The organism is Bradyrhizobium sp. ORS 86 (genome assembly GCF_045571475.1).
Lineage (GTDB): Bacteria > Pseudomonadota > Alphaproteobacteria > Rhizobiales > Xanthobacteraceae > Bradyrhizobium.
The window spans coordinates 1,937,081-2,052,423 of the sequence record NZ_CP120699.1; the positions used below are offsets into that span (position 1 = coordinate 1,937,081).

Annotated in this window: 86 protein-coding genes and 7 pseudogenes (1 of these 93 cut by a window edge); 47 read left to right on the top strand and 46 right to left on the bottom strand. The window is 59.2% G+C overall.

What is annotated here, in order from left to right; all coding sequences use genetic code 11:
- Positions 1-146: 146 nt before the first annotated feature.
- Positions 147-491 carry a ferredoxin gene (locus tag P6U25_RS08880; RefSeq protein ID WP_280980786.1) on the top strand — a complete coding sequence of 115 codons (345 nt, stop codon included), beginning with the start codon at positions 147-149 and terminating at the stop codon, positions 489-491.
- Between the two features lie 503 nt (positions 492-994).
- Here P6U25_RS08880 and P6U25_RS08885 read toward each other — a convergent pair.
- Entirely contained in the window at positions 995-1,744 is a 750-nt protein-coding gene (locus P6U25_RS08885) for an OmpW/AlkL family protein (RefSeq protein ID WP_407151046.1), read from the bottom strand.
- Between the two features lie 298 nt (positions 1,745-2,042).
- On the bottom strand, positions 2,043-2,522 hold the full coding sequence (locus P6U25_RS08890) for an ArsC/Spx/MgsR family protein (protein ID WP_280980785.1): 480 nt from the start codon (positions 2,520-2,522) through the stop codon (positions 2,043-2,045).
- Between the two features lie 537 nt (positions 2,523-3,059).
- On the opposite strand from P6U25_RS08890, the gene nifH reads away from it, so the two are divergent.
- The 8 genes from nifH to P6U25_RS08930 all read left to right on the top strand — a co-directional run bounded on the left by nifH (position 3,060) and on the right by P6U25_RS08930 (position 10,856).
- Entirely contained in the window at positions 3,060-3,944 is an 885-nt protein-coding gene (nifH, locus tag P6U25_RS08895; protein WP_280978230.1) for a nitrogenase iron protein, read from the top strand.
- 148 nt (positions 3,945-4,092) lie between these two features.
- Positions 4,093-4,782, top strand: a complete 690-nt coding sequence (locus P6U25_RS08900) for a nitrogen fixation protein NifQ (protein ID WP_280973434.1) — start codon at positions 4,093-4,095, stop codon at positions 4,780-4,782.
- Between the two features lie 279 nt (positions 4,783-5,061).
- Positions 5,062-6,195 (top strand): homocitrate synthase, encoded by a 1,134-nt coding sequence (nifV, locus tag P6U25_RS08905; protein ID WP_280978229.1) that lies wholly within the window; start codon positions 5,062-5,064, stop codon positions 6,193-6,195.
- A gap of 563 nt (positions 6,196-6,758) precedes the next feature.
- Positions 6,759-7,100, top strand: coding sequence for a nitrogenase stabilizing/protective protein NifW (nifW, locus tag P6U25_RS08910; protein WP_280973433.1), 342 nt, complete (start codon positions 6,759-6,761; stop codon positions 7,098-7,100).
- A 297-nt stretch (positions 7,101-7,397) separates the two neighbouring features.
- Positions 7,398-7,559, top strand: coding sequence for a hypothetical protein (locus tag P6U25_RS08915; protein WP_280973432.1), 162 nt, complete (start codon positions 7,398-7,400; stop codon positions 7,557-7,559).
- 535 nt (positions 7,560-8,094) lie between these two features.
- On the top strand, positions 8,095-9,204 hold the full coding sequence (locus P6U25_RS08920; RefSeq protein WP_280973431.1) for an electron transfer flavoprotein subunit alpha/FixB family protein: 1,110 nt from the start codon (positions 8,095-8,097) through the stop codon (positions 9,202-9,204).
- 11 nt (positions 9,205-9,215) lie between these two features.
- Positions 9,216-10,523 carry an FAD-dependent oxidoreductase gene (locus tag P6U25_RS08925; RefSeq protein ID WP_280980782.1) on the top strand — a complete coding sequence of 436 codons (1,308 nt, stop codon included), beginning with the start codon at positions 9,216-9,218 and terminating at the stop codon, positions 10,521-10,523.
- A gap of 36 nt (positions 10,524-10,559) precedes the next feature.
- Complete coding sequence (locus tag P6U25_RS08930) at positions 10,560-10,856, top strand: ferredoxin family protein (RefSeq protein ID WP_280980781.1); 297 nt, start codon at positions 10,560-10,562, stop codon at positions 10,854-10,856.
- Between the two features lie 142 nt (positions 10,857-10,998).
- Here P6U25_RS08930 and P6U25_RS08935 read toward each other — a convergent pair whose 3' ends face one another.
- From P6U25_RS08935 to P6U25_RS08955, 5 genes and pseudogenes are all read right to left on the bottom strand, one after another.
- Positions 10,999-11,592 (bottom strand): carboxymuconolactone decarboxylase family protein, encoded by a 594-nt coding sequence (locus P6U25_RS08935; protein WP_407151047.1) that lies wholly within the window; start codon positions 11,590-11,592, stop codon positions 10,999-11,001.
- 6 nt (positions 11,593-11,598) lie between these two features.
- Positions 11,599-12,153 (bottom strand): peroxiredoxin, encoded by a 555-nt coding sequence (locus P6U25_RS08940; protein ID WP_280973427.1) that lies wholly within the window; start codon positions 12,151-12,153, stop codon positions 11,599-11,601.
- Positions 12,154-12,493: 340 nt separating this feature from the next.
- A pseudogene (locus tag P6U25_RS08945) lies at positions 12,494-13,170 on the bottom strand (DUF2478 domain-containing protein).
- Between the two features lie 9 nt (positions 13,171-13,179).
- Positions 13,180-14,316, bottom strand: a complete 1,137-nt coding sequence (gene modC / locus P6U25_RS08950; protein WP_280980779.1) for a molybdenum ABC transporter ATP-binding protein — start codon at positions 14,314-14,316, stop codon at positions 13,180-13,182.
- Positions 14,313-14,816, bottom strand: coding sequence for a hypothetical protein (locus tag P6U25_RS08955; protein WP_280973424.1), 504 nt, complete (start codon positions 14,814-14,816; stop codon positions 14,313-14,315). Before P6U25_RS08955 ends, modC begins: the two co-directional genes overlap by 4 nt.
- A gap of 1,346 nt (positions 14,817-16,162) precedes the next feature.
- Here P6U25_RS08955 and P6U25_RS08960 point away from each other — a divergent pair.
- From P6U25_RS08960 to P6U25_RS08970, 3 genes are all read left to right on the top strand, one after another.
- A complete protein-coding gene (locus P6U25_RS08960) occupies positions 16,163-18,046 on the top strand; it encodes an NEL-type E3 ubiquitin ligase domain-containing protein (protein WP_280984939.1) in 1,884 nt (627 codons plus the stop codon).
- 3,438 nt (positions 18,047-21,484) lie between these two features.
- A complete protein-coding gene (locus tag P6U25_RS08965; RefSeq protein WP_407151048.1) occupies positions 21,485-23,248 on the top strand; it encodes a hypothetical protein in 1,764 nt (587 codons plus the stop codon).
- Between the two features lie 31 nt (positions 23,249-23,279).
- Positions 23,280-23,525 carry a hypothetical protein gene (locus tag P6U25_RS08970; protein ID WP_407151049.1) on the top strand — a complete coding sequence of 82 codons (246 nt, stop codon included), beginning with the start codon at positions 23,280-23,282 and terminating at the stop codon, positions 23,523-23,525.
- A gap of 290 nt (positions 23,526-23,815) precedes the next feature.
- Here P6U25_RS08970 and P6U25_RS08975 read toward each other — a convergent pair whose 3' ends face one another.
- The 11 genes from P6U25_RS08975 to P6U25_RS09025 form a co-directional block, all read right to left on the bottom strand.
- A complete protein-coding gene (locus tag P6U25_RS08975; protein ID WP_407152469.1) occupies positions 23,816-24,487 on the bottom strand; it encodes a hypothetical protein in 672 nt (223 codons plus the stop codon).
- A gap of 59 nt (positions 24,488-24,546) precedes the next feature.
- Complete coding sequence (locus P6U25_RS08980; RefSeq protein ID WP_407151050.1) at positions 24,547-25,296, bottom strand: hypothetical protein; 750 nt, start codon at positions 25,294-25,296, stop codon at positions 24,547-24,549.
- Between the two features lie 1,163 nt (positions 25,297-26,459).
- Positions 26,460-26,645 carry a hypothetical protein gene (locus P6U25_RS08985; RefSeq protein WP_407151051.1) on the bottom strand — a complete coding sequence of 62 codons (186 nt, stop codon included), beginning with the start codon at positions 26,643-26,645 and terminating at the stop codon, positions 26,460-26,462.
- 22 nt (positions 26,646-26,667) lie between these two features.
- Entirely contained in the window at positions 26,668-26,874 is a 207-nt protein-coding gene (locus P6U25_RS08990) for a hypothetical protein (protein ID WP_407151052.1), read from the bottom strand.
- Between the two features lie 581 nt (positions 26,875-27,455).
- Positions 27,456-27,869 carry a tetratricopeptide repeat protein gene (locus P6U25_RS08995; protein WP_280980776.1) on the bottom strand — a complete coding sequence of 138 codons (414 nt, stop codon included), beginning with the start codon at positions 27,867-27,869 and terminating at the stop codon, positions 27,456-27,458.
- Positions 27,870-28,053: 184 nt separating this feature from the next.
- Complete coding sequence (gene sctV, locus P6U25_RS09000) at positions 28,054-30,171, bottom strand: type III secretion system export apparatus subunit SctV (protein ID WP_407151053.1); 2,118 nt, start codon at positions 30,169-30,171, stop codon at positions 28,054-28,056.
- 439 nt (positions 30,172-30,610) lie between these two features.
- Entirely contained in the window at positions 30,611-31,150 is a 540-nt protein-coding gene (locus P6U25_RS09005) for a hypothetical protein (protein WP_407151054.1), read from the bottom strand.
- 30 nt (positions 31,151-31,180) lie between these two features.
- Positions 31,181-32,074, bottom strand: a complete 894-nt coding sequence (locus tag P6U25_RS09010) for a hypothetical protein (protein ID WP_407151055.1) — start codon at positions 32,072-32,074, stop codon at positions 31,181-31,183.
- Positions 32,075-32,491: 417 nt separating this feature from the next.
- Positions 32,492-32,767 (bottom strand): hypothetical protein, encoded by a 276-nt coding sequence (locus tag P6U25_RS09015; RefSeq protein WP_407151056.1) that lies wholly within the window; start codon positions 32,765-32,767, stop codon positions 32,492-32,494.
- Between the two features lie 577 nt (positions 32,768-33,344).
- Entirely contained in the window at positions 33,345-35,138 is a 1,794-nt protein-coding gene (locus tag P6U25_RS09020; protein ID WP_407151057.1) for an HrpF/NolX family T3SS translocon protein, read from the bottom strand.
- A gap of 1,490 nt (positions 35,139-36,628) precedes the next feature.
- Positions 36,629-37,285: a nodulation protein NolW gene (locus P6U25_RS09025; protein ID WP_407152470.1), complete on the bottom strand. Its 657-nt coding sequence runs from the start codon at positions 37,283-37,285 to the stop codon at positions 36,629-36,631.
- 242 nt (positions 37,286-37,527) lie between these two features.
- Here P6U25_RS09025 and P6U25_RS09030 point away from each other — a divergent pair, with 242 nt between their 5' ends.
- The 11 genes from P6U25_RS09030 to P6U25_RS09080 all read left to right on the top strand — a co-directional run bounded on the left by P6U25_RS09030 (position 37,528) and on the right by P6U25_RS09080 (position 46,453).
- Positions 37,528-38,034 (top strand): nodulation protein NolB, encoded by a 507-nt coding sequence (locus P6U25_RS09030; RefSeq protein WP_407151058.1) that lies wholly within the window; start codon positions 37,528-37,530, stop codon positions 38,032-38,034.
- 9 nt (positions 38,035-38,043) lie between these two features.
- Positions 38,044-38,913 (top strand): type III secretion system inner membrane ring lipoprotein SctJ, encoded by an 870-nt coding sequence (gene sctJ / locus P6U25_RS09035; protein WP_407151059.1) that lies wholly within the window; start codon positions 38,044-38,046, stop codon positions 38,911-38,913.
- A gap of 10 nt (positions 38,914-38,923) precedes the next feature.
- Positions 38,924-39,553, top strand: coding sequence for a nodulation protein NolU (locus P6U25_RS09040; protein WP_280973408.1), 630 nt, complete (start codon positions 38,924-38,926; stop codon positions 39,551-39,553).
- Positions 39,550-40,173 carry a type III secretion system stator protein SctL gene (gene sctL, locus P6U25_RS09045; protein WP_280973407.1) on the top strand — a complete coding sequence of 208 codons (624 nt, stop codon included), beginning with the start codon at positions 39,550-39,552 and terminating at the stop codon, positions 40,171-40,173. Before P6U25_RS09040 ends, sctL begins: the two co-directional genes overlap by 4 nt.
- A gap of 2 nt (positions 40,174-40,175) precedes the next feature.
- Positions 40,176-41,525: a type III secretion system ATPase SctN gene (gene sctN, locus P6U25_RS09050; protein ID WP_407152471.1), complete on the top strand. Its 1,350-nt coding sequence runs from the start codon at positions 40,176-40,178 to the stop codon at positions 41,523-41,525.
- The gene (locus P6U25_RS09055) at positions 41,501-42,037 is read left to right on the top strand and encodes a hypothetical protein (RefSeq protein ID WP_407151060.1); all 537 of its coding nucleotides are present in this window, start codon (positions 41,501-41,503) and stop codon (positions 42,035-42,037) included. Before sctN ends, P6U25_RS09055 begins: the two co-directional genes overlap by 25 nt.
- Before the next feature lie 44 nt (positions 42,038-42,081).
- Positions 42,082-43,155, top strand: a complete 1,074-nt coding sequence (gene sctQ, locus P6U25_RS09060) for a type III secretion system cytoplasmic ring protein SctQ (RefSeq protein WP_280978226.1) — start codon at positions 42,082-42,084, stop codon at positions 43,153-43,155.
- Positions 43,148-43,813, top strand: coding sequence for a type III secretion system export apparatus subunit SctR (gene sctR / locus P6U25_RS09065; protein ID WP_407151061.1), 666 nt, complete (start codon positions 43,148-43,150; stop codon positions 43,811-43,813). Before sctQ ends, sctR begins: the two co-directional genes overlap by 8 nt.
- 1 nt (position 43,814) lies before the next feature.
- Positions 43,815-44,087: an EscS/YscS/HrcS family type III secretion system export apparatus protein gene (locus P6U25_RS09070; RefSeq protein WP_280973403.1), complete on the top strand. Its 273-nt coding sequence runs from the start codon at positions 43,815-43,817 to the stop codon at positions 44,085-44,087.
- Positions 44,088-44,603: 516 nt separating this feature from the next.
- Positions 44,604-45,419 carry a type III secretion system export apparatus subunit SctT gene (gene sctT / locus P6U25_RS09075; RefSeq protein ID WP_407151062.1) on the top strand — a complete coding sequence of 272 codons (816 nt, stop codon included), beginning with the start codon at positions 44,604-44,606 and terminating at the stop codon, positions 45,417-45,419.
- Positions 45,416-46,453 (top strand): EscU/YscU/HrcU family type III secretion system export apparatus switch protein, encoded by a 1,038-nt coding sequence (locus P6U25_RS09080; protein WP_407151063.1) that lies wholly within the window; start codon positions 45,416-45,418, stop codon positions 46,451-46,453. Before sctT ends, P6U25_RS09080 begins: the two co-directional genes overlap by 4 nt.
- A gap of 159 nt (positions 46,454-46,612) precedes the next feature.
- Here the strand turns inward: P6U25_RS09080 and P6U25_RS09085 are convergent, their stop codons facing one another.
- From P6U25_RS09085 to P6U25_RS09105, 5 genes are all read right to left on the bottom strand, one after another.
- Positions 46,613-47,245, bottom strand: coding sequence for a CpaD family pilus assembly lipoprotein (locus P6U25_RS09085; protein WP_280973399.1), 633 nt, complete (start codon positions 47,243-47,245; stop codon positions 46,613-46,615).
- A gap of 9 nt (positions 47,246-47,254) precedes the next feature.
- On the bottom strand, positions 47,255-48,646 hold the full coding sequence (locus tag P6U25_RS09090; RefSeq protein ID WP_280978225.1) for a type II and III secretion system protein family protein: 1,392 nt from the start codon (positions 48,644-48,646) through the stop codon (positions 47,255-47,257).
- Positions 48,647-48,711: 65 nt separating this feature from the next.
- On the bottom strand, positions 48,712-49,401 hold the full coding sequence (locus P6U25_RS09095; protein WP_280973398.1) for a response regulator transcription factor: 690 nt from the start codon (positions 49,399-49,401) through the stop codon (positions 48,712-48,714).
- Between the two features lie 2,169 nt (positions 49,402-51,570).
- On the bottom strand, positions 51,571-52,404 hold the full coding sequence (locus tag P6U25_RS09100) for a YopT-type cysteine protease domain-containing protein (RefSeq protein ID WP_280973397.1): 834 nt from the start codon (positions 52,402-52,404) through the stop codon (positions 51,571-51,573).
- 558 nt (positions 52,405-52,962) lie between these two features.
- Positions 52,963-53,916 (bottom strand): hypothetical protein, encoded by a 954-nt coding sequence (locus P6U25_RS09105; RefSeq protein ID WP_280985639.1) that lies wholly within the window; start codon positions 53,914-53,916, stop codon positions 52,963-52,965.
- A gap of 641 nt (positions 53,917-54,557) precedes the next feature.
- On the opposite strand from P6U25_RS09105, the gene P6U25_RS09110 reads away from it, so the two are divergent.
- The gene (locus tag P6U25_RS09110) at positions 54,558-54,947 is read left to right on the top strand and encodes a cytochrome c family protein (protein WP_280973395.1); all 390 of its coding nucleotides are present in this window, start codon (positions 54,558-54,560) and stop codon (positions 54,945-54,947) included.
- A 70-nt stretch (positions 54,948-55,017) separates the two neighbouring features.
- On the opposite strand, the gene P6U25_RS09115 is transcribed toward P6U25_RS09110, so the two are convergent.
- From P6U25_RS09115 to P6U25_RS09135, 5 genes are all read right to left on the bottom strand, one after another.
- Complete coding sequence (locus P6U25_RS09115; RefSeq protein WP_407151064.1) at positions 55,018-56,673, bottom strand: hypothetical protein; 1,656 nt, start codon at positions 56,671-56,673, stop codon at positions 55,018-55,020.
- On the bottom strand, positions 56,565-57,227 hold the full coding sequence (locus P6U25_RS09120) for a hypothetical protein (RefSeq protein ID WP_407151065.1): 663 nt from the start codon (positions 57,225-57,227) through the stop codon (positions 56,565-56,567). The genes P6U25_RS09115 and P6U25_RS09120 overlap by 109 nt, the downstream gene beginning before the upstream one ends.
- Positions 57,228-58,393: 1,166 nt before the next feature.
- Positions 58,394-59,464 carry a cytochrome-c peroxidase gene (locus P6U25_RS09125; RefSeq protein ID WP_280980756.1) on the bottom strand — a complete coding sequence of 357 codons (1,071 nt, stop codon included), beginning with the start codon at positions 59,462-59,464 and terminating at the stop codon, positions 58,394-58,396.
- Between the two features lie 1,444 nt (positions 59,465-60,908).
- Complete coding sequence (locus tag P6U25_RS09130) at positions 60,909-61,148, bottom strand: hypothetical protein (RefSeq protein ID WP_280973384.1); 240 nt, start codon at positions 61,146-61,148, stop codon at positions 60,909-60,911.
- Between the two features lie 167 nt (positions 61,149-61,315).
- Positions 61,316-61,540, bottom strand: coding sequence for a hypothetical protein (locus P6U25_RS09135; RefSeq protein WP_280980755.1), 225 nt, complete (start codon positions 61,538-61,540; stop codon positions 61,316-61,318).
- 1,180 nt (positions 61,541-62,720) lie between these two features.
- On the opposite strand from P6U25_RS09135, the gene P6U25_RS09140 reads away from it, so the two are divergent.
- Complete coding sequence (locus P6U25_RS09140; RefSeq protein WP_407152472.1) at positions 62,721-64,196, top strand: trehalose-6-phosphate synthase; 1,476 nt, start codon at positions 62,721-62,723, stop codon at positions 64,194-64,196.
- A 559-nt stretch (positions 64,197-64,755) separates the two neighbouring features.
- Positions 64,756-65,103 (top strand): hypothetical protein, encoded by a 348-nt coding sequence (locus P6U25_RS09145; protein ID WP_280973382.1) that lies wholly within the window; start codon positions 64,756-64,758, stop codon positions 65,101-65,103.
- 616 nt (positions 65,104-65,719) lie between these two features.
- On the opposite strand, the gene P6U25_RS09150 is transcribed toward P6U25_RS09145, so the two are convergent.
- Positions 65,720-66,838: a branched-chain amino acid ABC transporter substrate-binding protein gene (locus P6U25_RS09150; RefSeq protein ID WP_407151066.1), complete on the bottom strand. Its 1,119-nt coding sequence runs from the start codon at positions 66,836-66,838 to the stop codon at positions 65,720-65,722.
- Positions 66,839-67,455: 617 nt separating this feature from the next.
- On the opposite strand from P6U25_RS09150, the gene P6U25_RS09155 reads away from it, so the two are divergent.
- From P6U25_RS09155 to P6U25_RS09165, 3 genes and pseudogenes are all read left to right on the top strand, one after another.
- The gene (locus tag P6U25_RS09155; RefSeq protein ID WP_407151067.1) at positions 67,456-68,820 is read left to right on the top strand and encodes a hypothetical protein; all 1,365 of its coding nucleotides are present in this window, start codon (positions 67,456-67,458) and stop codon (positions 68,818-68,820) included.
- A gap of 1,084 nt (positions 68,821-69,904) precedes the next feature.
- Positions 69,905-71,103 (top strand): annotated as a pseudogene (locus tag P6U25_RS09160) (IS256 family transposase).
- Between the two features lie 1,423 nt (positions 71,104-72,526).
- Positions 72,527-73,211: pseudogene (locus P6U25_RS09165) on the top strand (IS630 family transposase); the annotation flags it as partial.
- A gap of 176 nt (positions 73,212-73,387) precedes the next feature.
- Here P6U25_RS09165 and P6U25_RS09170 read toward each other — a convergent pair.
- The gene (locus P6U25_RS09170) at positions 73,388-74,449 is read right to left on the bottom strand and encodes a hypothetical protein (protein ID WP_407151068.1); all 1,062 of its coding nucleotides are present in this window, start codon (positions 74,447-74,449) and stop codon (positions 73,388-73,390) included.
- Positions 74,450-75,250: 801 nt separating this feature from the next.
- Here P6U25_RS09170 and P6U25_RS09175 point away from each other — a divergent pair.
- Complete coding sequence (locus P6U25_RS09175; RefSeq protein ID WP_280973377.1) at positions 75,251-76,627, top strand: hypothetical protein; 1,377 nt, start codon at positions 75,251-75,253, stop codon at positions 76,625-76,627.
- 252 nt (positions 76,628-76,879) lie between these two features.
- A pseudogene (locus tag P6U25_RS09180) lies at positions 76,880-77,353 on the top strand (IS630 family transposase); the annotation flags it as partial.
- 195 nt (positions 77,354-77,548) lie between these two features.
- Here the strand turns inward: P6U25_RS09180 and P6U25_RS09185 are convergent.
- The 4 genes from P6U25_RS09185 to P6U25_RS09200 form a co-directional block, all read right to left on the bottom strand.
- The gene (locus P6U25_RS09185; RefSeq protein WP_280984935.1) at positions 77,549-78,166 is read right to left on the bottom strand and encodes an aminodeoxychorismate/anthranilate synthase component II; all 618 of its coding nucleotides are present in this window, start codon (positions 78,164-78,166) and stop codon (positions 77,549-77,551) included.
- Positions 78,167-78,616: 450 nt separating this feature from the next.
- The gene (locus P6U25_RS09190; RefSeq protein WP_348637525.1) at positions 78,617-78,853 is read right to left on the bottom strand and encodes a chorismate-binding protein; all 237 of its coding nucleotides are present in this window, start codon (positions 78,851-78,853) and stop codon (positions 78,617-78,619) included.
- 824 nt (positions 78,854-79,677) lie between these two features.
- Positions 79,678-79,995, bottom strand: coding sequence for a Dabb family protein (locus P6U25_RS09195; RefSeq protein ID WP_280973376.1), 318 nt, complete (start codon positions 79,993-79,995; stop codon positions 79,678-79,680).
- A gap of 166 nt (positions 79,996-80,161) precedes the next feature.
- Positions 80,162-80,794: a GntR family transcriptional regulator gene (locus P6U25_RS09200; RefSeq protein WP_407151069.1), complete on the bottom strand. Its 633-nt coding sequence runs from the start codon at positions 80,792-80,794 to the stop codon at positions 80,162-80,164.
- Between the two features lie 123 nt (positions 80,795-80,917).
- Between P6U25_RS09200 and bioB the strand changes: the two genes are divergently transcribed.
- The 5 genes from bioB to P6U25_RS09225 all read left to right on the top strand — a co-directional run bounded on the left by bioB (position 80,918) and on the right by P6U25_RS09225 (position 86,455).
- The gene (gene bioB, locus P6U25_RS09205; protein WP_407151070.1) at positions 80,918-81,913 is read left to right on the top strand and encodes a biotin synthase BioB; all 996 of its coding nucleotides are present in this window, start codon (positions 80,918-80,920) and stop codon (positions 81,911-81,913) included.
- 47 nt (positions 81,914-81,960) lie between these two features.
- Entirely contained in the window at positions 81,961-82,314 is a 354-nt protein-coding gene (panD, locus tag P6U25_RS09210; protein ID WP_280980750.1) for an aspartate 1-decarboxylase, read from the top strand.
- Positions 82,315-82,401: 87 nt separating this feature from the next.
- A complete protein-coding gene (locus P6U25_RS09215) occupies positions 82,402-83,580 on the top strand; it encodes an 8-amino-7-oxononanoate synthase (RefSeq protein ID WP_407151071.1) in 1,179 nt (392 codons plus the stop codon).
- Positions 83,581-84,476: 896 nt separating this feature from the next.
- Positions 84,477-85,112 (top strand): dethiobiotin synthase, encoded by a 636-nt coding sequence (gene bioD / locus P6U25_RS09220; protein WP_407151072.1) that lies wholly within the window; start codon positions 84,477-84,479, stop codon positions 85,110-85,112.
- Complete coding sequence (locus P6U25_RS09225) at positions 85,109-86,455, top strand: adenosylmethionine--8-amino-7-oxononanoate transaminase (RefSeq protein WP_407151073.1); 1,347 nt, start codon at positions 85,109-85,111, stop codon at positions 86,453-86,455. Before bioD ends, P6U25_RS09225 begins: the two co-directional genes overlap by 4 nt.
- On the opposite strand, the pseudogene P6U25_RS09230 reads toward P6U25_RS09225, so the two are convergent.
- The 3 genes and pseudogenes from P6U25_RS09230 to P6U25_RS09240 form a co-directional block, all read right to left on the bottom strand.
- Positions 86,427-86,564: pseudogene (locus P6U25_RS09230) on the bottom strand (hypothetical protein); the annotation flags it as partial. The gene P6U25_RS09225 and the pseudogene P6U25_RS09230 sit on opposite strands and share 29 nt — an antisense overlap.
- A gap of 231 nt (positions 86,565-86,795) precedes the next feature.
- Positions 86,796-87,002: a hypothetical protein gene (locus P6U25_RS09235; RefSeq protein ID WP_280973367.1), complete on the bottom strand. Its 207-nt coding sequence runs from the start codon at positions 87,000-87,002 to the stop codon at positions 86,796-86,798.
- Positions 87,003-87,370: 368 nt separating this feature from the next.
- Entirely contained in the window at positions 87,371-87,574 is a 204-nt protein-coding gene (locus P6U25_RS09240; RefSeq protein ID WP_280973365.1) for a CsbD family protein, read from the bottom strand.
- Between the two features lie 339 nt (positions 87,575-87,913).
- Here P6U25_RS09240 and P6U25_RS09245 point away from each other — a divergent pair.
- From P6U25_RS09245 to P6U25_RS09255, 3 genes and pseudogenes are all read left to right on the top strand, one after another.
- A pseudogene (locus P6U25_RS09245) lies at positions 87,914-88,458 on the top strand (DUF4142 domain-containing protein).
- Positions 88,459-89,235: 777 nt separating this feature from the next.
- Positions 89,236-89,901, top strand: a complete 666-nt coding sequence (locus P6U25_RS09250) for an FkbM family methyltransferase (RefSeq protein WP_280973364.1) — start codon at positions 89,236-89,238, stop codon at positions 89,899-89,901.
- 114 nt (positions 89,902-90,015) lie between these two features.
- Positions 90,016-93,132, top strand: a complete 3,117-nt coding sequence (locus P6U25_RS09255; protein ID WP_407151074.1) for a multidrug efflux RND transporter permease subunit — start codon at positions 90,016-90,018, stop codon at positions 93,130-93,132.
- Between the two features lie 623 nt (positions 93,133-93,755).
- Here P6U25_RS09255 and P6U25_RS09260 read toward each other — a convergent pair.
- Positions 93,756-93,947 carry a hypothetical protein gene (locus P6U25_RS09260; RefSeq protein ID WP_280973362.1) on the bottom strand — a complete coding sequence of 64 codons (192 nt, stop codon included), beginning with the start codon at positions 93,945-93,947 and terminating at the stop codon, positions 93,756-93,758.
- A gap of 679 nt (positions 93,948-94,626) precedes the next feature.
- Between P6U25_RS09260 and P6U25_RS09265 the strand changes: the two genes are divergently transcribed.
- Complete coding sequence (locus P6U25_RS09265; RefSeq protein ID WP_407151075.1) at positions 94,627-95,868, top strand: cytochrome P450; 1,242 nt, start codon at positions 94,627-94,629, stop codon at positions 95,866-95,868.
- 117 nt (positions 95,869-95,985) lie between these two features.
- Here the strand turns inward: P6U25_RS09265 and P6U25_RS09270 are convergent, their stop codons facing one another.
- On the bottom strand, positions 95,986-96,138 hold the full coding sequence (locus tag P6U25_RS09270) for a hypothetical protein (RefSeq protein WP_280973360.1): 153 nt from the start codon (positions 96,136-96,138) through the stop codon (positions 95,986-95,988).
- Positions 96,139-96,902: 764 nt separating this feature from the next.
- On the opposite strand from P6U25_RS09270, the gene P6U25_RS09275 reads away from it, so the two are divergent.
- Together P6U25_RS09275 and P6U25_RS09280 are read left to right on the top strand one after the other, a co-directional pair.
- Positions 96,903-98,174, top strand: coding sequence for a pitrilysin family protein (locus tag P6U25_RS09275; protein WP_280978222.1), 1,272 nt, complete (start codon positions 96,903-96,905; stop codon positions 98,172-98,174).
- 80 nt (positions 98,175-98,254) lie between these two features.
- On the top strand, positions 98,255-99,538 hold the full coding sequence (locus P6U25_RS09280) for a M16 family metallopeptidase (protein ID WP_407152473.1): 1,284 nt from the start codon (positions 98,255-98,257) through the stop codon (positions 99,536-99,538).
- A 590-nt stretch (positions 99,539-100,128) separates the two neighbouring features.
- On the opposite strand, the gene P6U25_RS09285 is transcribed toward P6U25_RS09280, so the two are convergent.
- Entirely contained in the window at positions 100,129-100,290 is a 162-nt protein-coding gene (locus P6U25_RS09285) for a DUF2934 domain-containing protein (RefSeq protein WP_280973359.1), read from the bottom strand.
- A 63-nt stretch (positions 100,291-100,353) separates the two neighbouring features.
- Between P6U25_RS09285 and P6U25_RS09290 the strand changes: the two genes are divergently transcribed.
- Positions 100,354-100,665 (top strand): hypothetical protein, encoded by a 312-nt coding sequence (locus P6U25_RS09290; protein ID WP_280990708.1) that lies wholly within the window; start codon positions 100,354-100,356, stop codon positions 100,663-100,665.
- Positions 100,666-103,374: 2,709 nt separating this feature from the next.
- On the opposite strand, the gene P6U25_RS09295 is transcribed toward P6U25_RS09290, so the two are convergent.
- The 3 genes from P6U25_RS09295 to P6U25_RS09305 form a co-directional block, all read right to left on the bottom strand.
- Positions 103,375-103,596, bottom strand: a complete 222-nt coding sequence (locus P6U25_RS09295) for a hypothetical protein (protein ID WP_280973357.1) — start codon at positions 103,594-103,596, stop codon at positions 103,375-103,377.
- A 228-nt stretch (positions 103,597-103,824) separates the two neighbouring features.
- A complete protein-coding gene (locus P6U25_RS09300; protein ID WP_407151076.1) occupies positions 103,825-104,316 on the bottom strand; it encodes an Hsp20/alpha crystallin family protein in 492 nt (163 codons plus the stop codon).
- 80 nt (positions 104,317-104,396) lie between these two features.
- The gene (locus P6U25_RS09305) at positions 104,397-104,855 is read right to left on the bottom strand and encodes an Hsp20 family protein (RefSeq protein ID WP_280973355.1); all 459 of its coding nucleotides are present in this window, start codon (positions 104,853-104,855) and stop codon (positions 104,397-104,399) included.
- Positions 104,856-105,942: 1,087 nt separating this feature from the next.
- Between P6U25_RS09305 and P6U25_RS09310 the strand changes: the two genes are divergently transcribed.
- Complete coding sequence (locus P6U25_RS09310; RefSeq protein ID WP_407151077.1) at positions 105,943-108,171, top strand: hypothetical protein; 2,229 nt, start codon at positions 105,943-105,945, stop codon at positions 108,169-108,171.
- 62 nt (positions 108,172-108,233) lie between these two features.
- Here the strand turns inward: P6U25_RS09310 and P6U25_RS09315 are convergent, their stop codons facing one another.
- A complete protein-coding gene (locus P6U25_RS09315; RefSeq protein ID WP_407151078.1) occupies positions 108,234-109,565 on the bottom strand; it encodes an MFS transporter in 1,332 nt (443 codons plus the stop codon).
- Positions 109,566-110,830: 1,265 nt separating this feature from the next.
- On the opposite strand from P6U25_RS09315, the gene P6U25_RS09320 reads away from it, so the two are divergent.
- The 3 genes from P6U25_RS09320 to P6U25_RS09330 all read left to right on the top strand — a co-directional run bounded on the left by P6U25_RS09320 (position 110,831) and on the right by P6U25_RS09330 (position 113,854).
- Positions 110,831-112,573 carry an L-tyrosine/L-tryptophan isonitrile synthase family protein gene (locus tag P6U25_RS09320; RefSeq protein WP_280973352.1) on the top strand — a complete coding sequence of 581 codons (1,743 nt, stop codon included), beginning with the start codon at positions 110,831-110,833 and terminating at the stop codon, positions 112,571-112,573.
- A 447-nt stretch (positions 112,574-113,020) separates the two neighbouring features.
- Positions 113,021-113,455, top strand: coding sequence for a transposase (locus tag P6U25_RS09325; protein ID WP_280973351.1), 435 nt, complete (start codon positions 113,021-113,023; stop codon positions 113,453-113,455).
- 81 nt (positions 113,456-113,536) lie between these two features.
- Complete coding sequence (locus P6U25_RS09330; protein ID WP_407152474.1) at positions 113,537-113,854, top strand: transposase; 318 nt, start codon at positions 113,537-113,539, stop codon at positions 113,852-113,854.
- 223 nt (positions 113,855-114,077) lie between these two features.
- On the opposite strand, the pseudogene P6U25_RS09335 reads toward P6U25_RS09330, so the two are convergent.
- Both P6U25_RS09335 and P6U25_RS09340 read right to left on the bottom strand, forming a co-directional pair.
- Positions 114,078-114,856 (bottom strand): annotated as a pseudogene (locus P6U25_RS09335) (DDE-type integrase/transposase/recombinase); the annotation flags it as partial.
- A gap of 22 nt (positions 114,857-114,878) precedes the next feature.
- Positions 114,879-115,343, bottom strand: partial view of a hypothetical protein gene (locus P6U25_RS09340; protein WP_280973349.1) — the 3' end only. Its footprint extends 2,007 nt past the window's final position; the window shows 465 of its 2,472 coding nt (coding positions 2,008-2,472); the start codon falls outside the window, past its right edge — the gene reads right to left on this strand; the stop codon is at positions 114,879-114,881.

A 115,343-nucleotide genomic window follows, 5' to 3' on the forward strand; every position in this document is an offset into this window, starting at 1 on the left:
CGGACCGTCCGCGTTTCTTCGCGGGCTGAAAAGACCGCCTGCCGCATCGGATCGTCTATGCGACGATCAATACGAAATTGCGTCGAGCGGCATGGGCTTCGACCCACAATTTCTTCAGATCAAGCGAACTGATCACGGGCAGGCGTATGAACGCAGAAACCAAGTTCGAACTTCCTCAGCTCTATAGGCATCATGTCTTCGCCTGCCACACCGAGCGTCCGCCCACTCATCCGCACGGCAGCTGCGTCACCTCAGGTGCGCAAGCCCTGTGGGATAGGATGGTCAAGTCGATCGAAACCCAAGGTCTCACCGATATCGGTTTCACGGCAACGAGCTGCCTCGGCTTTTGCAGCGCCGGTCCCTTGATGGTGGTCTATCCCGACGGCGTCTGGTATCGTGCGACCACGCCTGAAGACATTGACGAAATCGTAGAGTCCCATCTCAAGCGAGGCCATCGTGTCGATCGTCTCGTGATGGCGTTGAAACGGTAGCTGGAGGCTCGCTCGGCGGCGCGGACTGTCGGCCCGGTTTATCCATCGAAGGTCAGGCAACTCCGGATCATTGGACTCCCCTCCCTGGTTGGACGGCGAGGGGAGCCTCACATTCCCATTCAAGACCGCCGCGCGGACGGGCCGTGCTCTCCACTTTGCAGGCGTGACCGTCGATTTCATCGCAATCTTCGATGAGATGAGATGGATGTCCCCTGCTTGCCGCGCTTCATCTGTGGATGAAGTCAGCCATGTTGCCGCCGCACTGATCTGATGTCAGGGCGGATGTTCTGCACGCGCCGGAATCAGAAAGTGACCTGATCACTCCCAAGCCTGACTGATAGCCTCCGCGCACTTCATTTCGGAGCCGCCGATCGCTCGCGGCTAGAGCGGATGCTGCGCTGTGCTCGACTTCGGGCACCGAGCGGGATGATGCTTTGATCGTCATCGCGCTCGATCCCGCTGTTAAGTGAATCGGTTTGCTTCTTCTCGGATCGTGCCGCGCCTCAGAACTTGTATGTGATGCCGCCGCTGACGAACCACGGGTCGATGTTGACGCGCCCGGTGACGGGAATTACGCCGTTGACGGTCGCCGAATATTCCGGCCGTAGCCATAGTTTCTTCGCGTCAACGTTGATGCCCCAATGACGGTCCAACATGTAATCGAAGCCGAACTGGACTGCTGGGCCGACCTGGTTGTTGATGTGCAAATCCGTCACGGTCAGGCCGGCGAACGGCGTATTAGCTGCCGTTTGGTTGAAAAATAGGGTGTAATTGATGCCAGCGCCGATATACGGCTTGAAGGCGCCGAAGTCCGTGAAGTGATACTGCAGGGTCAGCGTCGGCGGCAGCAGCGAGGCCTTGCCGATGTTGAGCCCATTGAGCGCACCGTCGCCACTGATGTGATGCCGGCTTACACCGAGAATCAGTTCGGCGGCGACGTTCGGAGTGAAGAAGTAGGTGATGTCGAGCTCAGGGATGGCTTGATCGCTGATCGAGAGCCCGGAACTCGGCGAGGACAGGGGCGAAACGCCGATAACATTGACCGAGCTGCCCCGGGTGTCCGGCAACACGCCGAGTAGGCGCAAGCGGAGCATCCACGGATTGAACGGCTCAGCTTGTGGGGGCGCTTTGAAATAAACCGGCGCTGGCGCTGGCGCCAGATCCGCTGCGCGTAGTGGCGTGGTCATTCCACCAAGCCATGCCGCAAGCACGAGCGGTGATGCGGTAATCATCAAGATTGTTGTCGTTCTCATCAGACTCTCCGTTCTCGAACTCAGCGCGAGGAATCGCACGATGCTCTCTCACATGAACGAGGTGGCGAAGGATTTGATGCGGATCAAATCGAACTAGTCACTTCGCAATTGCGTCGTCGAGCCCATGGTCATGTACGCACCAAATCGATCTTGCACAGCGCCTGTTGTGTCGAGTGCTTGCGCGAGATCCGATATGCGCGGTACGAAATCCGGGAGCGGGAAGACCGTCGTCTCCTGCATTCTGGATAGTGTCTCTCACCCCGCGACCGTCCCAGCGCGAGCCTCTCTCCTTGTAGCTTCATGAAGCATCAGAGGGGCTATCGTCTTGACCTCGCGCCGCGGTTGGTCGATTGCTGTGATCGATCGGCATCCGCGGACAGGACGGGTCGGCTTCTTTGCGCGAGCATCGATCGAGTTCGTCTGGGATAGCCTGCCCCAGGAGCGCTCGCGCGAGCGCCTGGTTGAATCCTGCACATCTGGCGCTGCCGGCCTCAATCAGCGGGCGCCGGATCAGCAATGGATCGTCCAGCATCAGCGCGAGTGCGCTCGCCGCGTCGCAGGTGCCCGGATCGATTTCTCCCGACTTGATCCGCGGGGCGGCACGGTTGAACCAGGAAGCGACCGGCATATCCCCGAAGAAGCGACGCAGTGTCTGCGTGCACCACGGCTCATTCAAAATATCCTTGGCGATCACGTCGTGTCCTGCCGCCCTCAACGCCTGCATCTGGCGCGCATTGGTGGAGCAGCCGGGCTTTTGATAGAAAATGATTGTCGCCATGGTGGCCTGTTCGTGCACGTTGGGAACGATCAAAGGGACGCTGGCGGGTTTGAGAACGCTCGTCCTGGTCTACGGGCGGCTTGCATGGTTAGCGGCTCGATCAGCGTGTCCGGCCAGACTTGCATGATCGCGCTCCTCGGACCTGCCGAGGTGGTTTGCAGGGCGATCCGCAAGTTTCGTTCCACAGATGGGGACATCGAACTGCTGAAGGCAGGCGCGTGTTGCAGCTTGGTACTCGGATGTTCTGTTCGATTTCTGACAGGCCACCGAATCCTGTCATGTCCAAAACACCCGAGCTCTGCTGCGCTCTTGTGACGATTGTCGAACCAAATCAGGAGCTTACAAACGTCGGTAGGCACTGGCACGACGGTTGCTACTGCGATGCAGCACCACTGAGTGAGGGCTGAGTGCACGCCGACGCGCAAGACGAGCGATGCTCTCCTTCCCTTGGACCCGTGTGCCCCGTTTCTGAGAGAGAAACAAGCTCGCGCGCAAAACAGCGCGCAACGTTCGGCAAATCGGTTGATGGAGAGCAACATGTCTTCACTGAGACAAATCGCATTCTACGGCAAGGGCGGCATCGGCAAGTCGACGACTTCGCAGAATACGCTGGCAGCGCTGGCTGAGATGGGTCACAAGATCCTGATTGTGGGCTGTGACCCTAAAGCGGACTCGACCCGCTTGATCCTTCACGCCAAGGCTCAGGACACCATCTTGAGCCTCGCAGCCAGCGCCGGAAGTGTGGAGGACCTCGAACTCGAGGACGTCATGAAGATTGGCTACAAGGACATTCGCTGCGTCGAGTCAGGCGGGCCCGAGCCAGGTGTGGGCTGCGCGGGGCGCGGCGTCATTACCTCGATCAACTTCCTGGAGGAGAACGGTGCCTATGAGGGCATCGACTACGTGTCCTACGATGTGCTCGGCGACGTCGTCTGTGGCGGCTTTGCGATGCCGATCCGCGAAAACAAGGCACAAGAAATCTATATCGTGATGTCCGGTGAGATGATGGCGATGTACGCCGCCAACAACATCTCCAAAGGAATCCTCAAATATGCCAATTCCGGCGGTGTGCGGCTCGGGGGCCTGGTCTGCAACGAACGACAGACCGATAAGGAGCTGGAGTTGGCAGAGGCGCTGGCCAAGAAGCTGGGAACCACGCTGATCTATTTCGTACCGCGCGACAACATCGTACAGCACGCGGAGCTGCGCCGCATGACGGTGCTGGAGTATGCGCCCGATTCCAAGCAGGCCGATCATTATCGCAACCTCGCGACCAGGGTCCACAACAATGGCGGTAAAGGCATCATCCCGACTCCAATCTCGATGGACGAGCTCGAGGATATGCTGATGGAGCACGGCATTATGAAGCCGGTTGACGAATCCATCATTGGCAAGACCGCCGCCGAACTCGCGGCCTCGTAAAAGGCTGCGACTCGTGGCCTCGTAAGGGCACGCGAGCGGATGCCGGTCTCCCGAACCCCCATCCCCGGGAGATCGGCATTCTGGCGGAAGACCCGTCTCCGGGATGAGGACGCGGCGTGGCATGTTTGGCCGCTGTGGAGAAACCATCATGTTCGAAACGCAAACGCTTCCGTTCTCGGCCGGCGGGACGACCGACGCGAGCGAGGACCTTCATACGGGAATGGCCGCCTACCGCCTGCTCACTGGAGTGGCGCCCGCAGACGCCGACATTACCAGCGACAGAGATTTCGATCGTCATGTGCTGGCATCGATTCTGTCCGTTGCCACGATGGATGGTGGTCTACTTGCCGAGAAGGCTGGCCTGTCGTGCCACGAACTTGCTGCCGTGCTCGATCAATACTTCCCGTCAATCCAGATCGAAGTCGAGGAGCCGATCTCGAACTTTGAGTGCGACGGGGCCGACGAGATCGCAATGGTGCGTGACCTTCTGCTCGCGCAACGATCGACGAACGGAGATATCGGCCGCTGGCTGGCTGCAATGATCGCGCGCCGCGCCATAGAGCCAAACCACCTGTGGGAGGATCTTGGATTGCGCAATCGTGGCGAGCTCTCTCGGCTCCTCAACCGCCATTTCGCGCCGCTCGCCGCGCGCAATATCAACAATATGCGATGGAAGCGCTTCTTCTATCGCATGCTGTGCGAAGATGATGGCCTCCTGATGTGCACGACGCCGGTATGCACACAATGCAACGACTTCAGTGTCTGCTTTGGCGATGAAAGCGGCGAGAGCCGGATGGCCGAACGCCGACGCGACGTTTTGCTGCGGGCGGCTCCCTGATCTCAAGCCCACTTAGGGCACGCACAAGTCTGGTGTTCCAGGCGATTTCTCCACCCACGCAAGCCGCGTTAGCTCGAGCTCAGCGTGACAAGAATTGAATTGAGGCGTCGACATTGTAACGCTGTCGCGTTTGCGACACTCGGCTCACTACGAAAGGGTTGAGTTGTCAATGACTTGAGGAGAGGGCGGCGTGGCATGGCGGTTGCTGAAACGCTGCTTGATCAAACACGGTAAGGAGTTGTCGTGATCGCTGCCACTGCCAAACCTTCCTGGTCCGAGATGACACGGGCCACGCCGATCGTGCTCAATGACACGACCCTGCGCGACGGCGAACAGGCGCCTGGCGTTGCGTTCAGCGCGGATGAGAAGCTCGCGATCGCGCAGGCGCTGGCGCGGGCAGGAGTCACGGAGCTCGAGGCAGGAACGCCCGCCATGGGCGGTGAGGAGATTGCTGCCATCCGCACCATTGTCGAGGCGGCTCTTCCGCTGACCACGATTGGCTGGTGCCGGATGCGTGAAGCCGATGTCGACGCGGCGATCGAGGCAAAGCTGTCCATGGTCAATATGTCGATCCCGGCCTCCGATGTGCAGATCGCCGCCAAGATCGGCGGCAGTCGCCAGCTGGCGCTCGAACGGGTGAAGCAGGTGGTGGGTTACGCCCGTGAGCGGGGGCTTGAGGTCGCGGTCGGCGGAGAGGACGCCTCCCGCGCCGATATCGAATTTCTCAAGCGGCTGATCGCAGCCGCAGAAGCCGCGGGTGCGCGGCGATTTCGTATTGCCGATACGCTCAGTGTGCTCGATCCCGATTCCACCTATGCCCTGGTCGGGGAGCTACGCGCGGCCGCGAATCTTGAGCTCGAATTTCACGGCCACGATGATCTCGGGCTTGCGACCGCAAATACGCTTGCAGCCATCAAGGGCGGCGCGAGCCATGCCTCGGTGACCGTCATCGGACTGGGCGAGCGGGCCGGAAATGCCCCGCTGGAGGAAGTCGCGGTGGCACTTCAACAGCTCTACGGAGTCGAGACCGGCATCATTCTGTCGGAACTCGAGAACGTCGCGACCGTGGTCGCGGCCGCGGCGGCGCGTACGATTCCGCTGAATAAGGCGATCGTGGGTGAGCACGTGTTCACTCATGAATCAGGTATTCATGTCGATGGCCTGTTGAAGGATCAACGCACCTATCAGTCGCTTGATCCCCACCTGTTCGGTCGCTCCAACCGCTTTGCGATCGGAAAGCATTCCGGGCTTTCGGCAATCACCTTGCTGCTCGACGAATTGCAGCTTGCAGCCAACGCCGATCAAGCAAGGCAGATACTTTCGCGCGTGCAAAAGCATGCCATCGCGCACAAACTGCCGGTTCAGCGCGAGACGGTGATTTCCATCTGGCGCGACGTCTGCGAACACTCTTGAGGCGGCGATGTCCAGCATTGTCGCTTGCGAACGCTTCGAAAAAGCCGCCGCACGCCGAGCGCAGTCTTCGATCTCGTTGATCGGCGAAAATAGTGCAGCCGTCCGCTCGTGCTTGCGCGGCGCGCTCCGTGGACTCCAGAGCTTTTGGTCCTGTGGCGGTCCACCGGCCAAGGCAACCGACAGGTGCCGCCGAGCCTCGAAAGGCTGCGTCGTACTCGGCCCGGACGTCGAGAGGATCCCTCCCTCGACGGGCGGCAAAGGCGCGGGTCAATGCAAATTCTCCGGCCATCGCGCATGCTCAACGCTACGCCACTGTGCGCGATCTTCTGACATGCCTGCGGCCGCAAGGCGGTCATTTCCGGCCTGCTCACCTCGAGCGTTACTGTCAGCTGATCACGACTCCTGCCGGCGATGTCATCGCCATTCCGGTCCATTTATTCGAACTTTTACAGGCGTGGTCGAGCGATATCTAGCGCCTGCGCGAGGAGCGACTGTATCGAGAGCATCAGGCTTTGCCGGATTTCAACGAGCCACCGGCGGCCCAACCCGACGGAGATTTTTCGATGAACGGCGCACAGGGAACAGGCAGCATCCTGGATCGACTCGACGAAGCCTCCTCGGCGGAAGACTTTTTTGCACTGCTCGGCGTTCCCTACGACCCCAAGATCCTCAATGTCGCGCGCCTGCATGTCTTAAGGCGCATGGGGCAATATCTCGCCAAGGAACAATTCGCTGGGGTCGCGGAGGCGGAGGTGACGGAGCGTTGCAAGGCGATGCTGGAGCGGGCCTACGCCGATTTTGTGGCGTCATCGCCGATCGAGCAGCGGGTCTTCAAGGTGTTGAAGGATGCAGTCGTCGAACCGAAGAAGCCGGCGGCATTCGTGCCGCTGAGTGCACTGAAGTAGTCCTGGGCATCACGTCGCTGCCCTCAATGGGCGTTGTTTCGGCGTGTTACGTCGTCTTCGCTTTCATCCGGATCGGCTGCGCGGCGAAATACAAGGCGGTGCTGTCACATTCCGGACTGATGTCCGGAGTCGTCGTGTCGGCGATCGTGACTACGCCGTCCAATCAGCCTCAAGCGGTTGCTTTGACACATGATTTTCGGCGGCCTCGCAACTGGTATGGCGCTTGCTGTCCGGCAGTCTGTTAGCGACGCCGACGCTACAGACTTGGCAAGGTCCGAAGAGAGTTAAGGAAGATCAATGACGTTTCTTTCACTGCTCGCCGCTCGCGCCGCATCAGTTTGCGGACCAAAGCTTGCGTTCGAAATCGCCTTTGACGCGGTCGAGGCCGGGCTTGGCCGGAAGGTGGTGGCCAATGGGTCGTTCCTGCACCCGCGCAACAGCTGGAGAAAACATGCATAACGTCGTGTATATCAAGTCGGTCCTCGGTTCGGCGCAGTCCCGCGTCCAGCGCTTGACTAACAGCATCAAATGTCGAGGGAAGCGGCCGCAGACGGCTTGCTCGTCCGGCGCCACGCACGAACGTCACAAGCGGCTCAGCAGCAACGTCACATGGCTCGCCACGTCGTATGCGGCGCGCTGTGCCGCGGCTGGGGTGCAAGCATCTCGCGCAAGGCGCACTTGCCTGGCCGATCGTGCCGGACGTGATCTGCCAGATTCGACGCGGTTGCAGGGGCGGCGCGGTGCCAGCGGTGACGCTCGTCGTGAAACGGAGTGGGCAGGGTCTGCTGTCGAGAAAAGCTCGAACTACGATCCGCGCGGTACGGCCGCCATCGTCAAGCGCCTCCTTACTCACCGCGCCTGCACCGGGAAGACAGGCCCCGTGCAGACTGCCGAGAAGCTGTCAGATGCTGATCAGGTCCATCTTCGGGGACGACCCGGCAGGAAGACTAATCTTATGGCGCAGGTGCGCAGGTTCTGAGGGGAATTCATAGATATGAGCAAAGTCACTCAAGCCGCGATGCCGGCCGCAGGCGGTCGCGCAGCAGCCAAAAAAGAACTGCCGGAGCATTTCAAGGCCTACAAGCATGTCTGGGTCTTCGTCGAGCAGGAGCGCGGTCAAGTGCATCCCGTCTCCTGGGAGCTCATGGGCGCCGGCCGACGGCTCGCCGACAGGCTGAATGTCGATCTCGCCGCCGTTGTCATCGGTCCGGAAGGAGAGACCACGCGTAACGCCGCCCTTGAAGCCTTCTGCTACGGCGCCGATCTGAGTTATCTCGTCTCCGATAGTGTGCTGGCAGAGTATCGCAACGAATCCTATACCAAGGCGCTAACCGATCTCGTCAACACCTATAAGCCCGAGATCTTGCTGTTGGGAGCGACCACCCTCGGCCGCGACCTTGCGGGTTCTGTCGCGACCACGCTATTGACCGGGCTCACCGCCGATTGCACCGCCCTCGAAGTCGATGCCGATGGTTCGCTTGCGGCCACGCGTCCGACCTTTGGCGGTTCGCTGCTTTGCACGATCTATACGTTGAATTACAGGCCGCAGATGGCAACAGTCCGCCCGCGCGTCATGCCGATGCCCGAGCGCGTGATGCGCGATGCCGCCCGCATCATCATCCATCCGCTCGGTCTCATTGAAGACAGTATTGTCACCAAGGTGCTGTCGTTTATCCCAGATCGCGATTCCGAAACATCCAAGCTCGCTTATGCCGATGTCGTGGTAGCCGGCGGCCTAGGGCTTGGATCGTCGGAGAACTTCGAGCTGGTGCGCCAACTCGCAGGCGTGCTTGGCGCCGAATATGGTTGCTCGCGCCCTCTGGTCCAGAAGGGTTGGGTTCACTCTGAGCGCCAGATCGGCCAAACCGGCAAGACCATCCGACCAAAGCTCTATATTGCTGCCGGCATTTCCGGCGCGATCCAGCACAGGGTCGGCGTGGAGGGCGCCGATCTGATCGTCGCGATCAATACCGACAAGAACGCCCCGATCTTCGATTTTGCCCATATCGCGATCGTCAATGACGCCATGCAGTTGTTACCGTCGTTGACGGCGGCATTTCGAGCGCGGCTTTTGCCACAGTCGCGCGCCCGGATCGCAAGCTAGAGGAGATTGTCATGATCCAGGAGAGATTCGATGCGATCGTTGTCGGGGCCGGCATGGCTGGAAACGCTGCGGCGCTGACCATGGCCGAACGCGGGATGAAGGTCCTGCAGCTCGAGCGCGGCGAATATGCCGGATCGAAGAACGTCCAGGGCGCGATCCTCTATGCCGATATGATGGAAAAGCTGATACCCGACTTTCGCGAGGACGCGCCGCTCGAACGTCATTTGGTCGAGCAGCGGTTTTGGATGATGGACGATCGGTCCCACGTCGGCATGCATTACCGCTCCGAAGACTTCAACGAGGAGCGGCCAAACCGCTACACCATCATCCGCGCGCAGTTCGACAAATGGTTCTCGTCGAAAGTGCGGGAGGCTGGCGCGACCGTTCTGTATGAGACCACGGCCACCGAGCTTGTACGAGACAATTACGGGAAAGTCAGAGGTGTTCGGACGGATCGCCGTGACGGTGAAATCCAAGCCGACGTCGTTGTGCTGGCGGAAGGCGTCAATGGCCTGCTCGGGACGCGCGCGGGCTTGCGTGCGCGGCCGACACCCGACAAAGTGGCACTCGCGGTGAAGGAAATGCACTTTTTGCCACGCGAGACGATCGAGGCTCGTTTCAATCTCAAGGACGACGAAGGCGTCGTGATCGAGGCGGCGGGAACCATTTCCCGCGGCATGACCGGGATGGGCTTTATCTATGCCAACAAGGAGTCCATTTCGCTCGGCATTGGCTGTCTTGTCGCCGACTTCCAGCGGACCGGCGAGACACCCTACGGGCTGTTGGATCACTTCAAGAAGCATCCGTCCGTGGCATCGTTGATCGCAGGCTCCGAGGTCAAGGAATATTCCGCGCATCTCATTCCCGAGGGCGGATATAGGGCAATCCCGCAGCTCTACGGAGAGGGCTGGGTGGTGGTGGGCGACGCCGCGCAATTCAACAACGCGGTTCATCGCGAAGGCTCCAACCTCGCGATGACCTCAGGCCGCATCGCGGCCGAAGCGATTTCTCAGGTGAAATCGCGCCGCGATGGCATGACCGCAAAAAATCTGTCGCTCTACAAGAAAATGCTGGACGAGTCCTTCGTGATCAAGGATCTCAAGAAGTACAAGGATTTACCGCGGCTGATGCATACCAATTGCCAAAGCTTCTTTCTCACCTATCCGCAGCTCGTCTCCCGCGCAATGCAGAACTTCGTGCGCGTCGATGGTACGCCGAAGGTCGATAAGGAGAAAGTGACAATCAAATCCTTCGTCAAGGCGCGGTCCTGGACAGGCCTGTTCGGAGATGCCGTCCGTTTTGCTCGCGCGTGGCGCTGACGAGCAATGTCGAAGCTGGACAAAGGAGACTGGAACATGAATGCCGAGCAGTCGGTACGCGTCGAGGACAAGTTATACTACAATCGCTATCTCGTCGATGTCGGTCGCCCGCACGTCAAGGTCCGCCGGCACACGACGCCGTCGCCGCAGCTGCTTGCACTTTTGAGAGCCTGCCCCGCGCGCTGCTACGAACTCAACGACAAGGGCCAGGTCGAAGTCGCGGTCGACGGCTGCATTGAATGCGGTACCTGCCGCGTGATCGCCGAACCGACTGGCGACATCGAATGGAACTATCCGCGCGGCGGATATGGGGTGCTATTCAAATTCGGCTGAAAGGTGCACGAAACGGGGGAGTGATCTCCGTCTCGAACGGTAGTCACCGACGCACCCATTCTGCCTGGCCAGGCTCGTGCGCGGAAGGCGAGAGTTCGAGCAGGGCTCGAATGGTGGAGCGCTCTTGCAAGCCGAGCCTTGGCTATCTGCCTTTCACTCCGGCGCCGCGAATAGCTGGAGAGGGCCGATCACCCGTCGCGGCAGGCAGCTCGGGCCCGGCCGCTTCGATCGCAACCGCAACTGACTGCACGACGGCGGCAAAGCGCACCGCCGTCTGAATTGCTTCGGAACTGACGCCTGCTGCCCGCAGCGCCTTCTCGTGGGCGTCGAGACAGGTGCCGCGGCCGTTGATCGCCGAAACTGCCAGCGACCACAGCTCGAAATCGGATTTGTCTACCCCGGGATTGCCGATCACGTTCATACGCAGCCTCGCCGCCATCGTCTTGTATTCCGGGTTGGAAGCCAGGTGCACGAAGCGGTAGTAGACGTTGTTCATCGCCATCACGCAGGCTGCGGATTTTGCCGCGGTGATCGCCTCTGGCCGCATCACGGCGGCCGCGGCCGACTCCATCGCGGCGATCACGGCCGGATGACGAGTGGCGATCGCGCTCGCCAGCAGCAGTCCATACTGGCGCTGCGGTGACAGCGTCTCATCGGCCACCAAGGACGCCAGGTTGAGCCGGACATCCTTGGCGAAGTCAGGGATTTTCTCTTTCAGTTGCTCGATCGATGACATGCCGCCTCAAGCAACTTTCAAGGTTTCGCCACCGATCTCGCGGTTGCAGGGACAGAGCTCGTCGGTTTGCAGCGCGTCCAAAACGCGTAACGTGTCCTTAGGGCTACGGCCGACATTGAGGTTCGTGGCATAGAGGTGCTGGATGGTGTTGTCGGGGTCAGCGATAAAGGTGTAGCGATAGGCGACACCGTCTGGCGAACGCACGCCGAGGCCGTCGACAAGCGCTCCCTTGGTGTCGGCAAACTGCCAGATAGGCAAATTGCGCAGGTCCTCGTGCGCGCGCCGCCAGGCCAGCTTGCAGAACTCGTTGTCCGTCGAGCCACCGAGCACGACCGCCTCACGATCGGCAAAGTCTTTGGACAGCCGAGCAAACTCGGCGATCTCGGTCGGGCAGACGAAGGTAAAGTCCTTGGGATAGAAGAAGATGATCTTCCATTTCCCCGGGAAGCTCTTTTCAGTCAGCGTCTCGAACGCGCTCTGTCCTTCTTCTTCGTGCGCGTGAAACCCGGGCTTCACGCCAGTGATTTCGAACGGTGGCAACTTACAACCAATTCCGAGCATGCTTGTCCTCACTAAAATTGCTCCGCAGGGATCCTGAAGCATGGGCGAAGCAAGCGACATGCCATTTGTTCGCAAGATGCAATTGTCGACGGTGCAGCAAGGAAGGCGCATCATGGGCGTTGGAACCCCAGTTTGGCTTAGAACTGCCTTCACCCGGATCAAGACGAGTTGCGGTCGCGGACGCCTTTGAGCCAGGAGTCGAAGCGATGCGTCCGTCTAAGTCGAGTGCTGACGCGGTCGTAGGGCTTCACAGGGCGGAACCCAACACAGCCGGGTTTGCCGGGCCCGCGCTGAACAGCACGCCCGTAAATACAACTCGTCACGTCATGAATGAAAGAGTTTAAGGCTGCTTCCGCAGATGACGAGTGAATCGGCCGGATCGTCGGGGATCCGCCGTCGTCGATCGCGTCGGGACCGTGATCAGCCTGTCGGGTATGATCGTTCCCAGATGGCTGTGGCTGGAATTGTGTACGCGGATGGCCGCCAGGTGCTTGTCGACACGGTTCCACCATCGCGCCATGCATTGGCGCTCGCACGCAAGCGTCGTGAAGGCGTCCCCGGTGAAAGCCCGCCAGTCAGCAAGACATTTTGCGGGGACGGCCGTAAGAAGTGGCAAGCCATGCACGATCGCATCAGAAAATTCGGCGCGTAGGCCCTGGCCCAATGCCTCCTGGCTGGAGAATTTGTTGATCACGATAAGATCGGCGTTCTCGTTGATCGCCCGGGATACGACGCTTGCGGCTTCGGCAAGTCCACTCGTATCGAGCTTGCAGGAGGTCGCTCCTGTCCCAGGGATTGACAGATCGAAATCTCGCGTCCTGTCGCAATGTCGACCGCGAGCATGATCGTCGTGCCGTTTGCGTTCTCGACGTATCGTTGGACAATCCCGCCGACTCGTGCGCCTTGATGAGCGAGATCCTGAGCAAAGTCGGCGAGCAGGGCATCGACGTGGTCTTCGGGCCGGTAGAGAATGGCGGCCAAGAAATTTGGATCGATCTCGCCAAATGCGGTGGTCATGGTTTGATCCTATTGTTGCTCATTCGCCCGCGTCGCAGCCGCCACGGCGCGCGGTGACGGATCGAAGGCAGCGACCGGCAAGAAGCGCGCGACTTCGGCGAAAACGTCCATCCCGTCGGAGAGCCCCAGGGCATCGAAGGATCGACGCGGAATGCGCGCCAGAATCTGGGCGGCTGAGCCTCCAATTTCGAGCGCGAGCACCAACGTGGCCTCAGCCGCGTCGAACGGCATCGAGGCTTTGATGCGTGCCGGAATGATATTGAGGATCGAGCTCGCGCGCGGCGCCTCGCGCGCGACGCTGACGTCACGGGCCGCAATGCGCAGCCGTCGCCGGGTGCCTGGCGCAAGCGGCGTCCCGGGCACCAACAGGCGCGCGCCTTTGAGGCGCAGGATGATTAATCCATATCGTCCGTCGTAGCCGCTGACGACAGCGTCAAGACTGACTGCGGCATCGCGGCGCGAGGCAAGTGGCAGGGCAGGATCGCTTTGCAAGGCCTGTAACGGGCCAGCAGCGGTCACGGTTCCATGTTCCATCATGACCAGATGATCGGCAAAATGTTCTATATCGGCCGCATGATGGCTGAGATAGATCATTGGCAGTGTAGGATTTTCGTGCAACCGCTCAAGGAATGGACGAATCTCTCGATTTTGCGCAGCGAGCAAATCCTCCACCACGAGGAGCTGGGGTTTTGACAACAAGGCGGAGCCTATCGCGACACGTTGCCGTTCGTCGGCCGACAGAGTTGAGGCCGAGCGGTCAAGCAGCGACGCCAGGCCAAGCAGTTCGACCACTTCATTGCAGTCAACCTTGGTTGGTGTGGACTTGGCGGCGGCGTAAAGCAAGTTGCGTCTGACGGACAGCTGCGAAAACAGGATCGGGCGCTGGGCAACATAGGCGACGGGGCGCAGATGCGGCGGGCGGAACCTGGCCTCGTCCTGCCACACCTCACCATCGAGCGCACAGAAGCCGGCCGGCAGGCGCGTAAAGCCGGCGATGCAGCGCGCGACGGTCTTCTTGCCGCAACCTGGCGGGCCGACGATCGCGGTTATACCCTTGGCCGGTACGCTAAACTGCGCATCAAGCGGGATGCGCCCGCGAGAGCCGCTGAACGCAACTTCGATACAGCCTGGTTTTGCTGCTCTCACTTGTCGGCGCTCATGCTGCAAATTTCGATTAAGGCAACAAGCAGGATCACCGCAAGCAGCAAGATCAGCGTGCCGCCAACGAGCCAGTTCGTTTCGCTCCAGCGTGACGTCTGCATCACGGCGATGCCATAAGGCGCGGCCGCAGCATTGCAGGTTGACAGCTGTACGATAGGCGGCGCTTTGAATAGTTCCGTGCCGTTTACGAGGGCCGCAGTCGAGCGCCGCAACGCGTGCCGGCCGATCACACAGCTGAACAAGGTTTTCGCACTTGTGGGACGATGCTCGACCAGTCCGATCGGACGCAGCACCGCTTGTGGGGCCTGGCCGCATTGCCCGCGGGTCGTGATAAAGTCAAAGGTGGCCTCGCGCCCTGCGTTTTTGCAACGTGCCGCAATGACGTCGGCTGGCCGTGTGGACTGCGGGCCTATCACCAAAGTACGGTTTATTGCCAGCGCATCTGCGTGCACAGGCTGCGTCAGAGTTGCATCGATTGGGATCAATTGACCAGGCTCATCGCGACTCCAGAAGCCGGTACTGCAACCGCTCTTGCCGCTGCAGCACCTTGCGCCCCATCCCAGCAAGCTTCGTGCCGCTCGAGCAATACTGTGCCGAACAGTTTTCGCGCCAATCGAACCGAGGACAGGTGGCTCAGCGCCGTACTCTCGAATGGCTGCGCGTTATGCTCGGGTCTTCGACGTTGCAGTCCTCCAACCGCATATCGCGGATGGGAGAGATGGTCGGACGGCTCTGCGTTGAACTGTCAAGGATGAGTTCGTCTGACGATGTGATGACCGAGACGTCTACCGTGGGCATAAGCCGACATTGTTGGAATGTGTACGATCTCGATCTCATCGATCGAGCTACCCGAGGGAAATGCGTCGCCCGACGGCTACTGTGATGGCATTGACCCCTTAGCTAGAAGTTTAGTGATCTCTTGGACGGACCTTTCAGAGATTTCAGGCATCTATGCTTCATGAGCATCACGATCGACCTCCTCGCACGACTTTGGCGACCATCGCGCCAAGAGTGAGCACCGTGCGCCCAAGCGCAAACTCCCGAACGATTTCCTGATTTCATCGAGCAGCACGCCGGCAGGCCTTGTCTGAGAGCGCACAAATTCGCGCCTCACTCGCTCGTGCTGGCACATAGGACTGGCCATGGCTATCGCTTCGCTGCGCATCAGCGCCCCCAAATCCCCCTATCGGGACTGCGACATCACACTCGTGGAGGCAGCGGACCCAACGGCAGCGTAAGTGTCATGTGCACCGATGCGGAGACCGGCTTGATCATAGGCAGCCCGTCCATCGCGTCGAGCCGCTGCGATTATCTGCGAAATGTCGGAGCAGACGAGGTCATCCGCCTGATCGGCGGCACCTACCGCCTAGCCTCGGTCGCTGTCGATATCGGAGCGCAGGATCTCGCCAGGCGGAGCCGTCGGATAACGGACGAGTTGCGGTTAGCCCCACGGTTGTGGCGACGGACACGGCGACGACGAGGTTCGTGAACGGCTCCGTGCATTGCGCTCGAACACTTGCGTCGACGGCGTCGCCTCATTTGCGCTTGCCGGGTGCTATGCTGACGGCGAAATGGGCCGGGCGCAATGGTGCATCGTGCGTCAGCTGGTCGACAGCTAAACCTGGCAGTTGAAGACCTCTCTACCCGGAATGGCAGCTCCGGCTTGATCCGCTCACGACCTTGGGCGGGCGTTCAGCACTCTTGGTTGGCAACGGCGGTCTTTGATCTCTGCTTTGTCATTCAGGTGATGTTCGTCCGTCGTGACGACTCAGGCTTTGAAAAGTGCCGGTCTGACGCATTCCCTTGCTTGGTGACAGCAGAGGTTGGATCTATGGACGCAGGACGGGCTCAGCGGGGCGCTCGCACGACTTCCGAAACGTCGGAAACTGGTGAAACTTCCGAACCGAGGGAGCGATGGGGCGAAGCCATGACACTGGCGAGGGCGTCTGCCGCCGATCAGACTCCTCGCGAAGCTTCGGCTCCGAGCGAATCGCCGCGCAATCAGGTTGCGGAGAACAGGGCTGCCGAAGAGGGGCAGGGCGAGAACACGAACGGGCCGGAGGCGACGAGGCGAACGAGAGCTTGGGAAGAGGCGGGCGATATCGATGAAGCGCTGGATTTGTCGTCATTGTCCCTGACCACCTTGCCGGCTGCTCTCCCGGCCGGCCTCCGCCGCCTGAATCTTGACGACAACCAGTTGACCACTTTACCCCATCCTCTTCCGGCCGGTCTCCGGCGGCTCTATGCCAGCGGCAATCGCCTATCCAGTCTGCCCGACCTTCCTGCCGCACTGCGGCGGCTTTACGCCATCAGCAATCGGCTAACCAGCCTGCCCGCTGAGCTGCCGCCCGGGCTCCGCCGCCTGAACGTCAACAGCAATCGGCTAACCGATCTGCCCGACCTTCCACCAACACTTCAGGAGCTCGATGCCAGCGGCAACCATCTGACCAGCCTGCCCGCCCTTCCAGCCGGGCTCGAGCGCTTGAACGTCGACTATAATCAGCTGGCCGATCTCCCCGATCCCCTTCCGGCTGCGCTCGAGTGGCTCAGCGCCAGCCACAATCGGCTAACCAGCTTGCCCGAGACTGTCCCGTCAGAGCTCCTATGGCTTGATGCCAGCAATAACCAGTTGACCAGCGTGCCCGAGCCCCTGCTGGCCCGGCTAGGTCGAGAGTCCAGCATCAACCTGGAGGATAATCCGCTGCCCGAGGAGGTGCAGGCCAACCTGATGACGGCCCTGCAGTCTGGGGACTACGCTGGCCCGCAGGTGTTTTTTACAGGGGATGAAGGGGTCGCACAAGTTCAGGCGCGCTCCTTGTCCGATGTTGTCGCGGACTGGCTCGTTGGTGAGCCGAAGATGGTGGCCGCCTGGCAGGGCTTCGCCCAAGAACCGGGCGCCCAGCAATACGCACACTGTCTGGACAGGCTGAGAGGTACCGTGAACTACGGCAATGAGACGTTCCGGCAGGCGGTGCGCGATGACCTGAGGCAAGCTGCGATCAGGCCGCGATTGCGCGAGCAGTACTTCCAACTCGCCCTCGACGCGAGCACGAGTTGCGAAGATCGCATCACTTTGACTTGGAATGGCATGCAGACCGCCCGTCTGAACGTTGATGTCGAGGACGGGGTCTATGACGGGCGGCTCGAGGAACTGCTCCAGCACGGTCGTGTCATGTTCCGCCTGGAGACGCTGGACGGCATCGCGCGCGACAGGGTCAAGTCGCTCCGCCGCGCCGATCCGGACTCCGACGTCGACGAGATCGAAGTCTACCTTGCTTACCAGAATCAGCTGCGTGACCCGCTGGAATTGTTGCACATCGCCCCCGACATGCGCTTCTTGGCCGTCTCGCACGTCGATCAGAACGACGTCGCTGCGGCTGAGACATTCGTGCGGAACCAGGAGAAAACAGGGTTCGCCGATTATCTGGCAACGCGCTGGCAACCTTGGGCGACGGTCGCGCGCCGTATCGCGCCCAAAGACTACGAAGCGATGGAGAAGCGGCTCGCCGATGCAGTAGAAAATGAATTCAAGACTCGCTTGGCCCAAAGCCTCGCCGCGCTTCAGATGACCGCAGACACCCAGGCATCCTCTTCCACGTCCTGGTTGCAGGATGCCGAGCGGGAGCTTGGAGCCGAGATCAGCAGCAAGCTCGCTTGCGAGATCAAGGGCGATCTCCTGCGCAAGGTGCTCACAGACCGAGGGCTTGCGCTCTGAAGCGGTCCTCCAAGGGCAAGGGCCGTCGATCCATCCGCAATCGTCATTACAGTCATGACCTTTTCGGAGATCGACGCCGCAGATGGCAACGGCCTCTTCATTTCTCCTGCATTTGTAGTGTGCGCTGCTCGGATCACGCAAACCAGCAGCCGCAAATCGTTCCCGATTCCGGGAGCCAGCCGCCTGGTTAGCTCGCCGCGCGGCGATTGGCGCGAGCTTGCGATCTGGCGTTCATTTGGCCTTGAGTCCCGAGTGCGACAGCCCTGCCGCAAGCAAGTCGCTCGAATTGTGCTGTCGCTCTGTCGGCATTGGCAACAACCGCTGCGCACAACCTTCGACAGTCGGTTGTGCGCCGGGCGGCCAGGTCGTCGGCATCGGCGACCGCCATGCTGCATGCTCGCGCCCGGGCCTCGACATGTGCAACGCAGGACATATTTTCGCGCCCGACGTTTAAAGGGCTTGAATCGCACGTAGCGTCAGGTCGTACGATCTGAAGTACAAGGCGACGGCCCCGAAGCCTCACGATGGATAACAAACGTTGCGAATGTCCAAAGACTTCAGTCTCGCTCTGCCCGAGGCCGCTGCATGCGCCTTGCGTCGCTTACGCCCCGCGCGGGTAACGTCCCTGCGTTTGCGGCCTGAGCAGGGCATTCCATTCGGGGTCAAACCGGGGCGCCTTCGCTTTACCGCTGTGCAGCGACGGCGTACCAGGATCAGGCCCCATCTTGGCTGGCCCGCGTGCTCGTCTTTGCGGACGAAGGTAGCCAGGCTTGCGAGGTCACTGAAATCGCATGACGGGTCGATTGCGTGGCCGTAAATGGCTTCGTTTTCCTTGTGCGGCTACTTCGTCACCAACGTCTTGGACGCGCGCGTGCAAGAGGAGCGAGCGGTGCGCGGTTTGACGTCGCTCTAGCTCTGAGGTTCCTCATCCAGCATCGCCGCGTGGATCATTCCCTTCGGCCCTCGGGGCTCCCAGGTCATCGGTTGGCCGTAGAATCATCAACTATAGTTACGCAGGACGTTCGAGACCGGCCATGTATCAAGCCGCACAAATCGAGACGTCCCGATCTCGATTCGTGGCGCTGTTCAACAGCAAGCGAAGCCAGTCTCAGCCGCGAGGTTGTGGCCGTCTCGAGAACGATGATCAGCAAGCGCCTTGGGAGCGCCGCCTGGTCGCAAACATCGCGTTCCCTGCCTCGCCGCTTTGGCAGCTTCCACCTGTTCTCCGGTAGACGGGTGATGTTGCGCATTCAAACAATCCTGGAGGACGTGCGGGTCAAGAGAGATGCCGTGAACCAAGGGTCGCGCACTCGTTGGATCTATAAAGGACCTCGCTTTGCGACGGCTATCGCGGTCGTGGCGATAATAACGGCTTTGTACACGGAACACGCACGTGCTCGAGCGGTAGAAGCAGAGGACGCATTGTCGTCTTGCAGGTTGGATTTGACGCGCTTTTGTGGCCACTTTACTGGACGTCAGGATACGGATGTCGTTATGTTCTGTCTCAGAGATAACTTCAAAACCTTGCGTGCTGAATGCCGTCGCGCCATTCCGGTCGCGACGGAACGAAAGGAAAGCGCGAAACGAGGCGGCGTCCACAAGAAGGCAGCGTCGCGTGTGATCCGTCGTGAGAAACCATCGAAGCGGTCGATTCGGAAACGGTGACGGAATGAGTTTCCGAACCGATGCTCCACGAAAGTCTTCATCACGCTGAGTGAATCGAGGTTGATCAATCGGGTAGGAAGCGGGAGGAGACGAGTTTGCTCGCGTCTCGGCCAAGATGTGTTCTTCGACAATGTGCCCGATCCTCGTCACTTATTGATGTTCTAACGACGCGTACCTCGATTGACGTCAGAACCGCAGCGTCAGAGGAAATGTTGTCGCCAAGAGTCGCTCAAAAGTAGAATGTTGCTCAAGCAGGCGCTTTTCAAGGGCGTGTCGTTCCGCGTCCGGCAACTCGGCTTCGAGCAACCGACGACAACGCCAAATGCTGTTTCTTACCGATCTTATCTCGCTCAATCTGTCGTCAATTGACGTCATCACGCAAGCTGACCCGACTTTCAAGTCGCCAAGAAACCCGTCCAATCTCCCAATCTTAGGCAGCCCTCCCACGAAGCGATGTTCAATTCGATTAAGTCGCTGAGGAGAGCCTGTCACAGATTGCTTAGGTGGTCAGGAGAGCGAAGGCATGGTGTGCACGAAGGCCCTCATCAATCGATTATCATCTTGTCACTGCGCATGTGTTGGAATTTGCCGCAGGTCGAGAGGTTTCCCTGCGTTATGGTCATCTACGGTGCGGAATTCATGCGCGCTCCTACCAAGCTTGGTGGGCGCGCATGAGAGAAGTTCTTTCTAGACGGGCGAATCAAACGTGACGCGGGATACGCTCGTCTCTCTGGGGCCGAGTCCACAAGGACGATGTGCTCGTGCCGGGATCGACTGCGAAGATATCAGCGGTTGATCACGAGCCATGGTCGGGCTTTCTCGCCTCAGCTGATGGGAGGGCTGGAATGGCTTCTTGGTCGAAGCCGGCGGTCGGTCCGGGGTCGAACCGGCCGGGTCCTGATCTCGTCTCGACGCTGCCAGTATTGACATGAGCGTGGCCGACCTTGTTCATCGGCGGGTGCTCGGATCTGCGCCTAGACGAGAGCAGCAGTTCGCAAGCCGTTGTGACGATGCGACCGCCGATGGCGCTAGCGCGACCGGCGCGTCCGCTCGCGGCGATCCAGACCGCGCCCGGTCGCACGCCGAGTTCCGGGCGCGGCAATCGCCTCTTCGGTCAACGAGCGGGGTGCGTGCGCTCATCAACGTCACGGAATAGGCTATCTCCGCATCTGCGTCCAATTGGAACACGCCAATCGCGCTCGAACCAATCAACAGAACGAACCGACCGTGCTCGATACCTCAGGTGGCGCGAGCAGGCGGCCTTCCTCCATGGCGGGCCATGCCACAAACCCGCGCTGTGATACCCGGCTGAGCGTTTCGGTCAGGTGTACGTCGCTCTCTGCATAGGCCAGTTTACCGCTTGAACCTTACGTCGCGTCAGGTTGTAGGTTCGAAAGGCGATGAACGAGGCTATGCCGCGCAGGGATCATGATGCATTGGCACTCAAACTCGAGCAGCTTGCTCATCCTCAGTTCTCTCGGTGGGAGGGGCTGTTGGTTAACCCCAGGTCCACCGAGCGTCAGGAAAAGCTGACACGCCAGCAGTTGATTGGTCCTAACGAGGAGCCTCGCGCCATGTGGCACAGAACGATCGAATGGCGTGACCACTGAAACGCTTTCGTGAAGGCTGCAGCCGCGCTCGCGATCAGGTCGGCCCGATCGATCAGTGACGGGAGGCTTGGCACGAGGCAGTTCATCTCCACTCTTGGGCGCCGGATGGGCGCATCGCTCGCATGGCCACGAGGGCGCTCGTGGGGGAAGTACGGGAGGTCTGATGTTCGCGCAAACGAAGCTCGATGCCGCGCTGAGTGAGATTGAACGGGCTCGCAACATCGCGGAATTCTCGACTGCGGTGGTCAGCCACGACAAGCAGTTGCGGATGACCGAACAGGCAGTGTTCTTGCAGAAGGCTGCTGCGGAGTTCCAGCGTAGATTCTTGACATGCTTCGAGGAAACCATCCGTGCGAGAAAATCGTGGGGCTACGCCACGACATGCAATGCCGTTAGCCGAAGGGCCGGTGGTCAGCCAGGCATGGAGGCATGCGAAAGGATAGCTGCCCAGTTATCGCGGTTTGATGACACCCTGATCAGGAAAGTCGGGATCAGGGCGCTGTCGATTTTTGCATCGTCATTCGGGCGCCATCCCAGAAGAGCGGAATGCCGCAACGGAGCAATCAGAATTGCCAAGTTCTGTCGCGATGAGAGCAGGTCACTTCGGGAATTGAACAATTTGAGCCTGGCAGCACTGGTAAATGGATTTTGCAAATGGCCGGAAGAGGCGGCCTTTCGCGAGGCCACCCTTGCGATCGCCGGTGAGATCACTTCCCGCGCGGGCGGCCGCGGCCGGCTCGCTGATTTTACGCAGCAGGGAATGGCAAACCTGGTGAACGGCTTTTGCAAATGGCCAGGAGAGCCAGCGTTATGCCAAGCCGCGGTCGTGCTCGCCCGTGAGGTCCAGCGCCGTGCCGCGCAGTTGCCAGAGTTTGCCCCCCAAGGATTGTCCATCCTGGTGAACGGTTTCAGCAAGTGGCCGGAAGAACCGGCGTGTGGTCAAGCCGCGGTTGCAATCGCGCATGAGGTCGTTCGGCGTGCCAAATGGTTTGATAGTTTCAGCCAGCAGGATTTGGCGAACCTGGTGAATGGCTTCAGCAAGTGGCCAGATGAGGTAGGCGCTCGTCAAGCGACAGTCGCGATCGCGCAGGAACTGCTTCGTAGTGCCGCCCAACTGCGTGGCTACACTCAGCAAGGCCTTGCGAACCTGGTGAATGGCTTCAGCAAATGGCCTGAGGATGAAGTCTGTCGCAGGGCCACCATCGCGATCGCAGGTGAGGTCCTTTACCGCGACAGCCAACTTCCGGATCATACTCATCAAGGATTGGCAAACCTGGTGAACGGCTTCAGCAAATGGGCGAACGAGGTGATCTCTCGTCAGGCCGCCGCCGCACTCGCTCGAGAGATCCTGCGCCGGTCCCCGCGGCTAGGTGATTTTACCCGTCAGGGATTGGCGCTCTTGGTGAACGGCTTCAGCAACTGGCCAGAGGCTCCGCCGTGCGGCCAAGCGGTCGTCGTGCTTGCGGGCGAGGTCCTCCGGCGCGCCAACCCTGAGACAGGACTGCCGGGTTTTACTGCTCAAGACCTGAGGGGGCTCGTGATGGGTCTCAGCAGATGGCCGGGGCAGGTGGCGTCTCGCCAAGCCGCAATCGCGGCTGCCGATGAGATCAATCGCCGTGGTATCGGGCTCTTTGATTTTACGCGGCTCGAAGCCGAGAGGTTGATCAACGCTTTTAGCCAATGGCCCGAAGAGGTCGCGCGCCACTCTGCCATAGTGGATATCACCACGGAGCTCCAAGTCATACAGCGTCAAACCGTAGCGAATTGCATTGGAGAGAAGCGATTAGATCACGCGCTCCATTCGGCGACAGACATAAGGGGTCTTTCGCAAGCAATCGTCGACCCGCATGGTGCGAAGACGCCGAAACCCGGAAGCCGCACGCAGCATAGCTCTCGCGGATCCATCCATGGTACGCAGATTCCCTAAGGCCGAGCCAATGCTTAGAAGAAAGCAACCCTTGATCCAGGCTGAGAACGACGTGGTCGAGCATATGCTCTCGTCATTGACGGCAATCTCATTGCAGAACCGCATTGCGCCCACCGATAAACAGGTGATGCATCATTTTGGGCTTGCTTGCGAAAGAGCGGGACTGATCGCAACGGATGAATCGACGATCCGGATCCTAAAGCGTGTCTCTCGAGAGATCCACGGGGCGCGGTCGGTGTTGGAGTTCATCGCTCGCGATGCGCGTCGACTACAGTGAAACAACTGCAGTGGTCGGTATCCACTGAACTGGAGCTATACGCTAGCTGGGTCTGCTCGGCCCGATCACTTGGCGACTATCAGAAGATCAGACGGCCGGACCGGCCTTGACGAGAATTGATGCCGTTATCCTAACGCGCGATGCGCGCCGAGCTCGACAAGCCGACTGTGCCAGGCATGTCGCGAACATAGGCTTCGACAGCGCCGGTGAAGCGGCGCATTGAATACAGCGATCCGGTCGAACCTCAGCATGGACAGCGGGCACGTCGGCCTTCCATACAAGCCTCGTACTCAGTACCGCCGTTGCATGATCAGGCTCAGTTCCAAGTCCCGAAACATCGTGTAGTTCCGTCGGATCCATTGATGCAACTCGGTTGACCAATCCCTCTCGTGGCGCAGATATCCGGTAAAAGAGAAATTCAGTCGATCTATGTAGGCCTTTAGAAATATCGGTAGCGCAGGGATGTAGAGCACAGGTCCGTCATTCATGTTCTCGGGCAATCCGCCGCGCAGCACGAATTCATTATGAACGGTGACAAGATTCCCTGGCGGAATCTGTCGCCGCAGCATTTCATAACTCCGCCAGGAGATCCGATCGGCGCCTGCGACGAACAGGATGATCGGCGCGACATACTGGCGCGCCGTCTCCTTCATGAACCCGATCTCATCGCACATCTTGAAGAACTCGTCAAAGGCATGGAAACCGAGATCAATCACCTTGGCCACCCGATCATGGATGATCAGCGGGTCCACTAGCTGCATCTTGCCGTAAGTGTCGATCACGTCCGCTGTCTCGGTGATCCTTGGCAGGTAATCCAGCAATGATGGCTCCTTCAAATTGACGTCGAAGGAGAGCGCCGTGCCGTTCTTCAGCAACAAGAACTCGCTCACGAGGCGAGCGACAAGGGTTTTGCCGACCTGAGGGCTCGGAGAGCAGATGATGTAGACGGGTGTTGCTAACATCGCCAGCAATATCAGTCGAGTGTCGTACCAGGGCTGCCCTTGACTCGCCAACTATGCGTCTATTTCTCGCCGCCGCGGGTCACTGATTTGGCGCCAGCCAATTCTGTCAAGCTGATGCGGTCGTATTCACTCCAGACATTTGCGAGCCAATGCCGGACATAGCCGCGTAGCACGAAGGAGTAATTCGCAGGCTCGTCGTTTCGCGCCTTGTTCGCGATGAAGTCCACGAACGGGACTGCGGCCACTTCGACCTGCTCGTAGGCCATCTCGTTGAGCTTGGGGATGGTCAGCTCTGTTGCATACTTGATACGCTGGAAATACGAATTGTAGGTGGATTGGTCCCACTGGAAGAACTGCGTATCATTGATGAAGTTCTTTACCAGAAAATATTTTGCGCCGGCCATGAAGGATGCAGTCTCGGCGATTTCGTCAAGCGAAGCGATCGACGGCCCGAGGATGTGGAATACAGCGAAAGTGATCTGGCCCGACCGTGCTGCCTCCAGAAAGCCGATGTCGCGCAGCGAGCCGAGCGCTGAGGATAGCAGGCCGGCCCGAGCATCAATCACCGTGACCGATAGTCCCGAATTGAGAGTATCAAAGATCTTCATCTGATCCGAAGTCGTCGTCATGTCGACGATCTCGGTGATATCCGGATAGAAGCGCTTCAATGTTCCCCGTGGTGATTCCGTATCGAATGCGCGTGTCTGCACACTATTGGCGCTGAAGTAGTCCAGAAGCGTTCTGGACACTGTCGTCTTGCCGACGCCACCCTTATCTGCACCGACCACGATCACAACTGGCTTCACCATAGAAATCTCCTGGGACACTCACCATCGCGGACGCGACATGCGTCTGCGGCAAGCGTGTGCTTTGGCTGCGAACATGGCAGAACGAGGGACGCTCGAACGTATGATGCAGAACCGAGTGAGTGATGGACAGCTTTATTGCCAAGCTGACATGACGGCGCACACAACGAGCGACAAAAGATCAGAACGGAGATGTCGATGCCAATGTTGATGTTGAGCTGTGTTCGAATGTTCAGTACGGCGCCCCGCAAATGGCAGGCCATGGAGATGAAAGTCGATCGTATCCCGAGCCGCAGCTTGGAATGCTGGCCAGCGCAACGGGTTGAATCTGACGTTGCGTCAGGTTGTGGACCTGTCACGGAGATAACCGGAGCGATGAGGGAGCAACTGTGTGCGGCCAGCTGCCAGCGGCGAACTTGCGATCAAGAAGCGGATAGATCCGGTCTATCGTGTTGCAGACGCCTATGGCGGTTAGCGATGGCAGACCGCGTGCGCATGTCACTGAGAGGCGGTAGCATAATCGGAAGGCTGGCGCGGTTCGCGAGATGGATTGCAATTCCATCCGCTCTCGTCACCAGGCCCGGGGTGGTGCCCAGCAATCGGATGCTTGACCGAGAACCCAAGGTTGGCGAACTGAAATCTCGTTGCGGCTGCCGGGAAGCGATGTCGCTAACCACGCGAACCTGACGATGACGTCCTTGAGTGACAATTCGTGAGGCCATCCGGAACGCAAGCCGCGTAAAATTGACGACGGCCGGCAACAAGCGTGTCAACAATGGGCAGTGCGGGGCTCTGCCGGTGGCAACACTTTCGCGGCCTGGACCACAGCTTGCAGCAAGTCCGATGCCCGAGACCCATGAGCGCGGCTTAGCGCGCTCGAGAGCTTGAAACAGCAACGGCTAGCACCGGCGAACGGTCGGGCGTGCCGCGCCCTGGCGGGCCGCCACAAGATGGTCTCTCAGCTTGGACCAGGCGCGCCATGGTTGGCGCTTGAGAACGTATAGCCACCGGACGTTCTCAGACATTCACAAAGCGGGAGTTTGTCGGAACTCATGCCCACAGCATCAGTGGCCCTGCGCCGCCCAAATGCGGTGTTACGGTCCGTTGTCATATCCGGTTCCGTCTGGCGCATGACCCATTTTCGTTTTTGTAGTCCGTCCGCTCGCTTACATGAAGTCCTCGTCCCATTCCGGCGTGTGAGCTGGCGCACGCGCGGGGCTGGCGTGATGAGTATTGTGTTCGCCATCGTCGATTTTCGATAAGTATAACGGCGGTTTGTCTTTTCGCTGCCATTTGCCTTCGCTGTTCTTCGTCCACTTGTCGCCGTGGCGGGTCGGGTCAAGCGCCATCATCGAGTGACCCACATCAACAAACTCAATGCTGCCGTGCGGGCTTTCGCTTGTTCGTTGATAGGCTGAGAGAGCAGCAATGGTCGCTCGCCGTCACGCCGAAGCTGGTGTCCAGCAGAATATCGCCTGCGTTGTCCACAAGCGGGTGAGTGACCTGAAAACTTACAACGGATGTGGCGATCCGTCCTGGAAACTGCTGCTGCCATTGTTCTCCTTCGAACACATCGCTCATATCATCTGCGGATACCCTCCGTGCGAAGAAGTCCAACACTCGTACTGACTAACTGGTAGCTGAAATATCGTGCGTCCTTCGAACCAGAATCCGTTCCGCCGTGGTTGTAAGCGACGTCCGCTGCGTGTTCGGCTCTCAACGACACTGAACGCGAGTACCTCTGCGGTCTTGCGGCGATATCCTTTATCTCGTCGCCATAGAAGTCTTTCACTTTCGCCGCAAATGAAGATTGTGAGAGCTCTACCGCAGGCGGATCGGAAGCCGGGGAATACGGCCGTGGAGCTGCCGAAGATGAACTGGCGTGAGAGCCACGCGCTGCTATGGTGTGCCGTCTAGCATGCCGGTAAAGCTCTGGTCCTCGGCATTATCGGAGTTGGGAGAATGGCTGGATTGGATGTTGGATGAGCCGTTGATACGGCCATACATGTCGGTGCGTATTCCTTTCGACAAATGACTTGACGTTGAGTGTGTGCCGCTCAAGCCCTGGAGCAGATAGATATTCACCCAAGCTGACGACAAGATGACGAGGATACGCTAGCATGTGAGAACCGCCTGAGGGGTGCTACTGCGACCGCCGGAGCTCATTGTGGCTCGCTCATCCGCGGTGGTTGGCTAGCGCGGCTGGTTTCGGCCGTTCCGTCAAGTGCGAGCGATAGCCTCAGATTGTTGCGCAACATCGGATTTGCGGGCTCGGCTGCGAGAGCTTGCCGATAGAGGGCCTGCGCCTCACGATGACGACCCTCACTGTCGAGAGCAACTCCCTTCGCGTTCAGGGCGCGTAGATCACCGGGGACGGCACGCAAGACGTTGTCGAGCACCTCGAGCGCTTCATCGGGACGCTTGTGCGCCAGCAAGGCGCGCGCAAGCGGAATCGCCGCATCAACATTACCCGGTTGTTGCTTTAATGAATCTCGCAAGGCGTCCTCATCGGCATCTCGACCAAGGGCGGTCGCGATGCGTTCTCGCGTAGCAGGGTCAATCTCCTTGGTGTTCAACGGCTCTCGCGCTGACGTCTCTGGCGAGAGGCCTGGATTAGTGATGCTGGTGCAGCCTCCGAGCAGTACGATGGCAAGTGAGGTGAAGAGGGCTGAACACACCGGAGGGCGCAACGAGCATAAGTGCCGCCCATCCTTTATCTCATCCGGGCTCATGCGATCTCCTTGCGACTACTGTGTACTGTTAACTGGCGGCGGGGATCGGGTCACGAATCGCTCCTGATGAAGCGCTATCCTTGGCAGCCGTGAGCTTGACCGATCCAATTGGCTGGACGGTGAAATCCGAGGCGAGATCCTGGTAGGACAGAACAGGCAGATCGATCGCGTTGCGGGTAAGAAAGCCGCGCACGAAGCGCCGGATATCCATTGAACCAAGAACTACCGGCCGGCTCTTGCTCCGTGCGATGCTGGAATGGATCTGGCGAAATTGTGAAAGCAGCTTCTCGCTCTGCCAATCCTCTAACACCAGGTAGGGACCGACTGCAGTATCGCGCACCGCGCCACGCACGATCTCCTCGGTCTCACGTTCGATGATGAAGGCGGCCACCACGCGGTGGGCGTTTGCATAGCGATGACAGATTTGTCGTTTCAGACCGGAGCGAACATATTCGGCGAGCAGCACGGCGTTCTGCTCCCGTTCACTCCATTCTGCCAACGCCTCCAGGACCAGGCGGGTATTGCGAATGGGAATCCCCTCGTCCAATAGGCGGCGTAGGACATCAGCGATCCGGGGTACCGGTGTTGTGCGCAGCACTTCCTTTACCAGATCGGCATACTCCTGCTCCATCCGGCCCAGCAGTTGACGCGTCTCCTGAATGCCCACCAAACGCTGTGCGTAGCGTGTCAATGTCGCGTGGACGCGCAAGGCGATGACGTCGCTCGGGCGGTGATGTCCGATTCCGGCGGCTTTGAGAGCCGTCGCATGACCTTGTTCGATCCAGATTCGATTCGTCTCGGGATCTTGCCGAAAGGGGATGCCGCTCAACTCGATGTTCGCCGCGTCATCGTTAAGCACGAGTTGCGTCGGGTCAACGAAATCACCTTCAACCGGCACTCCCTCGACGTCGACCCGGAATTGCGATTCATTTAAGTGTTGGTCGACTTGGGTGGGGATGCGTGGAACCGTGATGCCAAGATCTGAGGAGACCGTTGCCGAGATCTGCCCGATGCTTTGCTCAAGCTCGTGTTTGTCGATTGCATGGATCAGATTCGGGGCGAGGACCAGCGTGATTGGAAGCGCCTCTGCAGGCACGGTCTGCTTCTGAGCTTGGGCCTGAGCCGGAGCCGAACCGCTGGTGCCGGTGCCCGGCTTGGCGGCGGTCTTGCTGCCGGGTATGCCGACCTTGACGAAGCTTGCCGCAGCAAAGAGCGTGGCCAGCATGACGAACGGAGGCAAAGGGAAACCAGGGACGAGCCCCATCACAACCAGGACGCAGGCAGCCAATCGAAGCGCTTGTGTGCTGGCCGTCAGCTGGTTGACGATGTCGGCGCCAAGATTGAGTTTGGAAGGACCGTTGACACGGGTGACGATAGTTGCGGCCGTAATTGACAACAGAAGAGCGGGAATCTGCGAGATGAGCGCATCACCTATTGTCAAGATCGTATATTGATGCAGCGCCTCTTCAAGGGACATGCCCTTGGAGAGTATAGCGATCGAGATGCCTCCGAGCATATTGATGCAGATGACTATGAGCCCGGCGATGGCGTCGCCTTTCACGAATTTCATGGCGCCGTCCATAGCGCCGTGAAGTTGGCTTTCTCGCTCGAGTACGGCGCGCCGGCTGCGAGCTTCGTGTTGATCGATATGACCGTTGCGCAGCTCCGCGTCTATCGCCATCTGCTTGCCGGGCAGCGCGTCCAACGTGAAACGTGCCGACACCTCTGCGACCCGTTCGGCACCTTTGGCAAGAACCATGAACTGCACCATGGTCACGATTAGGAATATGACGATTCCGACCGCGATGTTGCCTGATATGACGAAATCGCCGAACGTCTGGATGATGCTGCCGGCGTCGCCCTCAGCGAGAATCAGCCGCGTCGTTGCGACGGTGAGAGCCAAGCGAAAGACGGTTGAGATCAGGATGACGCCCGGCAGGGACGAGAAGTCAAGTGGGGTGTTGAGATACAGCGCGACCATGAGCAGCAGTATGGCAAAGCCCAGGTTGAAGCCGATCAACATGTCGATCACGACGATGGGGATCGGCATGATCATCATTCCGATCGCCAGAAGAAGCATCAACGCGACCATCAAATCCGGGTGTGCCGGCGCGCGCATGATGAGACTGCGTAAGACGTTGGCCATGATGAGCCTTATTGTTGTTTGATTGGAGCTCTGCTGGCCCGCAACGAGACATAGCGTTTGAAGGTGGATTGCGCCTCAGCCATGCGGCCAGCCTGACGCAGGGCGTGACTGCGCAATAGCATCAAAGGCAGTCGCGAAGACGGCTGGTCGTCAAGTGTGTCAAGCCTGTCCAAAACGGCCAGTGCCTCGTGACCCCGTCGCTCCGAGATGAGAGCGTAGGCCAGCATGCGTAGCAGGTCGATATCCCGAGAATGTTCGTGAGCGACGATGCGCAACAAGGCTAAGCTCTGTGCACTCTGCCCACACGCAAGATGGACATAGGCAAGTGCGCAGAGTAAATCACGCTCCGGCCCGGAGATCAGCACGGCCTCACCGGGTTTTGGAACGTTTGGCGGTCGACCAGGTGGAAGCTGTTGCAGTCCATCCGAATTGGACATTGCTAACCTTTGATCAAGCCGTTGTTATTCTGGCGGAGCAGGATCAACCTTCGCAGCTCCAGCTGCAGAACGGCTATCCCCTCGCGTGAGGCCGCATCCTCTGGCGCGTTCGATAGCGCATCGGCCAAACGTTCGAGAAGAGGGCCGTGTTTCTCTGGGCGCAAAACATCGCAATGACGTAGGCGGGGCGTGACGAAGGCGAGCAGGTTGCCAGCGAGAGTGGGGCCATTGAGGCAAGTCAGTTCCGCGCTACGCGCGACCTCACCGAGCTGAGCGGGGGTACCGCTAGGATTGATGCGCGAAACTGGATCGATCGGGTCGAGCGCTAGTTCGCTCTCGATCGTAGCTTCAGCAGGGAGCTCTCGTGTGTAGGAATCCCCAAAAGCCGACGAGCGGCTCGTGCCTCCATTCCCATCCGTGTTTGCGATCTCGAGGCTCTTTGCTCGAGGAATGAGCGGGGTAATGGAAGGTCCATGATCGTCGACATTGGGCGGGCGAAAGGAGGCGCCAGGCTCGATAGAATGGTTGGGCAGCCTCGTCATGACAGTTTCCTTATCTATGGGGCTGCAACGTTAATAAGGCAGAATAGCAACTTGGCCATTCCGGCTCAGCAGCACACGCCCTTCTTCGATCCCATTGACTGTCCATCCATTATTCAACAGCGCGCCGACGAAATACTTTTGACCAGAAATGACGAGATAAGGGTCGCTTCCGCGCCAAACAGCTTGGACAGCAATGGACGACGGCGTCTTTTCCTCCCTGACGGCTACTGCATTGACAAGCGTATAAGCGCCATTGCTCTGGCGATCGAACCATTTCTGGACTTCCTCCCATTTCGCAAGAGAGGCGGGCGCAAGGGTGCCATTGGCGGTGACAACGCCCGTCCCAGAACCCACTTTGATGTTGAGAAGGCCCGCTCTATCAACTTCCTCTTGCAGCCGTTCGGCCGCTGCAACCGTGGTCGGAGCATCAGCTGCGTTAAGCGCCGATCGTGCCGCAACTGCCGCGGCAGGGGAGGAGGCGGAGCTGGGTGACGCAGCGCTGTCGGTACGAACGAAAAGTCTTGAGATTGTGCCGGCCGTAATGGAGCTGAGCAGGACCAAGGCGAGCGCGACGATCGACACACGCCAGCGGTCGGTACGGCGGACCGGTTGAGAGTCTTCTATCAACCAACGAATGGACATCGCGCCGGCGTGAATGACGGCGGGAAGAGGGACAACAACGCGCTCGTTCGGTGCAATGTTCTCACCTCCATCAACCCGGATTTCGTTGGCAAGAGCCTCGATCTCGATGGCATTGCAATGTGGAGTGACGCGCAGGTGATGCCGTTCGAGACCTTGCTCGACAAATACAAAATCCGCATCGAGGCCGCTGCCAATCAGGGTTGGTCCGGCCTCTGCTGTGCCCGTAAGTCCGCAATACGGTCCCGACAGCACTTCGAAACGGGGGCGATTCTGTTCATTCACGGCCGGCCTCCTGAACAGCGAACAGAGCCGCACGGCAACGCCGTACGACTCAACCCGAGTTCGCAGATTGCGCACCTGGGAAAAGTGGGACGACGGCGTCGTCCCACTTCAACTATTACTGAACCCGCTCGTCGGCGACCTTCTTGACGGTTGAAAGCTCAGTTGAAACGACGCGCACTTCCACGTCCCTCTCCGCAGCCTTCGTGCTGGTGGCGGTCAGGGCCGCGAGTTGCCGATTGAAGGCCGCTTCTCCTGCGGCTTCAGCAGCCGCGGAACCAGCCGCAGAAGTGATAGTGCCAGCTGCCCCACCTGCAGTCGAGGTATGAGACGCACCAACGTTAGGCATATTGTTTCTCCTATTTGTAGGGTGTTACCGCCATTTGCGGCTCCTCTTCGCTGACGCCGCAACGCTCGACGTCAGGAATCCTCGGCAGTCTCAGCCATTACATCGTCAAAACGGCTCATCTGACTACCTAACATTTGGGTGGCGATGGAGCCGAGGGCGACGTTAAACGCTTGACGCATTGCCGCATCCTGCGAGTTATCGGCTGGATTGGCCACGCTATCGACCGGGCTACCTGCACCCGGCGATTGGCGATGATTGCCATCCGCCCGTGCACGGTCTTTGCCGCCACGATTCGCATGCACGTCGGTATCAACGTGCCCACCGCCGCGTGCGTTCGTAATCCGCATCGGGTTCTCCTATCTCGTTCCAGTTAAGCCAGTGGAGGCAACTCTCTCTGCTGACCTCATTGTGGAAGCATTAGCTTTCGACAAGCTGACGAATCAAAAAAATGGAGCGAGCCAATGACAAATCGTCGCTCTTCACGACGATCGCGATCAGTCCGATTTCGCGTGGTGTCGAGCCGGCGCCGACTCTCGTGAGGCAGTCTCCGGCCTGTTCCCGGTCTGCACGAACTGCAGAACGGGCTCTCCATCTCACATTGTAACCGTGGCATTCGATCTCCATCCGCGTCTTCCGCCGGTGATTGCGGTCTCGACAACTTCAGAGTTGCTGACGAGAGCCGGATGGCGCGCGATTAAGGTTCGGCAACGACGGGCCGACTTGACGTTGGTCGTGTGTCGGTGCGCCGAAAGACAGATTGCGAGGCGGGAACCGATGAAACGAGTGCTGGACCTCGCGGTCGCGAATTCGCCGGCAAGCTTGCAGGGCCTGCTGATCGGCAGGGGACCCGACTGCGCGAAGACCACGCAAGCTCGCCTAGATTATGATCTTGCCATCATTCGAGACGACGGTGTGCCGCTCCGACTAGCTGTAAACACTGCCGGCTTGCGTCCGCTCGGACTCGATGCGAGCCTTCAGGTCGTTCAAATAATTTTCCGCGTAGGACTGCGCCATCGAAACCGGCAGGTTGATGCCGGCTGTCGCCGCTTCTTGAATGGCCTGTTTCACCAAGCCTTCGCGCATGGCCAGTTTGACCTCAGGGCCGGCTATACAGCCCACCGCCTGAGCCGCAAGACTGAGGCCGGCTTCTTCCAGCGCTTGTTTCAAGTTGCCGCCCGTGATGGCTGTGTGCAGAAGATTGGCTGCTTGCGCCTCGCTCTCGAGCACCATTGACGCCAGATCGGCCAATTCACCCAAGCCTGGAATGACGCCAAGTACACCAACCGCCGTTGCGGCCCAGTCGATCACCTTCGAGCCCACCTTGAGCACATCGTCAAGCACGTGCATGAAGGCGCCCCCGTTCTTCTTGGGAGACTTGATATCGGGCTGATCCTCCACGCCAATCATCATGTCTGCGACAGCGGACTGATCGGCAGCCGTTTTGGCGACATGCGTCTTCAAGTGATGGGGCGTGCGGTTGGCAGCCGACATGTTGCTGAAGAAGTGGGTGAAGTCGTTATTGCTGATGTTGCCGGAATCGACCGTATGACCGCCGCCGAAGTCAAAGACCTTATGGTGGGTCTTGTAGCCTGTGATCGAATTGTTCAGGAGCCCGAACAACAGAGGATCCGACAGCAGCTGTGAGGCCGCCTGTCGTACCTCGGGAGCCAGGCTCTTGTCATCGACCATGCTGGCGAGCTTGTCCCGCGTCAGGTCGCCCTTTCCGAAGAAAGCTGCTTGATTCTTGCTGATCGTGTTCAGCGTATCCAGCTCGGTCTGCGAGAGGTTCATCGACGATGAAGCAACCTGCAGGAAGTCCTCCTTGTGGACTTTATCTATCGAGCCACCATACAACTGTTTCCATTCGTTGGGATGATCGAGGAAGTATTGCGCGGCTGCGACAACCTGCGGCGGACATTTGCCGGTTTTGGCCTCGCCGTCGACGATCTGCTTGAAATCCGCAAGGCTCAGGTTCTTGGGCAGGTTATCCGAATACCGATAGAGTTCGCGCAACGCATCGTTTTCGCTCATAACCGATGGCTGACCGCTTCCGGTGCCGTCGGATGGAATGTAGTTGTGCTCGTAGCGTCGCGCCTGCTGGTCCTGGAATGTGGCAACCTGTGCGTGATGATCGGAGAAGCTGGAGAGGTCATCTGCCTTGATCTTGCCACCGCAGCGGCCGTCGCCTTGCGATCCTATCGCATAAAAGAGTTCCGGGTCCTGCTGCAGTGCTTCGATCGCCGCCTTGAGATCCGGCGGTGTGGAGGGATCATTGGCCAGGTCTCCAAGGGATTTCCAATCGAGCGGGCACTTGTCTTTGTGACGGTTCAGCACCGACACAATCTGCAACTCGGTATCGGTCAGGGTGCCGCTGTTCCATGTAATCCTTGAGCTGGGTACTGGCGCCGCCGCAATTCCAACGCTGCCCGCAGCAGCAGGGGTGGGCTCTGGAGCTTGCCCAAGTGCATCCAATGCCGCCTTGAGGTCTGGCGGCAAGATATTTCGCGTTTCCTGCGTGAGCTCCTCCGCCAGTTGCTTGGCTGAGTCTGCCGCCTCCGTATCCTGCGGTACGGAGTGATCGCCCGTCTTATCTTTCAAGGAGCAACCGGCCAGAATCGCCTCGAAGCTTGAAAGCTCCCCGGCTGACGGGAGGCCCGGAGCAAGCCCGGACAAAGTCCCCGTTGAGCAAGCGGTTAGCGGTAGGTTGTTGACTGACATTATACTTCCTCTGATGTGAGATTGCACCACAAGCCGGTCGATGGCGCAGCGGGAAATCGCGCCGGACAACGAACAAGAAGATCGATAGGCGGAGTCCAAGAGTCCTTGCGGTTGCTCAGCGGGTCCCGGGCGCTTGGTTCCGCTACAATCTATCGGCACATCGCCGTCTAGCTATTCACGCTGTTATGATAGGAGGGATTAGCTTTCGAGAACCTGACGGCTCTCAGAAGAATTCGCAACGAGCCAATGAAAGAGAAGTAGCCGACGGCTATGGCGCACAATACGTACCTTAGTCTCGTCATGCTTGATCGTGTCCTGACGCGGCACATTGGCGGAATCAAGAACTCGCGGGTGCTATCCTGTATTGGTCGCGTTCGGCGATTTGCGCGACAAGCTCGGACCGCCGACATCCCATGCCGGACTTAATCGCGTTGCGACGCCTGCGTCTCCGCCACAAGGCTATCTGCATCTGCTCCATTGCCGCGGCGAAGTCATGCGACCAGATACTGTTTGCCGGTGCAATCCCACGATATTATTGCCATCGTCGAGCATGTTGAGTGGAGGTCGACGGTGGCCTCGAGCGCGACCAAGCTGAAATGCTTCAGCGTTTATTCCTTATCATCTACGTTTGGCCGCCCGGCGGACCTTCGCTCGACTCTCGAGGCCAAAAGCCAGGGTCCAGTGATGGTGTAAGACGAATCACCCCATCTTCTCGCCATTCAGCTGTGTGAGGTACACCCAGGACAGTGAAAGTCGTCACCGGCAAGGCCTTGCTCGGCATGACAAGGCCGCTTCCTAGCATGTCGATCTGGGATCGCGTGGCGGTTTGGCCAGTGAAGACCCAGTAGTCCTCGGCGCGACGTCCGTCCCTCAGGACAAAATCTCCAAGTTCTGGCGGCGCATCACCGGCGCGCGGCGACGGCTCGGCTTGCGATGGTCCGGCTTGAGGCGGCCGGCGCCGCATTGGCCCGGGTTCAAGCTCCTGCCAAACTCGATCCTTGCCGCGATCGCAGCCGCTCGCGAGGGAGTGCGCAATCGGCTGTTGGGAGTTCGAGCGGATGCCGGCGCCTGATGATGGTTCGGCGTGCCAAGATCCGGCCTCGAGCTCCCGCCAAATCAGGTCCTGGCTGACATCGGCGGCTTCATGCAGCGCTAACAGTTCGTGTTCAAAGTCGCTCGGATATTGGCACGATGAGGAATTTGGCCCCGGGCTCGCGTCTGTTCGGCTTATTGAGGTAAAGTCCATCCTGTTCCACCTTTCAGATCACAGACCGGCTCGAGGTTGGGAGAGTTGTTCGGCGGAGCGCGCGGGGAGCTAAACTCAACTTGCCGTCAAGAATGATGCTCCCAGCCTTTCCGGTTCGATCGTCTGCCATCTCGACGTCTATCGTGGCGCTCGTGCAGGCTCTCATGCTGGCAGGATCAGCTTTCGAAAAGCTGACAAAGCATGCAGAGCGGCATTGAATTTTCTCCTAGGCCACCTCTTGTCATCAGTGATCTGGGCCCGGTGCGTGGACGACGCCACCTTGATGCGGCCCGGTGGGTGACATAGGGGCCTCTGGTCGTCCATCACGAACCACCACGCTTGAGGATCCGCGAAACAGCATTAGAACCGTCTCGTGCGAAGGCTTTTCGACGATCGGGCTCCGCCGCGCCTCTGCCTCCGCCACCAGGGCTTTGAGCGTCTGGTCCACGAGCGCGACAAAGCGAGGTGGACCGGACGCGAGGACGAGGCCATCTCCCGGTGCAGCTTTCAGGATATAGCGCTCGTCAGAGATCTTAAGTGCATCGAGCGCCGCCCTGAATGCATCGAAAGTGATCGGATTCAAGGCGAGCAGGCGGCTTTGCACCTCGCGCGCGTCAGATACGTACAGCACCAATCCATCATAGTACCACTGAAGATTGTAGAGATTGGTCAAATGGTCGAGAAACGCTCTCGGAGTGAGATCCGGCATCCGCCCCCGAATTCTCCCCTTCACCTCGGCGCTCACGTTGACCCGAATATTCAAGTTGTTGCCGAATTCCTGGAGCGCGGCAGCGAGGTCCTGATCCAGGACTGTATAGCTATAAGGTGTCGATGGCAGCGGTAGGTCAGCGCCGAGCGCCCTAACGATACCCAGCGAAACAAAAACCCAAACGTATAGCATGGTCTTCAAGATGTTTAGCCTCGTGGCTCGGGTGGGTGTGCTTGGAATTTGCGCTTGAGAACAGCCATCGAAACTCGCCCAAAATTGGAAATCGAAAATTTCGTCCAAACTGGAGACCAAGCGTGATCTTTAGATGACGATCTTGGCGATGCTCGTCAGCTTTTCGTCAGCTCTCTTGTCTAGGGTGCTGTGCCGATCCAGATAACAAGCGGCTAATCGCATCACGTGAGAGCTATGATTTCATGTTTGGCGTCACTCCGATCTCCGCCGGCCTTGTCGAATGCCTCTCCAGGGGCTGTTCATCGACGCAGGCCGAGTTCCAGCAGAAACTTGCACACGTCGCCTTGCATCAAGATATCGCCTCTTCCGTGACCGATGGCGCCTTGGCTCCACAAGCCGTGGAACTTCAGCGTGCCGTCGCGCCGGCAAATCCAGTCGGCGATCGTATTCTTCAGAATCTATCTGTCTTGCACCAGGGCAAACCATTTCCCTCGGGTGCAATCCCTTCGGTGATCGGCGGCGAGCCTATTCCTGCGAAAAGTCTCCAGCTTGGGCCGGCCGCGCAGCCCGTCATGCGGTCGCACGAAATGCAGGTTCATTCCATCGGAAAGCCGGAAGGCGTGGATAATTTCGAAGTGATGCTGTCGAATTTGCGGGATGTTTACAACAGCGTCATTCAGGTTTCGCTTATCTCCAAGAGTGCCGGCACAGTGAGTTCATCCTTGAACAAGCTGCTATCGTCGGGCTGAGCGACCTCGATGGCTGTTTCGATGCAAAGAGAGGTTGGTCGCAACGTGCCGGCGGGAAGCTGGTTTCATGTTTTCCTCGCGCTGCCGCTTGTGCTTTTGCTGGCCGGCTGCAAGGCCGATCTCTACACTAAAGTCCAGGAGCGCGAAGCCAACGAGATGCTGGCGCTTCTCCTTAGCAAAGGCGTCGACGCTGTCCGTGTTGTCGCTAAGGATGGGACGAGCACGATTCAAGTCGAAGAAAAGCAGCTCGCCTTTTCGATCGAGATGCTGAACGAGCAGGGGTTGCCGAGGCAGCCTTACAAGAATCTCGGTGAAGTGTTCAAGGGATCGGGCTTGGTCGCCTCTCCGGTTGAGGAACGTGCCCGTTACGTCTACGCCTTAAGCGAAGAATTGTCGCGCACGATCAACGATATCGATGGGGTGCTCTCCGCCCGTGTCCATGTTGTTCTGCCGAAGAATGATCTTCTGCGACAGGATTCGACACCATCCTCGGCGTCAGTCTTCATTCGTCACAGCTCCGATGCGAAGCTCTCGGCTTTGCTGCCGCAAATCAAGATGCTCGTGGCCAACAGCATCGAAGGGCTCTCCTACGACAAGGTCGCAGTTGTGTTCGTGCCAGTCGAGCGGGCTCAGCATGAGCTGTCGCCTGCGCCTGCCGCGACTTCGGCCCAGCCGGCCAAGTTCTTGTCAGCGCCCTCCATGCTTGCCATCGGTGTCGGAGGCGTGGGCGCAGGGTTCGGCATTGTGGCTTACGTGCTGCTGAGCACACGTGCGCGCCAGCTCGGTCAATCATTGCGCAAACTGACAAATCTCGGTGGAGCTTCGAGTATACCGGTGGTCCAAGCCGTCGGCAAAAAGCTAACCTCCGACGTGAGATAGGTAAAATGCAGTGTCGGTATCGACGTCCGCCGAACCAAATCATTCACTCGACCCGCATTCCGATCGCCTGCGCGAGCTTGCTGTCTTGATCCATCCGAGCCGTTTTGCCGCACATCTTGATGCGCTGCTGTCGGCTCCAACAGTGCTGAAGTTGCAGAATTCTTACAGGCTGCAGAAAAGATTGGCCGAATTGCTGCTAGGCAGCGAACTTTCCGCGAAAGGAGGTAGCTGGGGGAGGGACATTCTAGTCGGGCACGATCCGCGTCGGGTGGCCTTGCTCACTGGCAGCATCTGGCATGCACGTTCAGTCCTGAAGCTGGTATCAAAGCGCGATCTCACGATTCTGGTCGGACACATCGGAGCTGAAGCACATGCCTTCGGCATCCGACACTTATCCAGCGCCGTCGCGACCACACCGATAGTCGATCCTGAGCAACTTTCGCGGCAGATTGAACATGATGGATATGCCTGTCTTGGCGCTTGGCTCGAAGATGCGTCAGAGCTCGACCGCGCCCGCGTGCTTCTCCGCCTACCTGTAGGGTCCTCCGCGGAGACCCCTGCCAGCGAACACCACATCGCCGCAAGCCAATTGCTGTCTTTGGTGATGCAGCACCTGGCGACGGAGACACCAGCGGCATGATTGTCACTGACCCAGCGTTGCCAGAAGCGCCCCAGATACGTCCGCTTGGTCCACTCATACCGGCCGCTGAACTCGGAATATGGTATGATGCAATACGGACGCGCGCACTGGCGGAGCGGTATCTACAGCAGGTTCGCAGCTGGGCGAGCAAAGTCTATCAGCGCGAGCGTATGCGTGGCCACGCCGAGGGCATGAAGGCAGGCTCGGACGAAATGGCGCGGATCGTCGCCCGCGCAGCTTCTGAGTTGGCGCGGCGAAAGGCGGTTCTGGAACGGGAGTTGCCACAGCTCGTCATTGAGATCTTGAGCGATTTGCTAGGCTCCTTCGATCCGGGGGAGATGCTGATCAGGACCGTTCGTCATGCCATCGAACGAAGCTGTGGCGGTGCCGAAGTATGTCTTCACGTGTCTCCATTGAATGCCGATGCACTGACCCGTGAGTTCGCAGCGTTTGATGGAACGGATGGACGGCCCAAAATCAGAATTGATCCGGATCCGGCGCTGACGCCGGACCAGTGCGTTTTGTGGACCGAGTTTGGCAATGTCGATGTGGGGCTTGCCGCGCAGCTGCGTACTTTGCGTCTCGAACTTGGCTCGTCTTCTTGGATGGGCGAACCGTGACCGTGCCGCGATCAAGCGACCACGGTGCAGCTGGAGAAAAATCCGTCCACGCTGCGTTATCGTCTTTGCGATCTGCGGCAATGCAGATCGATACGCGTGCTGTGCGCGGACGAGTCAAACGGGCAATCGGCACGTTGCTTCACGCCGTGCTACCAGGGGCTCGCGTTGGAGAGATTTGCGTGTTGCAGGATCATGGTACGGGATGGTCGCTTGAGGCCGAGGTGATCGGGCTGCTTCCGGACGGCGTGTTACTCACGCCAATCGGCGACATGGTGGGTTTATCTAGCCGTGCGGAGGTGGTTCCGACCGGGCGAATGCAGGAAGTATCGGTCGGTCCCGATTTGCTCGGCCGCGTGATCGATAGCTTTGGCCGGCCACTCGACGGCAAGGGCACGGTAAAGGCAGCGCACACTCGCCCGCTGCGCGGCGCGGCGCCCAATCCAATGACGCGGCGCGGTATCGAGCAGCCGTTTCCGCTCGGCATCCGCGTGCTGGATGGACTTCTGACGTGTGGGGAAGGCCAGCGAATCGGAATCTATGGAGACGCCGGTTGCGGCAAGTCGACGCTGATGTCGCAAATTGTAAAGGGAGCTGCCGCCGACGTCACGGTGGTCGCGCTAATAGGCGAGCGTGGACGTGAGGTACGTGAATTCATCGAGCGTCACATTGGAGAGGCGCTCGGTCGCACGATCGTTGTCGTTGAGACGTCCGACCGTTCGCCGATGGAGCGCGCGCAATGCGCCCATACGGCGACGGCACTCGCCGAGTATTTTCGTGATCAAGGACTGCGCGTCGTTTTGATGATGGATTCATTGACGCGCTTTAGCCGCGCGATGCGCGAAATCGGGCTTGCCGCGGGCGAACCTCCCACGAGACGCGGCTTTCCTCCCTCGGTATTTGCGCTACTGCCCGGTCTGTTGGAGCGCGCCGGTATGGGCGAGCGCGGCTCGATCACGGCTTTCTATACCGTGCTTGTCGAAGGTGACGGTACAGGCGATCCAATCGCCGAAGAGACGCGCGGTATTCTCGATGGTCATATCATTCTGTCGCGCGCGCTTGCGGCGCGAGAGCATTTTCCCGCCATTGACGTGTTGTCGAGCCGAAGTCGCGTCATGGATGCGGTCGTCTCGGCGCCACATCGCAGGGCGGCATCCCTCTTCCGCGATCTGCTCTCGCGCTACAATGAGGCGGAGTTCCTGATCAAGGTAGGTGAGTACAAGCCGGGTAGCGATCCGCTAACGGACCGGGCAATCGGCTCAATCGAGGAGCTGCGGGCATTCCTGCGCCAGGGCCAACATGAACCGTCCAGTTTTGAGGAGGCCGTCACGTGGATGTCGCGTCTGACCGCCTGAATCTCGTCGAAGCCGCAAAATCGCGGCTCGTGAAGGACATGAGGGAGCGAAGTGCGCTTCGGGAATTGTCCAACATGGAGGGCAAGCGCCGCATCGCCGATGAAAGGGTGAAGCGAGCTTCCGAGACGCTTGCAAGCGCCGAGAAACATCGCGCAAGCGTCGAAGCCGAACTTTATCTGCAGCTGTCATCCATCGAAGCGATGTCCGTCACAGAACTCGATCGTCGCCGCCATCTCGTCATTGAACGGCTCGCAGCCGGCATCGCATCGGCACGTCAGGCGCTTGAGGAGGCCTGCGTCGCTCGAGAGCAGGCCGAGACGGAAGTGGCGGACGCGCGGGCTCTGTGGACCAGGCGTTTGGCAGCGCGCCGTAAATGGGAACAGATTGAATCTGATGTTCACAGTACAACCAATGCTCGTTTGGAGTCCGCCGCCGAAATCGAGGCCGACGACGAGGTTTTGCTTCGCTATCAGTGCGGCTCGTCTGGGCGGGCGGTCGGCGATTCGATCTAATGGCTGATTCACTGATCTCGGCGCGAGCTCGCGGTTCTATACAAATGGGGTCGGCAAATACTCGGGGCGAACCGTTACCATTCGAACCACCGCTAACGCTGACCCACGAGGTCGTCTCGTGGGTCAATGAGGTCGCCGCGCCGCGCGTGGTTCTTCAGAGCCGCCTTGGCGACAATCCCCTGTTCGTGCGCATGAGCCGGCTTGTCTGGCATGCAGAGCCATCGGCCGTCTCGATGCTTGACTGCGTAGTTCGCGTCGGGGACGACATGGCGATCTTGTCTTTGCCGTGTCGGCTTGCCGAGGCACTGATTTCGACGGTGCAGCAAGGCCTTACTCTACCTTCCGACCCAACCCGTTCGCTCCTTCTCGAGCTTGCGCTTGAATCGTGGCTCACGCGACTAGAGGCCTTGTTCGCGCGAGATTTACAACTTGTCCGCATCGACGAAGCACGGACAGAAGGGCCTTATCTAGAATTCGACACTGCCTACGGACCGCTCACTGACAAGGCGCGCCTATTCCTGTTCTCGCCTCTCGATCGTCGGGTTCCCCCTGCATTCGGGATCTTAGCCCAGCTGCTTGGCCAACTGCCGCTGGAAATGCCTAAGCTTTCTCCGGAGTTTCCTGTCACGGTCGCGATAGAAATCGGCTCGCTTCGTGTGAGCATCGCACTCCTTCGTCAAGCACAGGGTGGCGACGCGCTACTGCCGGACATCATTCCCTTCGCTCAGCACATAGTCATCCTCAATGCGGACAAGCTATGGGCTCCGGCTCAGGTGGCCGGTGCCAGACTGGTCCTACAGGGGCCGTTCCGCCTGCCACCCCATCCTCTAGAGTGTGCCCATATGACGCCACGACCTCAAGCGCAGCAGCTGGTTCCGCCATCGGAAGCCGACATCGACAATATTGAGATCACGCTTGTGTTCGAATGCGGTCGCTGGCCTATACCGTTAGGTACGTTGCGAAACGTCAACGAAGGGTATGTGTTCGACCTCGGGCGACCGCTTGATGGTCCGGTCGACATTCTTGCGAACGGTCGATTGATCGGCCGCGGCGACATCGTGCGTGTCGGTGAGGAGCTGGCCGTCAGGTTACGCGACAGGTTGGCGGTCAATGAGTGACATTCAACCAAGCATCGTTGCGCTTCTCGCGGTGACGGTCGGCCTTGGCCTGCTTGCGTTCGCGGTGGTCACAACGACCGCCTTCATCAAGGTTTCCGTTGTTCTCTTCCTGGTCCGTAACGCGCTCGGGACACAGTCGATACCCCCGAACATCGTTCTGTATGGCGCTGCATTGATCCTTACCGTCTTCATTGGCGCTCCAGTATTTGAGCAGACCTACAATCGTCTGACCGAACCGCAACTTCGATATCAAACGTTCGATGATTGGGTGACCGCTGCCAAGGAAGGGAGCGAGCCGCTGCGCGCCCATCTCAAGAAGTCCACCAATGAGGAGCAGCGTTCGTTCTTCCTCTCGTCGACAGAACATGTCTGGTCGGAGGAAATGCGCAGCAACACAACGGCCGATGATTTTGTGATTCTGATACCGTCCTTTCTGATATCGGAACTCAAGCGCGCCTTTGAAATCGGCTTCCTTCTCTATCTTCCATTCATCACGATCGACCTGATCGTAACGACGATCTTGATGGCAATGGGAATGTCGATGGTTTCACCAACGCTGATTTCCGTCCCTTTCAAGCTCTTTCTGTTCGTTACGATCGACGGCTGGTCGCGGCTCATGCACGGATTAGTCTTAAGTTACGCAACGCGGGGAGGTTAAGATGGATGAGGCCAGTATTCTCACTCACCTGAGCCGATCGCTCGTCCTCTTCATGATTTGGGTTCTACCGCCGCTCATTGCGGCTCTCGTCGTCGGATTGGGCATCGGCATCATCCAGGCGGCAACGCAGCTGCAGGATCAAACCTTGCCGCTTACCGTCAAACTCCTTGTTGTTGTTGCCGTGCTTGTTTTGTTTTCTCCGGTGCTGAGCGCGCCACTTATCGAACAAGCCCAGCAGATCTTCGCGGAGTTCCCAACTCTCACGAGGTATTAAAAAGTGGAACGAAAGAGTGAGTGTCCGGCACAGGGCCGCCATCGCCATCGCTCGTGTGAATCACGAGGAGATTGTCCGTCAGCTTATCGAAAGCGAGCCTCAGTAGCATGAGCAGAAGACCGCTACTTCGATCGCAAGCGGCCTTAACGATGTCGCCTTCGAAAGAGTGCTGCTCGAGACCGGAAAGCGAGGCGTCAAGATCGATGAAGGCTACGACGGTTGGCAGACGCTCGAACGATGCGTTCGGCGTGAGAGGTCAATAGAGCCTGGTTTGTCGGCCCTGCAGGGCCTGAGGGCGGCTGGTGCTATCCTTGAAACTGGCCATGTCTCGTCGCGGGGGAAGCCATGGGAGGCAGTTGGGGCCGAAGTGATCTGCCTTTCACATCATGGGCGCGTCATCTTGCAGGGTCTGGAGCGAAACGGACGGATTATCTGCGACCTTCTTGAATTCTAACATCATGGCGCGGCGAGCGTGGCTGGTTCGATTGGCCGAGGCGAACGATCAACAGACTTCAAATGCATAATGTGTCCTTCACCGAGACGCAGATTCTGATCCAGACTGGTACCGAGTTCATTATTGCAGCAGGTCTTGGTGCAGCCCGGGCCCTCGGCATTATGTTGGTGCATCCCGTGTTCACGCGGCCGCACATTAGCGGGATGATCCGCGGAAGCTTGACGATCGCGCTTGGGCTGCCATGCTTGGCTCATATCAGGGACAGCCTGCAGATGCTAGATCCGGGCACTCGTATGGTCGCAGTCGCGCTGCTCGGTCTCAAGGAGATATTCATCGGCCTGCTGTTCGGCATCCTGCTCAGTATACCACTATGGAGCATTCAGGCAGTTGGTGACATCATCGACACCCAGCGCGGTATTTCGAGCCAGGTGGACGATCCTGCGACACACAGCCAAGCCTCGGCGACAGGTCTTTTTCTCGGGACTGCTGCAGTTACGATTTTCGTTCTATCTGGAGGTCTGCAGACGATGGTCAGGTGCCTCTACGGCAGCTATCTGATCTGGCCCGTGGATCGGCTACTACCACCCCTCACCCAGCAAGGGGCAATGGAATTCGTAGCGCTTCTCGATCATATCATGCGTACGACCCTGCTGGTCTCGGGGCCTGTGCTGGCTCTGCTGCTCCTGATTGAGGCATCGCTCATGTTGCTCGGGCGCTTTGCCCCGCAAATCAAGCTGAACGACCTTTCCCCGACCATCAAGAACGCCGCGTTTGGCGTCATCATGGTCAGCTACACCGTCTACCTCATCGAATACATGGGAGCGGAGATCACCCAGTTCAACGGTGTGCTGGAGTGGCTCGAGAAGTTCTTGAAATGAACGATTCGAGCGAGGAGAAGAAGCTTCCACCAACTGCCAAGAAGCTACGTGACGCCCGTAAGAAAGGCCAGCTCGCGCGCAGCGGCGACTTCGTGACCGCGCTCAGCATTTGCGCCGGTTTCGGCTGTCTATGCCTCAGAGCGGGCTCGATCAAAGATGGATGGCATGAAGCGGTGCGGCTCGTCGACAAGGTACAGGCGCAGCCCTTCAACGACGCGGTCGCGCAGGCGCTGATCGGATTGATCGAACTCTGTATGGCAGCCGTCGCCCCAATTATTGGGGCGGCCGCGGCCGCAGCCGTTCTGGCCAGTGTCCTGGCCACTGGTGGACCGACATTTTCTGTCGAGCCGCTCAAACCAAGCCTTGAGAAATTGGATCCCATCAAAGGGTTGAAGCGGCTTTTCTCTCAGCGATCGCTTGTAGAGCTTGGTAAGTCGCTGATCAAGGTGCTCAGCCTGGGCGCAATCCTTCTTCTTACTGTGATCGCAAGCTGGAAGGCGTTGGTATACTTGCCTGTCTGCGGAATGGGATGTTTCGGCTTCGTCTTCCAAGAGCTCAAAGTCCTGATCGAGATTGCGGCCGGGGCCTTTCTGATCGGCGGCTTGGCTGATCTGCTCATTCAGCGCTGGCTATTTTTGCGCGACATGCGCATGACGGAGAGCGAAGCGAAGCGCGAATCCAAGGAACAGCAGGGCAATCCGCAGATCAAGGGCGAACACCGCCGGATCCGTCGCGAGGCGGCAAACGAATCCCCGATCGGCATTCGTCGAGCCACATTGATACTGACGGGACCCGCGACGGTGATCGGGCTGCGCTACGTTCGCGGCGAGACCGGAGTGCCAGTGCTGGTGTGCCGCGCTGAGGGCGAACTTGCTTCGCGGCTGCTTGAAGAGGCGCGGGCCCTGCATCTGACTGTTGTCCAGGACCATGTTTTAGCGCGTGAGTTGATCCAAAAGGCGACGATGGGGAGGGCCGTTCCGATTGCGTGTTTTGAGCGGGTCGCAAAGGCAGTCTTTGCTGCCGGCCTGGTGTAACTTCGCGTAAGGTTGATGCGCTGTATCCTGGTCAAATACACAATTTGATCGAAAAGCGGCGTAGTAATCACAGAAGTGGCTGGTCCCTATCGCGAACCTAGCGACCAGAACATGAGCCGACACTGCATGTCATGCTACGAGTATGGGCTCGTGATCCGCTCATGGGGATTCCGGTGAAGCCCTGTCATGAGTTCCACCTTCCGATCTGCTGCCGCTGTCCGGTGTGGAGATCTCACGAGCGGTAAGGGGGCGCACCGCACGATCACCACGCGTTGGCATGACGGCACTATTCCCCAGCAAGTCGCCAGGATCGTTGATCATGACTCCGAGATTATTCCGGACCGAGCAGCCCAGCGTCGGGTCAAAGGAATTATCGTCAGTTGAGGGGCCGACGATCGAAATCGGCCGGCAAACGGGAGGCCGTGCTTCGTAGATAATTGCCTCGATCCGTACACCGAAATGGGCGGGTAAATCGACGGGTGAGGCAGCCAAGCGAATATTATAAGGGGCAACGCCCATTGCGCGGGCCTCATGCGCCACTTGAGCAATGAGCCGGGGTGAGCCAGTGACGTCGAGATGGAGGGCATCCCGCCGACCGCGACTTGCCTTCGCAATGAAATCCCGCAGGCGATACCTCTCGGCACGACGCAGGCTGCCTAGGGACAAGACGCTGGTCTTCTGCTCCACTTCGATCGCTTGTTCGGGTGGCCCGAAAGAGCTCGGACCACTATTTGTGCATCCGCCTACCGCTACGCCAATAGCCAACAAACAGCACAGCTGACGTAAGATCATTGTCGGTCCTCATTCGATGATGAAGCCCGCACCGCCGGCCGTGCCCGGTGCTGCCATGGGGGGAGGGGTGCGGCCTCGCGGCGAACTTGCCAATGTGTTTGTTAAAGTGCGGCCGGCGTCCGAGGGCGGTCCGATACGGCCGGTGGGAGCGCTTATCTTGCCCGGATTCGAAGCTGGCCGCACGATATAGGGCGTGACAACTATGACCAGCTCCGTCTCCTGCTTCTGAAATGACGATGAGCGAAACAGCGCGCCTAAGATCGGTACATCGCCTAACCAAGGAAAAGCACCAATGTCGGTGTTGAAATTGCGCCTGATGAGCCCTCCAATTGCAAAGCTTTGACCACTGGCAAGCTCGACGACGGTACTGGCACGCCGCGTGGAGAGACCAGGCACAGAGATTCCGTTGACGCTGACCTCACCTTCTTTCGACAATTCGCTCACTTCAGGCTTCACGTGGATATTGATCTGATTGTTGCTGAGAACGGTCGGAACGAACTCCAGGCTGATGCCAAATTGACGGAATTGGACTGAGACCTGCCGATTGTCCTGCATGACCGGAATGGGAAATTCGCCACCTGCCAGGAAACTTGCTGACTCTCCGGACATGGCGGTAAGATTAGGTTCGGCAAGTACCGAAGCGAGGTGTTCGCTGGCGAGCGCGTCAAGAACAGCGCTGATATTCGCGCCGCCGACGCCGAATCCGATATTTGCCGTGCCGCCGCCGCGTGCCGCGGCGGTACTGCTAGGTCCACCGCGGCTAAAGCCAAAAACGAACGTGCCGTTTTGACCTGAGACGGAGAGGTTAACGCCGAGCTCCTTCATGGCGCTGCGCGAGACTTCGGCGATGCGCACGCTCAAATTGACCTGTAATGAGCCGGCAACCTGAACCTTATTCACGACCAGTGCGCCCGCACCGAGAAATTGCTCCGTCACCTTCTTGGCGGCATCAACAACATCGGCGTTTGGTGCCGTCCCACTCAGAATCGCGCCGCGTGGGGTATAGCTGACTTGGATTGGATAGTCCCCGAGTTCGGCCTTGAGCGCGGCACGGAGATCCTCGACGGGTTGCCTGACAACAACACGAAGCTCGGCTAAAGCTTCTCCATTGTCGTTCAAAGCAAACAAGCTGGTTCGCCCCGACTTTTTTCCGAACACGAAGATGGTCGTGTTCGACGGCGCCTGATAGTCGGCAATCGCCGGGTCGGCAACAAAGATGCTCGCCGCCGGCGCAGGAAGATGGATAGTCTTACCTTGAGAGGAGGCAAGATCGAGGGTTCCGTTGAGGCTATCAGCAGTGGCGCGCGCCGCCCTCTGAACGCCATCGCGTTGTGTCTGAGCTGCAGCGCACAATGGAAACAGTAGCGCAGCCGCGCACGAGATGTACGGCACGGCGATCATCCGGCGTCCAGCGTCACGACGAGAGAAGGCCTTCAAGGCTGTCTTTGCTTTCATGTTCGAGCGAGCTACGCCGCTGACGCGGCATTACTCAGCGCAAGGGAGTAACCGACGCCGCGCGCGGTCTTGATGGTTAGCGTCGCACCTGATTCGCTCAAAATGCAGCGCAAGCGGTAGATTCCGACCTCAAGCGCGTTGGTCGAGACATGGTCGTCGAAGGCATATAGGCTGTCTTCCAGTGAGGATCGCGGTACGGTACGGCCAGCGCGACTGAGCAAATGCTCAAGTATACACACTTCTCGGCGCGCAATTCTCAAGATGCGGTCTCCAACCGAGACTTGTCTGGCGACTGGATCGAAATTGAGATTGCCGAACGTAACGAGCGGGGCTGTCATTTGGGTTGCCCGTCGCAAAAGAGCGCGCATGCGAGCGATGAGTTCGTCGGTCGACACGGGCTTTGGCAGGAAATCGTCAGCGCCAGCGTTGAAAACGGCAATCCGCCTGCCGAGCTCATTCAGGCTGCTCATCATCATGGCCGGCGTCGAACATCCCTCGCGCCGCAAATGTTTCAGCCAGCTCAAGCCGTCTCCGTCTGGAAGAACCAACTCCAGCAGGAGAACGTCGTAGCTAGCGCAATCGAGCGCGGCTGCCGCCTCGTCCAGGGTGCGCGTCAGATCGACCGCAAAACCGTGGTTCAATAGCGCTTCCTTCACTCCGCGCGCAAAATCCGTATGGTCGTCGACCAGGAGAATTCGCATTTGATTGCCTTTCGTCCATCACCTCCAAGCTGAGCGCGTCACGATTGACCACGATCTCGGGCGAATCTGAACAACGGCTGCTTCGGCACGAGCGTTGACGAGTGGCGACCACGAGGACTGGCATAGTGAGCCGAGATCAATCTCACCCGATCCATTACCGGCCGATAACTGACCGCGTGCCCGTGACCGCACGCGTCGTCGGCGATGCTCAAAGTGCATCTATTGCCTGCAAGCCTGACGAAATTATTCACTGCATCATGCGCCTTGATGAACCGCTCGCGCTTCTGCGCGCCAGTGGCAGCAGTGCTTCCGGTCATCGATCTGTTGGGAGAAGTGTCCTTGGCGCAAATGCGCGCGGTCGAAACCAATGTAAAGAGAATGTTCGGGGTTGAAGTTGAACAGAGACAAGAAGTTGGCATTTGGAGCTCCCAAGTTGCCTTAGTCCGAAGTCGGCCTTGCTATGCCGTTGACCTTGTGGCCTCTCTAAGTCACGGCAAATGCAAGTATCGCATTTGAAGGCAGGTGACGTGTCGCAGCTGGCCCATGTGTCGGAAGCCGCTAGACGAAACGACCGATGCGCGTTCGAGCTAAAGACAAGTTCTCTCGATAGCCGGCAATCCGGCCTGGCGAACGCGAGCGGTGCAGGCATCCGATCGCCTACAACATCGCCGGTGCTGCAGCCCGTCGAACACGGTTGTTGCGCGACGAGTGCGATCCCAGGTCTGCAACGTCACGCACCTAGTTAGGCGGTGTCGCCGGCCGGATGTCGTCTCTCGCCACGAACAGCGACGGATTGATCGCATCTCAAAATTGGGGCGGGGTTGCGCGCGGCGAGGGCGAGCAGAGGGTTGCGCGTCCTGATCTCGATCGGTACGCGGCGTTCCGGCTGCAACGAACCCACCGACAGTTCCTGCCCTCTGTGCATCGGTGACACCGACAGGGCGTCTTCGGGAGGAGTGCTCGACAAGCGTGGCCGAGCCGGCCGGCGCGACCTTGAGACATTGAGACATTCGCAATTCTTGCTACCTGCCAGAAATGTTGGCGCGACACAGAACGTCGCGACTTGTCAGAAAACTTACAATCTGACGTTACGTGCGGTTCAAGCCCATTCGAGCGGTGATTACGTCAATACCTACGAACTTGTAGGCCTCCTGACGCAGCGATGATCCTCACTCTGAGGCGTACAATCGATCTGCGCGTGGGCAAGTCGAGCGCGCCTTGAATTGGCAGGCATTTTGTCGATCGAGGCGTCGCGCGGCCGACGTATGGCCGCAGCAAGTGGTGCGCATGAAAGGCAATCTTTCTTGAGTGTGTTCGGCGACGCGACGCGGTGAATCGATCCGCGTTGCCGCTGCCGCCAGCAGCCAGGTTGCTGTTGAACCGCATGTCACGATCTGAACAAAGGAAGGTCGCGTTCCGGACGCAAGCATGGGTTCGCGAAGATCACATTCGCCGGCAACTGGTCTGAAGGGAGAATCGATTGTCACACGGCGCTCCTGAACGCTGCTGCGAATGGACGCGTGACTATGGGCCCTTCGGGCAAGATTGGAAAAATCGATTGTTTCGATGGAACACATCCAAGTGACGAATGGACAATGAGGCGATACCCCCGAGCTCCCGGGCGCGTCCTCGACAGGCAGCAGGGCAGGCCGGACACAAGCTGACCTTCAACGAGGTTGCGAGCCTGATCATTACGAGCGCTGCGTGGGGAAATAACCTTCTAATGTCGGCAATAAAGGTCCGTAGCGAAGGATCGCATGGGACCGCTGTTCGCTCGAAGAGGTGCGCGTTGGCGAGGCAAGCGCGGCTGAACTAGGGCGTGTGAGCCGTGTCAGCCCGCGGGTCGCGCTACGCGGGCCGGGGACCTGTGATCGACGTGTAGCGGAACGTGCGCAGGCGCATCTGGCGGCGCCGCGATGCGTGCCTTGAGCGTATCGCAGCGTCAGCGCGTCAAGCTGAGCTGCTGACACGTGCTGGGCCACAGTGGGCCGCCGGGATGAAGCGAGCCCATTTGCAGTCGGAGGCCCCCCTTCTTCGGACGGGCCTATTTGAAGTCTCGTGGCTTGGATAGCAGGCGCTGCCTGCTATGCGACAAGAGGCCGGAGCCGGCTCGAATGCGTATCCGCGCCTTGCATGAGGCGCACGCCGTGGGCAATCCAGAATCGCTACTTAGGCTATCTTTTGCGTGACGACAGTCGATATAACGAGCCCATTGGGGTTCCTGTAACGTTCAGCGAGACTTTTGAACAAGTCACCTATCTGGCCTGATCGGACGGTAAATTCTCCATAGTTAGGATCAAAGAGAGTGGTCATTCCATTCGAGGTCGACGTTGTGATTGTGTGTGCGTCGCCGCCGGCGAAACGCAGGCTGAGCAAATAGATCGAACCGTTTTCAGTGACTTCGTTTACGAGCTGCGCGTTGCGCGAGGACGCGCTAAATCTATGTCTCGTCTGTTGTCCTGATGGTTCCAGGCCTGCTTCCCGCAACGTCGTGATTTTCGCTTGAAGATTGTGCGAACCTCGTGCCCTGTCGCTTCGCAATTGTGCCTTGAGGTCTTCATAGCGCTGCTGCCGCGTTGCCGCAGAGGCGTGGTTTTCCGAACCCGGTCGCAGCGCACGCATTCGCGATGACGGACTGCTGTGACGATTGCGGAGCCACTCCGCGGCCAAACCGACGCAGATGCCGTTGACATTCGCCTCAGGCAAATCGGCGGTCCTGTAATCGAACAGAGGGCGGATCGGCCTTGCGGGAGAGGATGGACTGGAACTGGAAGAGAGAGAGGATGTGCTGAGGTCGAAGGAGCTTGGGCTGTGAACGTTTGCATCCGAGGTGTTTGGCCTGCTGCAGCAGAGTCCCATTCTGTCGGACAATTCCCCTGGTGAGGAGGCCTCTCGCAGCGCGAGATCGGCAAGTGTTTCCGCAAAGTTACGGCTGTCCGTCGATTGATTCAACTGGTCCGCTTGATTGGCGCGCGTGGATGAGTCGCTGATCCGATGATACATGGCGATTCTCGTGTCCCTTCAGCGTACGGTTCCTCGTGGTAAGCACGAGGCTGCTTAAGCTGTGCTGAACTAGATAATCAAGCAAGCTGACGACGAACTGACGGGCAGCTGTGCGCTGCTTGGAGCGGAGGAGGAAAGCAATCGTCTGGTTGGGGCCGCCCGGCGGAATTCGGGTCCCGGGAGGAGTAAAGTGGGCTGGGGTCTCGATGCTTAGCTCACTTTTCTGCGAACGGCCCGGACATGACCCGCGGTCGTTCGTGATCATGACGTGCATCGCCATGGCGCTCTCGTTCAGCAGTGTCTGCGGTAAGCGCCTGGGTCTTCGCGTTTCGTAGGGCGCCGGACCAGGAGGACAGACGCAGCCTGATCGACAGACTGGCACAGCCGCCGTTGCTCGCCCAAGAGCCGATATCACCGAGATGCCGATGGTCCAAAATGCAACGGAGCGGGCTGGCGGATGTGATGGGCGAACTGACGACCCTCTCCGAGATGCGATAAACTGCTCTCGGCATAACCCGACATGCGCACGACCTCCGCACGCGAAAGGCGATCGACTATTTAGTCAGTGCTCTCAGTCTTGAACGGATTTTCTTGCTTGGCGGTCCGATAGGCCTCCAGATCGCCGCCCAAAAACAAGCGCTCGGTCTCCCGGGTGGGTGTTCTACCCAGGGAGCACATCAGGTCCACATCCGCATCTATGTTCTCGTGATCGTCGACATTCATCCCGAGCGCAATGCTGCTCAAGATCTGGTCAGGGGTCCAGACCGCCGACTTCGGTATAGTGTAGGTGTGCAGCATCGTCGCGTTATTGGCGATTGCTCGGGCCCACGGATCGCGCGACGCGGACAGTTTGGAGGGGTCCTCAATCAAAGACACAAAAGGAGAGTCAACCTTGCCGCGCATATGCCATCCAGCCTGACGCGCCAGAGTCATAGGATATCGTTCCGGATGATCTCCAACGGAGGAGTGTTCGCGCGCCGCGTCACGCACATACGATATTGCGCTGGTCTCGGCTGCTCTGCGCGGCTTGCAATCGCCATCCGCGTTCTGAAACCGTCTCAGCTCTACATACGACGATCCAACAACGTCGTTGAAGATGCGTTCGCGATCGACGCCGCGGTCTGCAGGCCCAGACGCTGATGACCACGGTGCCGATTGCTGCTCGGCAAGTTCAATCTCGTTCCTGAGTGCCGCGAGCGTCGCCCCAGTCAGCGTTGCGGCAAGCTGGGCGCGCGCGCCTACAAACGATGAAGCCGAGCAGCGTTCACTTGGGCGAGGCCCGTTGGTTGCAGTCGAGGATGGTCCAATCCCGGGATTGGCCGATGAGGAAGCGCCGTCTGACGTTCGGTCGACCGGGCGGAAGCGATCGAGCTGCTGCTCAAAATCCACCTGGTCCTCGGACGGGTGCGCCGGCGAGCCGGCTTGAGCGCTCGCATCGCCGGTCTGTTGCCGCTGCGGCTCAAAATCGCGGGCTTTGGCGACTTCTGGGCCGTGCCGTGAGTCGATATTCATTTGCTCTCTCAAGTTACAGGTCCGTTCAAGAGTTTTTTGGTAGAAGCAGCTTTCGAGAAGCTGACGAGTCAGGAAGTGAATGATTATTTCGCTCGTCGGGCAGGCTCTTCTGGTCGGGCGAGGGGCGCGGGCCCCCCTTTTTTGGGTGCATCTTGTGACGCTCGACGTGCATCGCTCGCAGCCGGAGCGAATCCATCGAAAGCCAGTTTCGATACCAGTGTTGGCTTCGAGAACTGATGGCCATATTGCCCGTTGCGTGAATGCTGCGCCTCGCTCGTGACTCGGCCCGTCTCGGATCGCGGGCATTGTCCTTTCCATCGAGCGCGAGGGGCCTTGCAGAGAATGCGTCGTCTCCTGCGCCAAGTTGGTAGCATTCGACACGTGCCGGCTGAAACGGCGGAATCGCCACCGAGATCGGGCTTCCGATGGCGATGCTGAGATCATCCGCAAGTACCACTATCGGAAAGCCGCTCGCCGCGATCAGACGACTAACGGAGAGGCACGCAGCAACCGGCAATCAAACTGCGAGACGACGGGAAAGGCTTGAACCGCACGTGGCGTGAAGTTGTAGGCTTTAAGCACGACCAAGGGCGACCCACGCAGTCATCTCGACTCCGGGCAGGTGCAAAAGGGATAAGTTGATGAAACGGATTGCTCTCGCGACCTTGCTAGTCGCCGCCGGACTTGAGCAGGCAAGAGGTCAAACCCCAGCCGCCGGCGAAATGGTGTTCACGGCCTGCAAGCCTTGCCACCGGGTCGGCGACAGCGCCAGGAACGCCGTCGGCCCAACGTTGAACGGGCTGATTGGGCGGAAGGCAGGATCGGTCGAGGGCTTCAGCTATTCAGAAGCCATGAAGGGCTCAGGCATCACGTGGGACGAGGCAACGTTTGCCGATTACATCAAGGACCCGAAGGCGAAGGTTCCCGGTACCAAGATGGCGTTCCCTGGACTCAAGGACGCCCAGAAAATCGCGGATCTGATCGCTTATCTCCATACCTTCGATAAATCGCCGGTCAAGCTCGAGCGCTAAGACGGTGCCCCGTGGCAATCGCTCGAGGAGCGCTCCTTCCGGCGAGCAGGCGACTCGGCCCGCCGCTCGTTCAGTCAAGATGTGGGCGATGGAACAGAAGAACGCGCCCTGCGGGCAGGTTTTCGGCCGTGTAGGGCTCACCGTTGATCAAGAAACACGTCATTGGTGCATCCCGGTGCGGCAGGAGGCCAAGGGTTTGGAGCATGTCAATGACGGCGGGTGAGGCCTCTCGGGGGCCGTGGTGCCAGTCGAGGCCGACGAACTCGCCGATATCGGCCAGCTTCGGAAGCCGGCGATGACCCGGTTCAGGCTCGGTAGACGGCGGTCGAAAATCCGGCACCGGCGCAGAATGGGCATCGTCCCGCAATTCGAGCGGTGTAGGGGGATTGAGATCAAGCAGAGATTCAAGACCGCCGTAGATATCAGTCGGAGCCCACAGCTTCGTCGCTGGCGCAGCTTCACCCATCGGCCGAAGGCGAGCGTGGTGGATGAGCTGAACGTCATTCAGCCCTCCTGGCCCTAACGCGGCGGCGTAGCGCTCACCGCCAATGTCGTAGCTCATGATCCGCTGATCAGCGTCCGGCAGGAAGCCCAGGCGACGCAGCCTTTCGAGCATCGTATCCGGGGCGGGCTGGGTTCGGTGGGAAAAGTTCCCGGGGACGGCGAAGGAAACATCAAATGTCTCGCCGACGGGCGGCGACCCAAGGTGAATAAGCTGAACGTCATGGGGACCCGCGGGCCCCAGTACGGCAGTGTAGTGTTCTCCGCGAATGTCATAGTCCTTCATCCGCTGTACCGCGTCTGGCAAGAGCCCAAAGCGGCCCGATTTGGAGAGCATCGTGTCCGGAGCGGGTTGAGTGCCGTGGGCAAAGTCATTGGGAACGACCAGCGAAGCATCGAAAGTCTCGGCGATCGAGGTGGGCGTCGTCTGCGCAGCCCTGTCGGGCGGCGGCCCGGCTTGCTCCATTGCCCGTCCAAAGAATTCTGACGAGGCGGGATAGCGCAGCTGCGAGCTGGACTGTCTCGCCGCGGCATCGAAGGGCCCGACCCGGTCGAAACTTTGTGTGCGCCGGTGAGCGGCTGAATCCATTTGCTGCCAAAGCTCCGGCGCATCGAACCCGCTGGCGCATGTCCAGCCGCCCCGATCAGCGGCATCAAACAGCTCGTCCTGGTCGACGCTTTGCACTGGCGAGTAGGCAGCTGAAGCCAAGGCCTGCCACGGTTCCTGCGTATCGATTCCGTCGGCAAGAGTGAGGCCGTTCTGATCCGCAGCAACACTTCGCACGGGCGAGTGGGCGATCGAACTCATTGTCGGCCAAAGCACCGGTGCATCGAAGGTGGTGACCAGAAGCGAGCTCTCTCGATGCGCGACATCGAAAAGCGGTTCGTGGCCGGCATTTTGTACGGGAAAGTGAGCGGCTGAACCCGTTCCCTGCCCAAGCTCCGGCGCGTTGAATCCGTCAGCCGCCAGCTGGCTCCCCCGATCCGCGACACCCTCCAAAGGCTGCTGCCGATCAAAATCTTGCACGGGTGAGCGGCCGGCCGGCTCTGTTGGCTGACGGGAGCTGCTGCGACAATGGTCCTGCACGATGCTGTCGCGGTAGTGGCGGAGCCTGTTCAAGGCATAGATGAGTTTCTTGTCGCCCGGAAACAAAGTGTCGGCATGGCCGAGCAGCGCGGCGTGACCAAGCTTAGAAATTGATAACGGTCGAAGTGCTGCAGCCAACTTCCGAAGATCGCTAGAATAATTTCCGGCGGTTTTCTCGTCGATCTGTCGGCCAAAGCCTGCTTCAGCGGCCTGCCTGATGAGGCGGTCGTCTTCCTTGGACGGACGGTAATGCGTTCGGATGGGCCGCGCGGGGGCGTCAGGCTCGCGGTACTACTAACCATCGACAATGCGGGGACGATGACCTTGTCCTTTGGCAGCAGCTTCTTGGCATAATCGAGCAGACTTTCTTCATCGAACCCAGCCATTGATTGGCCATACTGCTTCAGCGCCTCAGCCAATTTGCGAAGTCGACGATCGTAGATACTGATTGTGGTAGCGCCCGGCGGTGGTCCCCGCTCGAGGGCGGCGCCAGAGGCTGCTTGAATGAGGCGGTCGTCTTCGTCAGCGATGTCAAAAAGATCTCTGTGTGGATAGACGGCATCGACCTGTCGCACGTCTCCCAAGTGCTGCTCAAACTCCGCTTGCTGCTGTTGCGTGCGCGGCTGCTCCACTGTGGCATTGGACGTAGCCGAGCTTTTATCGCCCGGGTTGATATTGTTAAATCCGTCCATGATCCCGTCCGGTGGTGGCGCGCTGTTGTTCTCTCGCTACTCACGTTAGCTTTCTGAAACCTGACGCGGCTTGGAGAAAGTTAGAATTGGACTGGCGGCCCCGCAGTCAGCTTCTTCGGGTCCAGCCGACATTCCTTGTATCGGGCGGGCACCAAACGACTGGCGGGCCGTGTCAGTCGTCAGCCAAACAAAGGCTGCGATGATCAAAGGGAGCAGAGCGGCTCCGCCGTGATGATCGTAATCATGTAGCTGATCTTGATCGGATCGTCATAGCACGATCAAACGGTACGCCTTCGGAACGTTCTGATTGGTGGACGGCCGCGCCCGAGCCGTTCGGTGACCCACCGCGCCTGCTCATCCATCCGTGCACGCCAGACGTCGCAGGAATCCTCAAGTCAAAGGCTTTGCGCGTGAGACACGCGCTCGGTTGGCATGGACAGAACTTGCCCCCGTCGGCAACATGTTGTGCATCAAAGCGGACGAAGTCCAATTCAGCACGCTCCGTATTTTTGCGCGCGCGCGATCCTTGTTACTGTAAGCGGGATCGTACTATCCTGAACGTTGGCTGCAAATGGTGGGAGGCAATTTGTCGATCAAGAGCCGTTCCGATGAGGTGGCTGAGACGTTTCGTCTCTTGAGAGCGTTTCGCGCGCTCCGAAATCCTGCCGATCGTCGCCGTATCATCGAGATGGTTGAGACCATGTCAGCACGAGACGATGCGCAGGGCATGGTTCGCCCACGGGCCGATGAGGAAAAGTCCTGACTTGGCTCGTCGGATAGGCCCGCAAACTCCTGATCGTCAGACGAACGTGCCCGTGGTTTCAGTGGGCATGAGACCTCAGCGCGCCGGCCGCCCTATGTCATAGGTTCAATGCTGCAAGCCATGGCGCCAACACAACGATCGAGCAGCGATGCCATGACCCCGTGGCCGCTCGCTCGTTGTTTGATGGCGTCGCCGCGGGCCGCATCTCCTGGAGGCTCCGGCACGGCTCGTTTTGTGCCTTTCGGCCCGGAATTAGATTTCGATATCGTGGACGAACCAGCCGGAAGCCTGTCTTTTTGGACGTTCGAATTGTGGGCGACAGCTTGGGGCATCTTGACCTGGCTTTGATCTGTTTGCGCGAGGCTGCGCTACGTATATTTCGAATCAGCTATCGTGACAGACCCTACTTGTCCAGAGAGGGCCGCGGGGTTGCCTCGGTACGCGCGGGCAATATCGGGTACTCGATCTTGGGCCGCTGTCCTGTCAGCGAATTGAGAAATGCGACGATGTCGTTTTCGTCCTGATCGCTGAGCTTGGTGCCGAGCTGAACCTCGCTCATCACGCCAACTGCTTGCTTGAGGCTCCAAACCTGGCCCGAATGGAAGTAAGGGGCTCGCAAGGCGACGTTGCGCAAGGGCGCAGAGCGGAAAACGTACTCGTCACCAGCCATCTTGGTGACCGCGAAGCGGCCTTTGTCGGCGGCTGGAAGCAGTGGCGCGGCCGGCCTTCCGACCACGCCGAACGGGAAGTAATCCTGCCCTCCGACGTTGATTCCATTGTGGCAGGACGAGCATCCCTTTTCCATAAATAGCTTCAGGCCCGCCTTCTGCCGATCATCGAGCGCATGCTTGTCACCCTCGAGGTACTGATCGAAAGGCGCAGCGGGTGTAATAAGGGTCGCTTCGAAAGCCTCGATCGCTTTTGCGAAATTGTCAAAGGTGACGGGCGTCGCATCGTTAGGAAATGCCCTGCTGAACATGACGACATAGTCGTTCATCGAATTCAACGTGTCGAGCACTCTATCTGGCGTCGCATTCATTTCGACACTTGCCTGGACTGGTCCCTTGGCTTGCGCCTTGAGGTCTGCTGCCCGTCCATCCCAGAACTGCGCCACATTGAATACCGCGTTATAGACGGTAGGCGCCCGGCGTGGACCGCGCTGCCAGCCATGACCGACCGACGTTGGGCCGGCATCCACGCCGCCGGCACCAAGATTGTGGCACGTATTGCAGCTAATGATCCCGCTCGATGAGAGCCGCGGATCGAAGAACAGCACCTTGCCAAGTTCGACCTTTTCATGGGTGACCGGATTGTCCTTCACCGCAGGAACGATCGAGGGAATCGGCTTGAAGATCTGTCTGGCGGCGCTCATCAAATCGTCATTCGCGGCGGCTGCTGACGACACCAGCATCCCGACGCCCAGGATGTATACCTTGCGTACAATGGAAAGCTCTCGTATCGCTAACTTCTTCATGGCGTGCAGCACCGGTTTTTGTTGGATATCGGAAGTGGATCAAGAGCGACACGCATCACTCTCATTCATGCAGGGCAACGCAGCGGGCGTCTGAAGCGGTAGTTTGTCGTGTCTTGCTCGCTTTGGCGTAGTTCATCATGAGATGCAAACGGCATCACCGCGCAGGCCGAGCCGTTTGAAAGCGCAAACGGCGCTTTGTCTTACGAGCTCCTGACCAGAACTGCTGGCTCCAGACGGCAGTCGACTTGCCCTTGCAAGAGCGACGATCGGTCCGGCGGCGTATATTGTCGTTCGCCATCATCGATCGGCGGACGATGGGGCCGCGCGCGTGCAAGTATGTTTGTATCACGCGGCATCGGTCGAAAAATCCTGCTCCGGCTCGGCGGAGCGCCACCATCGATGCCGAGCGTAGACCATATCGGACACCAGGACGTCCGAGAATGACGTGATGGAGGTCCTGCAGAGCGAGCTCTAAGACTTGAGGCTTCGTGCTGTTCACTGTCGATCATCGAATCTTATACACCGTCCGCTGCTCGGAATATTCTACAACCTGACGTGACGTGCGGTTCAAGCCCCATGAGCGCCTGGACGCGCGGCCATGTCTGGCTCGGGCTATCGAGAAGCGGCGGGGCATTTCTGCTTACGACGTGACGTTGGCTCAACGTCCAAACCAGCGCTTGGGCTCAGATGCATGGGAGTATCAAGCGGCGTGTCGCCGGGTTCTGCCTGCGTGAGCAGACTGTTCGATAACGCCAAGACAACGGGAGAGGAGACGTGGTCGTTGTCGGTATCAGCCGGCGCGACTGCTGCCGAAACGATCAACGCGTGCGCGGGTACCAGATCGATTATCATGGCACGTTGCGCGCGCGTGCACCAGGCGCTGCATCAATCCTTGCGCCGGAATGTCCATGTGTTGAGCGGGATAAGCTCGCTGCCCGTCGCGTAGATCGGCGCGTCGGCAGTGGTGGTGACGGCTCATCCGTGAGAGCCATGCGAGCGGAGGGCAGCGTCTCACTGGCCGCGCTGAAGCGTCGAACGAAGCGGACGTGAAGGCAGATGTGGCCGCTCGCAGGTTCGGCAGGCGCAAAGCTTCGAGAGCGTGCGCCATCTGGCAGCCAACCGATCGATGGACCATTCTGACTGCATCGGCAGAGCTCGTTCGTGATGGAGCGGGGTGGGGAGCAAGTGGCTGAGCGTTCAGCGTCGGAGCGAATCGTGGATTGTGCCGCGTTCAGTATAGTACGAGTCTACGCAAGAGGGCTTTGGAGGACGAGGTGTCGGATCGGTACATGCTGCTGAACATGATCGAGACCGTTTGTCCCCTGAAACGGCATGGACGTTGCCGACGAAAATCACCTAACCGCGGAAGGCGCACCTCCTGACCTGGCCTACGCTTGTCAGTCACGAACGCGATAGCAAAAAACGCCGCACGAGCGCGCTGGCTTTAGGTCAATGGTCTTCTGCCGATGCCAAGCTGCTCGATGACGAGCTTGGAAATCTTTGTTGGATCGCGAACGCCCGTTGCGCCGATCTCGATGGTCTTTCTCGCGACGATTTCGGCGATCGGGTCATCACGATCGACCAAGCAAAGCGAATGCAGGGTCAATTCATAGGCCGACGTTAGGCGCTCGACTTCGTCCGGTCCGAGGTTGCGGCCCTGGAGCAATTTATTGATGGCAGTCACGACGGCGCTAACCCCGCGACAAAAGTCACTTTTATCGTTCACATGCACGCTGATTCGAAATTTGCATTGAGTACGATGAAGCCGGATGTCTTTGGTTCGGGCGCATCGTCGCTGATGCAGCGTGCACGATCGAAATTGCGCACCATCGACCAAATGATCGGATCTGCTCAACTGGAACGCTTGTGTTCCTCCTTGGCTGCCAGCATCCGCTCGAAGCGATCAGCTTGTGCTTTCGTGAGATTGACGGCCAAGCCGACCCCGATCACCGCTGGCCCCTTACGTTGCCGATCATAAACCATCCACCCGCTTGACCCTTGACGCACTAAGAACCTGGATGGAGGAGGCGCCTCATCGGTATCCTTGTCCGATCGTTGTTTGCCTGGATATTCCATCGTGGCCTCCCAAACAGTGCAATCCAATTCTTTGTACGTAGCGAACCGATCTGCTATCCGGCTGCGCGAAATGTTCGAGCATAGCAAGTGATGAGCGTGTTGTCGGGATCGCCCTTGCGGGCGGGCAAGTGAGGTCTCTATTCCAGACATCCGATCGGAAGAGGCCGGCGGCCAGCAAAAGCCCGCTCTAGCTCATCAGCCAACTGCATGGCGTTCAGTAGCGCCGGCATAGACCGTGCGCTACGATTGCGGCATCTGTAGGCGATCGGCTGCGCAAGTGTTCGCGGCCGGCAGGCGTGATTTCATGCGGCCGACCGTCACACCGGGCACGTTCATCTGATGCTGGGTAATCACTTAACGGGGGCGTTACCGGTCCTGTCCCGCCCGTGGAGCGGAAGCGAGACTGGGGCCGACTGGAATTGCGCTGTCTGGCCAAAAGTGAGCTGGCTGGTTGAAGTGGGCGTGATCGGAGGCTTGTCCGCCAACGCCGGGATCGACGGCATCAGTAGTTGTCGTCTTGTCTCGAAGTCGCCGCCGAGGGGTGCGGCGAGGCTAATTACGGCAGGGTCAAACGGATTAAGAACGCCTGGGTTAGGCTAGCGCCTGTCCGAAGCGTTCGGCCAAACCAGCCTGATTTCGACGGCTCGAAACTTCCATGCTGGTTTCCAGAGCCTCGGCTACTGGATCGGCGGCGAGCACGTTTGCGGCGCGGGACAAAACGATCTTTGATCGATCCGGCCTTTGCCTCCGAATCATTGACCCTGCAGAGCCCGCGGCAACGCAATGCCGGGTCCGTCATCCAACCAAGAAATCTTTCTGACTCGTCAGCTTCTCGAAAGCCGACGCTCCTAACATGAGCGAGATAGAGGTCCCGAGGCCAGTGCTCCGATCTGCAATCTGCATCAAACGGAGGTAATACGTGGAACCTGCTAGCAACGTCAAACCATCAGCGTCAGAAACCGTCGCGACGGCCGACTCTATGCTGCAAAAGCAGCCGGTAGAGCAAACGGCCTTTGAGCAACATCTCAGTGAAGCACAACAGCGCGAGCCGCCGCAAACCGATCCGGCCCCTTCGCGTCGCGGTGTTGCGCCGGGTGTCGCGGAGCACATCGTGGCGGCGGAGGCGCAATCTCCGCGCCTTGTCGTTGTTTCAAACCGCCTTTCCAAGCCTGGTGGGGCCATGACAGGCGGCCTGGCTGCGGCTTTGCTTCCCGCGGTGGAACGTTCCGGAGCGCTCTGGGTCGGGGCCTCGGGCCCGCTGAAAGCCGGCAACCACGAGCTCGGCGAGGGAGCGCTGGTGAAGCTCGATTTACCCGCCGCAGATTATGACCGCTACTACAACGGTTTTTCGAATTCGACACTGTGGCCGGCACTACATTCGCTGAGAGAGCGAATCTCCTTCTCGGAGGACGACTACAAGAGCTATCGTAAGATGAATGCCTTCATGGCGGATGCCCTGCTTGACTACAAGGAGCGGGACGCATTCTGGGTGCATGACTATCATTGGCTCACGCTCGGCGCCGAGCTGCGTGATCGGCGCGTCGACCGGCCGATCGGCTTCTTTCTGCACACGCCATGGCCGGCGCCCGGTGTGATGCAGCTGGTGCGGCCTCATCGCGAACTGATCGAAGCGATGCTTGCGTACGATTTGGCCGGCTTTCAGACCGACGAGGACCGGCAGAATTTCCTTGCCTGCGTCCGTGCCGAGCTCGGGCTGACCCCCAGCGAAGACGGTGTTGTTATCTCGCCCCGTGGCATCACCAGATGCCAAGTGTTCCCAATTGGCATCGATACGGACAAATTTGCACGATATGCTAAAGACGCAAGTTCGAATCCCGATGTCTCCAAGCTGCTGGACGGTCTCAATCGCGAGAAGCTTGCCGTCGGCGTCGACCGGCTGGATTACACCAAGGGCATCGACAATCGTATCCAGGCTGTCGGTCGCGCCTTGGACAAAAAGCCGAAGAGCATCGCGCTTTTGCAGGTCGCCACCAGCTCTCGAGATGGCATTCCGAGCTACAGAGATTATCAGAACGACGTCAAAGCCGTTGTCGACGATGTCAACGCTCGCCACGGCGCGGACGACTGGATGCCGATCCGCTACGAGACCGAGCCTGTCAGTCAGGCGGTGCTCGCGGGTCTCTACCGCGCCGCACGTGTCGGCGTCGTGACCCCCCTGCGTGACGGGATGAATCTCGTAGCGAAAGAATATGTCGCCGCGCAAGACCCAATAAGTCCCGGCGTGCTGGTTCTGTCGAAATATGCCGGCGCGGCCAAGGAGCTCGATGCGGCACTACTAGTCGATCCCAACGATATCGAGGGTATGGCGGAGACGATTGCGAAGGCCATAGAGATGCCGCCCGAACGCCGCCTCGACTCCTACCGCAAGATGATCAAGAAGCTCCAAGACTATCCGATAGGCGCATGGTGGGCCGACTTCGTTGCGAAGCTCGAGGATAGCCGGATCGGCGTAGCCGCGGGCGACTCCATTCCGTTAGACGCGGGAGCTTCCAGTCGCTCAGAGAGCCGGACCATCCACGACGACCCAGCAGGCCCATCGGGTGCGATAGATCACTCGGAACGGGTGTCATATCCGGACGTCGCCGTTCCGGCTACGGTGCCAGCGGATCATTTCGGACATATCGGCTTCCGCTAGATCAATGACGCCGCGCTGCCCCGGGACGTGTTGATCAGTACATTGGACAGAATCTGGGTCCTGCCGGCCACGGGCGAGCCCAGCGCAGATTCAGCGAGCAGCTTGACGCGGCGTAGTTGAGCAAACGCGCCGACCGAGCATGGAATGCATCGACGAGGCGAGCGTAGATCTCCAAGCTCATCATAACCGTCGGAGGGCCAAGGAAGGACCAAGGCGGCGCTGAAGCAGTCTTTGTTGGCGCGCCACACCGGAACAGAGGCCGACTATGTCGAGCTTCTAGAGCATGATCCGGAGCTGGCCTTCCGAAAAGATCATGCTCAAACAAGAAGCTAAAGCGCGATGACGGTTCGACCTCATCTCATCGCGCTTTAGGGTGGTTAGTCCAACGGCCGGAAGATTGCAGCTCCGAACGCTCCGCATTCGTCGCTGGTTAAGTCGGAGCCATGGGTCGGCCCTTTTCAAGCGATCGCGATTCGAGCTCTCGCAATTGGAATCCAAGTGCGAATGTTGGGAGTACCTTTTTGCCTCCCCATTGCGGTATGCTCAGGCGATGAGCTCAATGTTGAAGATTGTAGCGGCAGTGGGAGCGATCTTCCTGGGAGAGGCCCTTTCGATTATCGCGGAGTTGATCGCCTCAAAGGAGTTCGGAAAAGCTGGCGGGAATCTGACGACGCTGCTTCCGATGTTCCTGCTGATCATGCTGGGCGGTATCTTGCTCGTCTGCGGATATGCTCTCGGCTACATGCATCTCAAGAATATTTGGATCATAGTCGCAGTATCGGTGGGATCGATCCTCGTGGTGGAACCGATTCTCTCGTTCTTACTCTTTCGGGACGTGCCGACGATCGGTTCGCTGGTTGGGCTGGCACTGGGCGCACTTGGCACTCTGGCAGCGATATTTTTATAAGCGCTATCTGTGTCAGGCTAAATTACCGTGGTTCTGTGAAAGCGGTGGGTTATGAACCGCTCAATTCGATCGCAGCGGCGGAAATGTATTCTGACCGATGTGGCCGGCTCCTGGGAGCGCTATTGCCGTGAGATTGGAGCCGGGGTCTCACTTCGTTGTTACCCGACGCGGAAACGTTCCAGCCTGGATATCAAGCTGCCGCGCAAGCTTCGAAATTTATCGGGAAGGACCTGCAAGTCTTCAACCGTAGAGCTCTTGCGAGCCAAGCAAAGGGAGCGCTCGCGTCTGATTGACGTGCCATCAACTGGAGGGGGGCCGTCGTTTGGTCCAATGACGTCCGTCGATGCCAAACGGATCGCCGACAACCATAGAGAGCTCCGCTGGATCGCAAACGCCGGTTGTACCGATCTTGGTGCCCTTCCTTGCAATGATTTCCGGCGCAAGGCGATCGTAGGGTTGGTCGAAGGCCGAGCCTCAGATGGCTCAGCTTTGTTTCGGCCCGCGTTTTGTCCTCAGGCGCCCCACTCACGGTCGGGCCCGAAGGCGCTGCTGTCGCGCCAACGAGAGCTCCAAAACAATATGCCACTGATAGTGGTCAGGGATTTTCCTATCGGCGTCAGGAACCGTTCGAGTTCACTTCGGCATAGCCGCCCTTATCGTCCCATTTGTAAACGACATAGTCGAGCTGCTTGATGTCGCCCTTGACGTCATATTCAAGATTGCCGATTACGGTGTCCCAAGAGCTCGCTTTGATCGTATCCATCACCTTCCTTGGATCTATGGTGCCGGCCTTGGCCACGGCTTGAGTCCACACTTGCACCGCCGCATAAGTGTAGAGCGTGTAGCCTTCGGGATCGATGTTCCTGGCCTTGAATTTCTCGACAATCGCGGCCGCCGTCGGCTTCTTGCGTGGGTCCGGTCCGAAGGTGAAGAGCGTGCCCGCACCGGCGGCGCCGGTGATCGAGGCATATTCCTTGTCGGCCAATGCGTCGCCCGACATCAGCGTCGTGTTTAGCCCCTGATCGCGCATCTGACGAAGGATGAGGCCTGCCTCCTGGTGATAGCCGCCGACATAGACGAGATCGATATTGTCTCGCTTCAGGCGCGAGACGATCGCATTAAAGTCCTTGTCGCCCTTGTTATAGGATTCGTACAGCTTTTCGGTAATGCCAGCCGCGTTAAGGGCCTTCTTAGTCTCGTCGGCAAGTCCCTTGCCATAGGTGGTCTTGTCATTGAGGATAGCGATATTCTTGCCCTTGAAGTTCTTGGCGATGAAGCGGCCGGCAACCAGACCCTGCTGGTCGTCACGCCCGCAGACGCGCGCTACGTTCCAAAGCTTGCGGTCAGTCAAGAGTGGATTGGTCGAAGCCGGCGTGATCTGCAACACGCCGCCGTCGGCATAGGCGTCCGACGCTGGGATCGAGGATGAAGAGCAAAAATGTCCGGCTACGAACGGGATCTTGGCTCCGGCGACCTTTTCCGCCACCGAGCGTGCCTGCTTGGGATCGCAAGCATCGTCCTCGACGTCGAGCACGAGCTTCTTGCCGAGCACGCCGCCAGATGCGTTGATATCGGCGACCGCCATTTCGGCGCCGCTCTTCATTTGCCGGCCGAAGGCCGACTCACCGCCGGTTATGGGTCCCGCAACGGCGATGGTGATGTCTTCCGCGAACACCGCTGTGGAGAACGCGAAGGATGCACCAAGTGCGAGGCCGATGAGGTCGAATAATTTCATGAATGGTCCTCACAAAGTGAAGGCAATGGCGAGTGAGCACGAGTGGAGCAGTGCGCTGGCGGCTGCGGTCGCGCTAGATCACTGTTGATGACGCCGGCTTCATCGTGCATCAAACCCCTCGATCGCGTCCCGGAAAAGAGCAGCAGTCCTGTCTTGTCTCGCTAGGAGGACATCTGCCTCTCTCAAATGACCAAGCTTCTGGTCGCGAAGGCATCTGCAGAAAGCTTGGCCGAAAAGAGAGAACCTCTGCAGGCGTCGGGACAGAAGAACGAACCAGCGCGCATGTGCCAAGCAACGATTGAACGTTAAGCGCGCTCGCCGGTGCCAACTTTACGCGACCCGTCTCATGCTGGCCAGTCAACGCCTCAAAGGTGTCCATGCGAATATTAGCTGAGTTGGCCGTCCAGAAAAGAAATAGGTTTGTACGAAACGTACACGGAGCGCGTCTTTGATTGTTGGCGTCAGTCGCGGCCGACAACCGCAGCAACGGAGTTTCCCTGAAGTCAGGAGTTCTTCACCAGTGCCGTGTTGAGTGGCGTCAGCTTCTTCACCATCACGCTCAAGGTGGGGCTATAGTCTGCTAAATTACCAGATGGGGCCCGAGAGGGGATTGGGGATTGTCATATACTCATTCAGTAGCTGCGGACTGCGCCAGTTATTTCAAACAGACCATAGCCAGGTTGAAGCGAGACGACCTCATTATTGCAGTCGCACTGCTCGTCTTCTTTGTGGTCAGTATCGTCTCGCTCATGGTCGCCGGAGCGACGTTTCGCAACATGCAATTTTGGCCGTCAGACAATATGTCGCCGGACGCGCTAGTTGGAGTGGGCGCAATGATGCTGTTCATTCCAGCCTTTGCCGTCGCGCGGTTCTCGTTCGGCTACATCGTCGCATTCTTTCTGCTGTCGGCTGTGCTCGGTTACGTCTGGCTCTCCTTCTATTCCGGATTCGACTATCCTCATGCCTTGGCGCGGTGGTCGATGTTTGGAGCGCTCGTCGGTGCCGCGACGCCGCTGCTGTTCGTGAATTTTGAGATTTCACGGCCTGCCGTCACGGAGGATGCATCGCGCCGAATAGCGCTCGCGCTTGCAGCGATCGCGGTCTTGGTGCTCGCTGCGGATGCCTCTTATGGCCTCACGTTCGGCAGCCCGCTTGGCGCCGACCGCAATTCGGTCACCCGCCCGCTTGTGCTGAACTACCTGACGGGTATCGTGATCTCGGGGATATTGCCGTATCTGTTCGCCTGGTTTGCGAGCGGCAGGCAGCCGATTGCGGCGTTCCTGGTGCTTGTCCTAACGGCTGCGTACTATCCCATCGCTGTCAATAAAACCGTATTGCTGCTGCCGCTTTGGCTGCCGATCGTGTTCTTGCTCTACGCGCGGCTCAATCCAAGGCTCGCGACGATCCTGTCGTTGCTAATTCCGATGGTCATAGGTCTCACACAATATGAGCTCGTTCGGCTGTATTCTCCGAACGATCCTTATTACTTGTTTGGGGTCTTCAATCTACGCATGATCAGTGTTCCGGCACTGGCCATAGACCATTATGCGAATTTCTTTCACGATCACGCGCTGACGAACTTTTGCCAAATCTCATTGGTGCGCGCCCTCATGGGCTGCCGATACGGCGAGCTTGGACCCGTCATGGCGCAAGTCTACCGCGCTGGCAACTTCAATGCCTCGTTCCTGGCGACGGAAGGAATTGCGTCGGTTGGGCTTCAATGGACGCCGGTGGCGGCGCTGATTTGCGGTACTATCTTGTCGATCGGTTCGCTTGCGAGCCGCCATCTGTCGCCGCCGTTTATTGCCGCGTCGTCGGCGGCAGCGGCAGAGGTCCTCGTGAACGTCCCACTGTCGACTGCGATGGTCTCAAATGGGCTTGCGTTACTATTCCTGCTTTGGTGGCTGACACCGCCCACCCCACTCGTTCGGGAGCAGCCTCAAAATGGAATCGTGGCAAGTCTTGGCCTGGCCGGAGATTGAGACCACCAAAGGCAGCAGCCCTGCAGTTCTGTCCGTGTCGACGGCAAGCGGCCTACATGGGCCGCTTTGGTTCGAGGCGGGATAGGGCTCGTCAGCTCCTCGCAGCTAAGCTTGGTCGTTGCGTCTTCTTCAGGTGATCTGATGGGATGGGTGTGCGCAATTTCAACATAACGGCTTGGGCGCACGTGCCTCAGCCAGTCGCGCAAGAGGAGCAAGCGAAATGCCCGGAGGCGGCTTTCCAACGGGCGCCCGTTTCTGCCCGATGATCTCTGTCGGTGCTATCCGCATCTGTCCAACTCGGACTGGAGGTTGATCGAGCGTGCGATCGGTGCCGCTTTTGCGAGCGGGGAGGTGGATTCGGCATTCGGTAGGCCAACCATCTGGCCAGATAGCCTTGGCTCTGAGGGTCTGTCGATGTCCGGGGCTCGATGACGCTGAATTGCGCGCTTACGTAAAGGCGGGACACAATCGTGGCACGCATTTGCCCACCGGGTTGAATGACCTTCGTAAGTTCCGTGACCAATCTGCAGATGCGGCGAGCCGCGGCCTCGAAGTTGGCCCCCTGCAGTCGGGCTTCATCCTGGATGTTCGAAATGACTTCATGGGCCCTCCGGCAAAGCGTCAACGATTGCGGAAATAATGAGCCCGCACAATTGACAGTCTCGGTCAGCCTGGGATGAGCGTCAGCCAGGGCGAGGTGGCGAGGCCGCGTCGTTGGCGCTCGTCGACCCTGAACTCTTCACCTTCGATCCGGCCCAGTTCCCTCCAGGCGAGCTTCGGTCCTTGCTAGGTGATGAACCCGCCGCGGCGCCACTCTTCAGCGTCGATCCGGGGACTTCAGTTCCGCCCCAGATGAGCTTCGGTGATTGCTGGAAGATGAACCCGTCACATCGCGCGCCTTCCTTGTCGGTCCAGAGGACTTCAGCTGGTCGTGTCCCCATTGGTGGTGTAGCTCGGTAGAGCAAAGCCGTCCGCACGCGCGGCCTCCCATGGCGCCGTAGCGGGCGGGCGGCTTTGCGGTGGTCACCGGCAGTTCGCCGGTAGGGTCGGGTTGCTGATACCAACCTGATTCGAGGAACCACCGATGACCGATGAGATGATGAACCTCCGCACGCTCGTGGAGAAGACCCCTGATGCCGATCTGCTGCGCGAGATGATCGGCTTTGCCGCCCAGCGCCTGATGGAGCTGGAAGTGGAAGGCCAGACTGGGGCCGCCTATGGCGAGAAGAGCCCGAGCGCCTGGCGCAGCGCAACGGCTACCGCGACCGGACCTGGGAGACCCGCGCCGGCACGGTCGAGCTGCGTATCCCCAAGCTGCGCAAGGGTTCCTACTTCCCCGGCTTTCTGGAGCCGCGCCGGATGGCCGAGAAGGCGCTCACCGCCGTGGTGCAGGAAGCCTATGTGCAGGGCGTCTCCACCCGCTCGGTCGACGACCTGGTGCAGGCGATGGGCATGAGCGGCATCTCCAAGAGCCAGGTCTCGCGGCTGTGCGCGGAGATCGACGACAAGGTGAAGGCGTTCCTCGCTCGCCCGATCGAGGGCGATTGGCCGTATCTGTGGATCGACGCCACCTACGTGAAGGTGCGCCAGCAGGGGCGCATCGTGTCGGTCGCGGTGATCGTCGCGGTCGGCGTCAACAGCGATGGCCGGCGCGAAGTTCTCGGTATGGACATTGGTCCCTCGGAGGCCGAGACATTCTGGACGGCGTTCCTGCGCAAGCTCGCCCGCCGCGGCCTGCGCGGCGTCAAGCTGGTCGTCTCCGACGCCCACGAGGGCATCAAGGCGACCGTCGCCAAGGTGCTCAACGCCAGTTGGCAGCGTTGCCGCGTGCACTTCATGCGCAACGCGCTGGCCCATGCCGGCAAAAGCGGACGGCGTGTCGTCTCCGCCTTCATCGCCACTGCGTTTGCCCAGGACGATGCCGAAGCCGCACGAGCGCAATGGCGAAAGGTCGCCGATCAGCTCCGCCCCAAGCTACCCAAGCTCGCCGGCTTCCTCGACGAGGCCGAGACCGATGTGCTGGCCTACATGACGTTCCCGCCGCAGCACCGCACCAAGCTGCACTCGACCAACCCGATCGAGCGCCTCAACGGCGAGATCAAGCGCCGGACCGAGGTCGTCGGCATCTTCCCCAATGAGGACGCCATCGTCCGCCTCATCGGCGCGATCCTGCTCGAACAGAATGATGAATGGGCCGTCCAGCGCGCCCGTTACATGACGCTGGAAACCATCGCGCCGTTGAGCGATGATCCAACCGTCAGTCTCCCGGCTATCGCCAGCTGACCAGTCCGGCTCTTGCCGGCGAACGCGGTGTCCCACCGCCAGTTACACCACGCTCAGGGACACGATCCTTCAGCTTGCCTCCAGGTGAGCTTCGGTCGTCGTTGGAGGATCACTCCGCCCCGTTCGTCAATTTGGGTTCGGCAGATCAGCCGGGCTTCGACCGCAGTCCGCCGCCGGCTCTATCTCTGTATCTTCCCCAGGGCTGGCCGCACTGGGACCAGTGGGCGCCGGAAGACCTCAAGGAAGGAATGCGCTTGCACAACGTGCCAGCCGCGGCTGACCCAAACAAAAATCTAACTCTTCGGGACGTGAACTACACGGCCACTATCGGACCGGCAGGTCTGGAGCACGAAATTGTTCTCCGTAGGACTTGAGCAGAGTCGCCGCCCATCCTGGTTGGAGCTCAGCGAGGCTTCTCGGCCATCCAGCGAACGTTCATATGGTCCGACCACTGCTGTTCGAGCAAGGCGCAAAGCGCGTTGCGTGCTAACGGACCGCCTTATCTCGGAATGACACTAAGAGAGAACGAGAGAGTAACTTGTACTTCGGCCTTCCCCGTGTCTTTGAGGAGGATGTCCAGAAGTTTCGCCCGGCGGCGGTGATGCCCTCGAAAAGTTTGAAGAAATCGCCGTCTTGGGCATGCGCGCTGTGGAGCGAGGATGGGTGGCTGCAAGCACAGGTGCCGCAGCCGAACGACGCAAAAGCGAGGAACTGCCGTACCCAGCATCGATGTATCGGCTCTGCGTAGCTTTCGAAGCGCGCCGAAAACGAAACGCCCGGTACCTCCTGTGCGACTGCAACCAATGCACAAATTCTAGGCGAGCGATAGCAGCAGGAGTGGCGTTCTAGGCGACCGGCCCGTAGGAGCACGGGACACTCTTCCCCTGGCCTGCCGAGTTGGATAGCATCACAACCTTGAAGAGAGAAGAGCATGGCGAGCAGGCTTGAACGCGTCGAGAGGGTAGAGAGATCCGCAATTCTTCGGCGCCTCCGTCGCGTGCAGGCGTGGCGCAGGGCTCGCCTCCAGCGGCTCTTGGCCGATCCTGATATAGCGAAGAACGACCCGGAGCGACGCAAGTCCATCAAGGCGGCGCAGCACTATACGGCGGTCTCGATGCGCGCCAAAGCCATTCAGATCGGACTGATAGATCGCTAGTGCGGCACGCCCAGCCGCCCGCATGGCACGCCGGGACTGGACGATGTTCAACGGCCTTTCGGCCGTCCAAGATGTCGTATCATCGATTGCGGGATCAGCTATCGGAGTGCTTCCGAGCATTGGGGCGTTGGTGATGTTCTCGCCACAGGATCACGCTTTCGCGCGATCAAGATGTGCTTCTGAAGCAACTTTCGAATGCCCGGTAGTAGCGTTCTTCATCGCTAGTACCCACTTTTCTTGGATCGTGAGTCGTGATTCAAGATATGGATGATACCCAAAGCGAGAGAAGTCCACCTTTCGAGGGAGATCGCAAGGTGCTTGTGGCGTGCTGTCATTCGCCAGTGACGTTCCAGGCCGATTTGGAGTGGGTGCGGATAGTTCTTTTGGCGCCGGCCGAGCGCAGCACGCGGTCGATCGACAAGGAAGTTGGATCCAAACACGGATCGTTAACCTTTGGCGGCATCGCTATGCCGACCATGGCCTTGAAGGGTCTGAAGGACATGCCGCGGTCTGACAAGCAGCCGATCTATACGAAGACGACCGACAAGCGAATTCTGAAGCTGTCGGACAAGCTACCCCAGCAAAGTTTGCGCGCTGGACCGGCGCTCTGCTGGCCGAGGCGCCAGGGGATGTTGACGTCCAATATGTCTGGCGGTTTGTGCGCAGCCACCAGGTTGACTTATCGACTCGCAAGCCCTCATGTGAGAGCAACGACCCGAACTTTACGGCCAAAGCCGCCGATGTTGTCGGCCCTATGTTGCCCCGCCCGCGAACGCCATTGTGCTGTGCGTGGTCGAGAAGCCCTCGATCCAGGCTTTGGAGCGAGCGCAGGGTTATCTGAAGTTGTTCGATGACCGCGCCTTGATCGGCCAGAGCCACGATTACAAGCGTGCATGGCACGACAACATTATTTGCCGCGCTCGAAGTCGCCACCGGAAAGATCATCGCGACCTAGAATACGCGGATGGCCTAACCTAGGCAGCGACCTCATCATCACGGCCAAACTCGATCGCACCTTCGGACCGGACGCGCATGCGCCCGGCACGCTCGACTTCCAAATAGCTGAAAGCGGGCGCGCCAGTCCCGGCCGATTCGGCAATAGTCGATAGCTCGCCTGGACTGCGAAGGTCAGTGGCCGGAATCCGATGGCGAATGAGTTCGAGAGTCCGTCACCATCTCGGGCGTATCGGAGTTGATTCTTACCTTCTTGATCGGTGTATGATCTTGCGGTGCGCGAGCCGTATTCGGATTATCCACGCTGGCTGTCCAATAATCAGCTAGATTGCCGCCCAGAAACAAGACCTCGGTCTCCTCGCTCGGTATTCCCCCTAACCAATCTCGCAGCTCCTCATCTCCGGGAGCATGCCCACGCTCTAGAATATCGTTGATCTTTTTGATCGGCCAGGCGGTGACGCTTGGTACCGTATAAGTGTGCAGCTTCTTAGCGTTTTTTGCAATTGCGTTCGCGCCATTCTCGCTATGGTCCTTTGAAAGGAGCAGTCGCGAGGGGGTCTGGCACAATGACACAAAAGCACTCTCTGTAAGGCCTTTCGTGTGCCATGCCGCGAGGCGCGCCATATCAATTTCGTCCTCTCTTTCGTCGTCCGAGCAGATAGCAGCCTTATAAACATGCGGGCTAGCCTGAGCACGCAAACCCGCTAGGGAACGCACATGCGCGATGGCACTCACCTTTTCGTCTAGAATCGGCTCACAATCGATGTTCTCGTTCTGAAAACGGTGCAGCGACAGATATGATGATGCCACCACATCGTCGAAAATGCGCTTGCCGTCGACACTGCCGGCAGAAGATCCGGTGGTTCGTGGCCACTGTGTTGCTCGCTGCGCAGCGAGTTTGATCTCGTTCTTCAGCGCCTTAACGCTCGCTCCGGCCAGCGATGCCGCAAGTTCGGCGCGCCCTCTCACAAAGGATGCGGCCGGGCAGCGCTCGCTTTCCCGGATGGCGCTCGCTCTCCGATTGCCCGTCGTCATGGTCGAGGGTGTCCGGAAATCCATGGAAGCGGCAGCTGAATCTGATGTTGAGCGCAGTTCACTCAGCTGCTGCTCAAAGTCCGCTTGATCCGGGGACGGGTATGCTAGTGAGCTGGTTTGTAGGCTTAGTCTGCCCGGCTCTTGCTGCGTCCGCTGCTGCGGGGTCAAGCGTTCTATTGTGTTCTGTGGATCGATGTTCATCTGCTCCCCTCGCGCGCGGATCGTTCGGTTTGATCTTGGCAGGTGCGGCTTTCGAGAAGCTGACAAATGAGGAAAGCATGCGGCCGCCAACTTTTCGGGGGGGCTTCCCGGTCGGCTAGCCACGCTGCGGGAGAGCGTCCCACGAACTGCGTACGCCAGGTAATCCGGCGCATTCGCGTGCCTGATGGGTCATGGGATGACGTTGCGGCTGTGTAACTCATCTGCCAAATAGTTTAGCAGCCGCTGGGAGTGTGCTCGCAGCCGTGCTGCCCCATCCTTTTTACGGGCTGGAAGTCGCGCAGAGCCTCGGAACGAAGCCACAGCTAGCAAAGTATCGCGGCAGAGAAGTGACGGAAGCGAAGAATGCTGCGCGCAATCGGCACATAATCTGCCGAGCATCTGCTCCAGCGCTTTGTGTTCCCCAGCTACTTCCAGCAGGAGCGAGCCTAACCGGTGGGCACCGGCCTAGCCCAACCAAGCGGCCGGCATGCCTTCAACGAAGAGGTCCGTCTCAGTTGGCCGCCATCGGGACCGCATCGTCCAGAACGCTTCCCAGTACCCTTTATTTTGGGACGATCTTGCAGGCCCCATGCTGGTATTCCACCAATAGAAGCTGCTCGTGCCGGCTCCGACTTAACCGGTCAGTGTTTCCTTAAATAGGCAATCCGGCAGGCGCGTCGGACTGGCCAACTTGGCTCACTTAAGCGCGTCAGCTTGTCGACAGCTAATCCCGATAGAGCGAGAACCAGAGAGCGACCCTATCTGCTCAGGATTGCGAACCGACTCAAACCGAGAGGGGACATGGACCCGTTTAACAGCATCAACCCATTCGACCGAGACTTTGCTGCTTACAACGCCGCGGTGCCACAACCGCAACAGCAGCAAGCGGAGTTTGAGCCGTACTTGGATGAAGTGCCGCAGCTTGATACCACTGCCGTCGACGGGATTCCCGTTTCTCCAGATCGCTACAATCCTCATCTGTCTGATGAAGACCGTAGATTCACCGAGGCGTCGGAACTTGGGGACCATACTGCACGCGGTCCTCATCCCCCGGACGCAGTCACTAGACGCGTTGGGGACGCCGCTTCTCAGCGCAGCGCGTCGCGTGAAGCTTTGAACTGGCCTAAGGAGATGACTGCCGAAGGTCACGATCAGGATCCGCCGCGAGCTATAACGGGCGAAGTCATCCTAGCATCGTCTCTCAAGCCAGCCGCGCGCGATCACCAAACACCGGATCCCGGAGAAGCCGTTCGTCACTCCAACTGGAGCTACGGTTCCCAGCCGGCTCACAACGAGCTGACCGGGAGCCTCCCCCTTTCAAGTCACGCGGCTCGCGTGGGTGAGGATTACAGCCGGCAGTTGTGTCCTGCGAAGAGGCAGAGGACGCTAGGCCATGCGGAACTGGATGCTATTGAGCGCCAGCTGAGCGAGCCGGGCAATTCAATAGCTCGTGTGCTGATGGAAAGCGCAGGCGCACCGTCGCCTTTCGGGCCAGCGGTCGATTCGCCATTGGTCCTTCCTGAGGAAGGTTACGATCAGGATCAGCTGTGGGCGATGGTGGAAGACGTCGGCCCATCATCGTCTCTCGAGCCAACCGCGCGCCATCAGCAGACCCTGGATTCAGGAGCCGTCGTTCGTCCCTTCAACTTCCGGCAAGGCGACCAGCACGTGTTGGCTGCGCCTGACGGTAGCAGCATTCCGCCGAGCCAGGACAGCCGACCCAACAGTTTCCTGGTTCACACTGACCGCTACACCGCGCTGTTCGTGCCCGCGGCGGCGATGAGGCGAAGCACCCCACTCAATCCGCCAGGCGCTGCCATTCGTCGCGGATCTCGATTGGAAAGCGTTCCGCAGCCTAGCGCGCGGCCGGCGAATCCGGCCTCGCCAGCGCGGCTTGGACGGTCGACGGAGCAAGCCGCCCCGGCGTCCTCCAGGGCTGAGAGGACGTCCCCCGCGGTCCGCGAGATTTATGCAGCATCATGGGCCGTTCCCGAGGGCTTTTCGCACGGCACCCAACCCGCCCCGCCCACGATGATTTCGAAGCTCGGCCGCTGGGGCCTCCTGCCGGACGCGGCGCAGCCGGAAAAACAATATGACATTCGCGGCGAGCGCTATACCGCCCTCTTGGGTCCGGGAGGGCCCAACGACGTTCGGCTCATCCATTATCCACGAATGTAGACGCCGAGGAACACTCGACACTAGGAGCCCGTCCAGATAGCTCTGATAGCGGGGTTGTTATTGGACGGCAGCTTGCTCCAGCGACTCTGCGACCTTGGCAATGGGGCGGGCGGTGCAAATGAGCGCTGCCCGTCCCGATGAACTTGCGCGCAACATCGCTCAGCGACTCCTCGTTGAGCCGAAAGCCATCGTCCCTTTATTGTTTGGGAAGAGCCAATGGCCAAAGCTGCGAAGAAAACCTAACGCGTTCTTGGCCACGCCTTGACCGACCAGAGCCACGATTACAAGCGGCATGGCACGACAACATTAATCGCCGCGCTCGAAGTCGCCACCGGAAAGATCATCGCGACGCATTCAAAACGCCGGCGCCGCGTCGAATTTCTCGATTTCATGAACAGCCTCACCGCGGCTTTTCCGAACCGGAAGCTTCACGTCATCCTCGACAACCTCAACACCCACAAGAAGAGCGAGGACTGGCAAGGCCCACCCAACGTGCAATTACATTTCACAGCGACAAGAGTGTCCTGGTTCAATCAGGTCGAGGTGTGGTTTTCGATCTTGCAGGGGCAGTCGCTCAGCGACACCTCCTTCGCAAGCCTCAAGCAGCTGCAGGATCACATCGATGCCTACGTCAACGCGTAGAACGACAGATACGAACCCTTCGTCTGGACCAAGAAAAAGGTCCATCAACGCCGTTTCAAAGGACGCCGTATCACTCAGCTCTGATTCCGTGTACTAGACGCGTGATCCCCGCCCCGTCGCGCGCGTATCCCCGATACGTGCTGCGCCTGTCTCGCACACGCGATTAACCACGGCTCAGCGCGCATTAAGCGATCAGCATTGCGCGGTGGCGAACAGAGTGAGACTTCGCTCTCATCCTGATTGATTGTCGCGCCATACAGCATCTCCCGGTCTGGTTTCTCAGGTTTGGGCTGGCGTGACCTTTTCGACTGTCGCGCTGCCGAAAGTTCTTGCCAATTGCAGGAAGTTCGCAAGGAGCTCGTCTCCTCCTTGGGTCAGTATCGATTCCGGATGAAACTGTACGCCATAGGTTGGTTGATGGCGATGGGCCAAAGCCATGATCTCACCTTCAGCTGAACGGGCTGTCACCATGAGATCCTGCGCGCATGGCTCAGTGAGTTCGACGATCAGAGAATGGTAGCGCCCGACGCAAAGCGGAGACTGTAATCCCTTAAACAGCCCCCGGCCGTCATGGGTTATGCACGAGGGCCGGCCATGCATGGGGCGACGCGCGCGCGCCACGCGCCCGCCGAAAGCGCTTCCAACGCACTGGTGCCCGAGGCAGATCCCGAGAATTGGGACGCGACCGGAGAGCTCGCGGACCACGGCGGTGGATATCCCAGCCTCCATAGGCGTGCGGGGACCGGGCGAGATGACGACTGCCTGTGGCTTGAGGCCGAGGACGTCGCCGACGGTGACCGCATCATTTCGGATCACTTGCGCCTCTTCCCCGAGCTTACGGACATGGCGGGCAATATTGAAGACGAAGGAGTCGTAGTTATCGATGATGACGATCAAAATGCACCAAATGTTGAGACGCGAAAGCGTCAACGATTCGCTGTGCCTTTGCGAGCGCCTCTTCATATTCGGCCTCCCGACCAGGCATCGCCGTTATCCCGCGGCGTGCATGCAGCGCGGCCAGGTCATTGTCGATCATCATACTGCGGATCGCAATGTTCCTACCCATGAGCCCATTCAACCCGTGAAGCCGATCATGCCGCAATATACGTCTCGCGCCGCTCGTTCGATATCCGCAATGATTCCCATCAATCGCATCGTTGACGCTCCAGTTCGCGGAACTGTCCGGAAGCGAAGCTCAGAGCACTCTGCGTCTTGGTCTGCTGCAGTGCGGCGCCTGACCATCGAGCCGAAGTGGTTCGCCGACGCACAGGATTCGAGGTGGCACAGCGCAAGGAACTTCCATCAACCGCCGCCAGTGTAACGGCGGATAGATCGTTGCGCAGCGGGTCAACGATCGGCCACTGTCCTTTTCGGACGGAAGCGGGATTTTAGCACGGCGTCGGTTTGCCTTGGAGTTCCAGAATGTGCGATCGTGCCCTTGACGGAGCGCGCTTCCATGCGTCGTCCGTCGAGTCTCAGGAATCGTTCCGGCGATGCAATTGTCAGCTTGCCCTGGCCCAGCAGCGCTGCAAAGCGCGCTGGATTCGACGACCGCAGCCCGCAGTAGAAGGCAAGCTGATCCAATGAGGTCGACAGCTGTGCGCAAAGAGTGCTGCCCAGCGTTCACCTGGAAGACGTCGCCTGCCAGAATCGAGGTCGACGACGTGTTGGAACGCTGCAATTAGTTTTGCCGGCTGAAAGTTCGAATGCCACGGGTCGGTTGAGCTGGAGCCCCTATTCTGCGGCGAGCTCGGGCTAGCGGGGCGAGCTGCCGTCGGCGCGACTACGCCAACGCTGGCTCCGCCGTGCAGCGTCCTGTTCGGGCCGTCCGGCGGAAACAATCCTGCGCAATCATGATGGCCTCGAAGCTGACGACCAGCCCATAGATGCGCAGGATTGATTGAGACAAGCGCTGACGGGCGATTGCCGGGATCGGCAAGTCGTTCTGACGTCCTGTTCAGATGACAGGCAAAAAAAGCCTGCAGGCATCTCTGGAACAGAAGCAAATCGGTCAATGCTCTTACGGATACTTGGCGAGCAAAGAACTCTCCATGAATCGTCCTCGATAGCATCTCCGTTGCAACCGCCCTCCGTCCGCAACCATGTAGGTTCAGAACGGCTTGCAGGCCGGATATGAGTAGCCGCCGAGCAGCTCATGCCTTGCTGCGCTATCGAGAAACGCAAGATCAGGCGATTGCTCGAGACGTCGCATTGCTGCGGCAGGCTCGATTCACCGCAGTTGCCGTCAATGACCAACGAGTGGAGCGCTGCGAGAGGTCTCCCATTGGGTGGTCTTGCGCGACGGTGACCATCGTCCGCGACTTGCAAGCCATCGAGACCGGTTTCAAACTATTCCCGCCGGTGGACCCGGCTGACTGCCAGCGGACCGATGCGTGCAGTCACTTAGCTCATGTCGGCGTCGAAGCCGGGCGCGCATTGGTCGATACATCGTAGTCCGCGGCAAACCGCAGCTCACGGAGTGGTCGCACCCGCCTGATTGATTCCTGGTACAGATGATGCGCTTTGTAGGCCGCGAGTTCCGTCTCGTTGTCGAACTCACCGTAAACCACGACATCGATATCGTTGCCGAGGGCATCGCTCTTGCGGTTACGTGCAACCTCAAGCCGGCGCGCATGTGGGATTGTAGTGAGAAGCGATAGGCCTTCGATGATTTGCTCGATATGGGCCCTATCCTTCGCGGAGAACAAGACGATGTGACGAATCATGGAAGCCCTAAAGGAGGAGTGATGCCGCAAGGAGGCCGCATAACTATCTTGAGAGCCGGGCCGCCGCAATGGCCGCAGCCATAGGGACCGCGCTAGACCGCTCAAGGGCTTGGCGCTAGCGATGTTGCCCGCAGTCTGCCTTGGTACTTGCAACGACCTTATTTCGTCAGGAGGCCGGAAGGGCAAGGCGCTCAATCGTTTGAATGTGACGCGCGAGCAGGCGGCAGGCTTGATCGATATTGCGCGCTCGCAGCGCTTGCAGAATTAGGCGGTGATCCTGACTGGGCCGCGGTCGCCAGCCGCTCGTGCGGGCCATCGCGAACACCAATCGAGAATTTGCAAGCTGCAGTCCGTCGAGACTGGCGAGCAGGCGGGGCATCGCGCAGGGCGCGACGAGGGCCTGATGAAAGGCGCGGTTGGTAGCCTCAAATTCCTGAATGGTCTGCGCATTTTCCCCCTCGATCAGAGCGAGCTCGATGCGTGCCAAATGGTGAGACGTGAGCTTTGGGGCCGCATTGCGCAACGCGACCACTTCGAGCGCGGCGCGCATCTCGGCGATTTCCCTCACTGAATTGGTGTCGAGTGGCGCAACCCGGACCCCGCGACGAGGCTGAGCTACGACAAGGTACTGCGCCTCCAATTGTCGAAAGGCCTCGCGCACCGGAACGTGGCTTGAGTTGAATTCCCGCGCGATGTGATCCTGCCGGAGCGGGGCGTCTGGCTGCAGCGCGCCGTTGATGATGCGCTCGCCGATTGCTTGCGCAATGCGGCCAGTCATGGTTGCGTTCTCTCCGTTCATCATAGATTATCTATCATAAAAACGAATGCATTCGCATCTGGCCTAGGCTAGCATCCCGTAATCAATCACATCATAGATAATATCGGTTATTATCTATGATCCGTCGAGGGTGGGAAAATCAAGATGGACGCGGCTGTGGAGGGCGAGCGGAACGATGGCGCGAGCCGCGCATCGATCCGAAGTGATTGGGAACTAGCGGAGGCCGCAGCGCTCCATGACCTGCCGTTTTCCGACCTGATGTTTCAGGCGCAGTGCGTCCATCGCGAGAACTTCGATCCAAACCACATCGAAACGGCAAGCCTGCTCAGCATCAAGACCGGCGGCTGTCCGGAGGACTGCGGCTACTGCTCGCAGAGCGCACATTACGAAACGGGCCTGAAAGCCACGCGCCTGATGGATCGCGCAAATGTGGTTGCCGCCGCGCAGCGCGCCAAGGCTGCTGGCGCCGCCCGCTTCTGCATGGCCGCAGCCTGGCGCAGTCCGAAAGGCCGCGATCTCGATACTGTCTGCGACATGGTGAGTGCGGTTAAAGATCTTGGCATGGAAACCTGTGCCACACTTGGTATGCTGACATTCAAGCAAGCGACACAACTCGCCAACGCCGGGCTCGACTTCTACAATCATAACGTCGACACTTCAGCCGAATTCTACGGCAAGATCATCTCGACCCGCGCCCTGCAGGACCGCATCGACACGCTTGGACATGCCCGCAGGGCCGGTCTCAAGCTGTGCAGCGGCGGCATTGTCGGGATGGGCGAGTGCACCGCGGATCGACTGGGCATGCTCGTCGTGCTCGCCAATCTCGAAAAGCACCCGGAAAGCGTGCCGATCAATCTGTGGAACGAAGTCAAGGGCGTGCCAGTGAACGACACCGCGGAGCGTCCCGATCCGATCGCATTTGCGCGGCTGGTTGCAACCGCCAGGATCATGATGCCAAAGAGCGTGGTGCGGCTCTCCGCCGGACGACAATACATGACCGACGAGGCCCAGGCGCTGTGTTTTTTGGCTGGCGCGAATTCGATCTTCATTGGTGACGTACTTCTGACCACCAAAAACCCGCAAGCCGATTGCGATGCAAACTTGCTCGGTCGGCTCGGCATCAAGTCCTCAGCCAAGTGAAACAGAGCAGTGAGCGCATTGCGCGCAAACTCCAGCAAAGGTGAGCCATGCAAGTCACGTTGATGAAAGGCAAAATCCATCGCGCCTCGGTCACGCAGGCCGATCTGCACTATGAGGGCTCGATATCGATCGATCGCGCGCTATTGGATGCGGCGGGATTTTTGGTCAACGAGCGCGTCGAAATCTACAACATCGAAACCGGAGCACGGTTCGCCACCTACGTCATTGAGGCGCCGGAAGGATCGGGCACCATAGGTCTGAACGGTGCAGCCGCGCGGCTGGCGATGACTGGCGACAAGGTGATCATCGTTGCATATGCCTCTTTCGAGAAGGCGGAAGCCAAGGAGTTCAAGCCTCGCGTTGTGCTGGTTGATCGAGAAAATCGTATTCTGCGGGGCTGAAATGAACGAGGCCAATGTTGGGACCGCTTGGTCTTCGTCTGCCAATTGAGACGTATATGGCCAGCTGACGACGTTAGGAAGTCAACGATGAACTCGATCCACGCCGCGAAGGTGACCGACTATGTCGCGGCCCTGCGCGCCTTAAAAGAAGACGATCGGTTGCGCGGCCTCAAACCGCGCGCGGGCATCGATTTTGCGTCGAACGATTATCTTGCGCTCGCGAGCGCGCCGAGCATGAAAAAGGCCGTCCTGGCTGCTCTCGAGACCGGCACGCCGATCGGAGCCGGCGGGTCGCGGCTGCTGCGCGGCAATTGCGAGGAGCACGAAAGACTTGAGGCCGAAGCAGCGCAGTTCTTCGGCGCAGAGACTGCGCTGTTCTTTGGCGGCGGTTACGTTGCAAATTTTGCCGTCTTGACGACGTTGCCGCAACGAGGCGATTTGCTCGTTCTCGATTCCCTTGTGCACGCGAGTATTCATGAGGGCGCGCGGGCAGCGCGGGCCGATTTCCGCATAAGCGCTCACAACGACCCTGAATCGGTCGAAAACGCGATACGCGATTGGCGTGCGAAAGGCGGAACAGGCCGCGTATGGATTGTGGTCGAAAGCCTCTACAGCATGGACGGCGATTTCGCTCCGCTGGAAGACCTGGTCGCGCTCGCAGACCGGTACGACGCATTCCTGATGGTGGACGAGGCTCATGCGACGGGCGTCTACGGCGAGCAGGGACGAGGGCTCACCGCGCCTTACGGGACGCTCGAAAATCTCCTGGTCGTCCACACCTGCGGCAAGGCGCTCGGTGCTGCCGGAGCGCTTGTTACCGCCTCCGGTGTGCTGCGCGACTTCATGGTCAATCGCTGCCGTCCGTTCATTTTCGCCACCGCGCCCTCACCGCTGATGGCCGTCGCCGTACGCGAGGCACTCTTGATCCTGCAGGAGGAGCCCGAGCGTCAGCAACGCCTGGCCGAGCTGGTCGCGTTCACTCATCGACAGTTGGCTGTGCGCGGTTGGGAAAGTTCATCGATCTCGCAGATCGTGCCATACATCGTTGGCAACAACGCAGGTGCAATGAATCTTGCCTCTGCGCTACAGGCTCGCGGCTTCGACGTCCGCGCAATCCGGCCACCAACCGTGCCGGCAGGAACAGCCCGTTTACGCATTTCGCTGACACTCAATGCGGGGCAGGATGACGTGCGTTCAATGCTCGATGCTCTATTCGAGGAGACGAGAGATGACGCGTTATCAGGTCGGGGTCATGGTGACAGGTGAAGGATCGGACAAACGGCTTCTTGTGTCGGCATCTTTTGGTCGCGAGCTATCAAGAGGCCGATGCTGGCCGAGCCCGATGATGAGATCGAGATCGAACTTTCCGGGCCGCCGGACAATCGGGCACCCGGTCGAATCTTGGCCGAATTTTATGGTCTTCGAATGCCTGCCTCGCTCAATTATCCTGGCAATTTTGCGGGCGTTCGCGAACGACACGGACGTTGCTCGATGTGGCCGGACACCGAAGACCGGCGCTCGTGTGTTAGACAAGTTACCGACGCTGGCGCTGTCCGCACCATTCGCTTTGAACGGCCGAGCCGGATGTGTCAGTGAATAGTCTCCAGGTTGATGATGCAGCTCTTTTCGACGGCGCTGGACGAACTGAACTCGACCACCCAACACGTCACCGCCGTTCAAAGCGTACCGTTCTGCGTCAATTAGGAGACATCCTGCAGCGCGCATGCGCATTCGTCCGATCCGGACAATGTTTGCCTGCCGACGGCAATCTCAACCTGTCACAACGCTTGAAATTCAACTCATGAGAGCGGCCGCGATGCGCCGTGCCTTGACCTTCTATGCGTTTAACCCGTCTGTTGGCATTCGAGCAAGATCCTCTGGTTCAAGGATGGAGCGAAGGCGATGGGCCGCCTGTATGACGATTGCGCGGCCACCGTTGAAATGAGGCGATCCGGAACGCCGTTATAAGCGCGCCGAGCGCCGTTTGCTCGGTTCTGCGCTGGCGCTGATCACCCTGGACCGGCCCCCGATCCTCCACAAGGCAGTGACAGTTCCTGCAAAGTGGCATCCGTTCGCGAATTTCACGGGCGCAGAATGCCGTAGCGGATGACGTGAGTACGATGCTCGACCGCTCTGGTCGAGGAGACAAGAGGTGATAGTCAATGAGGCAGCAGCGAATTGTGGTGACTGGCACAGATACCGGGATTGGAAAGACGGTTTTCTGCGCGGGGCTCGCCAATCTTCTCGATGCGAATTATTGGAAGCCGATTCAGGCTGGCCTTGAAGGAGAGACCGATACCGAGGTCGTCGCGCGGCTTGGCGGTCTTGCGTCCGATCGCATCGTGCCGGAGCTCTACCGCCTGCGAACGCCCGCTTCGCCGCACCTTTCTGCGGAGCTCGACGAAGTTCGCATCAACACGGACACGCTTGATGTGCCGGACACCGGAGGGCGTCCGCTCGTGATCGAGGGAGCCGGCGGGCTCATGGTGCCGCTGAGTGGCGGTACACTCTACATTGATATTTTTGAGCGATGGCGGCTTCCAGTCGTGCTCTGCGCGAGCACTGCGCTGGGAACGATTAATCACTCGCTGCTCTCGATAGAGGCCCTGCGAAAGCGTCAGATCGACATTCTCGGAATAGCTTTCATTGGCGAAAAGAACTCGGAAGCTGTAAGGGCGATATGCGAGATTGGCCGGGTACGTTGGTTGGGGCGGCTACCCCTGATTGCGCCTCTGTCGTCAGAGACGCTGCAGGCCGCGTTTAATGCCTCGTTTCGTCGAGATGATTTCGCGCCATGATACCAAGGAAGAGGTCGCCGATCTGGCATCCGTTTACGCAACACGCGCATCAAGACGAGATGACAAGGATCGTACGCGGCGAGGGGGCTTATCTTTACACCGCAGACGGGCGCCGCATCATTGATGCCATCTCCTCCTGGTGGGTCGTAACCCATGGGCACTGCCATCCACATATCGTCGGCGCAATCCAGGAGCAGGTTGGCAAGCTCAACCAGATCATCTTCGCCGGGTACACCCATGATCCGGCCGAAGAGGTCGCAGCGCAGCTGCTAAAGCTCACGCCGCCCGGTCTTGCCCATGTCTTCTTCTCCGACAGTGGCTCAGCCAGTGTAGAAGTGGCATTAAAGATGGCGCTCGGCTACTGGCATAACATAGGCAAACAGCGAACACGCATTGTCATGATGCAGCATTCCTATCACGGCGATACGGTCGGGGCGATGTCCGTAGGTGGCCGGAGCGTATTCAACGCGGCCTACGAGCCTCTGCTGTTCGACGTGACCTCGGTTCCGTTCCCGGTAAGAGGCCGTGAACAGGCAACGCTCGACGCGCTCGAGTCCGCATGTCGAAATGAGATGCCCGCAGCGTTCATTGTCGAGCCTCTCATATTGGGGGCAGGCGGGATGCTGATGTACCCCGCCTGGGTGCTCAAAGAGATGAAGCGGATCTGCGAGGCATCAGGGGTTCTGTTCATTGCTGACGAGGTCATGACGGGCTGGGGCCGCACCGGCTCGCTGTTCGCCTGCCAGCAGGCGAACATCACGCCTGATATCGTCTGCTATTCAAAGGGCATTACTGGTGGTGCGCTTCCACTCGCGGTCACACTCTGCCGCGGCGATATTTTTGATGCGCATTATTCGAAAGACCGTACGCGTACGTTCTTTCACTCGAGCTCATATACCGCAAATCCTCTGGCCTGTGCTGCCGCTAAGGCCAATCTGGATCTATGGCAAGATAGGGAAGCGCGCCGGCGGGTGGCGGCGCTGGCGACGATGCAAGAGGAGGCAATCGAGCCATTCCGCCTCGACCCGCGCTTTGAAGGCATCCGTCGTACGGGCACCATTACCGCACTCGATCTCAAAACCGGCGACGCTGGCTATCTCGCCGACATCGGTCCAAAGCTTCAGGCTTTCTTCAAGGGGCGAAACCTGCTGTTGCGGCCGCTCGGCAATACGATCTACGTGATGCCGCCATACTGCATCACAAAGACGGACCTCGACGAGATATACGCGGCCATCAGGGATGCTGCCGATGCGCTGGCTTGCGCCAATCGATCCCGGGCAACAGATAGCTCAACTGCGCCGGAGAGATCGTTACCGATTCAGCGGCGACCGATGGCCAGATGAACTTTCCTGTCTCGAGGCTTTTGGTAACCAGGTATGCTCCCCGGTCATGGTGCGTCGGCTCCGGGAGTTGCACCCGGAGCCGCTCTCCGAACCGTAGTGACGCTCTCACGTCATACGGCTCTCAACAAGTAACGAAGCAGAACTCAACATCGTCCAATGAGCGAACAGCTTCGGCCTACGGCAGCGGATTAATCTGACCGAGGTGGAGGCTCGAAGCATGCCAGCTGGCTGAACATGGTGGAGATTGAGGTCGGCTTGCTGCGCAGCCAATGCCTCGACAGGCGCATTGGGGATCGCCGACAGCTCATATCCTCGTTCTATGTTGGTTTGTCTTCCGTCGTTAGTGCTGCACACATGACGGATCGGTCAAACAAAAAAATAAGTCGCAGATGCCGTCCAACGGGTTATCCGCGCATTGAGGATATGACGTATCGGCTACCTGCACCTTGGTGGTGACCGGTTGGGCGGAAACCTCAGCAACAAAGGTCGGCACCGCCGCCGTTCCAAGCGCGAGGGCGCTCGCAGTCACAATGACGAATTTTTTCATTCTAGAGTCGCTTCCCTAGGTTGGCCCCAGCCGTCCACCACGTCTATATGACCGCAGCGCAAGTGGTAAAATTGATTCTCTTGATTGGGTCCATCTACGGAATGGATAAGTCCGGATATCTCGGCAGGACCTCGCCTTAGGTCAATCGGAGTCAGCCGCCCACGTCATAATCGAGGTCACACGCTCGGTCGCGTCGTCCTTCGCGAGACCGTCGCATGCAATCGCGATATCGGCTTTCGTCGGTCGAACCGTGATCGGCATGGCACTGCTGCTGCTGGAAGCGGCAGCGGGCATCTGGCAATACGTCCGAGCAGACCGTGGCGTCGTCCGCCGCGTGCGTCGCGAATGATCAGGCCGGATCAACCCGGTCACCACGTCTGGCGATCGTACCAATCGCTCACCTCTTTGCGGGCCTGATCCTTTGCGTAGCCATAACGCTCCTGCAGGAGCCCTTCGAGTTGGTCCTGCCTGCCTGCAATCATATCGAGATCGTCGTCCGTCAGCTTGCCCCACTGCTCCTTGACCTTGCCTTTCACCTGTTTCCAATTTCCCTCGACTCGATTCCAGTCCATCGCAGCTCTCCTTGAACGGCCAAAACCGACCAACCGACTTATGAGCGCTTCGTTCCGCGCCGACGTCGCACCGGGAATTCGCACGTCTGGGCTCGCGAACCGCGAAAATAGGAACGTGGCTGCTCCGCACGGGTTGGAGCAGCACAAGCTTACGTCCAACCCGCGGAGCAACCTTATGTCGTAGCAAGCTCTCAGCGCCCCCTTCCTCGACATCTACGAGGCCGAAAGCAGATAAGATATAAGCGGCGCTGCCGGGCTTGGCGTGACGCACTTACAAAGCTTGCCATCACCGCGCTCAAAGCCTGGGCTGCATAACTGGGCTGCATAAGAAGGCACCCGATGAAGCGAACCGTTTTGGCAATGGCCGTCGTCGGCCTGCTGACCTCGACTGCGCTGGCGCAGTCGGTCGGTGAAAGGGCCGGCGTCAACTCCGTCCTCGGTGTTGCGCCGAAGACCGAGGATTTCATCAAGCGAGGAGTTCATCAAGGAAGCCGCTATGAGCGACATTCTGGAGATCGAGGCAGCGAAGGTCGCCCAGCAGAAGGGCAATCCAACGGAGAAGAAGTTCGCCGAACAAATGATCACCGATCACACCAAGATGAGCCGGGAGCTGAAACAGCTCGTCAATGGTGAGATGAAATCCGCGTTGCCGACAGGCCTGGATGACAGCTCGGAAAAGAAGCTGGATCGGCCGCGCAACGCAAAGCCGGACGACTTCGCCAGCGAATACGATCCGGCGCGGGTTAGTGCGCACAAGGACGCGGTCTCCCTGTTTGAGCGCTATTCCAAGGGCGGTGACGATCCGAAATTGAAAGACTGGGCCGGCAAGACTCTGCCAGCGCCATCTGGAGTTGGCACAGGACATGGACAAGAGCCGGAAGTGACGGTGTCATTTCTGGCCCTCGCGACTATGGTCTGAAGTCGTTTCGCGCATACGACCTGCGACCTGAGCGATCGGACGCAAAGACGAATGACGACGACGTAAGCGGCGATCGTTCGAGGACCGCGGTCCGGATTGCAGACCGATGTTCGATGGGAACGCGATTCACCGGGTTTGCGGAACAGTGCGACGACCTGTTCCGCCCATGCCACAGCATCTGCCGCGGGCCGCGACGGGAGCGCGCGGCATTCAGATTGGGGGGGGGCTTCCATTCTTGCTTGCTGCTGACCGTTTCGTCTGAAGCCATGGCGGCAGAGAGACGAGGCTGTTGCTACAGCCGAAATGCAAACGCATTTCACGAAGCCTACATTCGCGACGACCTGGACGCCGTGGTAGCGAAATTGCCGAGAACGCGGTGAGAGTGACAGCCAGCCGCATATTTAGGTCCGAGACGCCATATGCCGAAGCTTCAGCGATGCTCTCAAGCTCGGACTGCACGCCTATTCGGCTCAAGAAGTAATCTGGTGCTCCGAGGGCATCTACGTCACAAGTGCCCTGAGGCTCATACCGGCGTCGCGTGCCGGCAAACCTTGGTATAGCATTTGCAACCCCTTCGATATCGCTCGTTAACCTCCGTAGAATTGAGCCGCTGCCCGTCTTGTTGTTTGTACGTTTGACGTCGAAGTTCGATCATTCGAAGACAGTCGGTGGTCGGCTTCGGCAGACTTGATACGTTTGCTTGGAAGTTGTTGCCTGCCATTGAGGCGTGAGGACGAGTCTAATGGAAACGCGTGAGCCCATCGCCCTGTCTGATGTGCATCGGCACATTGTTTCGTTCCTGCAGAAGACGGATCCGGTGATCCTGGACATCGGTTGTTACGACGGAGCCGACTCGTTACGCTTTCTTCGGCTTTGCCCGGAAGCTCAGCTCTATTGCTTCGAGCCGGATCCTCGGGCGATTGCCCGCTTCAAGATGAACATGGGTCTCCATCTTGCGAAGGTGCCTCTGTTCGAGATCGCGATCAGCGATCATAACGGCAGGGTCGACTTTCATCCAAGCAACGGCGATGGCGAAGCGAAGGATTGGGCTCTCTCCGGCTCGATACGACGACCAAAGAATCACCTTGCCGAGTATGATTGGGTCCGGTTCGACAGCCCGATCTCGGTTGAAACGCGAAGACTGGATGACTGGTGCGCCGAGGCCAATCTGAGCAAGGTTGACTTGATCTGGATGGATGTGCAGGGAGCCGAGGCAGATGTCTTCGCCGGTGGCAGGCAGACGCTGAGCAATACGCGCTTTATCTATACCGAATACAGCGACAAGGAGCTTTACGAAGGACAGCTGACCCTTCAAGCCATGCTAAAGCTTCTCCCTTCATTCGAAGTGGTCGCCCAATATCCTCGCGCGGTGGAGGGTGATGTGTTGCTTAGGAACAAGAGCCTTTAGAGCAGCCGATTCCGCTTCCTTCATGCTGCGGGCCTTGGTCGCCACATTGACAACCATGGTTGGAGCCTGACTGGCCGTCGAATTTGCGTCGGCCTCTTGAATGCGAGCCCAGCGATGGCATTTACCGAGCTTTTCATCAAACGTCCGGTGTTGTCCATCGTCGTCAGCCTCCTGATCCTGCTGACCGGCTTTCGCGCGGCCACTGTTTTGCCGATTCGGCAGTATCCCAAGCTGTCGAACACAGTCGTCAACATCACGACGTCCTATCCGGGCGCTGCCGCCGACATGATCCAGGGGTTCATCACCACGCCCCTGGAGCAGGCGGTCGCTTCCGCCGAGGGCGTCGACTATATTACGTCCTCCTCGGTGCTCGGCACCTCGACGATCCAGGTCTATATCAAGCTCAATTTTGATCCTAACGAGGCGCTCACCGAGGTGCTCTCCAAGGTCAACTCGGTCAGATATTTGATCCCGAAAGAATCGAACGATCCGGTCGTCACCAAGTCGGGCGGTCAGGCCACGGCTGTCATGTATGTCGGCTTCTCCAGCGAGGAACTGACGGCCAGCGCGATCACCGACTATCTCTCTCGGGTGGTGCAACCGATTATGTCGACGGTAGACGGCGTCGCAGCGGCAGACATCCTGGGTGGCCAGAGTTTTGCGATGCGGCTATGGCTCGATCCTGCAAAAATGGCGGGGCGCGGGGTGTCGCCGGCCGACGTTTCGGCTGCAATGTCCGCCAACAACTTCCAGGCCGCGGCCGGCCAGGTCAAGGGCCACTTCAATCTCTTCGATGTCACGGCCAACACTGACCTGCGCAGTGTCGACGACTTCAAGCGCATGGTCGTCAAGGCCAAGGACGGCGGCTTTGTGCGCATGGAGGACATCGCGTCAGTCGAACTTGCCGCGCAGAGCGCTGACGCCAGCGTTGCCATGAATGGCGAACACGCGATTTTCATCGGCGTTCGGGCAAGCCCGCAGGGCAATCCACTGAACATCGTGCGAGGCGTTCGCGCGCTGTTTCCAGAGATCGAGCGCAACTTGCCGCCATCGCTGAAGATGAAGGTCGCCTACGACTCCACCAAGTTCATTCAATCATCGATCGATGAGGTGGAGAAGACGCTCATCGAGGCCGTCGTGATCGTGGTGGTGGTGATCTTCCTGTTCCTGGCCTCGCTGCGGAGCGTCATCATTCCGGTGGTCACCATTCCGCTGTCGCTCATAGGCGTGTGCAGCATGATGCTCGCGCTGGGATTTTCATTCAATCTTTTAACCCTGCTCGCGATGGTGCTTGCGATCGGTCTTGTGGTCGATGACGCGATCGTTGTGGTGGAGAACATTTATCGCCATCTGGAAGACGGCGCTCCGCCCATAGAGGCCGCTACGAAGGGGGCGCGCGAGATTGTCGGCCCCATCGTGTCCATGACGATTACGCTCGCCGCCGTATACGCGCCCATCGGCTTTCTTGGCGGCCTTACCGGTGCGCTGTTCCGCGAATTTGCGTTCACGCTGGCGGGCTCGGTGATCGTGTCCGGCGTGATTGCGCTCACGCTGTCGCCGATGATGTGCTCGGTCTTTCTCACGAGCGCAGAGGAGGGGCGATTTGCAAGGGTTGTGAACCGCACGTTCGGGGCCATGACGCGCTGGTACGGCCGCAAGCTCGACCGCTCGCTCGATTATTCGCCAATTACCGGGCTGTTTGCGCTGACCATGCTGGGCCTGGTCGGCTTTCTCTATCTGCATACGTCCAAGGAACTCGCGCCCGAGGAGGATCAGGGCATCGTCTTCGCACTGACCAAGGCGCCAAAATATGCCAATATCGATTACCTCGACTATTATGGCGCCAAGCTCGACACGGCGTTTAAGAAGTTTCCCGAGACCGACTTGCGCTTCATGCTCAACGGTATCAATGGGTCGCAGGCCGGCTTGGCCGGCATGTTGCTCAAGCCTTGGGACGAGCGCAAGCGATCATCGATCGCGCTCAAGTCGCAAGTCCAGGCCGAGCTGTCCAAAATCGAAGGTGTCAACGCATTTGCCTTTAGCTTGCCGCCGCTTCCGGGCGGTTCCGACGGCTTACCGGTGCAGATGGTGATCAACTCGACGCTCGGTTTCCAGTCCGTCTATGAGCAGATGTCGAAGCTGAAGGACGCCGCGCGCAGGAGCGGCCTGTTCGCGGTGAGCGACTCTGACCTCGAGTTCAACCAGCCGGTGGTCCGAATCAAAGTCGATCGATCCAAGGCCAATGATCTTGGCATTACCATGCAGAGTATCGGGAGCGCGCTTGCGACCTTGCTCGGTGGAAACTACGTCAATCGCTTCAACCTGGAGGGCCGCTCCTACCAGGTAATCCCGCAGGTGCCGCGCGAGAGCCGCCTGACGCCGGAAGCGCTCGGCAGTTATTATGTGAAGGCTGCAACGGGTTCGATGGTGCCGCTGTCAACCCTGGTTTCCATCGAGACTGGGACCGATCCGAATGCACTCACCCACTACAATCAGCTGAACTCCGCAACCTTCCAGGCCGTCCCGATGCCCGGCGTCACGATCGGCCAGGCCGTGGACTTCTTGGACGGGGAGGCAAAGAAGTTGCCGGCAGGCTTCAGCCACGACTTCCTTGCTGACGCCCGCCAATATGTCCAGGAGGGTAGCCAACTTCCGATCACTTTTGCATTTGCACTCATCATCATCTTCTTGGTGCTGGCGGCGCAGTTCGAAAGCCTGCGCGATCCCCTTATCATCCTGATCAGCGTGCCGATGGCAATCGTCGGCGCCTTGATCCCGCTATTCTTTGGCGCGGCGACGATGAACATCTACACCCAGGTCGGGCTGTTGACACTGGTCGGGTTGATTTCCAAGCACGGCATCCTGATGGTGCAGTTCGCCAATGAGCTGCAGCTCACGGAGAGGTTAGATCGCCGCTCGGCCATCGAGATGGCGGCGCGCGTCCGACTCCGTCCAATCCTGATGACCACGGCGGCGATGGTGACCGGCCTCGTACCTTTGTTGACCGCAACAGGGGCTGGCGCCGCGAGCCGCTTTTCGATCGGACTCGTGCTGGTCGCGGGCTTATCGATCGGTACGCTGTTCACGCTTTTCGTGCTGCCGGCGGTCTATGTCGCGCTCGCGTCCGACCACCGCGCCGACGCGGCTGACGATCATGCCAAGGACGCCCCGAGCTTGGCCTCACTGAAGCAGCTGAAGCCCACTTGGCCAAGCCATGATGTTGGCAATTAACCCAGGGTCCGTCCGCTCGATTTCTCCTCGATGTCGGGGACAAATTGAGCGGACCGCGGTGATTTGATCGCACACGATTGCTGCAATTTGTGTTGCGGACGGACAAGAACGATCGTCCGCGACTGACGTGCTCGCTCTCGATCTATCGTTCGGCGGAGGTGCAGGACTACATCACCAAGAGGACGGCCGCGTCAGCGCGCCGGCATGACGAGCGGCGGAAGCCTCCAACGGCTTGGCGGTCCTGCGCGTCGAGATGTGCTGCTCCTGGTGCCGAATTGGGCTGGAATGAGGTGCTCGGCGAAGAATGCGCCTGCGATCCGCCGCTCGGACAGGCGGGATACTGTCCCTTCGCGCGGTCGGATAGAGACAATGGTCGTCGGTCTTAGACCCGGTGAATTGCCGTCGATCCACGGCCACGCAGCTTGCAAGATTGACGTCGCCGGAAAGAGAAAAGAAATGCATCTCCCTGATGAAATGAAGCAGCGTTGCCGTTTCTCCATTAGGTCTTGAAGGAGAATTGTCTACGTCAGACCGACGGCGCTCGGTCGCGAGCTAAAAGTTCTGCAGCTCCAAAATGTCAGACATAAATCGAGAGTCGTCCAACCTTGTGATCCACCGGCACACTATTCGCGCGCGGCAAGTTCAACGATCGTCGCCGTGTCGAGGATTCGACCGGCGAGGTCCTTGATCAGGACCTCGTTGCCGGCTTCGGCGAGTTCGTGGGCCTTGGCTAGAGCTTGCTTTGCTGAAGAAACAACAACTCGAATGGCACCGTTGCCGTTTTTCGAATACACTTGATATGCTACGTCGCTCATCGTCCACTCGCTGACGATGGCTTCTAATGCCTTTCCAGATCAGCGCCTAGTGCAAACGAGCCACAACTCGCAAACCTCCGAAACAAACGCAGAGGGTACGCCTGTCTGCAATTGGTCTCAGGTCCGTCTCCTGGCCGCCCGATAACCAACCGCAAACGCTTAAACGACGGATCATCCGCTTGGTCGCGATATGTGTTGTACGTCGCGCCTGCCTTCTCGATCTGGCAGGCGCATGAGAAGCTTTCCAGGTGCGAAACTGCTTGAGCAGGCACCGTTGCTCAAGCATTCGGTAATGTCTGCGCAAGAAGCTGCTCCGCCGTCTACCGCATCGCCTAAGACAGGTTGATACGGTAAGTCTGCCCCGAGCGTGCGGAGCTCCGTGACATGCACTCCGAAAAGAGGGCGAACAGGGCCGCTTGCGACTGCGTCCTGGCCTTACGTCACCTCCAGCGTGCGGCCATCCTCCCGTCTTGACGCTGATAGGCTTCAGCCGCTCACTGAGCGGATCGATTTGAAAAGTCAATATGATCTCTACTGCCGGATCTGGCAGGGGTGGGCCATCTGCACTTTGGGATACTCTCAAGCCCGTTCGCAGCCAAATGCCACAGTGGTTCGAAGCTTTGAATCGCGACTTGTCGATCGGCAAGCTCCCGAGAGAGCAGAATCTGCGGAGATGATGATGAGAAAGCGATCAGAGCACTATGGAGCTGATGATGAGTGCAATATCCCGCTGAGCAATCTGGATGTAAGCGAAGCCAGGCGGTTTCGAGACGACAGTATATGGGGATGCTTCGAGCGGTTGCGACGGGAAGACCCGGTCCACTACTGTCAGGACAGCCCGTACGGTCCATATTGGTCCCTTACGAAATACCGAGATATCGTAGCCGTCGATACGAACCACAGAGCATTCTCGTCGGAGCGAGGTGTCACTATTGTCGACGTGCCTGATGAACATTGGGCCTCGAGTTTCATCAAGATGGGGCCGCCCAAACACGCCGAGCAGCGCTATACCGTAAGTCCGATATTCGCACCGGAAAACCTGACAAAGCTCGAAAGCTTGATCCGCTCCCGGGTCAGGACGGTCCTGGACGGCTTGCCGCGCAATGACACCTTCAACTGGGTGGACATGGTCTCCATTGAATTGACGACGCAGATGCTCGCTACGCTGTTCGACTTTCCATTTGAAGATCGGCGGCTCTTGACCTATTGGTCGGACGTCGCGGTGGCTACCCCGAAACCAGGCCACGCGATCGACAGCTGGGACAAGCGAAGCACGATTCTATCCGAGTGTCTGAGCTATTTCACCCGACTTTGGAATGAGCGCATTGATGCCGAGCCGCGCCTCGACCTGATTTCTTTGATGGCACACTCGCCGGCTACACGCCATATGGAGCCGAGTGAGTTTCTCGGGAATTTGGTTCTATTGATCGTAGGGGGGAATGACACCACGCGCAATTCGATGACCGGTGGCCTCCTGTTCATGTATCAGAATCCCTCCGAACTGCGAAAGCTACGTGACAATCCCAAGCTGGTGTCGAGCGCTGTGTCCGAGATTATTCGATACCAGACGCCCATCGCCCATATGCGCCGCAACGCTGCGACCGATTGCATCGTAGGTGGGAAAAAAATCAGAAAGGGCGACAAGGTCATCATGTGGTACATCTCTGGCAATCGCGACGAAGAGGTCATCGAGAACGCCAGCAGTTTCGTCATCGACCGCAAGAACGTACGGCAGCATCTCTCGTTCGGATTTGGCATCCATCGCTGCCTTGGTCGACATCTTGCAGAACTGCAGTTGAAAGTCCTTTGGGAAGAGATGTTGAATGCGCGGTTGGAGTTCCAGGTTGTGGGCGAACCCGAGCGTATTGCGTCTAACTTTGTGCACGGCTATTCGACACTCCCTGCGCAAATTGCAGCCTAGTCTGTGATGCTCGGGCTTGAGAGCCGGCACTCAGCACGGCATTCAATCCGGTGTCCTATCCAGGCTCGCCGCCGCACAATGCATTTGATCGGTACTGCATCTTGAGAGCGGGGGCCATCAGACAGGCGCGACGATGACGCTCCGACGCAATTGCAGCGTCGATGGATCGGTATGCTGCGGAGCGTCGTCAGGGAAGGTGCGAGCGAGGAAGAGATCGTCGAGCACAAACAAATTGCAGTCAAAGATTGCTCCGCAGTCGAGCTTCGTCATGAGCGGCCTGAATGAGGGCGTAACGGTTTGAAGACGTCATCTGCCTTGAGATACTGAACCTTAAGGCCTTGGGATGGTCAGGTAGGCGAAGAGCTTGGCGACTTGGGATTAACATATTGGCCGTGTGTCCAGATGATTTGACCCCCAATCGGCCAGGTAGTCGGCTCCAGCGGACAGGTAGTGGCTCACGGCCGATCTGAGACAGACGGACTATTGGTGTGCTGCCCGGTACCTTAGAATTTTCGCTGGATGCGCATCTGGATGCGTCTAACGGCGACCCTGGCGAAAGTTGAGCCTGCGTTGCAAATCCCGCATCGGTCTGTCGTTCGTTGCAAGTTGCCATTCTGCAGTTCGTTCCGCGCTATCGTACGTTTTAGTGCGCAATGTCGTGTTCGCAACACGCCTAGCGGCTGACTTTTGGCCAGAAGGGACGCGTCGCGCCTTGCGTCTTGCGTCACGTTGGTCGCACGTCGCACCCGTACCGGCCGTCAGGCCAGTGGCCCGGCTTTTGCTCCGCTGCGTGCCAACGACGTGCGGTCCCCCCTTTGTCGGGAATTGTCCGCTACGGAAGGCGTTATGCAACGAAGGGCGATGCCATGAAAAACTGGAATCCCGTGACGATCGAGGGGCTAGGCGCCGCCTCCGGCGCTCCTAATTTGACGACGGGCACAGCGTTGGCGGGCGAATACAGAACCGGTGCCAGGCGGAATGGTGATCTTCGTTATGTTTCAGCCGACGGGAGCGCCCTTGCCGAGACCACGCTCATCTCAGACCGACCCGAAAGCTTCACGCTTCAGAACGGTTTACAAGTCGTGGTGATACCGGATCACCGCACGCCCGTTGTGACCCAGATGATCTGGTACAAGGTCGGCTCCGCCGACGAGCCGCCGGGCAAATCGGGGATCGCGCATTTCCTCGAACACCTGATGTTCAAGGGCACGGCCAAACATCCACCGGGTGAATTCTCCCAGGCCGTGCTGCGGGCCGGCGGCCACCAGAATGCCTTCACCGGGGTCGACTATACCAGCTATTACCAGCAGGTGCCGCGCGAGCAGCTCGGCAAGATGATGGACTTTGAAGCCGACCGCATGACCGGCCTCAGTCTCAAAGAGCAGAACGTGCTGTCTGAGCGCGACGTCGTGCTTGAAGAGTTCAATATGAGCGTCGCCAACGATCCCGGTGCGCGGCTCACCCAGCAGATGACGGCGGCGCTCTACCTCAACCATCCCTACCGGCGACCTGTGATCGGCTGGCGGCAGGAGATCGAAAAGCTGGATCGCGAGGACGCGCTCGCATTTTACAAGCGGTTCTATGCACCGAACAACGCGATCCTGATCATCGCCGGCGACGTCGAGGCCGACGAGATCCGCCCGATGGTGCAGAACAAGTTTGGCGATATCCCCGCGCAGCCATCGATCCCCGCGCACCGCCGGCGACCGCAGGAGCCGACGCCGGCCGCGCCGCGCACCGTGACGCTGGCCGATCCCCGCGTCGAGCAGCGAGTGTTGTACCGCTATTATCTCGTGCCGTCGGCTCGGACCGCGACGCCCGGCGAGAGTCCCGCCCTTGATGTGCTCGCGCAACTGATGGGCGGCGGCGTCAACTCCTATCTCTATCGCGCGCTGGTCATCGACAAGAAGCTCGCGGTCAGCACCGGAGCGAGCTACGAGCGTATCTCGCTCGATCCCTCCCAATTCGAGATTTCTGCCATACCGAAACCTGGCGTCGAGTTCGACCAGATCGAGTCAGCCATCGAGGGGGTGATCGCCGGCATTGCGCATAATTCCGCGCGCGCAGAGGACCTCGAGCGGGTCAAAACACAGCTGATCGCGCAAGCAATCTATGCCCAGGACGATCACGAAATGCTAGCGGACTGGTATGGCCGCGGGCTCACGACGGGACTGAGCATCGACGATATCCGAGGCTGGTCTGACGGCATCTATGCCGTCGACGCTGGGCGGGTGCGCGAGGCCGCGCGGAAATGGCTCGACAAGAAGCGCTCAGTGACCGGCTATCTCATCAAAGAGTCAACGTGAAAGCACGGGGAGAAGCAATCATGGCCTATCTCTTCACACGGCGTGCGGTCCTTCTCGGCGGAGCCTCGCTCTCAATCGCGATGCCCACGTCGGCATCTGCGCGTTCCACAGCTAAGGCGCTTGCCGCAACCGAGATTCAGCGCTTGGTCTCACCTTCCGGTATAGAAGCCTGGTTCGTGCAGGACGCGAGCGTCCCGTTGATCGCGATGGAATTTGCCGTGAGCGGCGGCGCGACCCAGGACCCCACCGACAAACCGGGGGTCGGGCACATGGTTGCGAGCCTGCTCAATGAAGGCTCCGGTGATCTTGATTCCAAAACCTTTCACGAGCGGCTCGACCGTCGCGCCATTGAGCTGAGCTTTGGACCGACCCACGACCACTTCTGCGGTTCGTTGCGCACGCTCGAGGAGAACAAGGAGGAGGCCTTCGACCTGTTGCGGATGGCGTTAACCTCGCCCCGTTTCGACGCGGCCGATCTCGAACGGGTTCGTGCCAGCACGCTTGCGGTCCTTCGGTATGACTCGACCAATCCCTCATCGATCGCCGATCGCAAGTTCCTCGAAGTCGCCTTTCACGATCATCCCTTTGCTCGCCCGACCGGAGGCACGATCCAGAGCATGCCGAAGATCGGGGTCGCGGATCTCAAGGGCTATGTTCGACGCGTGATCGCAAAAGACACGCTCAAGATTGCGGTGGTCGGCAACGTCGATCCACAGGTTCTCTCCAAACTGCTCGACAGGACCTTCGGCAGCCTGCCAGCCAAGGGGGAGTCGACGCCGGTCCCCGACGTGGTCGCAGCCAAGCCGCCGCAGCGCGTTTTCATCCCGCTCGATGTGCCGCAGACGGTTGTGACTTTCGGCGGCCCCGGCATCCGCCGCAGCGAGCCCGATTTCATGGCCGCTTATGTCGTCAACCACATCCTCGGCGGCGCCGGCCCGACGTCGCGGCTGTTCCTCGAAGTCCGCGAGAACCGTGGGCTGGCCTATTCGGTCGGTGAGCAACTGGTCTGGATGGATCGTTCGGCCATGTTTGTCGGCCACAGCGGCACCCGCACCGATCGCGCCGGTGAGACAGTCGAAGAGATCGAGAAGCAGGTCCGTCGCATCGCCGAGGAAGGCCCGACCCAACAAGAACTCGATAATGCAAAGTCTTACCTGAAGGGCTCGCAGATGCTGGCTCTCAACACATCATCAAAGCTTGCAGGAACGTTGCTGCAGCATCAGCTCGACAAGCTGCCGATTGACTATATCGAAAAGCACAACGCCGTCGTCGAGTCCGTGGCGTTGGGGGACGCCAAGAGGGCCGCGCGCCGGCTGTGGGGCCAGGGTCTGCTCACCGTTGTCGTCGGCCGCTCCCCAAGCTGAGCACCAGCGCCGGCGGCACGTATGTCGGCATGCTCTCGGCAATGGACCTGCTCTCATCACTAGTCGACTTTCCAACCCGAACACCGATGAGGAAAGGCTCGCTCCAGGTGGCCTCGATGAGCGCGAGCGTGCACGGCAGGGACGGGCCATACCGCGAGCGAAGGGGCGCGTCGAGGTCGATCCGGTTGACGCGGCCATCCTCCATGCCGATAGTCGGGCATCATCGCGATGAGGATCGGGGAAAAAGCTCCGGCCGTGGCGCGCGACAGTTTCGACGTCCGGCGCGAGGACAAGCTGGTCGGTCACGTCCGCCGACAAACTGAGGCCGTCCAGGATATCGAATCCGCTTACGACGAAGCTTGGATGTTGGATCCCGAATGGCCGCCCGGCTTCCGTACGCAGGGGCCCCACTCGTCGCCTGCACGAACCGGACGTCGTCTATACTTGGTCCCTTAATCTGTTTCGTGAGGGCCGCACGGCTCCAGACGATCGGTGCGATCCTTCGTATCGCCGAAACGGCCGTTTTCGCGCTACTGGAAGAGATCGGCGTAGGCCTAGCCGAATCGTGGCAAATGGGGCAATTCGGGTTCTCACAGCGTGTCAGGAGCGCGGCGGGGCGAGCTTTTATCCTCGTTGAGCAATTCCTGTTCGGCGAGCCGCCAGAATTCTTCGTCCCGTCCCTCCGGCTTGCCCGCCTTCTCCCAGAGCTGATAGGCACGTGCCGCTACCGCTTCGTCAATCCGTCTGTTCATCAGACTACTCCTGACCACTCAACGAATGGGAACTTGATGCGTTCCTACGTTTTGGACTGGCCATTGAACGAACCGCCGGTACCAGCTCTTTGGGCGCCCAGCAGCCAGCGGAATTGGCTGGACACCGTTCACGACCAGCCGGTGCGGATCTTCCCCTTCAAGCACATCGATCATGGCACAACGCTCAATGACGCTCGGCAAGGACAACGTTACTCGGAGTGTTTTGAAGCCGACGATCGGCATCAGGGAGCGCCCGTCCATAACGATCATCTCAGCTGCGCGATGATCTCATCGCCGGGCACTGTGCAGGGCTCGATGTCGGCAACGGACGAGCGCGCCAGTTCGGGCGAGGTCTCGACTCGGCTTTTCGTTTGAGCATGCCGGAAGATGGTCTATCCCGGATGCTACCGCAAATCCGTCAGCGCGCCCGCCACTGGCCTCCAACAAGCCTCTGCTTTACGTATTCGGCCTGCTCCTTCGTCAGCTTCTCAGCGAAGCCGTCCTCGAACCGAGCTGGGCCCTTGCATTCTCGATCATAAACCATCCAGCCTGTGGCTCCTTGCCGAACGAGGAACCGAGCCTGCAGAGGTGCTGGGTCTTCCAAGATGGCCTCCAACTAGCGGGTGCAATTTGCCATCCAGCTTCCGTGCTGCCGTCCCTGGATTGACGGAATTTACCGGCTGTAGTCACGATGTTAGAGAGCTTCACAGGAATAGGAGGTCTCAACATTATGGTGCAGTTCGTCCTTTTCATCGTGGCGGGGACATCTCTGTTCAGCCTGGCCGGATCTCCTTCGCGGTCAGATCACGCGCAGGGATTGATCCAAGACTGTCGGCGGCTCTTTGGTTTTGGTCCCTAAGAACGCGTCAACCTTTCCGGCGCGCTTGCCTCGGCCATCTACCGTCCTTGCGGCGCGTCATCCATGCTCTAGAGACGATCGTTGATCAGGCAGCTTGCTTTCTGGTCGTGCAGCATGTCCCTGGACTGGCGGGTCGCGCGAAGGGCGAGGCAGGCGATTAGAACGATCGTGAGGAGCGCGTAGTACCGTCATTCCATGTATCGACCTTGGGTCTGAAGAACTGCGGGCTCGACAAGATCGGATAGGGTTGTAGCCTTTCAGGGCGCCTGACGATGACGGGATACTCGATTGCAACACCTTCGGCGCGCGTTCCTCAAGCCAGTGTTCGGCGGGCCTCATTGGAGGCAAATACCTTGAGGTATTCTCCATCACCGACTTTCTTGCTTGCATCTACATGGATCCAAACCGTTTCATCGGTCTCTCTCGCGATTGTGCCTGCCCCCAATTGGGATCTGAGCTAAACTCGTGAACGTTGCGCGGGTTCAACGTTTGCGTGAGGACGCGGGGCAGGCCTAGTCGGTCCGGTACGAGAGCCGACAGGCCCGGACTGCGAAACTCCCAAACGACCCCCGGCGGAAAGAGCGCCAAGGGTCGCCAACCTGGTTTGGGGACAGGTCTTCTCCCGGTTTAGGGGCAGGGGCAACCGAGAGCAAGGAATCGACTCTACAGGCGCAATGAGGTTCCTAATCGGGCCGCGTGCCAATTTCCCGAGTTGTCAGGGACCGAAGCCGATTTCGGCGAGCCACTGTCTCCGACCTGCCCGTCGAAGGCGGGACTCCCAGATGACAGAACCCGAGACGTTTCCGGAGAAGAAAGCCGAACGGGCGTGGGCAACGGCGCAAAAAACCATGGCGGCAAGAAGAATGGGTCCGGTCAGGCACCGACGAGAGCCCGTCGCCGTCACGAAAGGGCGGCAGGCCTGACGGAAAATGTCGGCGACCCGACCGACCGCTGAGCGTTCCAGATCTGCCAAGAAGGCTGCCAGAAATAGCGAAGCCGTGCGGCATGAAGGAAACCACAATACCGACTTGCGAAACCTGCAGCAACGGCGCGCGTTTCATCAATAAGCTTGGACGCGCCCCTTGGTGTCCGTCCGGAGTACGAAGGACTGCTGTGCTGTTTTGACAGGCTCGCAGGTAGACGCTGGCGTCGGCCATCGACTCGTCTCCCGCCACCCAAATCGTCGGGACCTGTCCATATTGTCGCACTTTCTATGATGCTCAATGCTGTCTCTTCGCGTCACGAACGGCTGAAGTCACCAATTGCGCTCCGAGGGGTCCTGAGTTCGGTTTCGGGAGCATCCCAATTTCAGTTTCGACGGGCAGGACGACAAGAAGAACTCCGATGTGGATCTCCGACGAACTGGAAGTCCCGGCTGACGATATGGGCCGCCGTCCAGAGCAGGCGACCGCCGGGACCGAATACGCGCGTTGTGCTCGTTCGAGCGTGTGAGCAACTCAAACATTCGCGAAAGCGCTGAGACGAAACTCGGCACAACGCCGGCGACTTGGCCAAAGCCGCCACAAAGCAAGTTAAGGCCGAAACGCCCTTGGCGACGCGGGGCTCTCGCAGCGCGCGAAAAGCGGGGCGCGTGCCCTGCAGTGGAAGCTTCCGCTGCGGATCGGTTGACGTCGCCGGCGCGCGGCCGCAATCAGGACTGTGCTCTGGTCGCCAGTGCAGGACTATGAGGTGAGGTACGAATCAACAAACGGGCGGTCCGCAGGGGCCAGTGAAGCAGGCGGTGAGGAAAGTTGGCAATAGCCGCGAGCGGGTGGAGCGACGTCTGGACTCCCGCATGAAGGAGCGCAGCCGCTAGTTTCTCAATCCGCGAATTCGGTCACCGCTTGGCGTCGGGATGAGCGTCAATATTCGCTCTTGCCGCAGCCAGCGCCTCCTGACTGGTTTGGTAAGTCATTGTCCGGATGGTCTGCCCGCCGGTCAGAGGCGTGATCTCGACCAACGAGCCGCCGCCTGGTTGCTCGATGTGCCTACAGCGGCTCTCCCTACAAAGGAAAAGGCCGCCAACCGAGGCGGCCTTACAAGGCCGATATCAGAAGAGCGAACGAGGCGATGAGGATTGCCGTACTGATGGCCACCACGACCAAGGCTCTTTCACTGCTGCTCTGTAAATCTTCGTCATCCATTGCAGCGAAACGGCTGGTTCGCGCATGCCGTTCCTGTCGGGAGTCGTTTTATGCGCGGGTCGAACTGAGACGGCCTATCGCCTATCGTAGAGCGATGCGGGCTACGGCCGTTTCCGCGATGTCTTTCGGCTCGCCAATGCACGTCCTGCTGGCCTCGACAACCTTGCGGGCCACCATCTCGCAAAGCGGATCGTTACGATCAACCAGGCCCATCGAGCGTAGAGCGAGGTTGAAGGCCTCGTTTAAGATCTCAATTTCTTCCGGCGTATATTTGCCGCCTTCTAGCACGCGATTGATTGGCATTGGCCGTCCCCCGGCCAGAACGTAAGTTCCGTTTGTGGCATGGATCTCCGATCAGGATCGGAGCAGTTGCCGCCCGATCGGAATTGCCGATTCCAGGCGGGCGGAGGGGAGGAAGATTGCCCACGTTCGTGGGGCATTCGCTTTGTCTGCCTTAGACTCCTTTTTTCCCAGGACGGGTTTTCGGTGAGGCCGGGGGGCGGCGGTGGTCGCCGCCCGTGATGGCCTCCTCTATTGCGTGCTGATCGCGATGCGCTTGATGCCCGCTCGCGGATTCTCGGACTTCGGCAGTGAGATGGTCAGGATGCCGTTCTTGAACGACGCCTCGGCCTTGTCCTCCTCGACGTTCTCAAGCGCAATCTGCCGCTGGAACGAGCCGTAGTAGCGCTCGCTGAAGTATCTGCCTTCATCCTTGCGTTCGCTCTTCTTCTCGCCGCGGATCGTCAGCACCCCATTCGCGATTTCGACCTGGACGTCGTTCTCGGTCATACCGGGAAGCTCGGCCGATATCGTCAGCGCCTTGTCAGTCTCGCTGAGTTCAATCCGGGGCCAGCCGAATTGCCCTTCCATCAGCGGGGACAGGCCCGTTCCGCCGAAGCCGCGGAAGACATCGTCGAACAGTCGGTTCATTTCGCGATGAAGCGTCATGAACGGATCGCGGGTGCCGCGGGCCGGCGCGAGCTCCTGGTTTCTTGACCAGGGAATGAGATCACGAACTGCCATGGTTTTCTCCTTCGTTGCATGAGCCATGGAACGCGGCCACGCACACGCGCCGCGTTCCGCTGTCGCACCTCAATTAGGTGTCAGGCCGCCTTCTGCTCGATCGGCGAGGCGAAAGCGGCGCCGCTTCCGATCTGAATCCGGCGCGGCTTCATGGCCTCCGGCACCTCGCGGACGAGGTCGATGATCAGTAGTCCGTCGCGGAAGGAGGCCTCCTTCACCTGGACATAGTCGGCGAGATTGAACACGCGCCGGAACGGACGGGCGGAGATGCCCCGGTACAGGAACTCGCCGGCCGCGTTCTCGGGCTTTCTGCCCTCGACGGCGAGTGCGTTCTGCTCGGCCGTCACTGTGATGTCGTCGGCCGCGAAGCCGGCAACCGCAAGCGAGATCCGATAGTGGTCGTCGCCGAAGCGTTCGATATTGTAGGGGGGATAGTGGTCTTCGCCTGCCTGCCGCAGCGTGCTGTCCACGAGATCGACCAAGTGATCGAAGCCGATCGTGGAGCGCCACAGGGGCGCGAAATCAAAGGTGGTCCTCATAGCCAAGTCCTCCAAAGAGCAAGATGGATACAAGGAGCGCAAGGCAGGAGTCAGAGCGGGTCCGATACCCAGCCCGGCGCCCGCGCCGGACCCGTAAAGGCGTCCGGCACACCGCTCTCGCGGCGAAAAATGAGTTAGGAAAACGCAAGGGCGTTTCAAGGGGTGCGCAAAAAAAATTGCAAGGCGGCGACGTGATCTGTCGGAAGCACCCGCCGCCGCGATGGAGTGCGCCAGGTAGCCATTCCGGCCTGAATATATTGTGCAGGGTGAGATCCTCGCTGTCTCAACACCGAAAAGGACCGTGACGCCTGTCAGGAGTAACGACCCTGCTTGATGAAGATTTACTCGCATCCGCGCTCGCCGCAACACCGTCCAGCGCTATCATCGGCTGCTGGAGACGGGCCTGTCGGACATCGAGCGCCAGTTTGTCAAACAGCGGGTGGCACTCGACGCGCCTGCTGCGATATTTCTATGAGCCGATTGGGGATGTGCTGTACGTTGAGGACGAGTATCGCAAGCCGGCTATGCTCGATTCGAACGAGCGGAAGGCGATGTGTTGACGGGCGTTCTACCTCTGGTCTGGTTTGGCGTCTGAGCGTTGGATCCGGAAAATCTTCGGTCGGAGACTTGCATCTCCTTCCCGGAGAATAGGACGCGTGCGGCAGACCGAAGGCGCCCGTTTGCCTCACCACAATCCTGCCGTCCGTTTCGGGACGCTAGCATTCTTGTGGCGGTTGTGCGGTGTTTGGAATTTCCAAGTCCATCTAGACAAAGCCGCCGGTATCGGCGGGCTCTTAAGGATCGCCGTCACCGCCGATGCCGGCAGAGCTTGACAGCGCAGATCCTTATGGCGGTCTGCCTGCGAGGCAGAACAAGATCGCCCTAATCCACTGCAGCTTACTATCGCCCACCTAACGCGGGCATCCCTCATCGCGGCCGCTAGCACCACCGCGGCTATCGCGGAACTGGAGCCCACGGTGATTCTGATTTTCTTGTTCATCGACGGGAATGCCCTTCGTCAGCTGCTCGTCAGCCAGGAGACCTATCCAGACAGGGCGCGCATTCTCGACCATATCGGAGTTGGAATATGACGGGCATTGATCGATCTGGCCAATCGCACGGTGAGGCTGCACCCGCGGACAGCGCCCGGGGATCCTCCAGCCTCGTCCCCGGGGAAGGCAGCCAATTTTTCGACGCCGCCTTGGAGCGGATGCATTCTGGGCGGCAAGATCGAGCGACACCACATGCTAGCCACCCGCCAAGTTCGGCTGTGGCCGCCCCAAGAATCGGCGAAATCAAGGCAGCGAAGCGAAAGATTGGCCGCCTGCTTGAGAACTTTGATGTCAGCCGCAATGCGGCCATGCAAGCCCAAAGCCCTGAGCAGGCGCAAGAGCTGATCGATCAAGTCGTTGGCGCAGGATCGGAAGTTCTGGACTACTACGCAAGCCTGCGGCCGGATTTGGCGCGTCGCATCCTGCCCGACGATCAGGCTCGCCGACTCCGCGACGGGACGCTGGATGCGGGGAACCAATGTAACGTCGTGGCCACCCCGATTATCTACGGCTTTGAGAAGAGCAGGAAGAAGGCGGCTGAAGTTCTCGAAGATACGCGCAAAAGTAATGCGCCGTCCCATCAGCTGAGCCGAGTCGTCGCCGGTGTGTCGAAGCACTATATCGACTGCATGGAGTGGTGGGGAAAGAAGGCATTGCGCTCGGAGCGGATGCAGTCCGTCTGTGCAGCCACCGCTGACTTACCAAGCGCCTCGCCCGAAATGCGACAGGCCGAAGAGTCTACGCTACGGCTGCATACAGGCTGGGCACTGTATACGAAGTGCATGTATCTGCAATCGCGGATTGCTCTTGCGCAGGTCTTGATTGGGCCGCTGGCGAGCACGTTCCAACCAGCCGTGCGCGAGGCCCTCGTGGGTGAGGACGGGCGGGTACGTCTGCTCGGGACCTTCATTGAGGATGTCTTTCCGGCATTCCTCTCGGCGTCCGACGCTGTTCTGAACGGCGGAGGACGGCCACTCGATGCAGAGCACTGCGCTGTCCTTGAAGGGGTCATGGAGCGGCTTTCGGAGTTTGCTTTAGGCGTGCACGGCATCGTTGTCGGTCTAAAGGATGCCGGAACGGCGGGCGACCTGCCGTTGGAACTATTGGACCAGATCGTCGAAGGTGCGTGGGTCACGGCGCACGAAGTCATGCGGCTGATGGCAGTGCAGCCAAAGACGCCAGCCATGATTGAACCGCTGGCCGAGGCTGCGATAGCGCAAAATACTGCAGCGGCTGAAGGGAGTGCAGGGCGCAGAAAGGGGAAGGGCAAGCGCGCACCGGCCGCAGGCGAGGGCAGTTCGACGGGGCGGCCCGAGCCGCAGCTCGCCAAGCCCGACGCCGGCAGGGCCCCGACAGCCAAAGTTGTCGTGCTCTCGGATCTGGGCACGAAGAAACTCGCGAGCGTGGAGGAAGCACACGCGATCGCGTCTTCGTCGGCAACCGCACACCTGGCGATGTGGCAGGCTCCACCCTCTAGGAAGGCACTGACCGGACTGCTCTCTCGATTGGACGAACTCTTGGAGTTCGACCTGCCCGGTCAGCAAAGTGCCGTCTCGCAAACCCGCCAGATGAAACCCGAAGATGCCGACCACGTCGTTGGCACCGTCATTGAGCGCCTGCAGAGGCAGGCCGCTGAGAGTGAGGCCTGTGTGGCCGCGCTGGAGGAGCTCCGTCGCAGTGGCCTCCTCACGCCTTTGCAGGTGCGCGAAGTGCACAGCAAAATAGTACGACTCAAGGCGATGTTGTCTGAGGTGCAGGGTCAAGCAAACGCTTTGAACGCGCAAAGGACGGCGATCACAGTCGATTGCATGAAAACCTATGCGTTTCCCTCGCAGAATTACCTTGAACAATTGCAAGCGGCGGGGGAGTTGGCGCCTCCGGATCAACCGCGCGCGTTGAACGGCGATCCGGGGACGTTGTTCGAGATCAAGCTGCAGCCCAAGGCGTTGCGCAACCGCGCGATGCCGAGTCCGATGTGGGTGCACATCCATACAACGCGGCCGGTATCTGCGTGGCAGTTGGCGATGCTGGGTGACGCCGACTTCGCCGCTTGCCATGTGAAGTCCCATGAACAGCGCGGCTACAATCGGCACTGGCAGAACGCGCGAGCCGCGATGGGACACGAAAACGTCGTGATCCACCGCGGCAAGCTCACACCTGCATTCTGTAGATCTTTGTTGAATAACGCAGTTGGCGCCAACCCGTGGTATCGGTCTGCCGAGGCAGAATACGCGTCGATGCGGTTCTCTCGCCTCGGGATCTAGTTACCTGGCCGTCTCGCGGCAGAGTGCCACTTGTGGGCAGCCGTGATCACAGTATCCGGCGGCTATGCCGGGCTTCGCTTGTTCGCGGCGATCTGAGTTGTCGGCGGTGCGGTCTCGGGCATCATGAGCATGGCAAAGAGCCCGGCCGCGCTGGCGACAAGCATATACCAGGCGGGCGCCAGCGCGTTCCCGGTCACGTGGATCAGCCCGGCGACGACGGGCTGAGCTGTGCCCCCAAAGATCGCTATCGCAAAGGCATAAATCGTCGCGAAGGCGCCGCCGCGAATGTTCTTGGGTAAACCTTCGACGAGACTCACATAGAAGGCGCTATACGGAATGGTTCCGATGAGGGTGAGCGCGCCGAGACCTCCAAGAAGTGCGACGGCACTGCGGCTCTCTGCGATCCACAAGAACACGGGATAAGTCATCAGCAACGCAGTGATCTGCGGCCATATCATGACGTGCCGACGTCCGGCCCGATCCACAAGCCAACCGCCCAGCAATGCGGCAGCGATTCCGACCGCATTACTGATGAGCGTGGTGGCAAAGGCGAGAGGCGCAGAAACTTGCAGGGTGTGCAGCGCATAGGTGGTCATATACTCCGTGACGTAGGTGATAATCGTGCAGCTCGCCAAAATGACGAATCCAAGGCTCATGATGCGGCGAGCGGCAGGCGATCTCTTGACAGACTGGACGACGGGAGCCGCCGCTTCGGGGCGGTGCAACGTTTCGGGCAAGGCGCTCCGCAGCCAAAATCCGAACGGCAGCGTAGCGGCGCCGAGCAGGAGCGCGATCCGCCATCCGTACGCATTGAGCGCCTCGCTTGTCATGGTCAGGGAGAGTATTTCTCCGACAAGCGCGCCGGCCGTTGCGGCGATCTGTTGGCTGGCAGGCTGAAACGAGACAGCAAGACCGCGCCCTTCGACCGGCGCCGCCTCCAGCAAATAGGCAGTCGTCGGGCCAACTTCACCGCCCAGCGCAAAGCCCTGCACCAAACGTGCGAAAATGACCAGCAATGGAGCGGCAATTCCCACTGCCTCGTACGAGGGCGTAAGCGCCAACACTAGGATCGCCGCGCTCATCATGGCAAAGCTGATGGTCATCGCGGGCCGCCGACCGGCCCGATCCGAGTAGGAGCCGAGCACCATAGCCCCGATCGGTCTGGTCACAAAACCCGCGCCGAACGTTGCGAGCGACAACATGAGGCTGGCGAACGAGTCGCTTGCCGGGAAGAACGCCTGGCCGATCTGGATCGCGAAAAAGCTATAGGTCCCGAAGTCGTAGAATTCCAGAATATTGCCGATAGTTGCTCCCCACACGGCGCGGCCGGTCAAGCGTTCGTCTGCCGGAACCAGGACCGGCTCCGGCTTCTCCCGAGTAAATTGGCTAGCCATCCTCGATCCGTCTGAAGCTCTAGTCGCGGCCGAACATTTCGACCAGTCAGGTCGCGCGCGTTGCATTTCACTTGCTCTACACGTCGTCTAGCTTGAGGTGGCCGGGCTCGGCGTTCCGGTGCGCGACACCTGGCTGACGCATGCCAGGACGAAGCTCACGGCGATGAGTGCAACAAAAATGCCCAGCTCTTGCGCCCCATTCAGACCTTGAACCGATCGCGGCGATCGCCAGCAAAAATGAATAGGAAAGGCGCTCTAATTGTCGGGCGGGGCAGTCGTTGTGCTCCCGCGCAATGGCGAGTTTGCGACAAAATTGTTGGGCGACGAACAGGCAGCGCCTGTTTTCACACAGAAGGGCCGCCGCGTGGTTGCTGCGTTCAACTGGTGGCGCACGGTGAACGCATCGCGCGATTTGGTCCGGTTTTTGCTCCGCTGCTTGCTAGTTGCGCGCAGGCCGCCTGCTTTGTCGGGTTGGTCCGCTGCAGAATGAAGGGGCTGTGTGCGATCAAAGACCATAGGAGCTCGCATTTTTTGACGGTACCATGAAAACGATCAACCTCGCCCGGTGCCGCAGGGATCAGGCGATAATGTTCGGTCAGGCTCGGCGGGTCGCTAAGGGACAAGCGTGATGCGCCAGGGGGTGAGCTCCAGGACGTTGAAAATCAAAGTTACGAGCAATGGGGGCGCGCCTCCGTGAGTGGATTTGGTTTCATCACGGCCGACCCAAGGGGAAATAGCCTTCCTTTCGTATTGAGTTCTGCCATCAGGTCTGACCGCCAGGGCGAGCGGCCGACGTCTGGGCAATGACGGCTTTGCTTCGCTCGCGCATCTGCGTGCACGCGCGTTCGAAATTGGATGGCAAAGCACGCTCGCAATCAAACGCCTCCAATAGGAGGTGTAGTATGAAGACGAAGACAACTTACGACCATCTTGCTTGCGGATAATGCGTTGCTGAGCTCGCCCGGTAGGGCGGTTGAAACTTGCGATGTCAGCGATTCCAACGGCGTGCCGGAGCGTTCACTGCGGAATTTGGTGCAATGGGAAACAGACCATTCCCTTGCGGCGATACGGCATTGGGCCGCGGCTCAAGCCGGACTCAAACATCATCTGAAGGGAGCACTCAGGAACAGGTCACTGGAGACAAAAGGCCGACGATGGCCTTACTCAAGCGGCCAATGGGGACGCATGTCTGCAGCACAACTTAAACCAAATTGCCTCCGGCAAACTTGGAGCGCTTCACTCGGTCGTTAGGTACAGATCCTAGGATGTTCCAGAAAATCGAATACAATACTGATGCGCTCGGCAGCACGTTTGAGCGTTTGACGCGAATTGAAGCCCTCGCCCGTCGCGGAGACTCTAATGCTGAATCTCTGAAGATCGATGCCAAGGCGTTCGAGCGCGCAATAATAAGCTCATTGCAGCGTTCGGGAGACCAGCTGGTAACCAATCTTTCGTCAAAGGCAGTGAATCGCGTGCTGCGGAACGAGCGCTTGGGGGAGATTGGTCCCGCGGCGCTGATTTGTGAAGTGGTGACCGAAAAGTCTATTCGAAAAGGCTTCATCAGCGAGGCGGGCCGATACGAGCGATGCTGCCAAATCTCTCGTGTAATTGAACGAAATGGCGAGGTCGAGTTCGCAATTTTGCTCCTCCCATTTCGGACGTCAACGCCGCTGAAGAACCGTGGAACACTTCCCGACATGGGAGAGTTTTATACTCTGATGTTCCTCTACAGCTTGTCACGTGCGTGCCACGTCGCGCAGAAGAAGATGGCAAAGCTGATCGAAGATGTCGCCAAACGGGTAGGAGACGGCGCCCGCGAATGCGCTCAATCGGCTGCGACAGACGAGAAGTGCGGCGTAAAGCATCTCTTTGAAGCAGCCATCCAGGAATGTGAGAAGCTTATTAAAAACCCAAAAGAATGCGCTGCGACTCGAAAGTTCCTTCGGAAGGCTGCGGCGAATCCTCCGATCCTTCAAGTAAACCATGAACCCACTTTTGTTCGTCTACTCGTCGAGCTTGCGGTATCGTCCATTCCAATACGCAGCTGGTTCTCGTTTAAAGACGCTCCTGTCATACCGGTGCGAATTCTTGCATGTCGTGATGCCGGGCGCTATCCCTGCTTCGACACAGTTTCGTTGGAACAAATCGCTGAATATCGCGAAGTCCTATCTGATGCGTTAGAGGCATTCTCGATTGATCAACGATTCTTCCGTCTTATTGATTACGCGGAAATTAAGAAAAGCATCCAAGACACATCTGGTCACAAAGCGGCCATGCGTTACTACGCTAAACGCAAAGCTGCCTTCCTATCGGATGTCGAGAGAATTCTACCCGCTATATGGTCCACGCGCGGACGCGATGAAATGCACAAAGAACTATCCGAAATTGATGAGGAGGGAGTGTTAAGACCTCTCTTCGAGCCAATTTTATTTTCTCTCGAACATTCTTGCATATCTGATGCTGCGCGCCAAACCGGGCTGGACGAGAAGCGGCTCTACGTCGAAGCCATGCAGACAATATACCTGCCTCAGGATGATGAGAAGCTCGAGCGATTGCGTCGGCGGTTGATTGACGAATCCTTGCGGGGAGCCGCTTTATATTGCTCGGCATATGAGGCCAATACAGGTTCGAAAAATCCGGTAGGCTTCGATGATGTCGCCGCGGTGTTTCCGAATGCACTGCGTATGTCAATCCACCAAAAACCGGAATCTTCTGGCCATTTTACCGTTCACGTGAGTCCAACGAGGAAGCGTACTCCTTGGCACGGCACGGCCACCCTTACGACCGGCCGAACCCCAGATGAGACCTGTATCGCAATTGATCTAGCGGAGTACCTCGAATCAGCAGGTGCACGCGGCGTGGTCGTATGTGGCAATGAAGAAGGCTTGCTGGCTCGACACATCCGCGCCAAGCAGCCGGTCGTTTACCTATCTCCAACGATCTCTGCATCTGACGCTCAAGCGCTCGTGGAGCTCTTAGAGGGCACGTCCCTTGTTGCGAATGGATGATCAGATAAGTGGACTGAAGTGGGCCTGGGACTTACCGCTGAAGAACTCGATGAAGGCGTTATCCGGCATGATGTGGCCGATGTCCCGGTTTCCAGACTCGATCTGGCCCATTAGCGTAGACCGATCCGGGCCTCGGGCCACCGGGAGCACGCACGTGCGGGCAAGCCGTCGCACTGACATGAACTGCGAGTGCGAGGTCGTTATTTGGCCGCCCCTGCGACTAGCCCGGATGCGCTGCGAGCGTGGATCCGTAATTGTCGTGTTGCCGGCAGCTCCCTGTCGCACTGACCATGGAGGGAGAGATGCGCATCATTGGCATGGACATCCATCGCGTGGCAGCCGAGGCCGTGGCGCTGCTCGAGAGTCATCTAACCAGCTCGGCCGCATTCCCATAACCCGTGACAGCTTGGAGGCTTTCGCCAGGAAGAACTCACCCATGACGATCACGTGGTTGTCGAGGCGACCGGCAGTGCCGCGGCCGTTGTCGTAGTTCTGGCACCGTATGTCGACCGTATTGTCATAGCCAGCCCGATGCAGATGCGGTTGATCGCACGCGCGAAGGTCAAGAGGGATGCGATTGATGCTACCGGGCTCGCACAGTTGTACGCCACCGGATCTCTTCCGGAGGTCTGGGTACCCGATGAGCGCACTATGGCCCTGCGACGGCGAGTGGCGCGCCGTACGCAGCTCGTGCGTCAGCGGGTGCGCTTGAAGAACCTCATTCAGTCGATCCTTCACGCCCACCTCATTCGGCCCTGTCCGCACCTCAACCTTGGAAGGATTGGCGGTCGCAGGTGGATCGCCGCCCAGGTAGGACCTGCCGACGAGCGTGCCGCAATCAAGCGGCACCTGGCGCAGATCGACCTGGTCCAGGGGGCGTAGAAGGAGGTCGAGGCGGATATCGCGCGTGAAGCGATGTTCGATCGGGTCGTCCGGCGGCTGATGATGCTGTCGGGTGTGGATATGTCGGTGGCTTCGGGCGTGGCCGCTGCCGTCGGTGACATTCGGCGCGTTGCCGATCCGACCAGACTGGTGAGCTACCTGGGGCTAAACCCGGTTGTGAGGCAGTCTGGCGAGGGCCGCTTACCATGGCAGGATCACCAAGCAGGGCCGCCGCCAAGCTCGCGGAATGCGCGTCGAAGCAGCATGGGCTGTCGCCCGTTCGCCGGGACCGCTACGTGCATTCTTCCAGCGTGTGGCTTCACGACGCGGCAAGCACATCGCGGCAGTCGCGACGGCGCGGAAGCTTGCGATGATCATCTGGCATATGCTGACCAGTAGCGCTGATTACATCTAGACGAGGCCGGCCTGCTGGCACGCAAGTTCGGAACATCGAACTGCGCGCTGGGCTACCCACCAGCCATGCCCAGCGTGGATCGTATTATGATTACAACATCCCCCCGAAGAGGGCTGAGGAACGAGGACGCGACGCCGAGAAGGAGTATACGCGGTGGCGGGCAAAGCCGCGATCCCGACAAAGCAAGGCTTTTGCGACATGGGGCTTGTCGACAACGTCCGTGTCGGTTGGCTTGCCGGGCCGCGAGAAGTCCAGCGTGACGACGCGCTGGTAGGCCCACATGTCAAGATCGCGCGACACGAACTCGCTGCCTTGATCGAGGCGGATCGTCGCCGGGAAGCCCGCTTCCTTGCAGGCCCTTTTCCAGCACCGCAACGACGTCGGCGCCGCGGAAGGTGAACCGTGGCGCCAGCGCCGGTGAGAACCGCGACAAGATATCGATGATCGTAAGCACGCGAAGCTTGTATCCTGTTGCCACTGGTTATGGACGAAGTCCATCGCCTAGGTCTCGCTGGATCGCGTCGCCGGCTTGCGGTCATCGTGCAGCTTGGCCTTGACGAGGCGCTTGGGCGCTTTGTAGCGCAATTGCAGAGCCCAACTTGCGGTAGACGCGCCGGGTCTTGTTCTAGCCGTCGCGCCATCCTTCACGACGCAGCAGCACGTGAACGCGGCGATAGCCGTAGCGAATGCGGGCATGACAAATCTCCTTGATCTTCTGTTCGAGGGCAGCCTGTCTGGAACGACGGGACTTGTATTGGTAGGTCGAGCGGTCAAACTCCGGCGCCGCGCAGGCTCTGCGGATCGAGACCTGCCACTCGCCACAGACCTCGTCGACCAGCTTGCGCTTCCGGCCAAGCCTCATAGCCTTCGGCGGATCACGTCCTGTAGCATCTCTTTATCGAGCGACAGGTCCGCCACCAGCTTCTTCAGTTTGCCGTTCTCTCCTCGAGCTGTTTCAGCCGTCGCATCTCCGTCGGCAGCTGTCCGAAGGGGCGACGGGCAATGCGTTCAACCAAATTGCGGCCGATGGAAGAGAAGGACGCGGCCTTCGGATAGGCTTTCGGCCGTATAGGGCTGACCGTGGATCAAAAAGCGGGTCATTGGGACATCCCGGCTCGGCAGAAGGTCCAAGTTTCGGAGCATGTCGATCACGATAGGCGAAGCCTCTCGGGGGCCGTGCCTCCAGTCGTCGCCGAACAACTCTCCGAGTTCAGGCAGTTGCGGGGACGGTTGATGGCCCGATCCCGATGCGGCAGACGGCGGTGGAAGATTCGGTGCCAGCGGAGAAGGAGCGTCCCTTCGCAATTCGAACGACACGGGCGGATCAAACCCGGGTGCAAGGGCGCGGTAGATATGCTGGGTAGCCGTCCGCCCCACAAGTGCAGCGTCACCCGAAAAAGCGAGCCTGGGGTGATGAATGAGTTGAACGTCGTTGGATCCTCTCGGCCCCAACACAGCCGTGTAGCGTTCGCC

What these genes read in the sequence shown, in the direction of transcription:
- P6U25_RS08880 (WP_280980786.1), top strand. Translation starts at nt 147, where the DNA reads ATGAACGCAGAAACCAAGTTCGAACTTCCTCAGCTCTATAGGCATCAT.
- P6U25_RS08885 (WP_407151046.1), bottom strand. Translation starts at nt 1,744, where the DNA reads ATGAGAACGACAACAATCTTGATGATTACCGCATCACCGCTCGTGCTT.
- P6U25_RS08890 (WP_280980785.1), bottom strand. Translation starts at nt 2,522, where the DNA reads ATGGCGACAATCATTTTCTATCAAAAGCCCGGCTGCTCCACCAATGCG.
- nifH (WP_280978230.1), top strand. Translation starts at nt 3,060, where the DNA reads ATGTCTTCACTGAGACAAATCGCATTCTACGGCAAGGGCGGCATCGGC.
- P6U25_RS08900 (WP_280973434.1), top strand. Translation starts at nt 4,093, where the DNA reads ATGTTCGAAACGCAAACGCTTCCGTTCTCGGCCGGCGGGACGACCGAC.
- nifV (WP_280978229.1), top strand. Translation starts at nt 5,062, where the DNA reads ATGACACGGGCCACGCCGATCGTGCTCAATGACACGACCCTGCGCGAC.
- nifW (WP_280973433.1), top strand. Translation starts at nt 6,759, where the DNA reads ATGAACGGCGCACAGGGAACAGGCAGCATCCTGGATCGACTCGACGAA.
- P6U25_RS08915 (WP_280973432.1), top strand. Translation starts at nt 7,398, where the DNA reads ATGACGTTTCTTTCACTGCTCGCCGCTCGCGCCGCATCAGTTTGCGGA.
- P6U25_RS08920 (WP_280973431.1), top strand. Translation starts at nt 8,095, where the DNA reads ATGAGCAAAGTCACTCAAGCCGCGATGCCGGCCGCAGGCGGTCGCGCA.
- P6U25_RS08925 (WP_280980782.1), top strand. Translation starts at nt 9,216, where the DNA reads ATGATCCAGGAGAGATTCGATGCGATCGTTGTCGGGGCCGGCATGGCT.
- P6U25_RS08930 (WP_280980781.1), top strand. Translation starts at nt 10,560, where the DNA reads ATGAATGCCGAGCAGTCGGTACGCGTCGAGGACAAGTTATACTACAAT.
- P6U25_RS08935 (WP_407151047.1), bottom strand. Translation starts at nt 11,592, where the DNA reads ATGTCATCGATCGAGCAACTGAAAGAGAAAATCCCTGACTTCGCCAAG.
- P6U25_RS08940 (WP_280973427.1), bottom strand. Translation starts at nt 12,153, where the DNA reads ATGCTCGGAATTGGTTGTAAGTTGCCACCGTTCGAAATCACTGGCGTG.
- P6U25_RS08960 (WP_280984939.1), top strand. Translation starts at nt 16,163, where the DNA reads ATGGACGCAGGACGGGCTCAGCGGGGCGCTCGCACGACTTCCGAAACG.
- P6U25_RS08965 (WP_407151048.1), top strand. Translation starts at nt 21,485, where the DNA reads ATGTTCGCGCAAACGAAGCTCGATGCCGCGCTGAGTGAGATTGAACGG.
- P6U25_RS08975 (WP_407152469.1), bottom strand. Translation starts at nt 24,487, where the DNA reads ATGTTAGCAACACCCGTCTACATCATCTGCTCTCCGAGCCCTCAGGTC.
- P6U25_RS08980 (WP_407151050.1), bottom strand. Translation starts at nt 25,296, where the DNA reads ATGGTGAAGCCAGTTGTGATCGTGGTCGGTGCAGATAAGGGTGGCGTC.
- P6U25_RS08985 (WP_407151051.1), bottom strand. Translation starts at nt 26,645, where the DNA reads ATGATGGCGCTTGACCCGACCCGCCACGGCGACAAGTGGACGAAGAAC.
- P6U25_RS08990 (WP_407151052.1), bottom strand. Translation starts at nt 26,874, where the DNA reads ATGAGCGATGTGTTCGAAGGAGAACAATGGCAGCAGCAGTTTCCAGGA.
- sctV (WP_407151053.1), bottom strand. Translation starts at nt 30,171, where the DNA reads ATGGCCAACGTCTTACGCAGTCTCATCATGCGCGCGCCGGCACACCCG.
- P6U25_RS09005 (WP_407151054.1), bottom strand. Translation starts at nt 31,150, where the DNA reads ATGACGAGGCTGCCCAACCATTCTATCGAGCCTGGCGCCTCCTTTCGC.
- P6U25_RS09015 (WP_407151056.1), bottom strand. Translation starts at nt 32,767, where the DNA reads ATGCGGATTACGAACGCACGCGGCGGTGGGCACGTTGATACCGACGTG.
- P6U25_RS09020 (WP_407151057.1), bottom strand. Translation starts at nt 35,138, where the DNA reads ATGTCAGTCAACAACCTACCGCTAACCGCTTGCTCAACGGGGACTTTG.
- P6U25_RS09025 (WP_407152470.1), bottom strand. Translation starts at nt 37,285, where the DNA reads ATGCTATACGTTTGGGTTTTTGTTTCGCTGGGTATCGTTAGGGCGCTC.
- P6U25_RS09030 (WP_407151058.1), top strand. Translation starts at nt 37,528, where the DNA reads ATGTTTGGCGTCACTCCGATCTCCGCCGGCCTTGTCGAATGCCTCTCC.
- sctJ (WP_407151059.1), top strand. Translation starts at nt 38,044, where the DNA reads ATGGCTGTTTCGATGCAAAGAGAGGTTGGTCGCAACGTGCCGGCGGGA.
- sctL (WP_280973407.1), top strand. Translation starts at nt 39,550, where the DNA reads ATGATTGTCACTGACCCAGCGTTGCCAGAAGCGCCCCAGATACGTCCG.
- sctQ (WP_280978226.1), top strand. Translation starts at nt 42,082, where the DNA reads ATGGGGTCGGCAAATACTCGGGGCGAACCGTTACCATTCGAACCACCG.
- sctR (WP_407151061.1), top strand. Translation starts at nt 43,148, where the DNA reads ATGAGTGACATTCAACCAAGCATCGTTGCGCTTCTCGCGGTGACGGTC.
- P6U25_RS09070 (WP_280973403.1), top strand. Translation starts at nt 43,815, where the DNA reads ATGGATGAGGCCAGTATTCTCACTCACCTGAGCCGATCGCTCGTCCTC.
- sctT (WP_407151062.1), top strand. Translation starts at nt 44,604, where the DNA reads ATGCATAATGTGTCCTTCACCGAGACGCAGATTCTGATCCAGACTGGT.
- P6U25_RS09080 (WP_407151063.1), top strand. Translation starts at nt 45,416, where the DNA reads ATGAACGATTCGAGCGAGGAGAAGAAGCTTCCACCAACTGCCAAGAAG.
- P6U25_RS09085 (WP_280973399.1), bottom strand. Translation starts at nt 47,245, where the DNA reads ATGATCTTACGTCAGCTGTGCTGTTTGTTGGCTATTGGCGTAGCGGTA.
- P6U25_RS09090 (WP_280978225.1), bottom strand. Translation starts at nt 48,646, where the DNA reads ATGATCGCCGTGCCGTACATCTCGTGCGCGGCTGCGCTACTGTTTCCA.
- P6U25_RS09095 (WP_280973398.1), bottom strand. Translation starts at nt 49,401, where the DNA reads ATGCGAATTCTCCTGGTCGACGACCATACGGATTTTGCGCGCGGAGTG.
- P6U25_RS09100 (WP_280973397.1), bottom strand. Translation starts at nt 52,404, where the DNA reads ATGTATCATCGGATCAGCGACTCATCCACGCGCGCCAATCAAGCGGAC.
- P6U25_RS09105 (WP_280985639.1), bottom strand. Translation starts at nt 53,916, where the DNA reads ATGAATATCGACTCACGGCACGGCCCAGAAGTCGCCAAAGCCCGCGAT.
- P6U25_RS09110 (WP_280973395.1), top strand. Translation starts at nt 54,558, where the DNA reads ATGAAACGGATTGCTCTCGCGACCTTGCTAGTCGCCGCCGGACTTGAG.
- P6U25_RS09120 (WP_407151065.1), bottom strand. Translation starts at nt 57,227, where the DNA reads ATGGACGGATTTAACAATATCAACCCGGGCGATAAAAGCTCGGCTACG.
- P6U25_RS09125 (WP_280980756.1), bottom strand. Translation starts at nt 59,464, where the DNA reads ATGAAGAAGTTAGCGATACGAGAGCTTTCCATTGTACGCAAGGTATAC.
- P6U25_RS09135 (WP_280980755.1), bottom strand. Translation starts at nt 61,540, where the DNA reads ATGGAATATCCAGGCAAACAACGATCGGACAAGGATACCGATGAGGCG.
- P6U25_RS09140 (WP_407152472.1), top strand. Translation starts at nt 62,721, where the DNA reads ATGACAGGCGGCCTGGCTGCGGCTTTGCTTCCCGCGGTGGAACGTTCC.
- P6U25_RS09145 (WP_280973382.1), top strand. Translation starts at nt 64,756, where the DNA reads ATGTTGAAGATTGTAGCGGCAGTGGGAGCGATCTTCCTGGGAGAGGCC.
- P6U25_RS09150 (WP_407151066.1), bottom strand. Translation starts at nt 66,838, where the DNA reads ATGAAATTATTCGACCTCATCGGCCTCGCACTTGGTGCATCCTTCGCG.
- P6U25_RS09170 (WP_407151068.1), bottom strand. Translation starts at nt 74,449, where the DNA reads ATGAACATCGATCCACAGAACACAATAGAACGCTTGACCCCGCAGCAG.
- P6U25_RS09175 (WP_280973377.1), top strand. Translation starts at nt 75,251, where the DNA reads ATGGACCCGTTTAACAGCATCAACCCATTCGACCGAGACTTTGCTGCT.
- P6U25_RS09195 (WP_280973376.1), bottom strand. Translation starts at nt 79,995, where the DNA reads ATGATTCGTCACATCGTCTTGTTCTCCGCGAAGGATAGGGCCCATATC.
- P6U25_RS09200 (WP_407151069.1), bottom strand. Translation starts at nt 80,794, where the DNA reads ATGAACGGAGAGAACGCAACCATGACTGGCCGCATTGCGCAAGCAATC.
- bioB (WP_407151070.1), top strand. Translation starts at nt 80,918, where the DNA reads ATGGACGCGGCTGTGGAGGGCGAGCGGAACGATGGCGCGAGCCGCGCA.
- panD (WP_280980750.1), top strand. Translation starts at nt 81,961, where the DNA reads ATGCAAGTCACGTTGATGAAAGGCAAAATCCATCGCGCCTCGGTCACG.
- P6U25_RS09215 (WP_407151071.1), top strand. Translation starts at nt 82,402, where the DNA reads ATGAACTCGATCCACGCCGCGAAGGTGACCGACTATGTCGCGGCCCTG.
- bioD (WP_407151072.1), top strand. Translation starts at nt 84,477, where the DNA reads ATGAGGCAGCAGCGAATTGTGGTGACTGGCACAGATACCGGGATTGGA.
- P6U25_RS09225 (WP_407151073.1), top strand. Translation starts at nt 85,109, where the DNA reads ATGATACCAAGGAAGAGGTCGCCGATCTGGCATCCGTTTACGCAACAC.
- P6U25_RS09235 (WP_280973367.1), bottom strand. Translation starts at nt 87,002, where the DNA reads ATGAAAAAATTCGTCATTGTGACTGCGAGCGCCCTCGCGCTTGGAACG.
- P6U25_RS09240 (WP_280973365.1), bottom strand. Translation starts at nt 87,574, where the DNA reads ATGGACTGGAATCGAGTCGAGGGAAATTGGAAACAGGTGAAAGGCAAG.
- P6U25_RS09250 (WP_280973364.1), top strand. Translation starts at nt 89,236, where the DNA reads ATGGAAACGCGTGAGCCCATCGCCCTGTCTGATGTGCATCGGCACATT.
- P6U25_RS09255 (WP_407151074.1), top strand. Translation starts at nt 90,016, where the DNA reads ATGGCATTTACCGAGCTTTTCATCAAACGTCCGGTGTTGTCCATCGTC.
- P6U25_RS09260 (WP_280973362.1), bottom strand. Translation starts at nt 93,947, where the DNA reads ATGAGCGACGTAGCATATCAAGTGTATTCGAAAAACGGCAACGGTGCC.
- P6U25_RS09265 (WP_407151075.1), top strand. Translation starts at nt 94,627, where the DNA reads ATGAGAAAGCGATCAGAGCACTATGGAGCTGATGATGAGTGCAATATC.
- P6U25_RS09270 (WP_280973360.1), bottom strand. Translation starts at nt 96,138, where the DNA reads ATGACGAAGCTCGACTGCGGAGCAATCTTTGACTGCAATTTGTTTGTG.
- P6U25_RS09280 (WP_407152473.1), top strand. Translation starts at nt 98,255, where the DNA reads ATGCCCACGTCGGCATCTGCGCGTTCCACAGCTAAGGCGCTTGCCGCA.
- P6U25_RS09285 (WP_280973359.1), bottom strand. Translation starts at nt 100,290, where the DNA reads ATGAACAGACGGATTGACGAAGCGGTAGCGGCACGTGCCTATCAGCTC.
- P6U25_RS09295 (WP_280973357.1), bottom strand. Translation starts at nt 103,596, where the DNA reads ATGCCAATCAATCGCGTGCTAGAAGGCGGCAAATATACGCCGGAAGAA.
- P6U25_RS09300 (WP_407151076.1), bottom strand. Translation starts at nt 104,316, where the DNA reads ATGGCAGTTCGTGATCTCATTCCCTGGTCAAGAAACCAGGAGCTCGCG.
- P6U25_RS09305 (WP_280973355.1), bottom strand. Translation starts at nt 104,855, where the DNA reads ATGAGGACCACCTTTGATTTCGCGCCCCTGTGGCGCTCCACGATCGGC.
- P6U25_RS09310 (WP_407151077.1), top strand. Translation starts at nt 105,943, where the DNA reads ATGACGGGCATTGATCGATCTGGCCAATCGCACGGTGAGGCTGCACCC.
- P6U25_RS09315 (WP_407151078.1), bottom strand. Translation starts at nt 109,565, where the DNA reads ATGGCTAGCCAATTTACTCGGGAGAAGCCGGAGCCGGTCCTGGTTCCG.
- P6U25_RS09320 (WP_280973352.1), top strand. Translation starts at nt 110,831, where the DNA reads ATGTTCCAGAAAATCGAATACAATACTGATGCGCTCGGCAGCACGTTT.
- P6U25_RS09330 (WP_407152474.1), top strand. Translation starts at nt 113,537, where the DNA reads ATGTCGGTGGCTTCGGGCGTGGCCGCTGCCGTCGGTGACATTCGGCGC.